95 protein-coding genes, 4 tRNA genes, 2 pseudogenes and 1 riboswitch (1 of these 102 running past the window's edge) are annotated in these 115,343 nt (G+C 42.8%); of the genes and pseudogenes, 39 read left to right on the forward strand and 62 right to left on the reverse strand.

Annotated features, from left to right (window positions below; genetic code table 11):
* The first annotated feature begins 43 nt into the window (after positions 1-43).
* The 11 genes from FN961_RS12420 to gloA all read left to right on the forward strand — a co-directional run bounded on the left by FN961_RS12420 (position 44) and on the right by gloA (position 9,885).
* Positions 44-119, forward strand: a tRNA-Asn gene (locus tag FN961_RS12420).
* 33 nt (positions 120-152) lie between these two features.
* Positions 153-228, forward strand: a tRNA-Asn gene (locus FN961_RS12425).
* 206 nt (positions 229-434) lie between these two features.
* Complete coding sequence (locus tag FN961_RS12430) at positions 435-2,348, forward strand: EAL domain-containing protein (RefSeq protein WP_144040502.1); 1,914 nt, start codon at positions 435-437, stop codon at positions 2,346-2,348.
* A 100-nt stretch (positions 2,349-2,448) separates the two neighbouring features.
* Positions 2,449-3,027: an electron transport complex subunit RsxA gene (gene rsxA, locus FN961_RS12435; protein WP_144040503.1), complete on the forward strand. Its 579-nt coding sequence runs from the start codon at positions 2,449-2,451 to the stop codon at positions 3,025-3,027.
* 2 nt (positions 3,028-3,029) lie between these two features.
* Positions 3,030-3,599, forward strand: coding sequence for an electron transport complex subunit RsxB (gene rsxB / locus FN961_RS12440; RefSeq protein ID WP_144040504.1), 570 nt, complete (start codon positions 3,030-3,032; stop codon positions 3,597-3,599).
* Positions 3,593-6,040, forward strand: a complete 2,448-nt coding sequence (gene rsxC / locus FN961_RS12445) for an electron transport complex subunit RsxC (RefSeq protein ID WP_144040505.1) — start codon at positions 3,593-3,595, stop codon at positions 6,038-6,040. The genes rsxB and rsxC overlap by 7 nt, the downstream gene beginning before the upstream one ends.
* 3 nt (positions 6,041-6,043) lie before the next feature.
* Positions 6,044-7,096 carry an electron transport complex subunit RsxD gene (rsxD, locus tag FN961_RS12450; protein WP_144040506.1) on the forward strand — a complete coding sequence of 351 codons (1,053 nt, stop codon included), beginning with the start codon at positions 6,044-6,046 and terminating at the stop codon, positions 7,094-7,096.
* A gap of 29 nt (positions 7,097-7,125) precedes the next feature.
* Entirely contained in the window at positions 7,126-7,752 is a 627-nt protein-coding gene (rsxG, locus tag FN961_RS12455) for an electron transport complex subunit RsxG (protein ID WP_144040598.1), read from the forward strand.
* Entirely contained in the window at positions 7,749-8,444 is a 696-nt protein-coding gene (locus FN961_RS12460; RefSeq protein WP_144040507.1) for an electron transport complex subunit E, read from the forward strand. The genes rsxG and FN961_RS12460 overlap by 4 nt, the downstream gene beginning before the upstream one ends.
* A 36-nt stretch (positions 8,445-8,480) precedes the next feature.
* Positions 8,481-9,119 (forward strand): endonuclease III, encoded by a 639-nt coding sequence (gene nth / locus FN961_RS12465; RefSeq protein ID WP_144040508.1) that lies wholly within the window; start codon positions 8,481-8,483, stop codon positions 9,117-9,119.
* A 355-nt stretch (positions 9,120-9,474) separates the two neighbouring features.
* Positions 9,475-9,885, forward strand: coding sequence for a lactoylglutathione lyase (gene gloA, locus FN961_RS12470; RefSeq protein ID WP_144040509.1), 411 nt, complete (start codon positions 9,475-9,477; stop codon positions 9,883-9,885).
* Positions 9,886-9,969: 84 nt separating this feature from the next.
* On the opposite strand, the gene FN961_RS12475 is transcribed toward gloA, so the two are convergent.
* The 5 genes from FN961_RS12475 to FN961_RS12495 form a co-directional block, all read right to left on the reverse strand.
* The gene (locus FN961_RS12475; protein ID WP_144040510.1) at positions 9,970-12,537 is read right to left on the reverse strand and encodes a TonB-dependent receptor; all 2,568 of its coding nucleotides are present in this window, start codon (positions 12,535-12,537) and stop codon (positions 9,970-9,972) included.
* Positions 12,538-13,200: 663 nt separating this feature from the next.
* Positions 13,201-13,620 carry a DUF4402 domain-containing protein gene (locus FN961_RS12480; protein WP_185972784.1) on the reverse strand — a complete coding sequence of 140 codons (420 nt, stop codon included), beginning with the start codon at positions 13,618-13,620 and terminating at the stop codon, positions 13,201-13,203.
* 82 nt (positions 13,621-13,702) lie between these two features.
* Entirely contained in the window at positions 13,703-16,687 is a 2,985-nt protein-coding gene (locus FN961_RS12485; RefSeq protein WP_185972785.1) for a carboxypeptidase-like regulatory domain-containing protein, read from the reverse strand.
* 69 nt (positions 16,688-16,756) lie between these two features.
* Entirely contained in the window at positions 16,757-17,545 is a 789-nt protein-coding gene (locus FN961_RS12490; protein WP_144040512.1) for a fimbrial biogenesis chaperone, read from the reverse strand.
* A gap of 134 nt (positions 17,546-17,679) precedes the next feature.
* Positions 17,680-18,150: a DUF4402 domain-containing protein gene (locus FN961_RS12495; RefSeq protein ID WP_144040513.1), complete on the reverse strand. Its 471-nt coding sequence runs from the start codon at positions 18,148-18,150 to the stop codon at positions 17,680-17,682.
* A 407-nt stretch (positions 18,151-18,557) separates the two neighbouring features.
* Between FN961_RS12495 and FN961_RS12500 the strand changes: the two genes are divergently transcribed.
* Entirely contained in the window at positions 18,558-19,124 is a 567-nt protein-coding gene (locus FN961_RS12500; protein ID WP_185972786.1) for a hypothetical protein, read from the forward strand.
* A gap of 28 nt (positions 19,125-19,152) precedes the next feature.
* Here the strand turns inward: FN961_RS12500 and ruvB are convergent, their stop codons facing one another.
* The 6 genes from ruvB to FN961_RS12530 all read right to left on the reverse strand — a co-directional run bounded on the left by ruvB (position 19,153) and on the right by FN961_RS12530 (position 26,896).
* Positions 19,153-20,169, reverse strand: a complete 1,017-nt coding sequence (ruvB, locus tag FN961_RS12505; protein ID WP_144040514.1) for a Holliday junction branch migration DNA helicase RuvB — start codon at positions 20,167-20,169, stop codon at positions 19,153-19,155.
* A gap of 18 nt (positions 20,170-20,187) precedes the next feature.
* On the reverse strand, positions 20,188-20,805 hold the full coding sequence (gene ruvA, locus FN961_RS12510; protein ID WP_144040515.1) for a Holliday junction branch migration protein RuvA: 618 nt from the start codon (positions 20,803-20,805) through the stop codon (positions 20,188-20,190).
* Positions 20,802-21,323, reverse strand: coding sequence for a crossover junction endodeoxyribonuclease RuvC (gene ruvC / locus FN961_RS12515; RefSeq protein WP_144040516.1), 522 nt, complete (start codon positions 21,321-21,323; stop codon positions 20,802-20,804). Before ruvC ends, ruvA begins: the two co-directional genes overlap by 4 nt.
* Before the next feature lie 3 nt (positions 21,324-21,326).
* A complete protein-coding gene (locus FN961_RS12520) occupies positions 21,327-22,073 on the reverse strand; it encodes a YebC/PmpR family DNA-binding transcriptional regulator (protein ID WP_144040517.1) in 747 nt (248 codons plus the stop codon).
* Between the two features lie 71 nt (positions 22,074-22,144).
* On the reverse strand, positions 22,145-23,932 hold the full coding sequence (gene aspS, locus FN961_RS12525) for an aspartate--tRNA ligase (RefSeq protein WP_144040518.1): 1,788 nt from the start codon (positions 23,930-23,932) through the stop codon (positions 22,145-22,147).
* Between the two features lie 171 nt (positions 23,933-24,103).
* Positions 24,104-26,896 carry a transporter substrate-binding domain-containing diguanylate cyclase gene (locus tag FN961_RS12530; RefSeq protein ID WP_144040519.1) on the reverse strand — a complete coding sequence of 931 codons (2,793 nt, stop codon included), beginning with the start codon at positions 26,894-26,896 and terminating at the stop codon, positions 24,104-24,106.
* Between the two features lie 149 nt (positions 26,897-27,045).
* Between FN961_RS12530 and cmoA the strand changes: the two genes are divergently transcribed.
* The 7 genes from cmoA to FN961_RS12565 all read left to right on the forward strand — a co-directional run bounded on the left by cmoA (position 27,046) and on the right by FN961_RS12565 (position 34,961).
* The gene (gene cmoA, locus FN961_RS12535; protein WP_144040520.1) at positions 27,046-27,777 is read left to right on the forward strand and encodes a carboxy-S-adenosyl-L-methionine synthase CmoA; all 732 of its coding nucleotides are present in this window, start codon (positions 27,046-27,048) and stop codon (positions 27,775-27,777) included.
* Positions 27,778-27,868: 91 nt separating this feature from the next.
* Positions 27,869-28,861, forward strand: coding sequence for a tRNA 5-methoxyuridine(34)/uridine 5-oxyacetic acid(34) synthase CmoB (gene cmoB / locus FN961_RS12540; protein WP_144040521.1), 993 nt, complete (start codon positions 27,869-27,871; stop codon positions 28,859-28,861).
* 104 nt (positions 28,862-28,965) lie between these two features.
* Positions 28,966-29,712 carry an ATP-dependent zinc protease family protein gene (locus FN961_RS12545; protein WP_144040522.1) on the forward strand — a complete coding sequence of 249 codons (747 nt, stop codon included), beginning with the start codon at positions 28,966-28,968 and terminating at the stop codon, positions 29,710-29,712.
* Positions 29,713-29,722: 10 nt separating this feature from the next.
* Positions 29,723-31,228, forward strand: coding sequence for an inactive transglutaminase family protein (locus FN961_RS12550; RefSeq protein ID WP_144040523.1), 1,506 nt, complete (start codon positions 29,723-29,725; stop codon positions 31,226-31,228).
* Between the two features lie 5 nt (positions 31,229-31,233).
* Positions 31,234-32,196, forward strand: a complete 963-nt coding sequence (locus FN961_RS12555; protein WP_144040524.1) for an alpha-L-glutamate ligase-like protein — start codon at positions 31,234-31,236, stop codon at positions 32,194-32,196.
* Positions 32,159-33,892 (forward strand): M2 family metallopeptidase, encoded by a 1,734-nt coding sequence (locus FN961_RS12560; RefSeq protein ID WP_229814696.1) that lies wholly within the window; start codon positions 32,159-32,161, stop codon positions 33,890-33,892. Before FN961_RS12555 ends, FN961_RS12560 begins: the two co-directional genes overlap by 38 nt.
* On the forward strand, positions 33,846-34,961 hold the full coding sequence (locus FN961_RS12565; RefSeq protein ID WP_144040525.1) for a DUF3541 domain-containing protein: 1,116 nt from the start codon (positions 33,846-33,848) through the stop codon (positions 34,959-34,961). Before FN961_RS12560 ends, FN961_RS12565 begins: the two co-directional genes overlap by 47 nt.
* Positions 34,962-35,113: 152 nt before the next feature.
* Here the strand turns inward: FN961_RS12565 and FN961_RS12570 are convergent, their stop codons facing one another.
* From FN961_RS12570 to FN961_RS12610, 9 genes are all read right to left on the reverse strand, one after another.
* The gene (locus FN961_RS12570) at positions 35,114-36,370 is read right to left on the reverse strand and encodes a putative metalloprotease CJM1_0395 family protein (RefSeq protein WP_144040526.1); all 1,257 of its coding nucleotides are present in this window, start codon (positions 36,368-36,370) and stop codon (positions 35,114-35,116) included.
* 5 nt (positions 36,371-36,375) lie between these two features.
* Positions 36,376-36,651, reverse strand: a complete 276-nt coding sequence (locus tag FN961_RS12575; protein WP_144040527.1) for a flagellar basal body rod C-terminal domain-containing protein — start codon at positions 36,649-36,651, stop codon at positions 36,376-36,378.
* 229 nt (positions 36,652-36,880) lie between these two features.
* A complete protein-coding gene (gene thiH / locus FN961_RS12580; protein ID WP_144040528.1) occupies positions 36,881-37,990 on the reverse strand; it encodes a 2-iminoacetate synthase ThiH in 1,110 nt (369 codons plus the stop codon).
* 39 nt (positions 37,991-38,029) lie between these two features.
* Positions 38,030-38,794 carry a thiazole synthase gene (locus tag FN961_RS12585; protein ID WP_144040529.1) on the reverse strand — a complete coding sequence of 255 codons (765 nt, stop codon included), beginning with the start codon at positions 38,792-38,794 and terminating at the stop codon, positions 38,030-38,032.
* A gap of 1 nt (position 38,795) precedes the next feature.
* Positions 38,796-39,047 (reverse strand): sulfur carrier protein ThiS, encoded by a 252-nt coding sequence (gene thiS, locus FN961_RS12590; RefSeq protein ID WP_229814697.1) that lies wholly within the window; start codon positions 39,045-39,047, stop codon positions 38,796-38,798.
* A complete protein-coding gene (locus tag FN961_RS12595) occupies positions 39,034-39,837 on the reverse strand; it encodes a HesA/MoeB/ThiF family protein (protein WP_144040530.1) in 804 nt (267 codons plus the stop codon). The genes thiS and FN961_RS12595 overlap by 14 nt, the downstream gene beginning before the upstream one ends.
* Positions 39,824-41,413 (reverse strand): thiamine phosphate synthase, encoded by a 1,590-nt coding sequence (gene thiE / locus FN961_RS12600; RefSeq protein ID WP_144040531.1) that lies wholly within the window; start codon positions 41,411-41,413, stop codon positions 39,824-39,826. Before thiE ends, FN961_RS12595 begins: the two co-directional genes overlap by 14 nt.
* Before the next feature lie 3 nt (positions 41,414-41,416).
* On the reverse strand, positions 41,417-43,375 hold the full coding sequence (gene thiC / locus FN961_RS12605; RefSeq protein ID WP_144040532.1) for a phosphomethylpyrimidine synthase ThiC: 1,959 nt from the start codon (positions 43,373-43,375) through the stop codon (positions 41,417-41,419).
* Positions 43,376-43,528: 153 nt separating this feature from the next.
* Positions 43,529-43,627: riboswitch (TPP riboswitch) on the reverse strand.
* 174 nt (positions 43,628-43,801) lie between these two features.
* Positions 43,802-44,839: a hypothetical protein gene (locus FN961_RS12610; protein ID WP_144040533.1), complete on the reverse strand. Its 1,038-nt coding sequence runs from the start codon at positions 44,837-44,839 to the stop codon at positions 43,802-43,804.
* A gap of 275 nt (positions 44,840-45,114) precedes the next feature.
* On the opposite strand from FN961_RS12610, the gene trhA reads away from it, so the two are divergent.
* The gene (trhA, locus tag FN961_RS12615) at positions 45,115-45,795 is read left to right on the forward strand and encodes a PAQR family membrane homeostasis protein TrhA (protein ID WP_144040534.1); all 681 of its coding nucleotides are present in this window, start codon (positions 45,115-45,117) and stop codon (positions 45,793-45,795) included.
* 98 nt (positions 45,796-45,893) lie between these two features.
* Here the strand turns inward: trhA and FN961_RS12620 are convergent, their stop codons facing one another.
* Positions 45,894-46,406, reverse strand: coding sequence for a tRNA-uridine aminocarboxypropyltransferase (locus FN961_RS12620; RefSeq protein ID WP_144040535.1), 513 nt, complete (start codon positions 46,404-46,406; stop codon positions 45,894-45,896).
* A 149-nt stretch (positions 46,407-46,555) separates the two neighbouring features.
* Between FN961_RS12620 and FN961_RS12625 the strand changes: the two genes are divergently transcribed.
* Positions 46,556-47,941: an ATP-binding protein gene (locus FN961_RS12625; RefSeq protein WP_144040536.1), complete on the forward strand. Its 1,386-nt coding sequence runs from the start codon at positions 46,556-46,558 to the stop codon at positions 47,939-47,941.
* 95 nt (positions 47,942-48,036) lie between these two features.
* Here FN961_RS12625 and def read toward each other — a convergent pair whose 3' ends face one another.
* Positions 48,037-48,528 (reverse strand): peptide deformylase, encoded by a 492-nt coding sequence (gene def / locus FN961_RS12630; protein WP_144040537.1) that lies wholly within the window; start codon positions 48,526-48,528, stop codon positions 48,037-48,039.
* 212 nt (positions 48,529-48,740) lie between these two features.
* On the opposite strand from def, the gene FN961_RS12635 reads away from it, so the two are divergent.
* A complete protein-coding gene (locus tag FN961_RS12635; protein WP_144040538.1) occupies positions 48,741-50,471 on the forward strand; it encodes an MFS transporter in 1,731 nt (576 codons plus the stop codon).
* A 77-nt stretch (positions 50,472-50,548) separates the two neighbouring features.
* Here the strand turns inward: FN961_RS12635 and FN961_RS12640 are convergent, their stop codons facing one another.
* A complete protein-coding gene (locus tag FN961_RS12640) occupies positions 50,549-51,238 on the reverse strand; it encodes a hypothetical protein (protein WP_144040539.1) in 690 nt (229 codons plus the stop codon).
* A 204-nt stretch (positions 51,239-51,442) separates the two neighbouring features.
* On the opposite strand from FN961_RS12640, the gene FN961_RS12645 reads away from it, so the two are divergent.
* Together FN961_RS12645 and FN961_RS12650 are read left to right on the forward strand one after the other, a co-directional pair.
* Positions 51,443-51,796, forward strand: coding sequence for an MGMT family protein (locus FN961_RS12645; protein ID WP_144040540.1), 354 nt, complete (start codon positions 51,443-51,445; stop codon positions 51,794-51,796).
* Between the two features lie 161 nt (positions 51,797-51,957).
* On the forward strand, positions 51,958-52,728 hold the full coding sequence (locus FN961_RS12650) for a DUF3108 domain-containing protein (RefSeq protein ID WP_144040541.1): 771 nt from the start codon (positions 51,958-51,960) through the stop codon (positions 52,726-52,728).
* A gap of 82 nt (positions 52,729-52,810) precedes the next feature.
* Here FN961_RS12650 and FN961_RS12655 read toward each other — a convergent pair whose 3' ends face one another.
* The 3 genes from FN961_RS12655 to FN961_RS12665 form a co-directional block, all read right to left on the reverse strand.
* Positions 52,811-53,128, reverse strand: a complete 318-nt coding sequence (locus FN961_RS12655; RefSeq protein WP_229814698.1) for a putative quinol monooxygenase — start codon at positions 53,126-53,128, stop codon at positions 52,811-52,813.
* Between the two features lie 271 nt (positions 53,129-53,399).
* Positions 53,400-53,663, reverse strand: a complete 264-nt coding sequence (locus FN961_RS12660; protein ID WP_144040542.1) for a glutathione S-transferase N-terminal domain-containing protein — start codon at positions 53,661-53,663, stop codon at positions 53,400-53,402.
* A gap of 103 nt (positions 53,664-53,766) precedes the next feature.
* Positions 53,767-54,546 carry a class II glutamine amidotransferase gene (locus FN961_RS12665; RefSeq protein ID WP_144040543.1) on the reverse strand — a complete coding sequence of 260 codons (780 nt, stop codon included), beginning with the start codon at positions 54,544-54,546 and terminating at the stop codon, positions 53,767-53,769.
* A 241-nt stretch (positions 54,547-54,787) separates the two neighbouring features.
* Between FN961_RS12665 and fadE the strand changes: the two genes are divergently transcribed.
* Positions 54,788-57,235 carry an acyl-CoA dehydrogenase FadE gene (gene fadE / locus FN961_RS12670; RefSeq protein ID WP_144040544.1) on the forward strand — a complete coding sequence of 816 codons (2,448 nt, stop codon included), beginning with the start codon at positions 54,788-54,790 and terminating at the stop codon, positions 57,233-57,235.
* Positions 57,236-57,321: 86 nt separating this feature from the next.
* On the opposite strand, the pseudogene FN961_RS12675 reads toward fadE, so the two are convergent.
* A pseudogene (locus FN961_RS12675) lies at positions 57,322-59,244 on the reverse strand (cation:proton antiporter).
* Positions 59,245-59,382: 138 nt separating this feature from the next.
* Between FN961_RS12675 and FN961_RS12680 the strand changes: the two are divergent.
* Positions 59,383-60,846 (forward strand): annotated as a pseudogene (locus tag FN961_RS12680) (M28 family metallopeptidase); the annotation flags it as partial.
* A 547-nt stretch (positions 60,847-61,393) separates the two neighbouring features.
* Here the strand turns inward: FN961_RS12680 and FN961_RS12685 are convergent.
* From FN961_RS12685 to dnaQ, 4 genes are all read right to left on the reverse strand, one after another.
* Positions 61,394-61,470 (reverse strand) — tRNA-Asp (locus FN961_RS12685).
* A gap of 70 nt (positions 61,471-61,540) precedes the next feature.
* Positions 61,541-61,617: transfer RNA gene (locus FN961_RS12690), tRNA-Asp, on the reverse strand.
* 130 nt (positions 61,618-61,747) lie between these two features.
* The gene (locus FN961_RS12695; protein ID WP_144040546.1) at positions 61,748-63,076 is read right to left on the reverse strand and encodes a TIGR03503 family protein; all 1,329 of its coding nucleotides are present in this window, start codon (positions 63,074-63,076) and stop codon (positions 61,748-61,750) included.
* Positions 63,077-63,086: 10 nt separating this feature from the next.
* Entirely contained in the window at positions 63,087-63,815 is a 729-nt protein-coding gene (dnaQ, locus tag FN961_RS12700) for a DNA polymerase III subunit epsilon (RefSeq protein WP_144040547.1), read from the reverse strand.
* A 67-nt stretch (positions 63,816-63,882) separates the two neighbouring features.
* Here dnaQ and rnhA point away from each other — a divergent pair, with 67 nt between their 5' ends.
* Complete coding sequence (rnhA, locus tag FN961_RS12705) at positions 63,883-64,359, forward strand: ribonuclease HI (protein WP_144040548.1); 477 nt, start codon at positions 63,883-63,885, stop codon at positions 64,357-64,359.
* 35 nt (positions 64,360-64,394) lie between these two features.
* Here the strand turns inward: rnhA and FN961_RS12710 are convergent, their stop codons facing one another.
* Positions 64,395-65,279 (reverse strand): LysR substrate-binding domain-containing protein, encoded by an 885-nt coding sequence (locus FN961_RS12710; RefSeq protein WP_144040549.1) that lies wholly within the window; start codon positions 65,277-65,279, stop codon positions 64,395-64,397.
* Positions 65,279-66,031, reverse strand: a complete 753-nt coding sequence (locus FN961_RS12715; protein ID WP_144040550.1) for a class I SAM-dependent methyltransferase — start codon at positions 66,029-66,031, stop codon at positions 65,279-65,281. The genes FN961_RS12710 and FN961_RS12715 overlap by 1 nt, the downstream gene beginning before the upstream one ends.
* A gap of 260 nt (positions 66,032-66,291) precedes the next feature.
* Between FN961_RS12715 and gloB the strand changes: the two genes are divergently transcribed.
* Together gloB and FN961_RS12725 are read left to right on the forward strand one after the other, a co-directional pair.
* Positions 66,292-67,083: a hydroxyacylglutathione hydrolase gene (gene gloB / locus FN961_RS12720; protein WP_185972787.1), complete on the forward strand. Its 792-nt coding sequence runs from the start codon at positions 66,292-66,294 to the stop codon at positions 67,081-67,083.
* A 92-nt stretch (positions 67,084-67,175) separates the two neighbouring features.
* Positions 67,176-68,729 (forward strand): LysM peptidoglycan-binding domain-containing protein, encoded by a 1,554-nt coding sequence (locus tag FN961_RS12725; RefSeq protein WP_144040552.1) that lies wholly within the window; start codon positions 67,176-67,178, stop codon positions 68,727-68,729.
* A gap of 95 nt (positions 68,730-68,824) precedes the next feature.
* On the opposite strand, the gene FN961_RS12730 is transcribed toward FN961_RS12725, so the two are convergent.
* Genes FN961_RS12730 through FN961_RS12740 form a run of 3 tightly spaced genes read right to left on the reverse strand, consistent with a single transcriptional unit; the run spans position 68,825 to position 71,793 of the window.
* Positions 68,825-69,445 carry a BsuPI-related putative proteinase inhibitor gene (locus FN961_RS12730; protein WP_144040553.1) on the reverse strand — a complete coding sequence of 207 codons (621 nt, stop codon included), beginning with the start codon at positions 69,443-69,445 and terminating at the stop codon, positions 68,825-68,827.
* Positions 69,445-71,268, reverse strand: coding sequence for an AsmA family protein (locus FN961_RS12735; RefSeq protein WP_144040554.1), 1,824 nt, complete (start codon positions 71,266-71,268; stop codon positions 69,445-69,447). Before FN961_RS12735 ends, FN961_RS12730 begins: the two co-directional genes overlap by 1 nt.
* Before the next feature lie 30 nt (positions 71,269-71,298).
* The gene (locus tag FN961_RS12740; RefSeq protein WP_144040555.1) at positions 71,299-71,793 is read right to left on the reverse strand and encodes a putative 4-hydroxy-4-methyl-2-oxoglutarate aldolase; all 495 of its coding nucleotides are present in this window, start codon (positions 71,791-71,793) and stop codon (positions 71,299-71,301) included.
* A 199-nt stretch (positions 71,794-71,992) separates the two neighbouring features.
* Between FN961_RS12740 and FN961_RS12745 the strand changes: the two genes are divergently transcribed.
* On the forward strand, positions 71,993-72,307 hold the full coding sequence (locus FN961_RS12745) for a hypothetical protein (RefSeq protein ID WP_144040556.1): 315 nt from the start codon (positions 71,993-71,995) through the stop codon (positions 72,305-72,307).
* Positions 72,308-72,608: 301 nt separating this feature from the next.
* On the opposite strand, the gene msrQ is transcribed toward FN961_RS12745, so the two are convergent.
* Positions 72,609-73,241: a protein-methionine-sulfoxide reductase heme-binding subunit MsrQ gene (msrQ, locus tag FN961_RS12750; protein WP_144040557.1), complete on the reverse strand. Its 633-nt coding sequence runs from the start codon at positions 73,239-73,241 to the stop codon at positions 72,609-72,611.
* Positions 73,242-73,315: 74 nt separating this feature from the next.
* Complete coding sequence (msrP, locus tag FN961_RS12755; protein WP_144040558.1) at positions 73,316-74,332, reverse strand: protein-methionine-sulfoxide reductase catalytic subunit MsrP; 1,017 nt, start codon at positions 74,330-74,332, stop codon at positions 73,316-73,318.
* Positions 74,333-74,600: 268 nt separating this feature from the next.
* Here msrP and rmuC point away from each other — a divergent pair, with 268 nt between their 5' ends.
* From rmuC to FN961_RS12785, 6 genes are all read left to right on the forward strand, one after another.
* A complete protein-coding gene (gene rmuC / locus FN961_RS12760; RefSeq protein WP_144040559.1) occupies positions 74,601-76,097 on the forward strand; it encodes a DNA recombination protein RmuC in 1,497 nt (498 codons plus the stop codon).
* A 53-nt stretch (positions 76,098-76,150) separates the two neighbouring features.
* Positions 76,151-78,100: a transglycosylase SLT domain-containing protein gene (locus tag FN961_RS12765; RefSeq protein WP_144040560.1), complete on the forward strand. Its 1,950-nt coding sequence runs from the start codon at positions 76,151-76,153 to the stop codon at positions 78,098-78,100.
* A 202-nt stretch (positions 78,101-78,302) separates the two neighbouring features.
* Positions 78,303-78,998, forward strand: coding sequence for an EAL domain-containing protein (locus FN961_RS12770; RefSeq protein WP_144040561.1), 696 nt, complete (start codon positions 78,303-78,305; stop codon positions 78,996-78,998).
* A gap of 121 nt (positions 78,999-79,119) precedes the next feature.
* Complete coding sequence (locus FN961_RS12775; RefSeq protein ID WP_144040562.1) at positions 79,120-80,031, forward strand: AAA family ATPase; 912 nt, start codon at positions 79,120-79,122, stop codon at positions 80,029-80,031.
* Between the two features lie 18 nt (positions 80,032-80,049).
* Positions 80,050-81,039 (forward strand): DUF58 domain-containing protein, encoded by a 990-nt coding sequence (locus FN961_RS12780; RefSeq protein ID WP_144040563.1) that lies wholly within the window; start codon positions 80,050-80,052, stop codon positions 81,037-81,039.
* On the forward strand, positions 81,036-83,039 hold the full coding sequence (locus FN961_RS12785; RefSeq protein WP_144040564.1) for a transglutaminase TgpA family protein: 2,004 nt from the start codon (positions 81,036-81,038) through the stop codon (positions 83,037-83,039). The genes FN961_RS12780 and FN961_RS12785 overlap by 4 nt, the downstream gene beginning before the upstream one ends.
* Before the next feature lie 23 nt (positions 83,040-83,062).
* On the opposite strand, the gene FN961_RS12790 is transcribed toward FN961_RS12785, so the two are convergent.
* The 24 genes from FN961_RS12790 to FN961_RS12905 all read right to left on the reverse strand — a co-directional run bounded on the left by FN961_RS12790 (position 83,063) and on the right by FN961_RS12905 (position 111,656).
* On the reverse strand, positions 83,063-84,451 hold the full coding sequence (locus FN961_RS12790; RefSeq protein WP_144040565.1) for a sigma-54-dependent transcriptional regulator: 1,389 nt from the start codon (positions 84,449-84,451) through the stop codon (positions 83,063-83,065).
* 146 nt (positions 84,452-84,597) lie between these two features.
* Positions 84,598-86,556 (reverse strand): ATP-binding protein, encoded by a 1,959-nt coding sequence (locus FN961_RS12795; protein WP_185972788.1) that lies wholly within the window; start codon positions 86,554-86,556, stop codon positions 84,598-84,600.
* A gap of 124 nt (positions 86,557-86,680) precedes the next feature.
* Positions 86,681-88,714 (reverse strand): TRAP transporter permease, encoded by a 2,034-nt coding sequence (locus FN961_RS12800; RefSeq protein ID WP_144040567.1) that lies wholly within the window; start codon positions 88,712-88,714, stop codon positions 86,681-86,683.
* A 285-nt stretch (positions 88,715-88,999) separates the two neighbouring features.
* A complete protein-coding gene (locus FN961_RS12805; protein WP_144040568.1) occupies positions 89,000-90,013 on the reverse strand; it encodes a TAXI family TRAP transporter solute-binding subunit in 1,014 nt (337 codons plus the stop codon).
* 52 nt (positions 90,014-90,065) lie between these two features.
* The gene (locus tag FN961_RS12810; protein ID WP_144040569.1) at positions 90,066-91,073 is read right to left on the reverse strand and encodes a porin; all 1,008 of its coding nucleotides are present in this window, start codon (positions 91,071-91,073) and stop codon (positions 90,066-90,068) included.
* A 240-nt stretch (positions 91,074-91,313) separates the two neighbouring features.
* Positions 91,314-91,736, reverse strand: a complete 423-nt coding sequence (locus FN961_RS12815) for a DUF3052 family protein (protein WP_144040570.1) — start codon at positions 91,734-91,736, stop codon at positions 91,314-91,316.
* Positions 91,726-91,977, reverse strand: a complete 252-nt coding sequence (locus tag FN961_RS12820) for a hypothetical protein (protein WP_144040571.1) — start codon at positions 91,975-91,977, stop codon at positions 91,726-91,728. The genes FN961_RS12815 and FN961_RS12820 overlap by 11 nt, the downstream gene beginning before the upstream one ends.
* Before the next feature lie 55 nt (positions 91,978-92,032).
* On the reverse strand, positions 92,033-93,226 hold the full coding sequence (locus FN961_RS12825; RefSeq protein WP_221936118.1) for an ABC transporter permease: 1,194 nt from the start codon (positions 93,224-93,226) through the stop codon (positions 92,033-92,035).
* Positions 93,227-93,229: 3 nt separating this feature from the next.
* A complete protein-coding gene (locus tag FN961_RS12830) occupies positions 93,230-94,393 on the reverse strand; it encodes an ABC transporter permease (RefSeq protein WP_144040572.1) in 1,164 nt (387 codons plus the stop codon).
* Positions 94,390-95,181 (reverse strand): ABC transporter ATP-binding protein, encoded by a 792-nt coding sequence (locus FN961_RS12835; protein ID WP_144040573.1) that lies wholly within the window; start codon positions 95,179-95,181, stop codon positions 94,390-94,392. The genes FN961_RS12830 and FN961_RS12835 overlap by 4 nt, the downstream gene beginning before the upstream one ends.
* Positions 95,182-95,345: 164 nt before the next feature.
* Positions 95,346-96,455: an efflux RND transporter periplasmic adaptor subunit gene (locus FN961_RS12840; protein ID WP_185972789.1), complete on the reverse strand. Its 1,110-nt coding sequence runs from the start codon at positions 96,453-96,455 to the stop codon at positions 95,346-95,348.
* A gap of 171 nt (positions 96,456-96,626) precedes the next feature.
* Entirely contained in the window at positions 96,627-97,904 is a 1,278-nt protein-coding gene (locus FN961_RS12845) for a multicopper oxidase family protein (protein ID WP_144040575.1), read from the reverse strand.
* Positions 97,901-99,172 (reverse strand): beta-ketoacyl-[acyl-carrier-protein] synthase family protein, encoded by a 1,272-nt coding sequence (locus FN961_RS12850; protein WP_144040576.1) that lies wholly within the window; start codon positions 99,170-99,172, stop codon positions 97,901-97,903. The genes FN961_RS12845 and FN961_RS12850 overlap by 4 nt, the downstream gene beginning before the upstream one ends.
* Positions 99,173-99,312: 140 nt before the next feature.
* Complete coding sequence (locus FN961_RS12855) at positions 99,313-100,464, reverse strand: c-type cytochrome (protein ID WP_144040577.1); 1,152 nt, start codon at positions 100,462-100,464, stop codon at positions 99,313-99,315.
* Positions 100,461-101,309 (reverse strand): cyclase family protein, encoded by an 849-nt coding sequence (locus tag FN961_RS12860; RefSeq protein WP_144040578.1) that lies wholly within the window; start codon positions 101,307-101,309, stop codon positions 100,461-100,463. The genes FN961_RS12855 and FN961_RS12860 overlap by 4 nt, the downstream gene beginning before the upstream one ends.
* On the reverse strand, positions 101,306-103,174 hold the full coding sequence (locus FN961_RS12865) for a virginiamycin B lyase family protein (protein ID WP_144040579.1): 1,869 nt from the start codon (positions 103,172-103,174) through the stop codon (positions 101,306-101,308). Before FN961_RS12865 ends, FN961_RS12860 begins: the two co-directional genes overlap by 4 nt.
* A gap of 3 nt (positions 103,175-103,177) precedes the next feature.
* Entirely contained in the window at positions 103,178-104,224 is a 1,047-nt protein-coding gene (locus tag FN961_RS12870) for an alpha/beta hydrolase family protein (RefSeq protein ID WP_144040580.1), read from the reverse strand.
* Positions 104,225-104,271: 47 nt separating this feature from the next.
* Positions 104,272-106,392: a Vgb family protein gene (locus FN961_RS12875; RefSeq protein WP_144040581.1), complete on the reverse strand. Its 2,121-nt coding sequence runs from the start codon at positions 106,390-106,392 to the stop codon at positions 104,272-104,274.
* A gap of 39 nt (positions 106,393-106,431) precedes the next feature.
* Positions 106,432-106,917, reverse strand: coding sequence for an SRPBCC family protein (locus tag FN961_RS12880; RefSeq protein WP_144040582.1), 486 nt, complete (start codon positions 106,915-106,917; stop codon positions 106,432-106,434).
* Positions 106,914-107,915, reverse strand: a complete 1,002-nt coding sequence (locus FN961_RS12885; RefSeq protein WP_144040583.1) for a Vgb family protein — start codon at positions 107,913-107,915, stop codon at positions 106,914-106,916. Before FN961_RS12885 ends, FN961_RS12880 begins: the two co-directional genes overlap by 4 nt.
* A gap of 23 nt (positions 107,916-107,938) precedes the next feature.
* On the reverse strand, positions 107,939-109,363 hold the full coding sequence (locus FN961_RS12890; protein ID WP_144040584.1) for a virginiamycin B lyase family protein: 1,425 nt from the start codon (positions 109,361-109,363) through the stop codon (positions 107,939-107,941).
* 50 nt (positions 109,364-109,413) lie between these two features.
* The gene (locus FN961_RS12895) at positions 109,414-109,653 is read right to left on the reverse strand and encodes an acyl carrier protein (RefSeq protein WP_144040585.1); all 240 of its coding nucleotides are present in this window, start codon (positions 109,651-109,653) and stop codon (positions 109,414-109,416) included.
* Positions 109,654-109,715: 62 nt separating this feature from the next.
* Entirely contained in the window at positions 109,716-110,783 is a 1,068-nt protein-coding gene (locus FN961_RS12900; RefSeq protein ID WP_144040586.1) for a beta-ketoacyl synthase N-terminal-like domain-containing protein, read from the reverse strand.
* A gap of 492 nt (positions 110,784-111,275) precedes the next feature.
* Positions 111,276-111,656: a PapB/FocB family fimbrial expression transcriptional regulator gene (locus FN961_RS12905; protein WP_144040587.1), complete on the reverse strand. Its 381-nt coding sequence runs from the start codon at positions 111,654-111,656 to the stop codon at positions 111,276-111,278.
* A 548-nt stretch (positions 111,657-112,204) separates the two neighbouring features.
* Between FN961_RS12905 and FN961_RS12910 the strand changes: the two genes are divergently transcribed.
* The 3 genes from FN961_RS12910 to recC form a co-directional block, all read left to right on the forward strand.
* Positions 112,205-112,708: a hypothetical protein gene (locus FN961_RS12910; protein WP_144040588.1), complete on the forward strand. Its 504-nt coding sequence runs from the start codon at positions 112,205-112,207 to the stop codon at positions 112,706-112,708.
* A 186-nt stretch (positions 112,709-112,894) separates the two neighbouring features.
* On the forward strand, positions 112,895-113,386 hold the full coding sequence (locus FN961_RS12915; RefSeq protein WP_144040589.1) for a helix-turn-helix domain-containing protein: 492 nt from the start codon (positions 112,895-112,897) through the stop codon (positions 113,384-113,386).
* A gap of 298 nt (positions 113,387-113,684) precedes the next feature.
* On the forward strand, positions 113,685-115,343 hold the 5' end (the start) of the coding sequence (recC, locus tag FN961_RS12920) for an exodeoxyribonuclease V subunit gamma (protein WP_144040590.1). 1,971 nt of this gene lie beyond the right edge of the window; only the first 1,659 of its 3,630 coding nucleotides appear in the window; it begins with the start codon at positions 113,685-113,687; the stop codon falls past the right edge of the window.

Genomic DNA, 115,343 nt, shown 5'->3' on the forward strand with positions numbered 1-115,343 from the left:
CGGGGAGCCAATTTAAAGTTGTAAATGTTAAAGATAAATCGATTCCCCTGTAGTTCAGTTGGTAGAACGGCGGACTGTTAATCCGTATGTCACTGGTTCGAGTCCAGTCCGGGGAGCCAATTTAAAGTTGTAAATGTTAAAGATAAATCGATTCCCCTGTAGTTCAGTTGGTAGAACGGCGGACTGTTAATCCGTATGTCACTGGTTCGAGTCCAGTCCGGGGAGCCAATATCATTAAAAGAGTACGAACCCTTTCCTGTCTATACCCTCTCTGTTATTCCCCATAAAATTGAAACCCCATCTTATTCACAAGCTAGAAACAAACTTATTACGTTTAAAATTCCGCTTTCCATATTTTTCCGATAGAATAAGTCGCAGAATTAACTAAAATAAAAGCACTGTTGTCTTCTAATCGTTATTAGATCGGATCCTTTATGAGCGTATCAAAACTTTTCCACACCTTCATGTTGCTACTTTTTGCAGGTCTGACTTTCGTTATTTATTTAGACCAAAATAACCAATTAGCAGTAAAGGGCCAACTCCGTCTATCAAATTACCAGACTTATATGACGGCCAACACTCAATGGCCTAATAACGGCACTGAGCTTTACTCACTGATTCAAAACCATACGAAACTGCAGTTTTTTCAATTTATCCATGCCACTGAAAGCAGCTTAAATTTAACTGAAGGCACGCTCAGCAAGCAGTCCGAAAACCCATTAGATGATCTCTTTACATTGAGCTTACCCGACACGAGGGAGTTGGGCCCCGGTAGACTTCAAGTTAAGCTATACACAACTGATTTAACCCAGAACGCGTTAGATAACTTTAAAATCACCAGCTTACTATTGTGGCTAACTTACATTCTCATCATCATTGTATTTACAAGTTTAATGGGCAAAATAAAGCGAAAAATAACCTATGCAGCTAGCTACATAAATGGATTATCAAACCAGCAGTATCACGCCTTAGAAGGATCGAAACTCAAGGCTGAATTTAAACCGCTAGCTGAAGCATTAGAGTTGTGTCGCAGTGCTCTTAAAAACAAAAATGAAGAACATACACAAGAAAATGAGCGGCTAAATCGTGAAGCCTTTCAGGATCAGGTAACAGGTTTTGCCACGCGTGCTAAGTTCACCCAAAAGTTAGCTTCCTTTTCAAATGCAGGAAAGGAGCAAATTGGGCTAATGGCGTTAATCAAAGCCACTGAATTGGGTGTCATAAATGATACGTTAGGCCGTTCGGCCGGAGATGAGTATCTCGCCAAAATCGCCAGTTGCATGCGCCAAGCACTAACAAGCTTTCCTGATGCCGAATGTTACCGAATATCAACTGCAGATTTCGCGGTCTTTATTCCCGGACTCATTATTAAAGATGGCCTTCCCTTTGTTGAAAGTTTAAAAGCCCAATTCAATGAATATCAGCAAACGATAAACAATGAGTCTGTTGCCCATATCGGCCTTGTTCCCTACGAGCATGATAGCGAACCAACCAGACTATTATCTCAGGGCGATTCAGCGGTAAGCATTGCGCAAACATTAGGGCCAAATTGTTTTTACCTACAAGATAAAACGAACAATGATGAACTCTATGGTGATACTCGCTGGAAAGAAGCAATTGATGATCTCATCCACAGACGTGCAATTAAATTTTACCAACAACCCATCTTACCTTGCCAGAGGGAGATCAGGATCTATAACGAGCTATTTTCACGATTCTATAATACCGAGGGTAAATTTCTCCCCACAGCAACGGTTATCGCAATGGCTGAACGTCATGGAATGGTGGTGGATCTCGACAAACTGGTGATTATCACGACACTGAAAATGCTCATCGAAAATCCGGCACTAACGGGCTCCTATGGCATTAACATAAGTGCCTCTTCAATTATGCAGGAATCATTTATTGCTTGGCTCAAAGATTTACTCATTAAACAAAGACATATTGCTGCCAGATTGGTCTTTGAAGTAAACGAATCAGGCATGCAAACTAACTTAGTGGCTAGCTATAAGTTTGTTCAAACAATCCATAGCGTCGGCGCAAGAGTTTCAGTTGAGCATTTCGGTATGGGGTTCACTTCCTTTAAGTTCTTCAAACAAGTGAGACCTGACTTTATTAAACTCGACGGAAGCTACTCAAACAACATAGATGAAGACACCAATAATCAATTTTTCATCAAAATGATCATTAACATCGCACGTAGGTTGGATATCTATGTGATCTCCACCAGTGTTGAGCGACAAGAAGAGAAATTGGTGCTGGAAAAATTGTTGGTTGATGGACTGCAAGGTTACTATATCGCCGAGCCTCAAGCCCTTCAAAATGCAGCAATACCTCAAAAAAACTAAGAACTTTAACTGTTTCAACAAAACCTTGTATTCTATGTGTTGTTAATACGCCAATAAAAGCCGATAATAATAAGATAATGGTTATAAATAATGAACTGAGATGAGTGAATATCTCCTGCTATTGATAAGCACTGTGCTTGTCAATAATTTTGTATTAGTAAAATTCCTCGGCCTTTGCCCTTTTATGGGGGTTTCCAGCAAACTAGAATCAGCCATTGGAATGTCAATGGCCACGACGTTTGTACTGACTTTGGCCTCTATATTAAGCTACCTGGTTAATCAATATCTGCTTTTGCCATTCGACTTAGGATACCTAAGAACGATGAGCTTCATATTGGTGATTGCTGTGGTGGTTCAATTTACTGAAATGGTTGTTCAGAAAACCAGCTCCACCCTGTATCGCGCTTTAGGCATCTACCTGCCGCTCATCACAACAAACTGTGCTGTGCTCGGCGTTGCACTGCTCAATATCAATGAAAAGCATGGCTTTATTGAATCTGCTATCTATGGTTTCGGAGCTGCTGTCGGTTTCTCTCTTGTGCTAATACTGTTTTCAGCCATGCGTGAAAGACTCGCGGTCGCAGATGTACCTCAGCCGTTTAAGGGCGGAGCCATTGCGATGATTACTGCGGGATTGATGTCACTGGCATTTATGGGTTTTACAGGATTGGTTAATTAACTATGTCAGGTATATTGATTGCGATCGTGTTATTAACGATCTTAGCCCTATTCTTCGGTATTTTACTGGGTTTTGCGGCAGAAAAATTTAAAGTCGAAGGCGACCCTCTCGTCGACCAACTCGAAGCCTTATTGCCTCAAACTCAATGCGGCCAATGTGGTTATCCCGGTTGCAGACCTTACGCTGAAGCCATTGCTGGCGGTGAAAAAGTCAACAGATGTCCCCCTGGCGGCACTGCTACAATGGAAAAGCTTGCTGAGATGGCAGGCGTAGAGCCTGAACCTTTGACCGTAAGCGAAGAGGTGCAAGTTAAAAAAGTGGCCTACATTCGAGAAGATGAATGTATTGGTTGTACTAAGTGTATTCAAGCTTGCCCTGTTGACGCCATTTTAGGCACAGGAAAATTGATGCACACAGTGATCACTGATTACTGTACTGGCTGTGATCTTTGTGTCGCCCCTTGTCCTGTTGATTGTATTGATATGCTCCCCATCACACCGACCGTAAAAAACTGGGACTGGAAATTAAATGCTATTCCAGTTCGCGTGCTCCAAGAGGACTCCAAGTGCTAACTTTATTGGAACAGATTGATAAAGGAACACTGTGGCATGCAACTGGTGGAATACATCCACCAGAATGTAAAGTACAGTCCAACACAACTGATATCTCATCTATGCGGCTGGCCGATGAATACACGCTTCCGTTACCCCAAGTGGGTGACAATGCAGTGCTCACTGTTGCCATTGGTGACTATGTCACAAAAGGTGAAGTGATAACCAGTGGGAGTCACTTTGGTTATTTACCCGTGCATGCTCCCACATCAGGTCATGTTACTCACATAGAGCAACGCCCGAGTAATCATGCATCCGGTTTACCCGTATTAAGCTGTGTTATTCGCCCTGATGGACTAGAAAAATTAAGTGATAAGATCCACTCAAAACTATCTCTCGATGACATCGAGCATGTTTCGAATCAAGAGATTTTAAGTAAAATTCAACAAGCTGGCATCGCTGGTTTAGGCGGCGCAGCCTTTCCTAGCCATATTAAGCTAAACCCAGCCAGTGACATTGAATTACTCATCATTAATGCTATCGAGTGTGAACCCTATATCACCTCAGATGACATGATAATGAGAGAACAAAGTGATGCCATCATGCAGGGCATTGCTATTATTTATCAACTTTTGAAGCCTAAGCGTCTCATCATTGCCATTGAGGACAATAAACCTCAGGCAATAAACCTAATGCAGCAAGCCTTAGGCCGTAGCGTCCTTCCCAAAGAAGGGGTTAGAGTCACCAGTGTTCCAACACTTTATCCTTCTGGCGGTGAAAGGCAGCTAATTCAAATTTTAACCGGTCAAGAGGTACCATCAGGCGCCATTCCAGCTCAATTGGGAATATTAGTCCAAAATGTGGCCACTTGTTATGCCATACAAGATGCAGTATTGAGAAACTACCCGCTCATTGAGCGAGTCGTCACCATAACGGGCAATAACGTTTCTAAACCGGGTAACTATTGGCTACCGATTGGCACACCAATTTCTCACCTATTGTCACAGACAGGTTTTAAAGGGAATGAGTCAGACAAGGTTATCATTGGCGGCCCGATGATGGGTTATGCCCTTTACAATGACAGTGCACCAACCCTTAAAGGTACTAACTGCGTGTTATTGCCTGACATCAACGAAATAGCACCAGAACAGAAAGAACTCCCATGCATACGCTGTGGTGAATGTGCCGTTGTGTGTCCGGCCCAGCTTTTACCTCAACAACTGTTTTGGCATGCAAAAGCCCAAGAATACGATAAGGCGGTTAGTTTTAATCTCAATGACTGCATAGAATGCGGTTGTTGCACCTATGTTTGCCCCAGTAATATTCCGCTTGTTGAGTATTACCGTGTGGCGAAATCTGCGGTTAAGGTCGAAATCGAAGAGAAGAAGCAGGCAGAATTAGCTAAGCAGCGATTTGAACTCAGAACTCAACGCTTAGAAGATGAAAAGCTCGCTCGTGAAACAAAGCAAAAGGAAGCAGCCGAAAGACGAAAGTCCTCCATGACTGGCACAGACAAAGATGCGGTAGCCCTTGCCATGGCAAGAATCAAAGCGAAGAAAGCCGCTGAATCTAATGCCACCGAAGTCAGTCCTGCTGCCTCTGACGATAAACGTGATGCAGTTGCAGCAGCAATCGCACGTGCTAAAGCGAAAAAAGCAGCATCAGCAACAAATGAAGGTTCAACAGACGAACTTCCTGTTGATGACAAACAAGCTAAAGTCGCTGCGGCTATTGCACGCGCCAAAGCGAAGAAAGCAGCCCTTAAAACAGCGGAAGATGAAACTGTAGCGCCAACAAGCAACAGTGACATTCCAGTCGATGACAAGAAAGCCAAAATTGCAGCTGCCGTTGCGCGGGCTAAAGCCAAAAAGGCCGCACTTAACGCTGCTGATGAAGACTCACAAATACCGATAAATGATGTTGTAACTCCTGTGATTGATGCTGAGTCACCAGTCGATGACAAGAAAGCTAAAATTGCTGCTGCCGTTGCGCGTGCTAAAGCCAAAAAAGCCGCACTTAACGCTGCTGATGAAGACTCACAAATACCGATAAATGATATTGTTACTCCTGTGATTGATGCTGAGTCGCCAGTCGATGATAAAAAAGCCAAAATTGCTGCTGCCGTTGCGCGTGCTAAAGCAAAAAAAGCGGCGCTTAAAGCAGCCGAAGACACACCTGAAATACCAGCGACGGGTATAGACGCTCCAGTGACAGACACTGAAGTCCCCGTTGATGACAAAAAGGCTAGAATTGCTGCCACAGTTGCGCTTGCTAAAGCTAAGAAAATCGCGCTTAACGCTGCCGAAAATGTCGTAAAAGAGCCAGCAACGAAGGTAGATGAACCAATCATGAATACAGAAGTGCCAGTCGATGACAAAAAAGCCAAAATTGCCGCAGCAGTTGCAAAAGCGAAAGCTAACAAATTAGCTAAGCAAGCTAAACTTGATAATGAAAAGGATTAACTGATGGCGTTCAAGATTGCCTCTTCGCCCCATTTGAGCCGAAGCCTTCAAACTAGCACGGTCATGCAGCGCGTAGTACTGTGCGCCCTTCCGGGCGTCGCGACTCAGTGTTACTTCTTTGGTTGGGGAGTATTAATACAAGTCATTTTGGCCATCACCGTGGCATTGTTAAGTGAAGCATTGGTACTAAAACTCAGAAAGCGCCCTGTTACTGATACGCTGAAAGATAACAGTGCCCTGCTCACCGCGTTATTGCTTGGTATTGCGATCCCACCACTCGCGCCTTGGTGGTTAATCGTCATTGGTGTTTTATTCTCTATTGTCGTTGTCAAACACCTTTATGGTGGACTGGGGCAAAACATTTTCAACCCTGCAATGGCGGGCTATGTGATGTTGCTGATCTCATTTCCTGTCCAGATGACCAGCTGGGTTGCCCCGATGATGTTAACCAGTCAGCCAGTGGATCTGCTTGGCTCACTGCAATTGATATTTTTGAATACATCACTCAGCGACATTGAAGCCTATAAACTCGGTTTTGATGGGCTCGCCATGGCGACGCCTCTAGATACCATCAAAACTGATCTTTCCATGGGATTGACCAGTATAGAGAGTTTTTCGAGAGCGATCTTTAATGATGGCTTCGGTGTGGGTTGGTTTTGGGTCAACATGGCTTATTTAGCTGGCGGATTGGTGATGTTGAAGCTTAAAGTCATACGCTGGCATATTCCCGTTGGCGTATTAGCCAGTCTCTTTGTTTGTGCAAGTGCCGGATACTTGCTCAATCCAGATACCCATGCAGGTCCTTTATTTCATCTTTTCTCTGGTGCGACCATGTTAGCCGCGTTTTTTATTGCGACAGATCCAGTAACAGCGGCGACAAGTGTCAGAGGTCGTCTCCTGTTTGGCGGTCTTATCGGTTTATTGGTTTATATCATTCGTACCTATGGTGGCTATCCTGATGCTTTTGCATTTGCCATATTATTAGCCAACCTTTGCGCACCGTTTATCGATCATTATATGAAGCCTAGAACCTATGGTCATCGCTCTAGAAACTAAGCAAACCGGAGTATAACGTGAAAAAATCTATGTTAAGAAACGGTTTGTTATTGGCTGTATTTGCCTTTTTCTGTACCGCGCTGGTCGCATTAGTTAATCAGCAAACTTTTGACAAAATCAAAGAACAACAGCAACTCGAATTAAAGCGTGTATTACATCAGATTATTCCTGCAACCATGCACGATAATGAATTGGTACAGCATTGTATTCTTATTCACAATGAAAAGGTGTTAGGTGTCGACACCCCCCTACCCTCATACATTGCCAGCATGAAAGGCATACCTGTGGCCATCGCGATTGAAACCGTTGCGCCTGATGGCTACAGTGGTAACATTAAGCTCATCATCGGAATAAGCGCCGACGGTGAAGTCCTTGGCGTCAGAACACTCTCCCATGCAGAAACACCTGGCTTAGGGGATAAAATTGAGTTGAGAAAATCTGACTGGGTGCTCAGTTTTAATGGCATGAGTCTTCTATCAGAGAGTGATCCTCGCTGGAACGTAAAAAAAGACGGCGGAGAGATAGATCAATTCACTGGTGCAACCATCACGCCTAGAGCTTACATTAAAGCTGTTAAACGTGCACTGGTCTATGTCAATGCGAATAAAGATAAGTTGCTCACAAGGCCTGCTAACTGCGAGGTTAACTATCAATGAATGAATATAAACAGATAGCCCTGCAGGGTCTGTGGAAGAATAATCCAGGCTTGGTACAGTTACTCGGTCTTTGCCCTTTGTTGGCTGTTACCGCAACGCTAACGAACGCTTTGGGTTTAGGTTTAGCCACCATGGCTGTGCTTATAGGATCAAACATCTTAGTCTCATTAGTGAAAACCTTTGTGCCTAAAGAGATCCGTATTCCGATATTTGTCATGATCATTGCGGCCTTAGTCACCTGTGTGCAGTTACTCGTTAACGCATATGCCTATGGTTTATATCAGTCTTTAGGTATTTTCCTCCCATTAATCGTGACAAACTGTGTGATCATAGGCAGAGCTGAAGCATTTGCATCTCGCAACTCTGTCCTAAAATCTGCATTTGACGGCTTTATGATGGGTCTGGGCTTCCTACTGGTATTGGCAGTATTAGGAGCCAGCCGTGAAATTTTGAGTCAAGGTACCCTTTTTGAAGGCGCAGATCTGCTGCTTGGCGATTGGGCTTCAGTACTCACGATTCACTTGTGGCATCTGGACACCAGTTTTCTGCTTGCTATGTTACCACCAGGCGCGTTTATCGGAATGGGCTTCTTAATTGCTTTTAAAAATGTTATCGATAAGAAGCTTGCTGAACGCACTCCAGAACCTGATGTTCCCGAGGTCACCCGCGCCAGGATCACTAAGGTAAGTTAATCAATTTAATATAATAAAAATAGAGCTATTAAAAAGATGAATACAGCCAAACGACTCGCTATTTTAGAGATATTGAGAGACAACAATCCTCACCCGGAAACTGAACTTAATTTTTCAAGTCCTTTTGAACTGCTTGTCGCTGTCACATTGTCAGCCCAAGCAACGGACGTTAGCGTGAATAAGGCAACGGATAAACTTTTTCCGGTGGCAAACACTGCACAATCTATTTATGACTTAGGGGTTGATGGACTCAAAACCTACATAAAAACCATTGGTTTGTATAATAATAAAGCCATCAATGTCATCAAGGCATGTCAGATATTAGTGGAAAAGTATAACGGTGTGGTTCCAGAAGATCGCGAAGCATTAGAGTCGTTGCCTGGTGTTGGCCGAAAAACTGCAAACGTAGTGTTAAACACGGCATTTGGCTGGCCAACAATCGCCATCGACACCCATATTTTTAGGGTTGCTAATCGAACAAAATTTGCCATGGGCAAGAATGTCGACCAAGTAGAAGAGAAGATGCTAAAAGTAGTGCCTGCAGAGTTCAAAGTCGATGTTCACCATTGGTTCATTCTTCATGGCCGTTATACCTGCATTGCGCGTAAGCCCCGCTGCGGCAGCTGTTTAATTGAAGAGCTATGTGAGTTTAAAGACAAAATCTACCCTGAATAAGCATCCCGACTTTTATCAATGGGAAGAATAAAATTCTTCACTGCCCTCATTAAATACAAAAAGCCGCAATGCGGCTTTTTTTTCTGTATCTTTTGATACTTACAGTTTCGTTAATACAAACTGATAAAGAAGATAGAGAGGAACAGGCCTATGACAACCGTTGTAGCAAGTGCCATTTTTAATTCTATGTTCATTGAAAAACTCCAAAAATTTCGTCTATGTCATTATCGGAACTTATGAAGCAGCTTCAAACTCTTGTCGATAAGAAGTGTGAAGTCACGCAAAGATTGTTTTTTTCATGCTATATTTCTGCCAACAAAACCCCAATTACCCCACCATAGAGAAAGAGGTAACTATGTCACAACTGCTCCACACCATGCTCCGCGTTACTAACTTAGATGCCAGTATCACCTTTTATACCCAAGTCTTAGGCATGAAACTGCTGCGTAAGTCTGAAAATAGTGAATACAGATATACCTTGGCATTTGTCGGGTTCGATGATGAATCGACAGGAAGTGCTGTCATTGAGCTCACTTATAACTGGGACACTGACAGTTATGACCATGGCACGGCTTTTGGTCATATCGCGATAGGAGAGGAAGATATTTATGCCCGTTGTAAGGCCATTGAAGCAGCCGGAGGCAAGATAGTACGAGCGCCTGGCCCCGTAGCCGGTGGCAGCACCGAAATCGCTTTTGTTGAGGACCCTGATGGTTATAAGATTGAATTCATACAGATGAGCTCTGCTCAACATGGTTTAGGTTGATATCTAATACCAAGTTAAATTAAATTATAAACATAAAAAAGCGCCTTTCGGCGCTTTTTCTTTAAGTAAAATAGCGAATGCTATTTAGAACTTCATGCTTACGCCCGCGAAGTATGTACGACCGATAACATCATAAACTTCAGGTATCGTTCCACCGTCACTACCATTAGAGACCGTGGTAGGCTCTTCATCAGTAAAGTTCTTAACACCAGCACTGAACGTGATTTCATCGTTTAGGTGATAAGTACCAGAGATGTTGTGATAAAGAACAGACTCAGCCTTCGATAATGCTGCAAATGGGTCATCATTTTCATCGTAATCGGTATAATGGTCATCCATTTCACCGATGTAGCGATTAAAGTACATGACGCTCCAGTCACCTTGAGCAGCTTTAATGCTAAAGTTGTTACGCACTTGCGCATAAGCACCAAAGTTTCCATCAATTGTGCCAGTATAATCTTCATTATCTTGTTCGAAGTTCAACAAGTAAGTTGTATCGTTACTAATTGTCCAATCAAGACTTAAGGCTTCAAAGCTATACGCTAAGTTAAAATCTATACCGCTAGTATCTTGGAAACCTACGTTAGTTAGCGAGTTAGTTAAGTTATCTAAATCACCGTTTGGTCCAATGTTAAAAGTTTCACATGATGATGAGCTTGGGTCTGCATAACATGCATTAAGGCCTGCTTGTGTGTCCAAACGCGCAATCGCGTTTGTCACCTTAAAGCGCCAGTAATCCACTGTTAATGACATTCCGTCTACGTAGCTCGGTGAATACACAAGACCTGCTGTGTATGACTCAGACTCTTCAGGCTTAAGATTTTCATCAGAGGTACGATTGACTAAAATCTGTGGATCTTGTGAATTACCCCATGGATCAACTAAGTAATCAAATGAACCTGAGTTTCCACCATATAGCTCGCTAACACTTGGAGCACGGAAGCCTGTCGCTGCTACGGTACGAAGCATTAAGTCATCCGTTGCTTCATAAGTTAAACCAATCTTCCAAGTTGATGCATTACCAAACGTAGAGTAATCATCGAAACGTAGGGCAAATTCACCCGTTAGTTTTTCAGTAAATGGAACACTCACTTCTTGGAATACAGAGATAACACTGTAGCTACCATCAGTAGGATCTTGCTGTGCTGCAGTACTTTCACCAGCAACAACAATTGGGTCCGGATTAAAATACCCACTCTCGTAACGATATTCTGCACCAATAGCGAATGCCACTGCACCAGCATCTAATTCAAATAGCTCACCATTTAGCCCTGCTGACAATGCATGTTGCTCGTTGCCACCATCTGCTTGTTCGTTGTAACTAACAGCATTTAATAAATCTTGGTCTGTTATTGGATCACCGCTAAACCATAAATCTGGATTCGCATAGATAGCATCAGTCATCAAGTTAGCATTAATTGAATTATCAACTGATGTGTCAGCTTTGTTGTTACCGTAGGTGTAAGAGACATCCCAGTTCATACCAGTATTAATGTCTAAAGAACCTTCTAAACCAGCAGAAATTCTCCAGGTATCAGTATCTTGACTGTAGATACGAGGACCCACATCATTCATACGTCTTCTGTAGTTTAACTCGCCTTTATCATCAGGTTTGATACCTGCATCAACCATTGATTGATCAAGCGTAATACACTTAAGCGGGTCAACACCATCTTCACCACATACATCAAGTTGCAAGTTTGCTGGTTGCGGCGCTAACTGCTGATTTGACTTACGTTTGGTGTAAAGAAAGTCACCCGTTAGGACAACATCATCACCTAACTCTTGAGTCATATTAGCGAATAAACTGTAACGCTTACTTGGTGTTTGATAGAAACTATCTTGGGTATAGTCATATCCAGTATCACGCGCTACCCAGTTTCCATTCTCATCTTTAACTTGGCCATTTAATGAGCCAGTTGGAATGAATGAACTATTACCTGGAGTAGTCCAATCACGATCAGACTGTACTACGCCACGGCGGTCAGAATAAGCTGCGCCGAATGTGTAGTTGCCGGTGTCGGTATTAAAACCGTAAAGAGCGCTGACTTCTCCATTTTCACCATCGCCTTTATCGGACATGCCACCTAAAACATCTAACTGGAAACCGTCAAAATCTTTCTTGGTAATAATGTTAACCACACCAGCTATGGCGTCAGAGCCATAAACAGCTGATGCACCATCTTTTAAGATTTCAACTCTAGCAATCATGGCGACAGGAATCGAGTTCAAATCAACTGAACTGTTAGCCCCAGAACCAGAGTTAACCATACGACGGCCATTTAGAAGTACTAAAGTACGCTGAGAACCCATGCCACGTAGATCGACTTGTGCAACACCGTCTGCACCATTGTTAGTGCTAGAACCTACAGCTGCACCAGCCATAGAAGTTTGTGCTTGTAGAAGCTCATCAACAGAGGTGAAGCCTTCAGAACGAATAGAAGCGGCGTCAATAACTGTTACAGGTGACGCAGTCTCCATATCAGATCTTTGTATACGGGAGCCTGTTACTGCAATACGTTCTACTTTAGCTTCTTCTTGTGCCACCGCACTAGTTGAGACAGTGAATGCTGTGGTTGACACTGATGCAATTAAACCTAGCTTAATCGCTGATGCTAATTTACTACGAGAATGTTGCGATGTTCTTATCATTAAGATTACTCCCTCACTTGTTTATTATTATTACGCCTTTATATGTTTCAAAACGAATTGTGTGGCGTTGCATTCGATACTGAAGTTTCACCTTAATACAGTCAATCAGCCATTTTATTAACTATTGCTACAAAAAGGTTAATAAAAACAAGTAATCACGTAAACAGGGAGAAGACGCAATAAAGACAAAACTGGCAAATACACTACAAGAAAGAGTAAACAACTTAAAAGAGAGCGAAAAACAGAAGATAAAACCTCGGCACGGTTAACAACTTCGCAACGCGCGCATTATTCAATAATGTGACACTCGTCACACTGTTGAATAAATTGATATTTATTACCCTCTCTATTACAAGGTTGATTTCCAATTATTCAACAGAATATTCGTATTTAATTGCAGCTATACAGCAAGTATTCAGCTGTGAAATTGGTTTTGATATATATATTAAAATATATTTAACATGAAATGGCGTTACATATTGATGCAAGGTTGCACCGTAGGTAACCGAAAGAGATGAATGTAACAAATGAGCAAACTATAACAGGGTGATATTATCATTGAGATGATTGAACTTGGTTGATTATCCAGCATAGGTGAATCCTCTTTTACTCACCCTCGTATTTATTATTCTTATGCAGCTTGATACTGTGCCTTTAAACGGCTCATAAATAGTTTACTTCGACCGTATAAGTGATGTTATGTCCCCCTTCTGTTAACGCCCGTTTGATATTCAAATCGCCCCCAACAGAGAATGCTAAGCCGCTACTCGTTAACTGATAGTTCTGTTGGTTACTTTGGTTTACAAGCAGTGGATAAAAATCGACATCAGCAGAAATACTTGAGTAAACTCTGATTTGTACATTCGCATCCCCAGAACTCACAACATGAAATTCTCCAACCGCTGATGGTGAGCTAATACAACCCGTACCCTCTCGAGATAGGGAGGTAAGACGGCAAGACACATTCGCCTGATTTAAAATATCGCCAAACTGGATCCCTCTTATTTGAGTCACCTGCATTGGATTTACAAGGTTAAACCCGACTTGACCAACTACACTGACAAATATGAAAACATTTACCATAAGAACACCGCATCGTATTGAACTACACATTAATTATAGCGTGAAAACACAATTATTCTGATGGGCTAGTCGCAGGTTTGGCCTAATTTAGCGTTATCTCACCTAAATCCAAGTAAGCACCAGGTTTAAGCTGCATATCGTAGCTAAGCCTATCGCCAATAGTTAACTGGTAATCTCCAGGTACGATACGATCGAAAATAAATACCCCATCAAACTCAACTCTGACTGCATACTCTCTATCCGATGAACTACTTTTCAACACGATGGATAGTCCCTTTGCCGGACTGCCAGACGTGTTCAACACCTTCCCTTCCATTTCAGCGGTATATAAAATGGGAAATAAGATCTGCTCTATGTGCCCTGGGTGAGGTTCTACGCTGATCACATTTGCTAATGGAACCAAAAATGGATCTGTTAAACTATTTTCATTTAATCTCAAACGTTGAGCTTGTGTGGTTTGAAGGTGTGTAATCAACAACTCCCCCTTATGATCTGTTTTTAAACTCGGCTTACTATGACCTGAAAATGATAAACCTTTAACAGGGGCTTCTCCTTCATCTTGCTCGCCATTAGCATTATCATCCTGAAACGCTTTTATGGTGATAGCCCCTGTATTGATATAACTGGCACGATCTACCATGAACTTTCCAGCTGTTGGTTGCCATAGAAATGAACTGTTCCATTTTAATTGGGCAAACCAATCTCCGTCTGAATAGTTTTCAACCACTAAACGTACCGCACTTTGATCAAATAAGTATGAAATTGAGTTCCTTATACTGTGGGCCGTTTCCGCTTTTGCTTGATAGCTCATCTCTACCTGATAGTTAAAATCATCACTAAGCGATGTATTTGCATTTATCACCCATTGATTCAGCTCAATATCAGGTAAAATGTCGATATCAAGGTAACTTCTTAAATACCAGTCAGACAATTTACCTGATACTGCAATACGGTTATTGACCGTATCTTGTGAGCGATTAGATTGCCAACGAATATCGTTACTGTAAGACAATCGTTTAAACTGACCCGCTAAACGTCCATTAAGCTGAAAGTATTCACCCACATGGGCATATTCCTTCCAGTTTCCTGACAGAGAAACACTCAAAGACGAAATATCAAGATTGGCATTAAGATTTACGTTCACCTCCTGAGTCAACTGACTTTGTGAATTTTCCCAAGAGTTAAAATCATCAAATAATTGCCAGTCAGCACTCCAATCAAACCGCTCGCTACTGCCTTGTAACACTGTCCCCAAGGCATAACCTTCACCATTATGAGCAAAATTGAGTTGCAATAGGTTCTGACCACCTAAAAGGTTCATGTTAATTTTGGGCGTAAATTGCCAATCGCCCTTAGCATTCTCCTGATTAACCAGTGATATACCAGCTGTTATATTCTCCGTTAATGCCCAATTACTGTGGAGATAATACTGTGCTAACTCATCATCCTCACGGACCATTGCGCCAAAATTAACACCTACACTTCCTTTTTCAAGTACTGAATTATCGAGTACTTTACTGAATGATTCATTGCGACTTTCTCCATTAGGACCAAAGAATCTTAATTGATACTGGTTAGTACCTATATAGAAAGGCACATCAGTAAAACGATACCTAGCATCTGCACCCACCTGTTGAATTGATACTAAACTGTTATTTCTGTACAGCTCCACATCCCAATCAGGTTCAATCTCACCTTCAATGACAATGCTTCTAAAATCGTCTGTAAAACCGTCGCCAGCAGAGATTTTAATCCCAAGCCCAGCCATTGATTCAGACACGAGTGGCAAGGAGTGCGAGTCAACGCTACCAACCCGGTAATGCTTAATCCAACTGTCTTTTTGATATTTTTCCACATACCCATTAAGGTATTGACCCGAATCAGACCAAGAATATCCGACATAGGCATTATGTCCGCCCAGATCACTACGAAGTTGAACAAAGCCTTCATCACTGATTTTTTGTGTTTCTAATACTTTTTGGGATACGAGACCAAGATCAACGTGGCCGGCGAGATCGCCTACCAATGCATTCTGACTGTCTACAACCAATATGTGTTGTAACTCACGTCTCTTTTTCTCAGCTTCAAATGCTTTAAACCTTTCTTGCCTAGCAAGTAATAAAGAGAGTGGTATATCGTCAGATACTTGAATGGTGAACCTTTGCCTTAGTCCATCAAATGAGATGGTCAGCCCGAACATGCTTTCAACAAGTCGCACGTCTAAATACAGATCCCAATCATCATAAAAAACCTGACCATTTGGGATATCGCACACACCATTATTAGCCCAGTAACTTAACAGACCATTACTTAATTCAATTTCTCTTTCTGGATCGAGATACCAACCATTCAGAGATGAAGTCGCTTCGTCAACTTGAACGGGTAAAAGTAATAGTTCTGCAAATAATTGTATTGGAAGGTATTGAACTGCGCCTTCTTGATAGGCAAATAACTCATCACTGAGTACCTCCTGACCGTATTTTAATTGACTAATAATGAAATATTCATCGGACGTGGGTTGGCGTTGATAAGAATATGAGCTCACTCGATTACATATCGAATATTGATGTGCCGAAACATCAGTGTTTTCTTGAGCAAACCCCGTAGATAACGCCACTAACTCTTGCTGCTGGCTTATATTCTGTCTTGGAGACCCTAGTATTTTCCCTTGGATCTTCCCCTTAGTAACCAAAGATGTATTGATAGACTCAGTATCATAAGAGTTGGGCGCTTTCTCTTTAAGGACCTTTTTATGGCTAGCACTTACTTGAGTTAATTCAGAAACAAATGCCTTGATACTAGCTTGATTAGCGTCAGATTTTTTATCACCATTCGTATTTGTTGATTCTTTTATTTTCCCATGTAAGTCATGGATTTTTTGTGGCCTAATATCATTGTCATCATTTTGAGACGTTACATTTTCATGGGGATCATTGATGACTTCATCGACGCTAAAATCTGCACCAATTAAGGCCGATTTATCCTTGGTGTTTAAGTCGAAAAGATTTTCCCAATACAAAGATATAATTAAAACAAAGACACAAACGATAAAAATCGCAATAAGCACAAATCTGAATGATCTATGCCATAAAGCGATCTGAGAAGAAATATTGAAGAGCACGTTTAAGAACTATCGTTACATGACTAGCCTATTTTCAACGGTTTTGGCCTCGGATAGGCTTTCACTTTCGCGGTATCGCACCAGTAATTCAGTGCCTGACGTCATCGGTTTTGTTAAATCGATAGAGAAGGTTCGCTTTGCAAGCTCAGTATAAATGACAGCGTTTTTATAATTGCCAACACTCGCCACTTCTTTGCCACCTGACATCTCTATTATTTCAATATCACCATAGCTGCTCCTCTCCCCTTCACGGGTTAAGGTTACTTCAACACTGGCTTTGGTGGCTTCATTCATCACAGTTTCAATTTGAACTTCAGAAGCGAGCTCGCCTACCCTCAAAATAACAGGGATAGATATTCGCATATAGGCCTGTACTGATAAGCTTAAGGTCATGCTCTGCTTAGCAGCGTCATTGTCAGCCACTTCTGGTGCTAAAGGGATCTGATGAAATACGATGTAACTTCTGTACTCGCCTTTAACTGTCGCTTTAGGTAAACGTACAGCCATTCTAACCCGAGTGCCCTGCTCAGGTTCTAAACTCACACGCCTTGGAGAGTAGCGAACAAACTTAGCTAAAGAAGTCGGAGAAGTATCAAGCGTGACATAATCCCCTGTTGGGAGCAGTGCTTTATTTTCAAAATAAATATTATAGCGAGAAACACTCTTGCCTTTATTCACTAGAGAAAAAACAGCACTGAGTTGCTCCTTATCGTCTAACTCAACTCTAGTAGGGGTCACTAGCAAGTTAGCTTGAACATTAAAACTAAAAACGAAGGCTAAAAAGCCCCAAAAAGTATATTTCATTATTATCGCCCAGCTAATTTATATGAGATTTAGTCTCAATTTTTTATTATTGGTTAGCTTGTACTACGAGCGTGTTTATTATTTAACCGCCACATTATTAATTAAATAACTATAGCGGTTAAAACAACACTTAATTAATAGGTAACATCAACAGTATATGTAAGGTTTTTAGCGCCGGCGACTGCACTCGCAGCTACTATGTCTAATGAAGCACCAACTTTTATTACAGCACTGTTTCCTGTCACTGTAAGAGAAGTATTCGCTACCGATGGTGTAAAAGTCACACCAGGAACAGAAGATGAGTCAGCAGCAGAAAGTGCGATATTCACATTTGTATTATCGGCAGTGATAGTGAACTCACCAGATAATGCAGCACTTCCTCCAGCGACACATGCTGTACCTGATACATCATCAGCATAACCTAACGTACAGTTACCATCAGCTATAATACTAACATCACCAAATTCCATAATAGCAGTTTCAGTAATGGCAATAGGATAAACAAGTTTAAAATTCGCAGTACCCGTAGCTTGGGCAGCATCAGCTTGAGATGCAATTAAAAAAGTAGACGCAACCAGTGTAGAAAGCAGAATGTTATTCTTCATTATTAATGAATCCTAAAATATTTTTATATTATTATTGTGGTTATGCTAAAACGATCACTGATTAAAAGTCATCAGCTCAAAAATAAAGCACAAATCAATGTTAAAGCAGTACTTTAGCGACTGCACATCACTAAGATATCAAAAGACAAACATTTTGCAACAATTTGCTTACATTTTACTTTAATTAACATTACTATTATTGAAACACCCCCAAACCTTATTCCATGTAACACAGATTTGAGTGTGATAAATTAAAATAATATTCTTCTGATACATTGATATACAAATAAACCTTATTTTTATTATGGGATTTATTATTCTAGTTATAAATTAACCCTGTATTTAATGCGAGTATTGTTGACGTATGACAATTGAACTAATTAAAGTGATAACGACAATAGGTTAATATGTACCACAATTATAAATATACTGAAAAAAATTTAAATTTAGCATTTCCGATATTTAAGGAATATTTGCGTCCCCTAATACAATCTGCTCATTTTTACATCAGCACCATTATTCTACCAATTGCTTTTGTTAATATTTTCATGCTACCAAATGCCCTTGCTGCAATATCAATCACTGAGATACAACCTCTTAAGTACCCGAGTGTATTAAAAAATAACAATAAAAGTACTGTGGTTTTAGTTAACTGGAAAGGAGCGCTTGGCAATGCAACCAATGCGGCACTATTAGATAATGACTATCAACAAGGTCGATACCTCATCACGTCGGATACAAGTGCACTTATCTCGATTGACTTTGTGCAGCTCGCAAATGAAAAAAAAATTAATTTAAAAAACCTACGCGTAAGATATAAAAATAAGACCCTTAAGAATTTTCCATCTAGTGGCTTAGCGAATCCAGGCGTTAATGGGGAATATATAGAAATAGGCGCTAAGGTCGTAGCAGGTAAAAATGCAACTACGGGACTGAAATCACCGCAGTACAGCTTAATCATCGAAGAGCAATGATGCATTACTCTTCGCAGTTAGTTACCCATTATTTTTCTGGTTGGATAATATCAAAATGCTTATACGCACGATCGGTGGCAATTCGACCTCTAGGTGTGCGTTGGATAAAACCTTGTTGGATCAAGAAAGGCTCGAGCACATCTTCAATCGTTTCACGTTCTTCACCAATGGCTGCAGCCAAATTATCTAGGCCCACTGGCCCACCCATAAACTTATCAATGATGGCTAAGAGTAACTTTCTGTCCATGTAATCAAAGCCTTCTGCGTCGATATCAAGCATGTCTAACGCGAGATCGGCAACTTTCTTGTTGATCTCACCATCATACTTAACCTCTGCATAATCACGCACTCGCCGTAGCAAACGATTGGCGATTCTCGGCGTACCGCGAGAACGTTTTGCCAGCTCAATAGCGCCCTCTTCATCTATAGGCAGTTCAAGCACTTTAGCTGAGCGGGTCACAATGGTGCTCAAATCTTTAACATTATAGAACTCTAGCCTAAGTGGAATGCCAAACCGGGCTCGCAATGGAGAGGTTAACGCACCAGCACGAGTTGTGGCTCCAATAAGCGTAAACGGAGGTAAATCTAACTTTATTGAACGCGCTGCAGGACCTTCACCAATCATAATATCTAGCTGATAATCTTCCATCGCTGGGTACAATATCTCTTCAACCACCGAACTTAAACGGTGGATTTCATCGATAAATAACACATCCCCCTCTTCAAGGTTTGTCAGCAGTGCAGCAAGATCGCCGGCTTTTTCCAACACAGGCCCTGAAGTGGATTTTATGTTCACTCCCATCTCATTAGCGACAATCATGGCTAACGTGGTTTTACCTAAACCTGGCGGGCCGTAGATCAACATGTGATCCAGTGCTTCGCCACGCTTTTGAGCCGCTTGAATAAATATTTTTAACTGAGCACGGCTGTCATCTTGACCTGTGTACTCATCGAGCATTTTGGGGCGCATAGCCCTATCAATTTGCTCATCACGCTCTTCGAAACCTTGGGGTTCAGCATGAATTAAACGATCCGCTTCTATCATCTCTTTCTCAATTTATAATTATAACATCGACTTAAGTGACGACTTGATCAATGCTTCAGTGCTCATGCCTTCTTCAAAGACCGCAGATACCGCTTTGCTAGCTTGAGCAGGTTTGTAGCCTAATGATAGTAACGCAGCAATCGCATCTTCTTCGGCCGTATTGATAACAGCTTTAGGTGCATAGTTAGACTTAAGCATAAATTCACGCTCAGAGCCGGCAGAGGCTTCCATTAAACTCTTAAGTTTGTCTCTCATCTCCACCAGTAGTCTTTCAGCGGTTTTCTTACCAACACCGGGTAACTTCACCAAGGTCGCGATATCATCTCGCTCAACACAGGCAACAAACTCACTCGCTGTCATACCTGATAATATGGTTAATCCAAGTTTCGGCCCAACTCCATTCGTCTTGACTAATAAACGAAACAGCGCTCTCTCCTGCTTGGTAATAAAACCATAAAGTAATTGTGCATCTTCACGCACCACAAAGTGGGTATACACTATCGCTTCTTGATGTAGGTCTGGAAGCTCATAAAAGCTGGTCAAAGGCATATGAACTTCATACCCTAAACCTGCCACGTCGATTAAAATTTCTGGAGCCTGCTTTTCAATCAGGATCCCGCGTAAACGACCAATCATTTGTAACGTCCGTATGTCTGTGCGTTGGCTCTTCCACCCAGTGCGATTAAGCTCTGACTTGTATGAAAATGGCAGATGGCGACGCCGAGTGCATCGGCAGCATCAGCCTGGGGAGCCGCTGGGAGTTTTAAGATCTGTTGAACCATATGTTGAACTTGCGACTTTTCTGCTCGACCAGTGCCTACAACCGAACTTTTTATCTGGGTTGCAGAGTATTCGGCAACAGGTAAATTGGCATTCGTTGCAGCGACAATAGCTGCGCCACGTGCTTGGCCTAATTTAAGTGCTGAATCAGGATTTTTAGCCATAAAAACACGTTCGATTGCGAAAAGATCGGGCTGATATTGACGGATAATTTCTGAAACGCCATCAAATATCTGTTTAAGTCGATAAGGGAAATCTTCCGAAGCAGTACGGATACATCCACTGCCTAAATAGATTTGGCTTCGACCATTACACTGGATCACACCATATCCGGTGATCCTTGAACCGGGATCGATTCCAAGAATTATTGCCATACTTTACTCTAACGACTCCATAATTTCGTCTGATATTGCCGCATTGTGGTAGACCTCTTGAACATCATCGTGCTCTTCAAGATTATCGATTAATCGCATAAACTTCGGCGCTGTGCTGGCATCAAGATCGGCTTTTAATGATGGGATCATAGTGACCTCAGCATTAACAGATTCAAAACCTGCAGCGTCAAGTGCATCTTTAACAACACCAAAATCCTCTGGTGCACTAAATACATCGATAGAGCCATCTTCATGTGTGATCACATCATCGGCGCCAGCTTCTAGTGCTGCATCCATAATTTGATCTTCGTCGACACCGTCTTCATAGGAGATAACTCCACGCTTATCAAAAAGATAAGACACAGAGCCGTCGGTACCGAGATTTCCACCTGACTTGCTAAACGCGTTACGGACACCAGACACGGTACGGTTTTTATTATCCGTCATGGTTTCAACGAGAACCGCAGTTCCACCAGGGCCATAGCCTTCATACATGATCGTTTCAAGTATTTGCCCATCGAGTTCGCCTGCGCCTCGTTTTATGGCACGTTCAACCGTATCGCGAGTCATATTATTCGATAGTGCTTTATCAATTGCGGCGCGAAGTCGAGGGTTAGCATCGACATCTGAACCACCTTCTCGGGCTGCAACAGTCAGCTCGCGGATAAACTTGGTAAACAGCTTACCGCGTTTCGCATCTTGAGCCGCTTTACGGTGTTTGATATTGTCCCATTTACTATGACCTGCCATATATCATTCTCCTTATGTCGAGACAGAAAAAACGCTTAAAAAAGCCGAGATAAACTCGGCTATTTTAACGATTAAGCTTGCTCTTCTTGGTTATCTTGGGTTTCGGTAACCTCGATACCTAGCTCAACTAACTGAGCAGGGTTGGCATAACCTGGTGCATTCGTTAAAGGACAAGCTGCCGTTGTGGTTTTTGGGAAAGCCATCACATCACGAATAGAACTTGCACCAGTCATTAGCATGACAATGCGATCTAAACCAAATGCTAAACCAGCATGAGGCGGCGTACCATAGCGTAATGCTTCAAGTAAGAAACCAAACTTCTCATTGGCCTCTTCCTCTTCGATACCTAAGATACGGAAAACGGCTGATTGCATTTCACTGTTGTGAATACGTACAGAACCGCCACCTAACTCACAACCGTTCAATACCATGTCATAGGCATCTGAAATAGCAGCAGTAGGATTCGCCTCTAGTTGCTCAGGTGTAATGCCCATTGGCGCGGTGAACGGGTGATGCATTGCATGTAACCCACCGTCAGATGTTGGTTCAAACATTGGGAAATCAACAACCCATAATGGCTTCCACTCACCTTGAAGCAAGTCGAAATCTTCACCTGCTTTAAGACGCAATGCCCCCATCGCTTCGGAAACGATATTAGCTTTATCTGCACCAAACAAGATCAGATCGCCTGTCTTAGCATTAGTACGATCAAGTAAACCGTTAACGACATCTTCGCTAAGGAACTTAAGTACTGGCGATTGAATGCCTTCAAGACCTTTTTCAAGATCGTTAACCTTCATCCAAGCTAACCCTTTAGCGCCATAGATGGTGGCATATTTAGCATATTCATCCAGTTGCTTACGAGACAGCTTAGCACCGCCAGGGATACAAAGAACGGCAACCCGTCCTTCTGGATCGTTTGCAGGGCCATTGAATACAGCAAACTCAACCTCTTTAACGAGATCGGCAACATCAATCAATTCAAGCGGGTTACGTAGATCTGGCTTATCAGAGCCGAAACGACGCATTGCTTCAGCAAATGTCATCTTAGGGAATTCACCTAAATCAACATTTAACAGGTCATTAAATAGACCGCGTACCATCTCTTCTGTTTTTTCCATCACTTGTGCTGACGTCATAAACGAAGTTTCAATATCTATCTGAGTAAATTCAGGCTGACGATCGGCTCGCAGATCTTCATCACGGAAACACTTAACGATTTGATAATAACGGTCGAAACCAGACATCATTAACAACTGTTTAAAAAGCTGTGGTGATTGAGGTAATGCAAAAAACTGACCTTTATAGGTACGGCTTGGCACTAAGTAATCACGTGCACCTTCTGGTGTCGCTTTGGTTAGTATCGGCGTTTCAATGTCTAAGAAACCGCTGTCATCAAGGAAACGACGCACGGCACTGGTCACTTTTGAACGGAAAACAATACGATCAGCCATCTCTGGACGGCGAAGATCTAAATAACGGTATTTTAATCTTTGCTCTTCAGTGTTGTGCTGATTTTTGTCCATGTTAATCGGCAACGGCGCTGAGCTGTTTAAGATTGTTAGGCCCTTGCCTAAAATCTCAATCTCACCAGTGCGCATATCTTGATTAATTTGGCTATCTGGACGAGCACGAACAACGCCGGTTACCTGAACACAAAATTCACTGCGCAGTGTACTCGCAACATCGAACACCTCAGGTAAATCAGGATCATAAACAACCTGAACTATGCCTTCTCTATCACGTAGATCAAGAAAAACAACACCGCCTAAGTCACGACTACGGTTTACCCAACCTACTAAGGTTACTTCTTGTCCAACGTGAGACTTATTAACGTCTCCACAATATTGACTGCGCATCTAACTCTTTCCTTTATCCGCAAACCTATGGCTGAAGAATATTCTAAACAACACAAAAGCGGCATTATAGTTAAATATTGCCGATTAAAAAACAACTTCACCGTTAGTCGATGAAGTATCACTCAATTAGTGAACTAAATACACACGAAATGAGTTTACATTGCTATATTATCATGATGATTTATAACAATTTCCACCACTTTCTTTCGCCTTAAACATTAATTTCTCAGCCGCGTTAAGTAATTCGGCTGCACCGTCCCCATCTGAAGGGTATCTAGCAACACCAATACTGGTGTGAATATTGACCTGCAACTGCTCAACATCAAAGTCATCAGATAGGTGATTAATAATATTTTCAGCCACCTGACACACGATATCCAAGGATTTGGTGCGGTTCAAGATAACCACAAACTCTTCACTGCCAAACCGTGCGACAGTATCCGAACGCCTTACCGACTTTGTGATTAGCTCGGCTAACGTCTTAGTCAATTGCTCGCCAGCATGATGGCCACATTGAGCGTTAATTGACTTTATTCCATCAAAGCCGACAAATAAGATAGCAAAAGTCGATAATTCTCGAGCATGCAGTAATATAGTTTGCTCTAGTCTATCATTCAGCAAAGTTCGATTTGGCAATGCCGTTAACGTATCATAGTGAGTCAAATCTAACAGTTGACGTTCTAAGCGCTTCCTTTTATCAACCTCTCTACCCAGCATGATCTTGAGTGATATTAATAACACAACAAACATGAAAAGTATCAAACCGAACACTAGGTTCCATTGAGATTTAGCGCTAGACAACTCCCCTGCAGTAGGAATAACCCAACGCTGATATATCTTTTGACGGCTTGATTGTTCAACACTCTCTAGTACCTTGTTAATTAGCGGCACTAACTCGGCTTTACTCGGATGAACACCAAAGTGACTTTGCTGCTCAGAGAAATCCGCGAGTACTGACATCTTCAACTGACTCATCTCACTTTGCTTTAATTGAGCTGCCATGTTGATGACTTTCTCAATAAAGGCATCAGCTAAACCATCAGTGACCGCTTTTAGCCCTGCTTCAGTATCAGCAACCAGCACTAACTCAACCCCGAACTCAGGCCCAATTAATTCATTAATCAATTGGTAACCTTCAACAACGGCGACTCTTTGTCCTTTGAGTTGTTGAATATTAAAAACTGATTCTTTATCCATAGGCGTAGCGAGTGCCCAAGGGGAAGGCCAATATGGCTCACTAAACATCAAGGCTTTTAAACGCTCTTGAGTGGACGCCACGCTGCCGGCAATATCAACTTCTCCACTAATAAGAGCAGATATCAGCCCTTGCCACTCTTGATACTCAACCGCCTCTACTTTAATACCGAGTCTATCCTGTAAAAGCTGTATAAGCTCACCGTTTACACCAGCAAAATCACCTTGACTGTCAGTAAACTCCATCGGCTTCCAGTTTTTTTGATAACCCACTTTTAGTGTCGGTAAACGCTTAAGATACTCACTCTCCTGCGTCGATAGCTGTATTGACGCTAGCTCATCAACAAAAATTCGATTGTTATTGTCGAGCATCCATTTTTGTTCTATCTCAGCCAACTCCACACGACTGATGAGTGCAAAACCTTGTTTGATGCTCTCTGAGAGTTCGGAATTCCCCCCTGCGGATAATACATAGATATCAGTGCTGTATTCCAATCCCATAAATTGATAAAAATCAGGTGCTACGCCCTTTTGCACCAAATAGTGCTGTGTCCATGCAGAGGAAGCAACGAAACTTGAGATCTCGTCACTGATAACGGCCTCAATCATGGCATCCACCGAGCCATAAAGTCTTATATCAGCATCTGGTAATTCTAGTGAGAGCTTATCCAGATAAGGGGCAGTAGGCACAGCGCCTATTCGAGAATGAGTCAATTCGTCGAGCGAGCCAATGGGTTTATTTAAACTAAATAGACGGCTTTTTACACGGTAAAGCAGCTCTTCTCTTTGTAAACCCGTTTTAAGGCTCTCACTTTCTGGGTAACCTATGTGCACATCCGCTTTTCCTTCACGTACAAGCGCAATCGTGCTCTTCATCGTACCTTGTGTGAATGTTATCGGAACACCTGTTTTCTCTGACCACAAATCCCACATATCGACATATAAGCCATGGAGGTTTCCATCTCCTCCGATGTTGACATAAGGTTCAATGTTCACCGTCGACGCTATCCGTATTCCTCCTTTTTGTTGGCCTGCGCCCAGCCAATACACCTCAATCTCACTCATCCGCTCATCTGGGATCTGGCTAAAACCAATGTCTATCTGCTGAATAAGGGAAGCTTGCCCATTGATGATCACAGGTCTGATTTCGTTCTGTTTTATGAGCAACCGATTCGAAGTGGGAAATAACGCGGTAACTTGGTTGTGAGCGCTATTATTTGCATTTACTTCACTATCTGCAAATGCAAATACCTCTCCAGCCAATGCTCCCTGTAACAAGTCTTGACGATTGTTGTAGCGTTTAAACACCAACCCAGGCTCAACAGCTAATAATTCATCTTCGCAAGAGGAATCAGAAACGATGCCGATTTTATAGGGTTGAAGCTCAGAAATATTGCGTTTGTTTATCATAGAGGCACTTAAATAAAGATAGCTGTTAGCCGACCAAATTGGCTTAGCAACATCAAATTGCTCTTTGCTCTCAAGTCTTCCAGTCGTGCCAATATGGACAATAGTCTGATCAATATCGTCCCTAACGAGAACATCTTCCCAATCACGGACAACAAACTCCACGTCAATGGCTGTTAGTAAAGACCAATCCTTCCACAGGTCCACAAGTATTCCTTGTGGTGCGCCTTTATCGTCAATGAATTGGTACGGGTAGCTATCAGCATTCATTACGACAATAAGAGGCTGTTCTTCAACAGCAAATAGCGAAGATGAGAAGAATACAAGGTAAAGAATGCATAACAATTGGTTAAATAACTTCAAATCCACTTCCCGAAAAGTCACTAAAATGTATATATAATGTTGCTTTTACGCTATTAGACAAAATTTTATCATAAATATCCAGTCCTAGACTTGCTGCAAACAGTGATGATTCGTTAGAATGACACGTTGAATTTACACATTAAAAATGAATGAACACTTCTCAAGATACTATCTACGCACAAGCATGTGAAAACATTAGCGACTTTCAATTTGATGAAAAGGTAGCTGGCGTTTTTAATGACATGATCCGACGCTCTGTTCCAGGTTATGGTCAGATCATAAAAACTCTTGGCGATCTTGCCGATAAATACGTCACTCCGGATAGCCGTGTTTACGATCTCGGTTGCTCCCTTGGGGCCGCGACATTAAGTATTCGCCGCAACATCGGCTCAAGAAATTGCACCATTGTGGCAGTCGACAATAGTGAGTCCATGATTGGACGTTGCCAAGAAAACTTAGGCGCCTATGTCAGCGACACACCTGTTGATCTTATTTGTGGTGACATTCGGGACATTAATATTGAAAATGCTTCCATGGTTGTACTTAATTTTACCATGCAGTTTTTGGCACCAAAAGACAGAGAGTCTCTGCTAAACAATATTTACCAAGGACTCAAGCCTGGCGGCATTTTAGTGCTCTCTGAAAAGTTAAACTTTGAAGATGATTCAGTGCAAAGTTTACTTGATGATCTTCACCTCGACTTTAAAAGGTCTAATGGTTACAGTGAATTAGAGATAAGTCAGAAACGAAGCTCATTAGAGCATGTCATGAAACCTGATACATTGCATCAGCATGAAGTCAGATTAAAAGAGCAAGGCTTTAAACATTTTAACGTGTGGTTTCAATGTTTCAACTTTGCTTCTATGGTTGCGATTAAATGATGTTTTTTACGCCATTACATCTATGGAACAAATTAACCCGTTCTTTTCCATTATATGGTTCAATTTCTCACTCCTCTAAGGTGGCTTTCCAGTGATCAGTTTTAGTTCATTTTACAAAAAAATTGCAGACTCAAGCCTTCAGCATTGGCTGGAAACATTGCCAGCTATTTTAGGTCAGTGGCAACGTGAGCATAAACACGGCACCTTACCTAAATGGGAGAAAGTGCTTAATAAGCTGAACTATCCAGCACCTGACACATTAGATCTTAAGCACTCCGTTACCATCGGCAGTGGCGATCAGTTGTCGCCTGGTGAACAGGAAAAGCTAGAAAACTTACTCCGGATCTTTACCCCTTGGCGCAAAGGCCCTTTTTCTGTCCATGGCATAAATATCGATACAGAGTGGCGTTCAGACTGGAAATGGGATCGTGTTCTTCCTCATCTTTCACCACTGAATAATCGCACCGTCTTAGATGTTGGCTGTGGTAGCGGATATCATATGTGGCGTATGTTAGGTGAAGGCGCTAATCACGTTGTGGGTATTGACCCTTCCACGCTGTTTCTTTGTCAATTTGAGGCAATTAAACGCTTAGCAGGTGAAGACCAGCCCGTACACCTATTACCCTTGGGCATTGAAGACCTGCCACCTTTAGATGCATTTGATACTGTTTTCTCCATGGGAGTGCTATATCACAGGCGCTCACCTATTGATCACTTGTTACAACTTAGGGATCAATTGAGAACAGGTGGTGAACTAGTTTTAGAAACTTTGGTTGTTGACGGTGATGAAAATACCGTTCTGGTGCCCGGTGATAGATATGGCAAGATGAATAATGTATGGTTTCTTCCGTCGGCTGCCGCATTAGCAGCTTGGTTGAAGAAAGCTGATTTTATTGATATTAAATGCGTTGATATCGATGTTACATCCCTTGCAGAACAAAGAAGAACTGATTGGATGCCGAATGAGTCACTGGTTGATTATCTCGATCCAACCAATATAGATTTAACCGTCGAGGGTTATCCTGCGCCTAAACGAGCTACGTTTATCGCAACGAAAAACCAACCAAATAAAGATCTCATGTGATGATTAACTTGTGCTGACAATCTCCACAACACAGAAGATAGTTAGCCTTGGTAGAGATAACCTCAAACTTTGAAGAACAAATACATTAGTAAATGGGAAGCACTATGTTTAAACAGATAATCTGTATTGCGGTAGCGGCTGGCTTAGCTGGCTGTGCAATGACGTCTCAAGAAAACGCAAACTTACCGAAAGCGGTCGATGTTTCGGTTCTAGACTCAAGTTTAGCGCGACAACAAGCAGATTTGATTCAAATCATGGACGAGAACAAAAAGACTCAATCTCTTGCGATAACGGAACTATCGTCACACATAGACACCTTAACGCAAAAGATTTCAACATTAGAACATGCGCCGAAAGAGAAAATCATTTCGATTGCTGAAGATTGCCCTCCATCACCTCTCGCAGGCAAGTTCATCCTAGGTGCTATTGAAAATGTCTATATCGAAGAGCTCAATGCCAGTTTCAATACTCGTATTGACACTGGTGCAGAATCATCGTCCTTAGACTCCCACAACATCATTTTGTTTGAACGTGATGGAAAGCAGTGGGTCAGATTCGATGTATTCACGTTAGGTAAAGAGGCTCCTGCGCAAACTTTCGAATCTAAAGTCGAGCGTTTCGTGCGAATTAAACAAGATTTAGATGAAAAAACTGACCGCCGTCCCGTTATCCATGCGCACCTAAAAATTGGTCAGTATTCCGCAGAAACTGATTTGAACTTGGTTGACCGCAGTCACCTAGACTTCCCTCTTTTACTGGGTCGTAAGTTTATGCAAGATATTGCCGTGGTAGATGTGGGTCAAAGTTATGTCCATGGAAAAAACAAGCCTGTGCTTGTTTCTGAAGAATAGGAATTGTTAAATGCATTCTAAAAAACCTTTTTACATTCTGGTCGCCCTGCTATTTATATCGGGAATTGCTGCCAGTGTGTATCGCGGCATCGAACACAATGTGCCTTTTTTACCAGGCAAACAGATTCAAAGTTGGGCTGTGGACGCGAAAGTCAGTTTCCAAGGAACTGGGGAGCCTGCCGAGGTTTCTTTTTCTCTTCCGAATGACCCCGCTTTCGAAGTCTTAGTCGAAAATGCCTCATCACCTGGTTACGGCTTAACAATCAGCCAAGATAAGCAAGATCGTCGCGCCTTATGGTCAGTGCGTTCAGCAACTGGGCTTCAAAATCTTTATTATAAGGTGACATTAATTCCGACAGGAACCACAACAGTCGTTGCATCTGTCGAGCCATCAACCCCACAGCTCTACATTTGGCCAGCAACTGAAAAAGAAGCTGCCGAACAAGTGATAGAAAAAGTGTGGTCTAAGAGCGCCACCAACATCACTTTTGCACAGCAACTCAATAAAGCATTAAACGCGACTGATAGAACGCAAAACGTTGAGCTGCTTCTGAGCAACAACACTCCAACTAAACTTTTCTTGCACATGCTGCACAGCAAAGGGGTTCCAGCAAAAGAGGTCAGTGGTTTATTTCTTGAAGATCAGCGTCGTAGACAACAGCTAACCAGCTTTGTTGAAGTGTATAACGACGGTGACTGGGTACTTTTCAATCCCGCTGATGGCACACAAGGTCGCGGTGAAAACTTACTCCTTTGGGATCGTTCAGGTCAGTCTACTTTAGATGTTACCGGCGGCGTAAACTCTCAAGTCAACTTCTCAATGCTAAAGGACACACGCTCTGCTTTAGCCACATCTTTGGATGTAATGAACAATAAGGGCACCTTTGATTTTTCTTTATATCAACTGCCTCTGGAAGAACAAAGTCTATTTAAAGGCATCTTACTCATTCCTATTGGCGTGCTAATGGTGGTTTTCCTTCGCGTCATCGTCGGACTTAAAACCTCAGGTACTTTTATGCCAGTTCTCATCGCGCTGGCCTTTATTCAAACAACATTGCTAACCGGATTAGTTGGGTTCATTCTCATCGTCGCGTGTGGCTTAATGATCCGCTCATACCTGTCACAACTGAACCTGCTCTTGATCTCGCGAATATCGGCGGTGATCATCGTCGTGATTGGGATCATAGGGATATTTACCCTTATCTCTTACAAATTTGGGTTAAGTGAAGGCTTAACGATCACTTTCTTCCCGATGATAATCTTAGCTTGGACAATTGAAAGAATGTCTATTCTTTGGGAAGAGGAAGGCCCTAAAGAAGTGGTACTTCAAGGTGGTGGTAGCTTATTTGTCGCCACACTTGCATACCTTGCAATGAGCGCAACTTGGGTTCAGCATTGGGTCTTTAATTTCCTAGGTATTCACCTTGTGATACTGGCTATGGTCTTATTGATGGGTCAATACACAGGTTACCGCTTGCTTGAACTTAGACGCTTCAAGCCATTGGCCGGAGAATAATAGTCATGAGACTTAAATTCGCTTGGCCATCATCGTTGCATAACAACGGTGTATTGGGCATGAACAAACGTAATATTGACTATATTGGTCGTTATAATCCCCGTAAATTTTATAAGCGTGTGGATGATAAATTAACGACTAAGCAACTTGCTATTGCCAACAATATCGCGGTACCTGCACTCATTGGTGTTGTTCGTGAGCAGCATGAGATTGAATCTATCCCTGCGATGGTCAATAACGAAATTGGCTTCGTCATCAAACCTTCAAAGGGCTCTGGCGGTAAAGGCATTTTGGTGATAACCAAGGTTGAAGCTGGACGTTACTTCAAACCCAATGGGCAAGAGGTTAGCCACAGTGAGATCTATCGTCATGTTTCGAACGTCTTAAGTGGTCTCTTCTCATTAGGTGGCTCACCAGATGTCGCCATCGTAGAGGGGCTAATTCAGTTTGATCCTGTATTCGATGGTTACTCCTACGAAGGCGTTCCTGATATTCGCTTAATTGTCTACAAAGGCTTCCCTGTCATGGGAATGCTACGACTATCAACGGCAGCTTCTGATGGCAAAGCTAACTTGCACCAAGGTGCTGTCGGGGTTGGCGTAGACATTGGTACCGGAAAAGGCTTACACGCGGTTCAATTTGATACGCCAGTTGATCTTCACCCTGATACCAATAAAAAACTGATTGATATTCAGGTACCTCAATGGGATTTTCTGTTAAATACAGCGTCAAAAGCCTATGAGATGTCTGAGATGGGTTACCTAGGTACTGATATGGTACTGGATAAAGTTAAGGGACCGCTTCTGCTTGAACTTAATGCAAGACCAGGTTTAGCCATTCAGATCGCCAATGGACGTGGTATTTTACCCTATTTAAATCATGTTGATTCATTAGGCAACCACAATATGACAGTCAATGAAAGAGTAGAATATGCTAAAAAGCATTTTAGCCATAACGCTAAGCTCTAGTCTTTTTATCTGCATCAGTACGGCAGCTTATGCTGCCGTTTCTCCTATCCCTATACTCATTAATCAATGTTTGCAATTGACCCCCCCCCTTGCCCAAAGGGATTTTCATCAACATGACACCAATGATGACGCTGACGCATTACTCCAAAGTTATACATTAGAAAAAGCCCTATTAGGCCTCTTTAATATTAAGGATCGTCTTCAATACTATCGAAGTTTCAATGTGTCCCCGTCACATCGGGAAAACCTGCTGCAATGCCAGCTGCGCCTCTCAGATATGATGAGTGAAACGCTAAATTCGGTGATAGTTCAGAAACTGGCTTTCTCACTAAAAGAGAGCAAAGAGGCTGAGTTACAGCAGTTAAGTATTAGGATAAACACATTAATAAAAGATAGAACCAGCCAAAAAGTAAAATCACAGCTCTATACGGCTCAAGCAAACGTCAAACAGGGATTAAGAAGTCAAAATTTAACCCTAAATTTCGATAGTGCAGATTGCGTTTTACCCAACAACAAAAATCAAGAAAACGGTAAAGATGCCAACTTTCACTTATCTATCGCATCTTATTTGATACGGCAAAATGACGTTCATTGCCAACAACTTGTTTGGCAAGCCTATCAGGGACGCGCAAAAGATAAAAATAGCCAAGCCCTCATGAGAATCGCCAATATTAAGCAGGAGATTGCAGCTCAAGCAGGCTTTGCTGATCACAGTGATTTTGCATTATCGAATCAGTTTCTTTCTTCGGCGCAATTAGTCGCATTATTTCTCAATGCAGAAACAAAAGCGATAAACACATCACCATGGGAGATTGGAAGAGAACTGGCAGCAGCCGTTAAAAGTCCAGTGAAACAAACTACCTCCAGTGCCTTTATCCAGCTTCTCTACAGCAGAGCTAATGAGCTTGGTTTTACATTTGAAATTGTCACCGAGCATATTCACAGAGTCTGGCACAATGGTAGACTTTTAGGTGACATGTATTTCAATGTCGGTGAACGCACACGAGCCCAAAGGTTAAGAGTCCCCGTGCAAGGATTTCAGTTTGGACAAGTTCAGCTCAACACTAAGCCCCTGCTGACGACCTACTGGGACAAACACGACTTAGTATCAGCCATGGCTAACGCTTTATCACAATTATCAGGCACCAGTCATTACTATCTCGTCAATACCTTAGGTGAAACCAATGACACTGCACAACTGGGCAGTCATTGGCTGGAATATTTTCTGTCTGAAGGTGTATTAGAGCCTAAACAGCCTGAAAGTAGGGAAGATAAGATTGTGAAATACTCAACTCAACTGAAAGTATTTCGCGCCAAAGTCGCATTGGACTTCTATCGTAATCGCGAGTCTAAACTGTACAAAAACCTCACTGTAGAGTTCACTAAGTCATTCGGCCAACCGTGGGATGAACCAGAGAATCACCCTTATAGTTTTCTGGCCATCACAGACCTAGGGCCACTTTATTACCAAGATATTTGGCAAGAAGAACTCGCCCTCTTAATTTATCAATCTACTCGTGGTTGTCCAGATCAGCAGAGTGTATTCGAGCTTTTATTAATCAATGAAGATTCACTTAGTCTTGAACAGAGATTAACCACCTTATTAAATCAATCCATCGACCCCATTTCACTCATTAAAAGGATACAAGATGCATCCAATGTTGAAGACAAGTTTAGTCTCTCTTGCACTCTTTAGTTTCACCACACATGCAGCCACAATATCAGTAAATAACAATGTAAACGTTGCTCCGCTGACACATCAGCAAGTCTATGATGGGATAAAAAGTAATTTAGAAGATCACCTATTTGAGCTACCTCCTAGAGTTCAAGGGCATTACGGTATTAGACAATATCGTATGACAGGCGACGATAAATACGCAAATGCCGCACTAGTCGATCTCTATGCCGTGACGGATTCTCAGGCCTTTTATGCATGTCAGCTCGATATACCCGGCTTTATCGATTCAGAAGCCAAAAAAGCGATTTCAATCTTGGGTAAAGGCCCAAGAGCAAAGGCACGTAAGAAAGCCCTTAAACCGTTTCCTGAGTTTCTGTTTTACACAGACGTTTTACTTCGCTTCTCAAGTCGCATTAATGAATTTGGATTAACAGGCCCTTGTAATGATAAGCTTATCAAAACGTTAAAACAGGCCAATTTAGAGGCCGGGTTAACAGATAAGGCAATGATTAAATCTTGGGCTGCTCAACTCATTAACTATGTATACTGGGCCAAGCAGCTAGGCGTTGGTGATTATTTAGCATCGTACAAGCAAGCTTTTATCGACGTATACCCAAATGAAAAAGACAATAAACTCACCAAAAAACAGTTTAGAAATAAGCTCTACGGCATGACACACTTTATCTTTGCCGCCAGCGAATATTATCAACATGAAGTGGATGCGAAAGAGTTTGCTTGGATATTAACCTATTTCGAAAATAACATTGACCGCATACTGAAAGATGCCACCGATGATATTATTGCAGAGGTAGGAATAAGCTTCCATTTGGCCGGTAAGTCAGACAATGAAGTGGTATCACTTACGCAAGCCCATATTGTGAAAGCCTTCGATCCCCAAGAGCAGTTTATCCTCTCGCCAATGGGCAATCCTGACATGGTGATGGGAGAGCATAGAAATGTACTGGCTATGATGCTACTAGACTGGCCAAAGCAGTTACACCAAGGCCCGTATTTCCATAAGATTGACGCCACTAAGAAGTACTTACCTAAGCTGGTTGATATTAAGGACCTAGATGTAAAAGACTAACCCTTCGCTGAGCGCGAAAATCTTTATACTAATGAATGTGAATCTGGTTAGCCTATCAATTAATGGCTAACCAGATACTGTTAACCTGTTTGGGAACATTTTGCCAACGGGTGATCTAGGTAAGGTTAGTAAGGTAAGAAATGGCTTGGAGTTTACACTGAAAAACTAAACGAGCTTGTCGTTTTTGACCCCGGGAGGTATCGTTCTGATACCGTGTCACTTGAATAACCTGTCGAGGCCGATTCCAAAGTGCGAGCCTGTGATGCCAACTGACTATTAATTCTCTCAATCGTGTCAGCGACAGGGTTTTCCTCTTCTGTTTGCGATACAGTGATATCGCCATCTTCGCTCACTTCTCCGGCTATATTCGCATTAATAGGTTCAAAAGCCGGAATACCTTCAATGGCCGATTCTGCACCAAGTAAAGGCGCCATCTCCTCTATTGATGGAGCATTTTGTAATCTTTCATCTGCCAAGTCAGCCTTAGCCATATTGAGTATTCGCATCGCCTCTGCTGCCACCCGGATATCCGCCATTGATGGATCCGATGGCGCCATTGCAGCCGCGTAAACTTGCCTCATTTTATTGACTGTCGCTAATGGATTGCCCGGTACTGCTGAGATATCAATTGATACTTCACCATCAACAGCATATCGACGCCCGTCACTTCCCTGCTCATAACTCAATTGAGGACTCTGAGCAAAGCTTCCTCCAACACTCGCATGGGCCTGTTCATGAGATCGCACTTCAGCATCTCTTTTTGCAAGCTGTGCAAGCACCTGCTGTTCAACGGCAATAGCTTTGGCTTTATCTGCTTCTACGCTATCAGCTCTATCACTTGTTGAGGCGCTGTTATCGGGTTTGCCCGCAACGGGAGCAAAAATAGGCTTAGTGTCGCCATCTACCTTGTCACCCTCACCTGAAAAGGGGTTCTGCTCATCTATTGCAGATGAATTTTCAACAGGTGAAAAGTTTGGCCGAACATCATTGGCAACAACACTGCTATTGTCAAAGGGATTGGTATTAGCTTGATTCAATGAACCCACTAACGCTTCATTTGCAGCAACGGTTGTTTCAGTATCAGGTTGCGTCACCGCAGTCTTTGAATTCACTAAGCCCGTTATTGAAAGCGCACCTTGAGTTAAACTAAAGTTTACATTAGAAGTAGACGGTGTCACTGCTGTAAATTCCGCCCCAACATCAGATGTTAAGAGAGTTGGAACACTCGGTATATTGACGGCATCAACATGAAGAGAAGCGGATTTGGCTTGCACCAGTGCGGAAGTCGATGGTGGTGGCACTGAAACGGCTGGTGAAGATGAGGTAGATAAAATTGAAGACGTTCGATTTGTGGGTGAAAGGCGATCCCTCCCCCCCGCTAGACCTGACGACAAATTAACGTCTAACATTGAGATTAGACCTCAATGTTGATAATAGTACCTACAGTCTCAGATGAGGTTTCTAACACTTCAGCAGAAGCTTCACCTTGATTTTGCGCTTCAACTGCTGATACCAAGGCTTCGGTTTTATCAACATTCTCAACGGGTCTTGCTTCACTAGACTCAGCACTTGGATTTGGCCGACTCGGTGCTGCAGTTGGTGCGGCTACGTCGACAGTGGCTTGTGTTAAGCCTGACTGAGCACTCTGCAAACCGGCTTGACCGGATGAATAACTGGGTGGTATTTGCATAACATTGACTCCAAAAAAGCTTCAAATAAAAACTAAATATTAGCTCTAACAGTAAGCTCGGAAACACTTTAGGTTTCAAGCTTAATTATTGACCACATCTATTCAGAAGTACAGTTATATACCAAGCCAATTGGAAATCCCTGATTCGGTGGAATTTAATATGCCTTAAGGTTAATGCACAACCTCCTTAGCATTGTGCACCACTAGCATTCACTCAAGATTAGCAAGTTCAAACCCAAGCTGATTCCCAATCTTTCCAAACAGGATTAAACCCTCTCGCTTTCATCGCAGCGCATACCTCATTAGGTGTCCGCTCATCACTAATCTCAAACTGATCTAATTGAGTATCGGGTGCTAAGTAACCACCTGGTTGTGTCGAACTTCCCGCGCTCAATTGCGTCACTCCAAGTCCAAGTAGGTTATCTCGTAATTCAGCGGACTCTCGGGTTGAAAGGCTGATCTCAAGTTGATGATTAAACAGTCTGAACGCACAGATGAGTTGCACCAAGCCTTTATCTGTTAGTTCAACCTTTGGCGCTATTCCTCCAGTACATGGTCGCAGTCTAGGCAAGGACACGCTGTAACGTGTTCGCCAGAAGTGTGATTCTAGATACTCAAGGTGGTGTCCCAATAACAGCGCATCTAAACGCCAATCATCTAAACCAAGCAGCACTCCCAAACCGATTTTATCCACCCCAGCCCTTGCGACTCGCTCCGGTGTTTCGAGTCTATATGCAAAGTCTTTTTTATTGCCCCGAGTGTGATGCTTTGCATAAGTCTGCGGATTGTACGTTTCTTGATAGATCATCACCGCATCAAGCCCAAGCCCGACGAGTTGTGAATACTCAGTCTCTTTGAGCGGCTGAACCTCTATAGCCACATAACTAAAGCTCGCTTTAACACTGGGTAAGACCGAGCTGAAATAATCGATGCCCACTTTGGTTTCATGTTCACCAGACACCAGTAAAATGGAGTCATAGCTCATCGACTTAATGACCGACATCTCAGCGTTTAACTCATCCAAGTTTAAGGTCTTGCGCTTGATACGGTTACTCATGCTAAACCCGCAGTAATCACATTCATTGGCACACAAATTAGACAGGTACAGTGGCAGATACATGCCAATATTGGCGCCGAATCGCTGCCGCGTGAGTAAAGTCGAAGCTTGAGCCATCTGTTCAAGGTAAGGTTCGGCCGCCGGAGACAAGAGAGCCAATAAACTCTCTAGAGAACCTTGTGGGCTCTGTAACGCCTTTTCTACCTCTTTACTTGTGCATGAATACAGCCTTAAGCTCAATTTCTCCCGAGAGAGTCCTTGTAGATAGGAGAGGAAACTCATTTCTCCCCCTCCATTTCATACAAATAATACCGACTTAGGTTAATCATTTAAAAACCCCGTCAATGGGCTGGTATTACTTGCTTGCAGGCTAATTTGGCCTAACCCCGCAAGATAAGCATCCCTCCCCGTTTGCACTGCTTGAGCAAAACAGCGTCCCATGGCGATAGGATTTAAGCTACTTGCGATCGCCGTATTAACTAATACAGCATCAGCGCCAAGCTCCATGGCCCTTAACGCTTGGGAAGGGGCTCCAATGCCTGCATCCACAATCACAGGAATGTTAGCCTGTTCGATAATGATCTTTAAAAATGGCTCGGTGATCAGTCCCTGATTAGAGCCAATAGGACTGCCTAAAGGCATCACGGCCGCACAACCCACCTCTTCTAATCGACGGCAAAACACAGGATCGGCATGCACATAGGGCAATACGATGTAGCCTTTTTCACAAAGGATTCTAGCCGCTTCTAACGTCTCTATCGGATCGGGCATCAGGTATTTTGGATCCGGGTGTATCTCCAGTTTTATCCAAGAGGTGTTTAACACTTCTCGGGCAAGTTCAGCCACAAAGATGGCCTCTTTTGCATTTCTCGCCCCCGCAGTGTTCGGTAGCAGCTTGATCCCACTTTGTAACAGAGGAGATAAAATATCATCGAGACCCGTTTTAAAGTCTAGACGTTTCATCGCCATGGTCACTAATTCTGACTCCGTCGCTCGAATCGCCGCGAGCATAGAGGCAGAAGATGAGAATTTACCTGTGCCAGTAAATAATCTTGATTGGAACTCGTGATCCGCAATTTTTAGCATACTAGCCTCCTGCTACCACTGAAAAAATCTCAATTTCATCCGCATCTTCACACACCCTTTCTTGCCAATGAGCTCTAGGGACTATTTCACCATTACACACCAAGGCCACTGATTTAGGCTCTATCTGCTGTTTGGTAACTAATCCCGCTAAACTCATCCCCTTCGGGATAACGAGTGCCTTATCATTCATCAGCAGTTCTATCATCAGATCGTCATTTTCCATCACCTCATCTCCCCTGTTAATACTCTGCATGACACACCTCTTTTTGAGCATCTAAAAGTAAAGGGTTAATAACACCTGCACACACTGGACACTTAGGATTTCTGCTCAGACTTGCTTCGCGCCACTTGAATTCTAATCCATTGAACCTAAGTAACTTGCCACACACCTTCCCGACACCAAGTAAAAGGTTGATTACCATTAAGGTTTGTATTGATGCCAGAGTCCCTACCATTGGCCCCAACACACCGGCTGTGCTGCAGCTTTTCGTCACGATAGAATCTTGCGGAAATAAACAGGCATAACAACCTGCATCGGGGGCTTGTTTCAGATCCACTGCAAACAAAAATCCTGAAAAGTGCGCCACTGATGCGGTCACTAACGGGGTAGGAAAACTGACACATGTTTGGTTAACATGATGGCGAGTCACTAAGTTATCACTGCAATCTAGCACGATGTCAGCCCACTCGATGATGCCACTGGCATTGTCGAGTGATAGCCGCTTTATGATCCCATTGATCTCACTATTCGGGTAACGCTGCATTAACTTGTCACGGGCACGCGACGATTTATACTCACCAATATCCTTATCATCAAATAACAGTTGTCTAGGTAAGTTAGATCTTTCAACGCGATCATCATCAACTAAGGTTAATTGCCCCACCCCAGCAGCTGCCAGATATTGCGCTGCCAGCTGCCCTAATCCGCCAACACCAACAATCAGCACCTTTGCTTTCTTCAGTGCTGATTGACCTAGTTCACCAACCTCAGGCAATAAAATTTGCCTTGAATAGCGCATAAACTCATCATCACTGAGCGGCATCACATGCCTCCCATAACTCGCTAAGCCTTTTATAGGCCTTGGCTGGATTTTCAGCTTGAGTCACCGCTCTCACCACTGCAACATCATGGACTTGAGTTTGCTTCACCGCTTCAAGATTAGAAGCCTCGATTCCACCGATGGCCACTAAAGGATAATGTTCACCCAATAACGCGACATAATGCGTCAACTTATCTAAACCTTGGGGGGCTGATGGCATCTCCTTCGTCGTGGTGGGAAAGATATGTCCCAAAGCAATATAGGAAGGAGTCATTTGATGAGCCAGCAGTAACTCGAAATAGCTGTGACTCGACACGCCCAAAGCCGTGCCGCTCTCGGCTATCTTGACAAGATCAGCCCTGTTGAGATCTTCTTGTCCAAGGTGTATGCCATATGCGCCGTGTTTAAGTGCAAACTCCCAATGATCGTTGATAAACAACTTGGCTTTATAATCACGACCTAGCTGAACCGCAGCATCTATCTGTTGCTCTATATATTGTGTTGTTCCTTCTTTGATCCGCAATTGGATCGTCTTCGCCCCAGCTTCGAGTAAACTCTGCAGTAAAGCGACAGTGTCCACCACGGGATATAGACCCAAAGACTCATCAATTGAGTGAAACTCGATACCTTCAGGTAATGAGGGGCCTGAATCTAACGTGGTGATCTTAGGATAAAGCCTCAGATCTGACGGCCAGCCCGTGCGTGCTAGCGGACCTGCACCGCAGCCAACCTGATAGCTAGCAGCAATTCCGGCTGTAACATAAGCTTTAGCCACAACAATGGCATCGTGCAGCACGTAACCTTGAGCCATCACGCTCGCGATTGCTGAGCTTAGCGTGCAGCCACTGCCATGGGTGTTTTTGCTCGCAACACGCGAACCCGATAGCAGGAAGCTTCGTCCTTGATGCAATGGTGAACTCCCTTGTGCATCACGACAGACAAAAATATCTTGTGAACATTCAGCAAGCCAAGTTGGACCGAGATCCCCTCCTTTGGCTAACACGTTGCAGTTCAGCTGCTTGGATAAGCTTTGGGCTGCTTGTAAACACGCGGCTTGATCGACCAATCTCGCTGCTGAATTAACATCATTCTTGTCCACCAGCGCCGCTAGCTCTGCAATATTGGGCGTAATTAAGGTTAACAAACCATCAAAGGGTGAAAAATCTAATCTAGGATTTAGCGCATCGCCACAAGTGGCAAACATCACGGGATCCAAGATGATGCTCACCTGCACGTCACAACCCTTCTGATAGCTGCAAAGCTCATTCTTAAGCCAGTTAGCAAGGAGAAGGATCTGACTTTGGTTGGCTAAAAGACCAATTTTGATCGCCGCCGGCGGCAAATCTTGCAATAGCGTATTCAGCTGTGCGCTAAACATCTCTACAGAGACTGCTTCAACCAAACTGACCGTCACCGAAGATTGCGCCGTTAAACACGTCAGCACACAGCAGGGATGACAGTCCAAATCTTGTATGGTTAACAAGTCAGCCTGAACGCCCGCTCCACCACCACTATCAGAACCTGCAATGGTCCACACCACTGGTTTGGTTGCTAAGGGCTTTAGCATTGAAACCGTCATGGCTTAAACCTCAGCGTCGGCTAAATCGGCATTGGCAGGGCTTGCTTCATGGTAAAGCTCAGCCCCTTTCGCTTTAAATTCTGCCGACATCTGATCCATTCCCGCCTGAATATCCGTGGCATTCTTCGCTTTATAACTGGCATTTGATTGCAGCTTAATCTCTTGCGCTGCCGCGTATTCACGCACCTCTTGGCTTATCTTCATCGAGCAAAACTTAGGACCACACATGGAGCAGAAATGCGCAACTTTGGCCGATTCTTGTGGTAAAGACTCGTCGTGATAAGCACGAGCCGTTTCAGGGTCGAGTCCTAAGTTATATTGATCTTCCCAACGAAACTCAAATCTCGACTTAGACAGCGCATTATCGCGGATCTGCGCCGTTGGATGTCCTTTAGCCACATCACCAGCATGTGCGGCTATTTTGTAGGTGATTAATCCCTGTTTAACATCTTCTTTATTCGGTAAACCAAGATGCTCTTTTGGGGTCACGTAACAGAGCATGGCGCAACCATACCAAGCGATCATTGCAGCACCGATCCCCGATGTAAAATGATCATAACCCGGTGCTATATCCGTGGTTTGTGGACCTAGAGTATAAAATGGTGCCTCATCACAAATCTCAAGCTGCTTATCCATATTCTCCTTGATAAGGTTCATAGGGATGTGACCAGGTCCTTCAATAATGGTTTGAACATCATACTCCCAAGCGATTTTCACCAACTCGCCTAAGGTTTCTAACTCACTAAATTGCGCTTCATCATTAGCATCTGCGATCGAGCCAGGGCGCATTCCATCCCCCAGTGAAAGCGAAACATCATAGGCAGCACACAGTTCGCAGATCTCTTTAAAATGTTCATAGAGGAAGTTTTCAGTGTGGTGAGACAAGCACCACTTGGCCATAATAGAACCACCACGAGACACAATGCCCGTCACTCGCTTGGCCGTCATTGGCACATACCGAAGCAGCACTCCAGCATGTATGGTGAAATAATCTACACCTTGCTCAGCTTGTTCTACTAAGGTGTCTCTAAATACCTCCCATGTTAGATCTTCTGCCACACCATTAACCTTCTCCAAAGCCTGATAGATAGGCACGGTTCCAATAGGCACTGGTGAGTTACGAATGATCCATTCTCGAGTTTCGTGAATATAACGTCCGGTAGAGAGATCCATCACGGTATCTGCTCCCCAACGCGTTGACCAAACAAGCTTTTCAACCTCCTCCTCAATCGAAGAGGTCACGGCGGAATTACCAATATTGGCATTTACCTTCACCAAAAAATTACGCCCTATAATCATAGGCTCAGCTTCTGGATGATTAATGTTCAATGGGATAATGGCACGACCACGGGCAATCTCTTGGCGTACAAACTCAGGAGTGATCACTTGGTCTATGGACGCGCCGAAACTCTCCCCTTTGGCTTTTTGCCTCAGGACAGCATCAGTGATGCCACTTTGCTCCATATTCTCGCGGATGGCGATGTATTCCATCTCAGGTGTAATGATCCCCTGCCTTGCGTAGTGAAGTTGAGTCACACACTTGCCAGCTTGGGCTTTCCTTGGAGGAAGTAGGGAGTCGAACCTAAGATGATCCAGCCCATCATCGGCTAGACGTTGTTGTGTAAAACCGGAGCTCACACCCTTGAGTTGTACGGTATCTCCTCGCTCCTCAATCCAGCTCTCTCTGAATTTAACCAAGCCTTTACGCACATTAATTTCAGCGTCAGGGTCTGAGTAAGCGCCAGCACAGTCATACACTTTTAACGGGGCATTAGGTTCTAAAATTGGATCAGATTCAGTGCCGCCAACCATAGTATCGGACTGTAAGATTTGACGCATGCCAACACGCAAGTCTTCACGACTACCGATCAGGTATATTTTTTCTGAATTAGGATGTTGAAGAGGTTTCAACGTATCAATAAACTGTTGAGCTTGAGCTCGGGTTTCACGACGATTTGACATAAGCAATCTCACTTTAAAAAGAAATGAAGTTGCTTGCCAGGAGATGTTGAACAGCAGGTACATCAACAAAATGTGATGCATCAAATAAAAACAATTAACTCAGTAGCGAAAATGAAAACGTAAAATCACTAACACAAAACGCACGAATTTATTGTAATTATCATGCTTGTTTCCTTCGCTGGTATTAACCAGATCAGGTTCAACGGATCCCGAATAAACGGTCTCAGCCCTTAGGCACTCCGACAAGATGGAAACGAGTATAAACGTAAAACAACAAATTAAACAAGCGATTCCATAGCAAATAGACACTCATTAGCATGAAAGTTTTAAGTACCAATAAATATATGATTATTAATAAGTAAAACGAATAATGTGACATTGAATACCAATATATTAGGTGTCGAATGAAAATTTATCACTTTAACCTTAACGTTTTATGCCCATTTTTTCAGCTCTTGCCGCGATGGCTTTCTGCAGATCAGATACCAATGACTTGCCATCACAACGAAATGGGTAGCCTAAATTTTCAGCATGAAGGTTAATTGGGTTTGGCGTCTTGACGACCCGATAGCAGGTCGAACCTTGTTTAACAATACGATTTGGATCTAACTCACTGTCAAATGTCCTAGTCGCAGCCCAACTATCATATTCAGGAAGATTTAGAATAATCATCTCGCCATCCATCTCACTCAACGAACGCTTTCGGGTATATCGCGTCGATTCCTCAATCACCAGTTCGTCAAGAGCTTGGGCCCGTTGCCTTTGAAAATACCCTTGAGTAGATTGACTTAAATTGAGGCTCGGTTTGCCTATCTGATCTGAAGTCCCTTTATCAAGTGTTTTAACCACGGCAGGATTGAGGTCTTGATCTACGACGTCTTCGAGCAGTGCTTTGTCTTCAGCCAATAAGACTTCAACAGCCGTCACCTCTGCTTCTTTTACAGTATCAATATTTAACGGCTCGTCGGCAGGTATTTTATCTAATGGGGTTTGTGCTTGTTCAACATCTGGTATTTGCTCAACAGCAACGTTATCTGCTATCACCTCAATCTTGGGTTCGTAATAGATATAAGCCTTCAATTTGGGTAATTGCTGTTTTGGGAAGTATAAAACTTGTGGTTGCCATGCTTGCTGAAGGAGCAGAATTAACAACAGGTGGCCAATGGTAACCATAAACACAAAGATCAAATTTGTCCGATAACGCCTAAATCCATTGCATTCATTCGAATTAACCCCGTCTTTTAGGCCAGCTCCAAAGCCATCGACACTATTTGATCCCTGAGTTGAGTTTGCGTCGACTAAATTGACATCAATAACATTGAGTTCAGATTGCTCTACTAATGAACCACGCTCAGCAGACAAACTTGCTAAAACGGGCACACACTGATTAAACCTGAAAGCTTCATCGGGCAGCTCATCGAACTTGATGGTAAATTCTTTCGCTTTATCACTTTTGAACGTCACTTTATATCAATTCCATTTAAACCGCCTCATGAATCCCCATGGCGATATGACAAACAGAGAAGGCTAATATTAAGATGTTGGAGCTGATATAAAGTTCATTTTAAACATGATATTGCATAAACTGACTAGAATTGTTCATTCCAGTGCAGATTACTGCTAAATTCTCTAAGTAAAAACGATTACATTTGGCGTACACGTGTACGCTCAGTGGTAGTTTAATAAACTTAATGCTGTTAGACTCACCAAAACGGCCTAACCAAAAGTTAATTTATCCTATGTCATCTCAGGAAACGTGTCATCAAACGACACCTAAGCCAACACTCAACTCGAGTGGTTATACCCAAATTGAAGAGGCCGCAAATAGTATCAGTCACGCATTGGGGATTATTGCTGGGGTTGTGGCCCTGATTTTCTCAATCATCAAGGGTCAAGACACACTGACAAGTATTGAAATGGCTGGGGTGGTTGTTTATTGTGCCAGCATTGTTTTGCTCTTCTCTTGCTCCACGGCCTATCACAGCGTCTCAAACCCTAAGTGGAAACATAAGCTAAAGATTGCCGATCACTGCGCCATCTATTTTCTGATAGCGGGTACCTATACTCCATTAATGTTATTAGCGCTTAAAGGGGAACAGGCAAATATCATCTTGATAGGCATATGGTCATTGGCGCTGGGTGGCGTGTTGTTTGAAACCTTGTTTATTAATCGATTCAAAAAATTAAGCGTCATTCTGTATCTTGCTATGGGATGGCTGTGTGTCACCGTCATGGGCGACATGATCGTCAACATGACCCCCTTAGGTTTCCAACTCCTGGTCGCTGGAGGATTATTTTATAGCTTTGGTGTGATTTTCTACGTGGGCAAACGTATCCCCTACAACCATGCGATTTGGCATCTGTTTGTCTTGGCTGGCGCTGTAAGCCATTTCCTTTGTGTTTATCTAACCTTATTGTGATCTACACCACATAACGCTAAGCGTGTGCGTCATATCGTCACAGTATGACGTACCGAAAGAGCTGCTTAACTTGACAAAGCACACCTTTAAAAGAGGGCTTACTGTTGCTGATTAAACTCGCTAAACACTTGCTCTAGTTCAACAATCTCTTTATTCATACTGGTTAAACGACACATCTCTATAATGCACTCTACCGTGCATAAGCCTCCTTGGATCTGATTGCGTCTTAGACTGAACTGAGATGATGTTTTCTGCGAAAGCGCAAATTTCTTTGCGGCTTTTAAGTAAGGGCTCTGCCTTAACATCTTCCTTGCCTCTTGCCAGGTTGCATCTAATATAATGATGGTTTGCGGTGGGCAGTCCAGATATTGAGCTTCATTATCAAGTTCAACGTTCTGATTTAACACCTTATCACCCACCAATACCGCTTCTGCTTTAGGAAAAAGAACCGCCGCTTTACCGCTGTCCAGCAATGCCATCAGTTCCTCATTTGAATCAACCCTTGACCAAAGCACACGGGAACACCATTGGGGGAACAAATTGAGCGCTAAGATACCTGTATTTGTCGGACGCAAAACCTCACGCTCATGGGTTAATAATATTACCTTCATCACTCTCTCTGCATTCATCATTTAATGTTTAAATAGGTGAAAAACCATTAACGACCAAAGCGACAAAGACTTTGCTGGTAGACATCATGCTTCCCAGTTATAATTGCGAACAATTATCATTACTAAAAACCATCAGTAAGTCTCATCTTATGCTTTTACCTATATCAGGTCTTTTTTCTCATCTGCAATTTAAATTGTTCAACTATTTTGCCATCTCACTGTTAGCTATTTTACTGATAGCAACAGCCATTGAAAGCTTAGTATTGAATAAGTTACTTACTTTACCGCAATCTACTCAACAGCAACTCACTACTCTTGCAGAACAAGCCAGTCAATTGGTAACAGAGGGAGATATTGAAGCACTTGCCGAATGGGAGAAACGACAAGACTTTACTCTGTATATTCTCGACAATGACTTTCAGGTTATTAGCCAGCGAGAGATGCATCCCCATTTCATCTTTAAGCTAAAGTACTTAAAACAATTAAAACAGCCTCTGGGCGATCGCGTTCAAAAACCATTAATTGGTGTGCCGCTCTCCCCTCATCTGTATGACAAACTTGGCCAGCAACAGCCACAAGATTTAACCTTAGTCGTGCAGCTAAACGCCAACCTACACCCCGCCCAGCAACTCAGCACCAGTTTATGGATAATACGTACCTTAGTGGGGTTAGCCGTTTTGTTGATGTTTACCTCCATTCTCAGCAAGTACTTAATCACACCGCTAAAGCATTTACAGTCGGGTACCCAAGCACTGGCAAGTGGCAAGCTCGACACCCGTATTGCGCAAAACTTTTCAGCTAAAGAACATGAGTTTTACCGATTAGCGACTGAATTTGACCATATGGCTGAACAAGTGCAGCAGTCTATGCTCAATCAACAACGATTAGTAAGAGATGTCTCACATGAATTGCGCACGCCACTGGCTAGGCAAGAGATCGCTTTGCACTTGCTTGAAAAACAACTTGCAGGATCTCACTCAACGCTTATCTCCAGATTGGCTCACGAAAATGCCGAGATGTCGTCATTAATTAATACAATGCTTAACTTTAGTCGGCTTAACAATGCCTATATAGAACTCAATATCAAAGCATTTCCGATTAATGAAATACAAACCCGGATCCTTAATGACATTGAATTTGAAGCTAAAGAACATCAAAGCATCATCTGGGATCCGATGTTGAACACGCTTATCGTTAATGCTGATCAAAGCCTGCTATTGCGCGCCATGGACAATGTACTTAGAAACGCCCTTAAATACGCAGGTGAGCACTGCACTATCCTCGTCAGTTACACCCAAAATGCTGCAGGAGTAACTTTAGTGATCGCCGATGATGGACCCGGAATCGATAAACTTGAGCTAGAAACCGTGTTTAATCCATTTACACGTATGGATGATGCCAGACATTCAAGCCAAGGAGGTTATGGCTTAGGGTTAGCGATAGTAAAACAGAGCATGAAACTACTTGGTGGTGAAGTGACAGCCGAGAACCAAGAGACAGGTGGTTTAAAAATTAATCTATTCATCCCGAATTAAGCACTCCAACCTATAAGTTTTTAAGCAGAAAAAAGCTCATTATCAATACATCGATAATGAGCTTAAATTCACTCGCAATATCACCCGCGAGCTAATCAACCGTATTTGATCACTTTACGTAGTGCGATCTGCTGTTTTAATTTTGAAAGATGATCGGTGAACACCACACCATTAAGGTGGTCCATTTCATGCTGGATAACTATGGCTAAAAAGGTATCCGTTTCAATTTCGAAAGGATGACCATCTCTATCAAGAGCCGTGACTTTGACTTTTTCATTTCGAGCCACTTTAGCGCGGTAACCAGGGATGGATAAACAGCCCTCTTCACCCACAAACTCACCTTCTGCGGAAACAATTTCAGGATTAATCAGGACTTGAGGTTCATCTCTTTCAGGCGAAAGATCGATAACCAATATCGCATGCTCACTACCAACTTGAGTCGCTGCGAGTCCAATGCCGTCTTCTGTGTCGTACATGGTTTCTAACAGATCATCAATAAAGCCCTGCACCGCACTGATATCAGTAACCGGCTTAGCTTTTCTTTTTAATCGTTCATCGGGTATGGTGAGAATATCCAGTACGGCCATTAAAATCACATTCAAACAAAAAAATTTGGCGTTATTATGACTTAATTTTCTCTAAAGGCAACTTTAACAATAGATTATGATCATCGATATTATCGATAACCCTCACTTCCCTCTCTCTTTATTATCACTAAATTAACATTTTTATTACCTTGTATTCTTTTTTTGTAATCGTTAGCATTAACTTATTGTATAAAATATACGGAAGAATAGTGATGAGTAAAACGGTACGTACTCCGCTGCCAAAGACGTTTTTTGTCGCCAACACAATGGAAATATTTGAACGACTCGCTTGGTATGGATTTTTCACGCTTTCATCACTCTATATGACCTCGCCAACACTGCAAGGTGGTTTGGGCTTTACCGATCAAGAGCGCGGCTTATTACAGGGAATGATCCCATTCTTTCTCTATCTCTTTCCGGTGCTAACCGGTGCACTCGCCGATCGATATGGTTACCGTAAGATGTTTCTACTGGCTTATGCCATCATGAGTCCGAGTTATTTTATCTTAGGTCAGGTAGACACCTTTGCAGGCTTCTTTATTGCTTTTATGGGGGTGGCGTTAGGAGCTGCTTGCTTTAAACCTGTCGTAACAGGAACGGTGGCAAGAACGACAGATGCTACCAATCGCGGCCTAGGCTTCGGTATTTTCTACATGATGGTCAATATTGGCGGATTTTTAGGGCCTTTCATTGCAGGATATGTTCGTGCAATTAGCTGGGATTGGGTGTTTATTATGTCCTCGTTCTGGATCGCAGTAAACTTGATCCCCGCGCTACTTTTTTACAAAGAACCCACAGATCAAGCCAAGCAAAAAGGAAAGCCATTAAAAGCCGTTCTGGCCGATATTCAGGAAGTATTGGGCAACCTTCGCTTTGCCATTCTATTCTTTGGCACCTTAGTGATTTTAATGTCCTACGGGGCAAAATGGTTAACAGGATCTGAGACTCTATTCCTCTATCTTGGTTGGTTTACCGGACACTACCTTTGGAACCTGAGCGCGAGCAAACAAACAGGCGCCCCATGGTACAGACAGAAGATAACCGTCGGTAATAAACCCTTTGTCACTTATCTATTAATTCTGTCTGGTTTCTGGATGGTCTATCAGCAGATATTCATCACCTTACCTATCTATATTCGTGACTTTGTCGACACCTCAGATCTCGTGGCAATGTTGGCTCACTACCCTAGCTTGTTAGCCTTCTTTGCACATGTCGAGCTCAGTGCCCTTCAAGCAGAGCTGCTCAGGCTAGCTCAGGCAGTGTCTGGACAAGAGATTAATGTCCAACATGCATATTTCGAATTAGTACATTTAAAAGTGATGGTTCCAGTCAATGAGCTTAGCCAAGGATTGGCCGCTATCGCATCGGAGCCGGCAACGGCGAGTAATTATGCTCAAACATGGGCGGAGCAACACCGACAGATTAATCCAGAGTACTTAATTGGTCTCAACTTCCTCTCTATCGTGCTGCTTCAGATCATTGTCAGTCGCTTTATTGAGCGTTTTCAGGCTTTACCTGTGCTAGTGGGCGGTACCATTATACTTGCTTTAGGGACGGCATTAGGTGGAATAGCCCACGGAATGATAATGGGAGGAGCCATGGTGCTGACCTCGATATTGGTCTTCTCTATCGGTGAGATGGTCGCCTCTCCTAAGAGTCAGGAGTACGTCGCCAGCTTTGCTCCACACGATAAGAAAGCCATGTTTATGGGCTATTACTTTGTGTCATCAGCAATCGGGTTTTTGCTTGCTGGACCACTGTCAGGTTATCTCTACTCAGAGGTCGCCAAGAAAGCGGAGCGTCCGGATCTCATGTGGTTTATCATCGGTGGGTTTGGCTTGCTAACCGCAATAGGACTTATCTTGTTCAATAAGTTTAGTGCTAACAAGCTCGTATCGGATGCAGACTCCCAAGTCATCGGCGCCAGTGTTGAAAGTACGTAGATAACGACAGTATTAACAATCAGAGCACTCAAAGTACACGCCGAACAACTCGGCGTGTGCCAATCTCTAACTATAGATTAAAACTGAGACTGAACGGCAAATACCCATTTCGTTTCCTCAAGCTCAACATCATCGATACGGTTTGCTTCATAGCGATACCTAATTTCCCACGACCACTGCTCTGTGAGGCGATAACCCAGTGATACCCACGCAGTCCCTTCAAATCTTTCGCGACCATCGATAGCTGCACTCACTTCAGTTGACACTTGGTTGTACCACCTATCAGTCCAAGGTTTCAACATGGACACACTGGCATTAGCAGCGAAACTGTTACTGCTAGAATGATCATCAATACTCAGGTAATTTGCAGCGACTTCGGTAAACACTAAAGTCTCATACCAACCAATATATTCGCTGATCACACCCACTTGATACTGGTAGTGACTAAGACGACCGATCTCAGTCTCGGTTTTACCATGATTAATTTTGGCGCTAATATTGAGGTTGTTACCTTGACCCACTGGCGCATAGAGGTAAGACAAGGTCCATTTATCTCCGCCTAGATTCGTGTTTAACTCAACTTTTTGTGTCTCCCCTCCTAATCGCCCACCGACTTTAAGTACGTCAGCATCAAATCCTATCCCCACAGAAGTGGCTAAATTAAGTGGATCGCCAATATGACGATTGAGCTGTGCCTGGGCTGAAGTAGAGACACCAGAGAGGAGAATCAGTGCTAGCGGGAGAGTGATTTGAGTTGAATATGACATTGGTAACACCGCGAAAAATTATATTATCACTTTTAAAAAAACAGCCATCAAGAGCTTTTACTTTATATTACAGCAAGATAACCAGTTACAAACAGGCACTCACAAGTGACAGCAAATGTATCCATCATAAGAACATGCATACCTCTAGTCACCATCGGCATATCTCGCTATGATAAATTTCTCTAACGATTTGATGAGAATGGCATGTCAGAGCAAAGGGCTGTTAGCCCAATAGAAAAGATTTGGTTTATTGTTAACCTCATCCCTAAAGGTAATGTGAGTTCATATGGAAAAATTGCTGATTTAGCAGGGCTTCCAGGTAGAGCAAGATACGTTTCAACCGCGCTGAAACGAGCCCCTAAAGAGATGCTATTACCTTGGCATAGAGTCATCAATAGCCAAGGAAAAATTTCGTTTGAAAGTAAGAGTCAACTCTATCAAACTCAAATGGAGCTTTTAAGACTCGATGGAATTGAAGTGAACCGAGGAAAAGTTTCATTGTCTGAGTACGAATGGAAACCAGATCTTGCCACTCTCATGTTTGAGATCCCTTTTTAACTCGACTTGCTACTTGCTATCAAATAACGAGTGAAGCAAGATAAAGTATGTTTCGAGTTATCTTTAACACACTGAATCAATTAAATAGAAAAAGTATTCATCGTTAGCGTGACCAAATTAAAAGCTCAAAAATTTAGACGACTGTACTTGAGGAGACCTCTTTGTCAAAAGGTAAAAATCTGTTAATCGCAATACACCTTTTAAGTGCTAGCTTTGCTATTTCGGCTGCGCCTAGCCCGCTTACTCCCCAAACAGCTGAGTATCAAGTCTATTACGGCAGTATTGAACTTGGTAAAGCTAGATACCAACTCCCAGCTCCCGAAGGTAATGTTTATCAATACCGTTTTGATAGCGACGTGAGCCTTTTAGTGCTATCTGATAGAAGAAATGTCCGCAGTGACTTTATCTCTGACGGCGACCAGCTAACACCAATGCGTTATACCCATAACCGTAAAGGCACCGGACCGAGCTTTCAGGAACAAGCGGCCTTTGCGAAGGAGCAATCTGTTGTTCATAGCCGTTATAAAGATGAACGCGCTAAGTTACCCTATACCGACATTTTATATGATCCCCTGATGGTGCAACTTCAGTTCCGTCTCGATTTGGCCAAAGGTAAGAAAGACCTGCACTATTCCATGGTCAAAGAAGGTGAGATAGATGAGTATGACTTTCGCATCATAGGAAAAGAGCGAATGAACATAGACAGCGGCAGTTATGAAACCGTTAAAATTGAAGTGGTGAGAGACAGTAAGAAGCGTCAAACCTTTTTCTGGATGGCACCGGATCTTGGCTATCTGCCAGTTCGTCTGACTCACTTTGAAAAAGGCAGTAAGCAGCTTGATATCAAATTACTGAACTACCAGTTTTCAGAACCAGCGCGGCCAGTTAAACCTTTACCAACAGAGGCTGAAGCGACAACGCAGACACCTTAATACATCCATAGTCTAAATATCAAGATGCCCAAATGATAACGATCATTTGGGCATCTTTGATTGCAATCAGTATAAAGATTTTTTAAAGCGATATTTCGGGCTGCTCACTCACTTGATAATGCCGTTCAACATCTTTGGTGATTGTTCCCCACACAGAGTGTCGCACGCGAGCTTGATGAAATTCAAAAGCAGTTTGATTTGAAAACACTTCATAGACATTAAAACGATTTTTATCGCCACAATCCTGAGTCACTTCAAATAGCACACAGCCTTGCTCTTGTCTTGTTAGCTTAATATGACCAGCAAGTGCAGCGATTACCGCGTTAAGGTCATCATTTTCTACAAGTCGATACCCAAACTGCCTGGAGATGCTCGTTTCAGAGGCCTTGCGCGAGTTCAATTCTAGGCGTATTAGTATTAGAATGGTTACTCCCTTTTAAGCTAGTACAACAACGAAGTGGGCTTGCGCAAATCCTTCTCTGATGGGTTTTAATGTGCTTTATTCTGCGTTATTGATTTTGCCAAGGGAACAACCATTACCTACAATCAACATCTTGCCTAAAGCACATTAAATTCCCACTGAATCCTGCATTTCCAAGTAGCTTGGGTATTTATCCCTCTAAAATCACTTTTCTCAAGATCAACACCTCAAAAATATAAACTCAAGGAGGCTAGCCTTTACGTTGCTGCAAATAATCGATAATGTCACTCGACTCATATAACCAACGTACACTGTCATTTTCTTCAATACGAAGACAGGGAACTTGTTTCTTACCGCCGCCCTCTATCAACTCGTCTTTATAAATCTCGCTAGAGTGTATGTTTTTGTGCTCGAACTCTAGCCCCATCATTTTTATGGATAGTAGTACCTTGATACAGTACGGACAGGTATTGAAATAATAAAGCTGTACATCATTCAGATTTTTAGCTGACATTTGATTTCCTTAAAACATAATGAATACGAATTTAGTTGTGGTTAAGCATCAATCAGGTAATACGGCGACGATTTCAACTTCAAGATACCTGAAATACCATGGTTTATTGAGGAGGTATTCTCACCCCTTTACGAAACAGTTCCCAATCGCCTGCCGCTAATATATGCCACTCTTCATTATTGGTTAATGGGCGAGTAGCAATCACGGTCACGATATCATTGGGTGTTGTCTCCTTATCGAAATCAATCACCACATCGGTGTCGATAAGTGTTGCTTGACCAAATGGTGCTTTACGCGTGATGTAACAGAGATTGTTACTGCAATAACTCATCAAGTGCTCACCATCACTTAAGATCATGTTGAACACGCCTAATCCGCGGATCTCATCAGCTAAGCTTGCTATGTATTGAAACACAGGCCTTGCATCTTCAGGCTCTTGCTCACCAAACTTCTGTACCACTTTCTCTAATATCCAACAAAAAGCTAACTCGCTGTCAGTAACACCTACTGGTTGAAAGCGAGAAACCACAAATTTCTCTTCATAGTCTGACAGCTGACCATTATGAGCATAGGTCCAGTAACGTCCCCACAGTTCTCGCGTAAATGGGTGTGTATTTTCAAGTGATACACAACCGCGGTTTGCTTGCCTTATATGACTCACCACGACTTCACTCTTAATCGGGTAGGATTGGATCATCTTCGCGATATGAGATTCACTGCTTGGACAGGCATCTTTAAACGTACGACTTCCCTTACCTTCGTAAAAAGTAATGCCCCATCCGTCTACATGCGGCCCAGTAACACCACCTCTTTGAGCTAAACCAGTAAAACTAAATACTATATCTGTCGGCACATTCGCGCTCATCGCCAGTAGTTCACACATCAAGTTTGCCTTTTTATTTTTACTTCTTATTTTCTATTCTAACTAGTTGAAGGTAAAAGTGGAATCACACACAAAAACTAAATATTTAAACGTTTGTTTTAAATAATGCTTGTATTAAATAACACTTAGGTTTAAATTTTATGCGACACAGGTCAGACCACAACCTATAATTGTGATATTGATCTATGTAAATAATTGGCGATAAGTAATCAAATAGATCGCCCTATTAAGGAGAATAACAGTGACTACCCTACTTTGGACTCTTGCGATGCTTTTTGTGTTAGGTGCATTAACCTACCTCAGAGTATCTCTACTTACATCTAGTTTCATCGCCGCAATCGTCCTTACGATCGGCACAGCGACTGAAGCTGTTAGTCCCTTAACTTGGATTATCTTTTTAGTTATCGCATTACCATTGAACATCAACTCGTTTCGTAAAACTTACCTAACGAAGCCAATGCTTAAGATGTATCGCGGCATCATGCCTGAGATGTCTTCTACTGAGAAAGAAGCCATTGAAGCAGGTACAACTTGGTGGGATGCTGATCTTTTCGCAGGTAAGCCTGACTGGAAGAAATTGCACAACTATCCAACAGCACGTTTGACCGCTGATGAGCAAGCATTTATCGATGGTCCCGTTGAAGAAGTGTGTAAAATGCTCAATCAGCATCAAGTCTCTCATCAACTTGGCGATCTGCCTCAAGAGATCTGGCAGTACCTGAAAGATCACGGCTTCTTTGCCATGATCATTAAGAAAAAATATGGCGGTCTTGAATATTCAGCTTATGCACAATCGCGTGTATTACAAAAACTAGCTGGATTAAGCAGTGAGCTGGCTTCGACTGTTGGTGTACCTAACTCTTTAGGCCCCGGCGAGCTACTGCAACATTATGGTACTCCCGCTCAGCAAAACCATTACCTACCAAGATTAGCGAAAGGTTTAGAGGTCCCTTGTTTTGCACTCACCAGCCCTGAAGCTGGTAGTGACGCAGGCGCTATCCCTGATTTTGGTATTGTTTGTAAAGGTCAGTGGGAAGGTGAAGAAGTTCTGGGCATGAAACTAACCTGGAACAAACGCTATATTACCCTTGCACCAGTAGCGACCGTATTGGGTCTTGCATTTAAACTAAGAGATCCTGACAGCTTATTAGGTGATAAAGAGGAACTCGGTATCACCTGTGCACTTATTCCAACCGATATCGAAGGCGTTGAAACAGGACGTAGACACTTCCCGCTTAACTGTATGTTCCAAAATGGTCCTACTCGTGGCGATGAAGTATTCGTACCATTAAGCTTTATCATTGGTGGACCAGAGATGGCTGGCCAAGGCTGGCGTATGCTGGTTGAATGTCTGTCTGTAGGTCGTGGTATCACGTTACCGTCAAACTCAGCAGGGGGCGTTAAAACAGCCGCGATTGCAACTGGGGCATATGCGCGTATTCGTCGCCAGTTTAAATTACCTATTGGTAAGCTTGAAGGTATTGAAGAGCCAATGGCACGTATCGGCGGAAACGCTTATTTAATGGAAGCGGTAACTAGCCTAACAACCACGGGTATTGATTTAGGTGAGAAGCCATCGGTTATCTCAGCCATCGTTAAGTTCCATCTCACCGATAGAATGCAGAAATGTGTTATCGATGCCATGGATATCCACGGTGGTAAAGGCGTATGCCTTGGACCAAACAACTATTTAGGTAGGGGTTATCAAGCAGCACCTATTGCAATCACGGTTGAAGGTGCAAATATTCTGACCCGTTCTATGATCATTTATGGTCAAGGTGCAATTCGTTGTCACCCCTATGTACTCACAGAGATGGAATCAGCATTTGATCCCGATGCAGAGAAAGGATTAAGTGACTTTGATGCTGCCATATTCGGTCACATTGGATTTACTGCCAGTAACCTTGTACGCAGCTTCTGGTTAGGTTTAACCTCAAGCCGTTTCTCTAACGCGCCTTATTCAGATAAAACAAAACGATATTATCAGCACATGAACCGCTTCAGTGCTAACTTAGCGCTATTGTCTGACTTAGCGATGGCGAGCCTAGGTGGCGAGTTAAAACGTAAAGAGCGTATATCTGCTCGTTTAGGTGATCTGTTAAGCCAACTTTATCTGGCCTCTGCTACCTTGAAGCGCTATGAAGATGAAGGTCGTCAGACAGAAGATCTTGCCTTAGTACAATGGGCTGTTGAAGACTCACTTTATAAACTACAAGATTCACTCGATGATTTGCTAGATAACTTTCCTATGGGACTTGGCCGTGTACTTCGCGTTATCTTGTTCCCGTTCGGTCGTCCACTTAAACGCCCAAGCGATATACTGGACCATAAAGTGGCTAAGATCATGCAGACTCCCTGTGCAAGTCGAGAGCGTCTAGGCAAAGGTCAGTTCTTCACGCCATGTGAAAACAATCCTGTCGGTATTCAAGAGCAAACGTTTATAAACATCATTGCTTGTGAGCCACTGCACGATAAAGTGTGTAAAGCTGCCGGTAAACGTCTGCCATTTATGTGGCTTGATAAAGTCGCCGCTGAAGGTAAAGCACTTGGGATCTTAAGCGAAGATGAGATAGCGCTACTTGAACGTGCTGAAATTGGACGAATGAAGTCAATCAACGTTGACGATTTTGATCCCGATGAGCTCAAAGCCATGACGGTTGTGAAAGCTAAGCATGAACAAGCGGCATAATCGTTAATGAGTTAATCAATAATGACTATCTGTTAGGGATTAATAAAAAGGAGGCATTAGCCTCCTTTTTTATGTCCGAATAATAATTACCCTTCCTGCTTATCTAAATCGGCTACGTCACCAGTAGTATTCTCAGCAGAATCCACTTCACTTTTAACCTGTTTTTCTAACGCTAACTTCTCAGCTTCTGCCACACGCTCATTTTCGGCTTGTGTTTTAGCCCAATTCTGCGCTTCCATTGGCAGTAGGCTAATTAACTCAATGCCATTTTTAAGTTCAGTATCAGAAGCGGTAAAGATGTTAACTTTGCCCTCCTCCACATAAATAAGTGGCATGGCAGTTTCACCGTATCTGTCTTTAAAATTCTTAAAGGTGAAATTTTCAGTGATATTAGTGCTCTTTATCTGCGCGCCCTTCGCCATTAAACTGGCCAATTTTGCGTAAGTCACAGATTCACCGAACAAACACAGGCTTTTTTGATAAGACTCTGAAAGCTGATGTCTGGCACTGGCTTCTTCGTTATGCATCAAACCAAAGACTTTATTGCTGCCAAAGAGATCCTGAAAATGAAAACTCACTAATGGATTAAGCTGCCGGTAGGGTGAGATCACTAACAAACGCCCTATTCCTTTCATGTCCATAAAGTTACCCGCATGCTCCGACGCCGGATTGCCGAAATACACAGGGATGTTATCCATTCTAGCCAACCTGATATTATCCCAGTTATTATCGGCCAAAGTAACGGTGATGTTTTTGGATTTAAGCACTTTTGCCAACTCTCGGGAGAAACTCGCCGCGCCGAAAATCAACAACCCTTGTGATTTACCGGCATTAACCCCTAAAAATCGTGCCCATGGTCCTGCTGTTAAACTCTGGATAACAACCGTTCCAATGATAATGAGAAACACCAAAGGAACAATTAATCCAGCCCCTTCAACGCCTAAATTTTCAAGTTTAATGGCAAACAGTGAAGAAACCGCTGCAGCAACAATACCTCGTGGTGCCATCCAACTTAAAAACCATTTATCAGGTCGGCTTAGAGAAGTTCCGATGCCACAACACCATACGCTTAAAGGTCTGGCGACAAACATCACCACAGCTAATACAGCCAACCCTTCCCAACCTAAACTGAGTAAAGCATCAGAGTCGAGCCTTGCTGCGAGTAAGATGAACAAGGCCTAAATTAACAGTACAGTGAGGGTTTCTTTAAATTCGATAATATCTGAGATGTCCACGTCACGCATATTAGCTAAAAATATGCCCATCACAGTAACCGTCAATAAGCCTGACTCCTCCTGCACCAAATTTGATGCAACAAAGATCCCCAACATAATCGTCAATACGGCTGTATTTTTTAGGTAATGCGGCAGTAAATTGTGCCTTAATATGTACCCTACAAAAAAACCAGTAACAGCGCCAAAACCCAGCCCAACACCTAACATATAACCCAAAGCATGCAGCATGTGTGTCGTTGGATCTGCCGCAACTGCGATATATTCAAATACAAGCACAGCAAGCAGTGCACCGATAGGGTCGATAACGATGCCTTCCCAACGCAAGATACTAGCCAGTTCAGATTTAGGTCTTATGCTGCGTAACATAGGTACAATAACCGTTGGGCCAGTCACAACCACTAAAGCACCAAAAAGCATCGCCATTTCCCAGCTAAAACCAAGTAAAAGGTGAGTCGCGACACCGATACAAGCCCAGGTGATTAAGGTTCCTATAGAGACTAGGTTTGTGACCATACGGCCATGATCTTTTATCTCTTTAAAATTAAGCGTTAATGCGCCTTCAAACAGGATAACTGCCACACCTAAAGAGATAATAGGAAAAAGAAGATCACCAAAGATTTCATCAGGCTTAAGAAAGCCTAAACCAGGGCCGATGATCAAACCACAAAGCAGAAGTGGCAAGATAGCGGGAAGTCGCATTTTCCAGCCAATCCATTGACAAAACAAAGACAAGATCCCCAACAAACCCAGCATGGCAGTGATCTGCTCAACCATATAACTTTCCTTAAATAGTGTTTCAGTTAATAACTGCAGTATTGAGTATATGTCAGCTGCAAATATTACGTAGCTAACAAGCTAACACACCTTTATGTTTCTGCTAATAAAGAGTGCTATTCAGAATATAATTCTAAGTTTGCTGGACGCGGGCCTCTCACTAAGGGAGAAAAACTCACCATCGACTATTTGGCTCAGCAATATAGCTCAATGGGCTTAACAGGTGGCAACAACGGAGATTACTTTCAAGCAGTGCCTATGGCTAAGTTGACCTCAAAGCAAAATATGCTGTTATCAATTGATGACCTTAGTTTTAAAGCTGGCAGTGAATTTACCGCCAGAACTCAACAGATGGAAACGGACATACAACTAGATAAATCTGAACTCATCTTTGTTGGTTACGGTATAAATGCACCTGAGTACCAGTGGAATGATTATCAAGATATCGATGTGAAAGGGAAAACCGTCATCATGTTGGTGAATGACCCAGGTTTTGCCACTCAAGATCCTCAGCTATTTACTGGGAATGCCATGACCTACTATGGCCGCTGGACGTATAAGTATGAAGAAGCCGCAAAGCAAGGTGCAAAAGCTGTGTTTATCATCCATGAAACCGATGCTGCCGGCTATCCCTGGAGTGTGGTAGAAAGCTCTAATACTGGCAGTAAATACACCTTGGTCGATGATGAAAATAACACCAGCAAGTTGCCAATAATGGGCTGGATACACCATGATGCCAGTGAACAACTATTAGAAAAAGCAGGACTCACACTGCCATCGGTCAAACAGCTTGCGCTGCAGTCTGACTTCAAAGCCATACCATTAAATCTAACAGCTGACTTACTGCTGAAAACAGAGATTGAACACGCTCAATCAAATAATGTCATCGCCTTAATTAAAGGCACTGAAAAACCAGATGAAACCATTGTCATAAGTGCCCATTGGGATCACTTTGGCACTAAACACACTCCCCAAGGCCCCGAAATTTACAATGGTGCCATCGACAATGCTACCGGCGTTGCTGCAACATTAGAGATTGCCCGGATACTAATGGAGCAACATAAATCCACCCCATTTAAACGCTCCATCCTCTTTGTCAATTTTACCGCAGAAGAGACTGGGATGATCGGATCAGAACTTTTTGCTCAAGGTGAGATATTACCTACTAAGAATATGGTTGGCTTGTTGAACATCGATGGCATGAATGCACTTGATGGCGTCGACTATATTTTGCAGTACGGCAATAATATGTCTGAATTGGAAGAATATCTTGAACAAGCGGCAGCTAAACAGCTACGTAAGGTTAAGTTAGATCCTCGACCGCAAAATGGCCTCTTTTTTCGTTCTGATCACTTCTCTATGGCAAAACAAGGCGTTCCAGGATTGCTATTTATGAGTCTAGGAGACACTGATCCTGATTACATCACTCATAAATATCATAAAGAAGCTGACGACTACTCTCCTCTATGGTCATTAGGTGGAATGGGTCAAGACATCGCATTAATCGCTGATATTGCCAGCACACTTGCAAACAATGATGATTGGCCTAAATGGAAAACTGATTCAGACTTTAAGAAGCGAAGAGCAGAGGATGGCAAATAGCTTCATATCCCCATCAGATTTAGTTTAAAAAGTCTCAGCAGAAATGCTGAGGCTTTATATTTGGCGGAGCGGAGCGGACGGGACTCGAATGTGCCTTCGGCACGTGAGACAGGCCGCTTTCTATTCAAAAGAAGCTAACCAACTGAACTACCGCTTTTATACCAATCAGTATAAGAAGTTGATCTACTCAGAGTGTTTTTTGGCAAACTAATTCAAGGCGAATGGATGACATAATGGTTGTTCCCTTATGAGTTCATTCAGCGCAGAAGTAGGCAGCCAAAAACACTCCTTACAGGCGAGTTTTAGCGGTTCTGATGCTGTGTTAACGAGCTTAACCGTAGAATAACTATGCTCTTCACTCGCTGCAAGCCACATGGATGTGGTGAATGTCATTAATGCAGGAGCAATTAATGACCTTGCCTCAGGACCGCTAAACTCTCGCTGAGCGATCAAATCTTTATACTGATTGGTATTATCACTGAATGAGAATATTCTACAATTTTCATATACAAAAAAGCCCTCGTCTTTCGACAAGGGCTTCGTTGTTTGGCGGAGCGGACGGGACTCGAACCCGCGACCCCCGGCGTGACAGGCCGGTATTCTAACCAACTGAACTACCGCTCCTAAACTTAGTGGTTTATAAGCTGTTTAACTGTTATGTCACTAACAATGAAACTAAATTTAGACACTTGATTGGCGGAGCGGACGGGACTCGAACCCGCGACCCCCGGCGTGACAGGCCGGTATTCTAACCAACTGAACTACCGCTCCACATCAAGTTGCGGTGAATAATACGGATGACAGCAGCTCTCGTCAATAAAAACTTTTCCACTTATTACTGTTCAGTCAAAAAAGCAGCAAATCGAATGAAATAACTGCTTTTACTCACTAAAAACAACGTCTATGGCTTAGGTGGATCTTCCGGCATCGTCAGATCTATCTCATCTAATGCCACACCCGCCTCCTGTTGTTGCGCTTTTTCTTGATCTAAACGCACTTGAGCAGCTGCGAGTGCTTCTTTTAAAATTCGACGTTTGCGCCAAATTAACAGCCCCAGAGTACCAAAGAGCAACAAACACACGTTCACAGTGACTATCCAGAAAATAGCCTGATCCTTTGCTTCTTCCTCTTCAATAGCCGCTTTCTTTGCCGCCACTTCTGCTAGCTCTTCAGCGGTAGGAGGCGGTGGCGGTGGTTTGGGGGGCTCAATGAGATTAAAAAATCGCTCAGGCAGAGTCAGTACAATCTCTCGACCCGACACTAAGGTCGTCATCACCATGCCTTTTATACGATAACTGCCGTAATCAGAGACTTCAGGTAAAACCAACTCAGTTTCCGTCTCAGATAAACCATGAATAATTAACGGTAACTGGAAACCTGCAGGGCCAACAAACTCAAGATCTAAATGGGTTTCCTTTAATAGAATGTGACCAGGTTGAGCTTCGATCAATAATTTCCAACGTTCATTGATAGGATCTGCAGGTTCAATAACAGCTATATCGATGGGAGATGGAGACAATACAAACGGATAGTTAACCTCACGGTTAAAGACATTGTTTTGCGCTTTTACCGCTAAGCTATATCTTCCCCAAGGCTGATTTAGACTTATATCTGCCGTGAATACCCCATCATCAGGACGCTCATCTAACCCCTCGCCATTATCCTTGTAAGAGCCAACAATTCGAGTCCCCGCAGCGAAGTTTTCGTCTCCAGCCTCATGTCCACTGATAAATTTTGCGGTCCAGTCAACCAGATAATCCAATCCTGGCATTCTCAACCTCTGTTTATCCGCTAATAACTGAGACGTTATTTTTAAACGCTCTCCCTGATAAAGAGGTTGAGGAACTTCTTCTACCCATATTCCTAGCTCGGAGACTTTCTTTAAGACTGAACCTTCGGCCACGCGACCAATCAATTGCCAAGGTCCCGGTAAAGGTTTTTCAATGGTAATGATGTCACCGCTTAATCCATCGACCCATTGCACACTTTCAGGGTGACGTTCTGCGTACCATTTACTGCCATCAGGCAACACAATAACAACAGGTCCACTGCCAAATTGACGTTGTATGATTAACGTCATACTGTCGACCATGTGATCGATTCGAAAACGGTTTTTTAATTCGCTAGCTTGTTCTAAAGGCACGATATTAGCCAGAACCTGCCCACTATACGCGATGGCACTCAAAGCGATGAAGCCGTAAATAAAATCTCTAATCTTAAAAAGTGTCATAAAGTGACATCTATCCTCGCCAAATACATTGCCCTGATTTTGCAACTAAATCTAATCGTTCTTCATGCATAGTAAGTTCATCGGCCGTTGCACTGATCACTTTAAGTTTACTGCGATTTATACTTAAACGATTGATCCCCCCCCCTTCCTGACCCTCTTTTTCAGAAGAGAGGTTAAACTTGGTTTGACCACCCGTCATCATCAGGTAAACGTCGGCTAATATCTCGGCATCGAGTAAAGCACCGTGAAGATCACGACGAGAGTTATCGATGCCATAACGCTTACATAACGCATCCAGGTTGTTTTTCTGACCAGGGTGAAGAAATTTAGCAATCGCCAATGTATCTAAGATTGGACAGATATCGGCAGTCTTTGGGCCACGGGGTTGCAGCAATGAAAACTCATGATCCATAAAGCTAACGTCGAAGTTCGCGTTATGAGCCACAACTTCAGCCCCGTCAATAAACTCGATAAAACTTTTGGATATTTCAGCAAATTTAGGTTTATGCGCAACAAATTCGTTTGTGATACCGTGGACTGCTATCGCTTCTTCATCAATCAGTTGTTGAGGATTGATATATTCATGGTAATGACGTCCAGTTAACCGACGGTTAATGACCTCTACACAACCAATTTCGATAATACGGTGACCCAAATAAATCGCACCGACACCTTGGTTCATACCTGTGGTTTCGGTATCGAGAATGATCTGACGCTTTGCACTTGATACAATATTCATAAGATTAATAGCACTTAATAAGTTTTTGGGTATACTCTCCCAATGATTCGACTATGGTAACAACTTGATGACGGTACTGAAACAGCTCTCAATATTTACTGATGGCTCTTGCTTAGGTAATCCAGGTCCAGGCGGCTACGGTGTGGTAATGAAATACAAAGCACACACTAAGGAGTTTGCCGATGGTTTTCTGTTAACCACAAACAATCGCATGGAGTTGCTTGCACCTATTATCGCACTAGAAGCATTAAAAGTACCCTGTAAAATCGTACTAACAAGCGATAGTCAGTACATGAGACAAGGGATCACTCAGTGGATCCATGGCTGGAAAAAGAAAAACTGGATGACCTCAACAAAGCAACCGGTTAAAAATGTCGACTTGTGGAAACGCCTAGATAAAGCCGCGGCTGCTCATGAGATCGATTGGCGTTGGGTAAAAGGACACACTGGCCATACTGAAAATGAGCGCTGCGACACCTTAGCCAGAGTCGCTGCAGAAGCTAAACCGACTCAAGAGGATCTCGGTTATCAACCAAATGCTTAGGCTCTAATAGGAAACTAATGTTTCTATTAGCACTACTATAGCGTGTTGCTGCAAAAGCCGACAAACTTGTCACAAAGTGGCGTTGATTTACGGCTTTTATGGTGAATGCGATAAAATTGCCTTTCAAGCAGTAAACCGTCGACCTCGATGATACCCAGCTCTTTACGGTTTATCTCTTTCTCTAACGTCAGTTCAGATAACACCGCTAAGCCAGCTCCTTGTTTAACCGCTTGTTTTATGGCATCTGGGGTTCTAAAAATAAATCTTTCAACGGGCTGCATATCCAATGCGTTCGCGGCATTGATAAAGTAATCGCGCGTACCTGAGCCCTCCTCTCGCATCACCCAAGACTGGCCTTGTAATGATTTAGGCGACACATGTTTGCCTGCCAGAGGATGAGCAGGATGACAAAAAATAAGTAATCTATCTTTATGCCAAGCTTCAACTTTAATCCTGCTATCTAGGCATTGCCCCTCAATAAAGCCAATCTCACTTCTAAACTCTAAGATGGACTTAATCACCCCTTGGGTATTATCGATGTCCAGATCAACCTGAGCGCGGGTATATTGCTGACAAAAGGCGACGGCACTTTTGGCTAACATGAAGTTACCTATCGTCGAGCTAGCACTGACATTTAACGTGCCACTAAACTCAGCCTCTGGAGATGAAAAGAGATGTTCTATCTGATCAAATTTCTGTAATGCCTCTGTAGCCAGAGGCAAAAGTAAACTGCCTTGTGAGTTTAATCTAAGGCGATTACCCACTCGTTCAAACAAGCGTGCATCCAGTTGCTTCTCAAGTTCAGATAGAGCCATTGACGTTGCAGGTGCAGATAAGTTGACCATTTCAGCCGCTCTGGCGACTTGACCACTTCGAGCCACAGCCTCAAAAATAGTCAGTTGTTTCAGTGTAATTCTCATCAGTTTCTAATCTTATCGGTTTTCTGATCGGTTTTATAATGTTCACTTCTGCCAGCACTCGGTGCGGTTGCCCATTGAGTGGACCTTACTTTTCGTTTTTCTTGAATGGGCGTCAATGGTGACTCTAATTTTCTAGCCACAATCAGATACATGCTACCGCTACTGGGCAACCATGCCTGTAGCGCATCTTGCCAGATGCTCTCCTCTCTTATGTCACTGAGTAGATGATGATAGAGAAAACGCTCATCAGAAATCACTTGATAACCTAATAACCCTAACCAATCCTTCACTCTTGATGGCATAAAAAAGCGCCCACTCCAAGGAAGCTGCTGTTGATATTTAGGCAGCAATTTACCCATAAACGCTGGGCTTAAAGGATTAAAACCTATGATAAACAGGTAACCTCCCGAAATTAATACTCTATCGGTTTCACGAAGCATCTTGTAAGGGTCAGTCTCAAACTCTAACAACATGTTCATCACCACAGCATCAATGACGCCATTTTGGATAGGTAACGCGGTAAAGTCGGCTCTAACGGCAGCGCCATCGCCATCAAAAAGTGAAAAACGACGGCCTATTGGCAGTTCAGGCATGTTGAGCTCGGCACTTAACGCACCTAAGCTCAGCATGTGATAACCAAACACTTTTGGCCACCAAGGTGTCAAAGTGTGTTCTATTAAGCCCTTAATCTGTTCACCATGAGGAAGTTGAGACCAACTTTGTGGCGATAAGGGGGGAGTATTTTCCGACACAGCGCAATCCCTAAACAAATAAATATAATTCAAATAAAACGGGCATAACCTGTAATCTAAACACTGCTTTACTGGGAGCTAATCGTTCACTTACATCGATTAAATCCCATAAAGCGCTATACAAGTAATAGCGTTGAAAAGTAAAATGATAGTGTATACCCAAACGTCTTGAAAATGTAGGATCCTGCATCTTGAAGTGGTTTGGGTATACGTTATCACAACCTTCATTCTTCGAATGGGATTTTAAAAAGGAAATGACTATGTCTACCGCCTCTACGTTTACCGTCACCCCCATCTCGGCATTTGATGATAACTATATCTGGGTTATATCCACGCCACATTCATCATTAGTTTATGTGGTCGATCCCGGTGATGCTAATGTGGTCATTGAATATCTGCAGGCAAATAAGCTCACACTGGCAGGTATCTTGATCACCCATCATCACCATGACCATACCGGTGGTGTCAGTGCGCTGATTGATCACAGCCCGACTCAGATTGAAGTGTTTGGGCCGTCGAATGAAAACATTGCCAATATAAGCCACCCGATCACAGAACAAACCCATGTTGAATTGCAAGCATTGGGATTAACCGCGGCGATTTTCTACTTACCTGGACACACGTTAGGACACATTGCCTATCATATTCAAGATGCATTATTCTGTGGAGACACACTCTTTAGTGGTGGCTGTGGACGACTATTTGAAGGCAACCCGAGTCAGCTATATCATTCACTGCAGTCTTTGGCCAACTTACCTAGCAATACTCGTGTGTATTGTGCCCATGAATACACGCTAGCGAATCTCAAATTTGCAATGAAGGTAGAACCTGACAATGCGGCACTCATCAATTACTACAAACATTGCCAAACTTTACGCGCAAACAGTCAAGCAACATTACCTTCAAATATTAAGACAGAGCTAGAAATAAACCCTTTTCTGCGTTGTCACACACCAGATGTGATTAACGCAATAAATCTACATTTTACTCAAGAAACCAAGGATGTTGTGACCACTCTAGGGCTTCTCAGGCAATGGAAAGACAAGGCTTAATAAATCATTTACAATAGATCCGCTATTTAAGTCTCTATATTATCTACACACCTAAAAATATAGTGGGACTACATTGAGGAATTAATTGTTAGATGCGCATACAAGTATTTGTAATAGTAGGGAGCATAGCCCTACTCTCCGGTTGTCAGTCTTTAAACCAAACAACAGACACCCCTGAACAGACCCAGAACTCAGTTCAAACAGCAACCTTATCTATCCCAAAAGTCGAATCAACCCCGACTCCAGAGATCGTTGAAGTCACAGATGTCTGGCAAAGAATTCGTCTTGGATTAGACTTCCCAATTCCAGACCAAAAGCTAGTTAATCAATATCGTGACTGGTATATCAAACACCCACAGCACCTTGAACGAGTATCCGAAAGAGCTGAACCCTTTCTTTATCTGATAGTAGAAGAGATTGAAAAGCGAGGACTGCCAATAGAGCTCGCTCTACTTCCCATTGTTGAAAGTGCTTTCGATCCATTTGCATATTCACACGGCGCCGCTTCTGGTCTGTGGCAATTTACTGCCCCCATGGCAAAACATTTTGGTCTCAAAATGAACTGGTGGTATGACGGTCGTCGAGATGTCCCTGCAGCAACCATTGCCGCACTGGATATGCTTGAGTATCTCTATAAAAAAACAAACGGTAACTGGCTCTACGCCATGGCTGCCTATAACACAGGTGAAGGCCGTGTCCTTAATGCGGTGAAACGCAATAAAAGACAAGGTAAGGCAACGGATTTCTGGGCATTAGATCTTCCAACTGAAACTGAGCGTTACGTACCTCAGATGCTGGCCTTGGCTGAAGTCATCAAAAATGCTGATAAATATGGCATCAAGTTGATGCCTATCAAGAACCAACCACAAATTCAAGTCATCGATATTGGCAATCAAATAGACTTAGCCCTTGCCGCTGAGCTGGCGAACATGACCACTTCTGAGTTACACAAACTCAATCCTGGCTATAACCGTTGGGCTACAGCGCCTGATGGCCCGCACAAATTGGTGCTTCCGGTGGATAAAGCATCCGCTTTTACCCTTGCTCTTGCCGACACTAGCGCCGATGATCGACTTAACTGGGAAAGATATAAGGTAAAGTCCGGTGACAGTTTAGGCCTTATTGCACAGCGTTATCACACAACGGTGTCCGCTCTGCGTGCAGTCAATGATATAAAGGGTAATACCATCGTCATCGGGAAGCACCTTTTGATCCCTGTTGCGGCGAAGAATCCTGAGCAATACGCTTATTCAGCCAACCAGAGATTGCTTTCGAAGCACAAAGGAAAGCAAGGAACTAAGGTGAGCTACAAAGTACAGTCAGGTGACTCATTTTGGAAAATAGCTAAAGCTCATAAGGTGTCTATTTCACAACTTGCGAGTTGGAATAACATGGCACCAAGAGACAGCCTGAGGGTAGGTAAAAGCCTGACAATATGGACGGGTGGTAAACAGAAAAAATCATCCTCGGTGACTCGCACGGTCAACTATACTGTGAGATCCGGTGATTCTCTTGCTCGTATTGCGACAAAGTTCAAAGTTAGCGTTGTCGATTTAGTCCGTTGGAATGAGCTTGAGAAAAGTAAGTATATCCAACCAGGTCAAAAGCTGAAGTTATTTGTTGATATGAGTAACGTTCGAGCTTAACTCCATACTCAGAACAAAACAGACAATAAAAAGCCAGTGAATGTCGACGACAAACACTGGCTTTTTTATACTTTGATTTTCACAACACTAACAAGTTACTTCATGACCGCATTAAGGGAGAGAGTGACATCGCCCATGGCAACACTCTTAGACTCTGTCGCATGTCCTGCATAAATAGCTTTAAGCGTATAACCCGCGCCTTTAATTTGCTTCATCGTCGCTTCAGGGATCTTAAACTTAACCGTAATGGGTTTACCAACTGGTATCACCGTGTCTCTGATAGCCTGAGTAAACATCATCTCATTTGACCATGCCCAGATTTTGTTCCCCATTGGGTCAAGGAGTTGCAAATCTGCAGTCATACCTGAACGATACTGCACTGGCACACCATAAGATTGATTATTCGTTATCGTAAGAGACACGAACAGTCCCTTGTCGACAGAAGCCTCAAGTTCACCCGTTAAGAGTCCTTTCGTCATTTTGTCCTCCGAGATGCTTTTTTTAAGCATAGAATGATCGATACCATCCTTTGCTACCACAACGGCTTTGACCCTAGTCTCTTTAACAACGGTATCTTTAACTACAGGCTCTTTGACTTCACTGACGCCATTATCACTATTTTGTGGAGTCAGATCCGCGTTGATTTCAGGTCCATTCCCTTGAGAACACGCCATTAGCGTAACGGCACTCAACGTCATTAATAGATTCGATTTCATTAAAAGCCACCCAGTTTTTTGAAAATACTGTCTTTCACTTTATCTTTTACCTTATCAGCTTCTTGTTGCAGTTTCGCATCAAATAAAGCAGCAGTATCTAACGCAAATTTTGGCTCAGCAAAAGTGCCTGTAATAGCAAAAGGTATTTCGATACCATGAAGTGCATCACGCTCACCGCCGCCTTGACCTTCAAGTGAACCAACAACCGACGTCGTCAATGAATAATCTAACGCCTCAGTGATGATATTGGCTGTCCCTGCACCCGCAAGTCGGATTAAAGGTGAAGCCATTAGAAGGTCAGGATTAGAAACAACCCCATTAACCACAGAGAATGATCCTGTTAAGCTCGTAAAATCGGTTTTCTGTTCAGTCTTTTCCGTTGCAGACAGGTCCCCACCGAGTTTCGCCTTTGCATCACGGATCATCTGCGGAATGTTCACACCATAAAGCGCGCCATCAGCGATTTCAAATTGACCTTTAGCCGCAAGATTCTTCTTGAGGTTCTCAGTGACTAAACTGCGTCCTTTACCCTTCACGCTAAAATTAGCCGTTCCAGCCAAAAGATCAATATCTGCAGCATCCTTCATTAATTCATGTATTTGAACACCTTTAACAGATTCATCAAATGAATAACTCGCCACTTTTTGACGTCCATCAAGTTGGGCACTCGCTGACAACTTACCTTGGTAAAGATCGGCATTCAGTTCTGTCATCGATAAAACACCAGACTTTAACTTCGTTTTCATCAACCAATTACTCGTGTGCATGTTTGCCACTTTTATCGATTTAACGGTTAATTCAAGATTAAAGTTAACTGATTTCAGCGCTGATAAATCAGGCTCTTTATTCGAACTGGCGTTAACTGGTGCCGCTTCTTTTTCTGTCTTGGCGTCTGTTGCAGGCATAAAGGCGTCAACATCAATATCACCTAGGTTGAGCTTGCCATCAATACTTGGAACCTTAGTACCATAAGCAACCTTGACTTCACCAGACCCTTTAATGTCTGCTACAACAAGCTCATTTAATGTGACTTCAAGTATCTTCTTATCCAGCAACACCTGAATTTGTGTCTGTAGTTGACTATCAAGTTTCTTATTCGGGATCCCTTCACCCATTACAGAATTTTCAATATTCAGATCTTTAAGCTCAATCGATTGCATGTCTTGTGCAATCTTGAACATGCCCTCACCTTGACTGGTCATTGTCATATCAGGAAGCTCAGCTTTAAACTGATAAGCCAGTGAAGCAAACTTGCCTAAGCTAAGTTGACCTAGAGTTAGCTTCTCTAACTCGAATATTTGTTCTGTGCCTGCGATGTCATCAGTCATGCGAATCGTGGTGTTAGTGATTGCGATACCACCAATATCCAGAGCTGATAATTTCACATCCTCTCCGCCAGCTGAACTTTCAGTTGGCTTAGGTTTGCTTGCACCACCATCTAGACCATCAAAACTTGTTTGACCATCTTTGCGAGTTTCCAGATTAAGCGTCAATCCATCCAGATTCAGTTGTGCTATTTCAACTTCTTTACTAAACAAAGGCATTAACGCGACTTCGGCAACCACCTTATTCACTTTAAGCATGGAAGCCTCATCAAACCCCTTGGGATTCGAGAGAGAGATCTTAGATAACTCAATACCTATTGTCGGGAAAAAGGTCCAAGCAAGATCGTTTTCTATAACAAGGTCACGCCCGGTTTTTTCTTTTACAACCTCAACCAATTCAGGCTTAAAATCATTTGGGTCAAAGATAAGCGTAAGATAAGCTACCAGTGAGCCGAACATAAGCAGCAGCACAATAAAAAACCATTTCAAAATTTTCATAACAGGTTCCGTCTGAATCGAGTGAATAAGTTAAAGTATGATCGATAAATCGAGTTTATCACTCGACACTGCCACACCATTCTCATCTGAATATAACATCATACCCGGTACAATTATATTGTTAGCGATATCAAGCTTAAGGTTTACTTCACCTACGTTTAATTTAACCGTCTTAATTGGGTTAGCACCTAGCGCCTTGATACCAATATCTAACTGACTAAGAACACCCACATCCCTGACACAACCATTAATGATGATCCCCTCCCAGCCATTCTTAACGGCATCCATGGCGATCATATCTCCAAGAAGTGCTCTATTTAATGAACCGCTGCCATCCACAACAAGCACTTTACCTTTACCCTCTGTAGCCAATAACTTTTTAACCATAGAGTTGTCTTCAAAGCACTTGATTGTGACGACTTCACCCCAGAATATCTTTTTCTGACCATATTGGTTAAGAGCAATAGGTAATAATGAAAGTTGCTCAGCATAATGATCATAAAGGTCAGGTAAAAGGTCCAGCATATTAATCTCCTAAGTCAATTTTTAACAGATTAACCTCTTATCCATTTTTCAACAAGGTCATAACAAAATAGTGAGATTACTTAATAAATATTTATTTACGAATATATATATGAATATCTTTAACAAGCCAACTTAAAAGTCTATAATGAAAAATAGTCAATTCTGACTCTTAATAATCTCATTTTAAAAGTGAACAACAATGAACAATAACCTTGATTTACAAAGTGCATTAGCTGCATTGGATGAGTATGGATATGATAAAAAACAATCCAGTGATCTAACTCAGGCTCGTAACAAACAACAGATGGGTAAGTACATTGAATCTTTAGATTATAATCTTCGTCGCTTATTGATATTACAAGAGACAGTTAATGAACTTGTTGCTAACAAGAAACGCTTGATAGTTCAACAGGAAAATATTCAAACCTACAAGACCAAAGTGATTAATTTGTCTCGACAATTCAACATTTCTTATGATGATGTTTTACAGATAATGAAAGATCAGGTTAACTAAATCGTTTGGTTTATTAACATATCAACATTATATAACCATTGAATATTACCCCTAATTAATTTAAATGACTCAGTTATGCAACTCTTTGTGTTAGCTGAGGTTTTTACATTAAGCCTGCAAGAATTCTCTTTGTCATCAAACAGCAACGAACACTTGCGATACTGCCAACCATGTAAGTATTTTCACGATTTTGTGTGATTGACAATCATCAGATATCAGTAGCAGTTATCGCATAGTTTTTGTTTCTCTGCATCTTATTTTAACCTTTCCAACTAAGGTTAAATATAGTTAATACTTTCTATTAGCTAGTCGATTTCGATTTGAATTTATTAGCTAAAATGGTTTGGTAAAACTTATATAAGGGTAACCTAATCAAAAGTAATGAGCTTGTAACTAAAATATATATACTTGGTTCAATAACTTCTGATTTAACCGACCAATAGAAATGTATGGGGACTAAAATAGCGACAAGATATACAAGATTGTGTAACTGCTGCCAACGTTTCCCCATCTTACGTCTAATCACTTTAAACGAAGTAATCGACAATGCAAAAAGTATAATGTAAGCCAAAGCACCCACTAGTATATATGGCCGTTTTAATACTTCTTCAATAAGAAGTGACCATTCAAATAAGAGATCTAAACTGATAAAAGCAAAAATATGTAAGCTTGCATAAGCAAACACATATAGTCCTACAACGCGCCGAGTCTGGATCAAAACACCTTGTTTAAATTTACGTGCTATAGGAGAAATCGCTAATAATACGATTAAGGTATTAAGTGCACCGATACCCGTATAATGAATAATGAACTGCACAGGATCGCCACCAGCTTGATCCGACAATATTAACAAGATTAAGTAAGCGACAGGCAAAATAGCAATGCTGTGAATGGCGACTTTCAACCAAAAGAGATGTTTCATTGTTAAACGCATTGTTAACTCCAAGCCTGTATCCACATAGTTCAAAATAAGGTTACTCACACATAGATGAGCAACCTCAACATCAATTAGAAGTTTTTTGTTAAATTCAAGCCTTGGTACAAACCAGACACCTGTTCTTCGTAACCATTAAAGGGCAGTGTTTTTATTCGCTTAGCAGAAAATAATCCGCCTTCACCAATCCGTCTCTCACTCGCCTGAGACCAACGTGGATGATCGACATCAGGATTGACATTGGCATAGAAACCATACTCTTGTGGAGCAAGTTGATTCCAACTTGTTGGCGGCCTCTTATCCATCACTCGGATCCGAACTAACGACTTAATACTCTTGAAACCATATTTCCAAGGAACCACTAAACGTATCGGTGCTCCATTTTGTGGCGGTAAACTTTTACCATAAAGACCAACGGCTAAAAATGACAGATCATTCATCGCTTCAGCGATGGTCAACCCTTCTACATATGGATAGTGGATCCCTCCACCCATTAAACGGCTCTTTTGTCCCGGCATCTGCTCAGGATCAAACAATGTCTCAAATGCCACATATTTAGCCTTACTGGTCAATCCTGCTTTTTTCAGTAAAGAAGCTAAAGGAAAGCCAACCCAAGGGATAACCATAGACCACGCCTCAACACAACGTAAACGGTAAGTACGCTCTTCCAGCGCCATCATCTTGGTTAAATCATCTAGCCCTAGCGTAATGGGGTGGTCAACCTCACCATCGATAACCAGTGTCCACGGATCGACCTTAAAGTCTTGCGCGTTTTCTGCCGGATCTGATTTATCTGTCCCAAATTCATAGAAATTATTATGGCGGATCACCTTCTCGAAAGGTGTCTTTGCTTCGTTGACTTCAAAGCCTGTATTTACCGTGAATGCCAACGGAGAGGTGATAAAAGGCACACTAGGCTTATTTTCGCCAAACAGGTCGAAAATACCCGCTTGTACTTGACCAGGAATACTCGCACCTACAGCGCCCAAACCTAAGGCTTTAATGATGTTACGACGGTCATTAAACACTGATTCAGGCGTGATGTCTGAACTCTTTAATGTGTCCCAAGAAGGTCTTTTTTTAAAATGCATCGAATAGTCCTTTTATTATTTCTTCATAGATAAGACCGCAATATCCCCAATTCAATTTCATATAAATTGAGTTCAATGACGACACTCGAAAAAATTGCCATATTCTGATTATAGTTACAGCTGAGCAGAGTAAATCTAGTATTAATAGCCATCTTTGATAACAGAGACTCAACAAGTGATTAATAGTTATTCATTTACACCTATGTGACTTGAACTAGCTGAGCCGAAATGCGAATCTTAGGGCTCTCTTTGACCAAGGCCAGCTTTCATGCCCATCGATATCACTCTATCCGTCCCTGAAATCATTGCACTTATCGCGATCTCTTTTCTTTCAATACTCATTGGTGCACTGCTCAATCAAAAGCTCACCAGACGTCGCTGGGAACTGTCTAAAGAACACATTGAGAATAGTCATCAACAAGAGATAGAACAATATACGCAAGAACTACAACATAAAGAATCTGTTTTATGTGAGAAAGATCAGCAACTGGAGCAAGTACAATTCAAACTTGAACAACAACTATCAGCATTCGGAAAGGCTCAAGCTGATGCACAGCGATGCACGGGTCTTGAACTCCAACTCAAAGAGCTACAGCGTAAGTTAATGGAATCTCAGCTCGCGTTATCTAAATCAAACGCCATGCAGCAAACCCTAACGGTTAAATTCACTGCTGAACAACAAGCCCTTGAAGATAAACTTCAACTACTTGAAACGGCTGAAGCAAGATTAAATACCCAATTTGAAAATCTCGCCAATAAAATATTTGAAGAACGTTCTGAAAAATTCCAACACCAAAATACTAGCCAACTAGACTCCGTACTTGCGCCTTTCAAACAACAGCTTGAAGGCTTTAGAAAACAAGTGAGTGAATCTTACACTCATGAGCAATCCCAACGCAGCGCATTTAATCATCAACTTGAATCCCTCAAGGCGTTGAATATGCAAATGAGTCAAGATGCCGTCAACCTCACCAATGCGTTAAAAGGCGACAATAAACAGCAAGGTAACTGGGGAGAAGTCATTTTAGAGCGGGTTTTGCAGGAGAGTGGTTTACGTGAAGGTCATGAATACGAGACTCAAACTGAACTGAAGAATGATGAGGGCAAACGCTTTAAACCCGATGTTATTGTCCACCTTCCAGAAAACAAAGATGTCGTTATTGATGCAAAAATGTCTCTCGTGGCTTACGAGCGCTACTTTAACAGTGATGATAACGCTATACGTATTCAAGCACTCAAAGAACATGTGATCTCAATACGCAGTCATATTAAAGGACTTAGCAATAAGGATTATCAAAAACTTCACGGGCTAACAAGCTTGGATTATGTGTTAATGTTTATTCCATTAGAGCCTGCATTTCTTCTCGCTCTTGAGCATGATCCTAGTTTGGTTAACTATGCACTAGAACACAACATCATGATCGTCAGCCCGACAAACCTACTTGTCGCTCTAAGAACCATCAACAATATTTGGCGTTACGAGTACCAAAATCAAAATGCACAACATATCGCCAAGCAAGCAGGGAAAATATACGATAAACTTTGTGGCTACATAGAAGACATGGAAAAGTTGGGTCGCGCCATCGAGGGGGCTGAAAAAAGCTACGCTAGTGCCATGAACAAACTCTCAAGTGGAAAAGGTAACTTAGTTAAGCAAGCGCATCAGATGCAGCAACTCGGTGTAGACACCAGTAAAAAACTAGATCAACGCATGCTAGATCAAGCCCTATCTGACTATCAATTTGATGATAAGCAGCTTAACTGATCCACGCCTAAGTTAGGGCACCAGATAATATGGATATTAAAGGAAAAGTAGTAATGCGCATTCAGGTCGTTGGCATTCTCAAACACGTTTTATCTAAAGTTGGTCCTTTGCTTGTTGTTCTATCAAGTGTCGCTATCGCGAACATGACGCATGCAAGCTCATTAACGCAAGAACAACAAACATACTTAGATGCACGAGACGCCTTAGATAAAAAGCAGACAAAAGAGTATGCCCGCTTAAGGTCTTTGCTCGCTGATTATCCGTTAACCGTTTATCTGGATTATCATGCCAACATCAATACCATATTGGCCTACAAGGGAGCCAAAGCAGATAAGGCGCTTGAACAATTTAAAGACACTCCCCTTTTTAATTCCGCTAGATATCGTTATCTCCAACATGTTGGGGCTCAAAAACGTTGGGCAGACTTTTTAGCCATCAGCCCGACTTCTCCGAATAATATCACGTTGCAGTGTTACTACTATCGAGCAGAGCTATCCCAAGGCGATAAAGAACAGGCTTATAAAGGAGCGAAATCACTTTGGTTATACGGAAAGTCTCGTCCTAAAGAGTGCGATCCTCTCTTTTCTGCATGGCGAAAGAATGGCGGTATGACCCAAGAGTTAATTTGGTCTCGTATGTTGCTCAGTTTTAATGCTAACCAATACGGGCTATTAACCTACCTATCCCGTAAAGTCACCAGCCAACAGAAAGCGGCAAAAACGTTAATGGCCGTTTACAAAGATCCTAGAAGCTTACGCCATGCCCAAAAATTTTCAGCTCCAGCAAAGATCTATGCAGACATTGTCGATGCCGGCTTACGAAAATTAGCGCGAAAAGATCTTAAACAAGCCGTAAAGCTCTTTGCTAGCTATCAAAAAACTGGCCGATTTAGCGATTATCAAGGCCGTAAGCTAGGACGTTATTTAGTTAAACGGGCTGTAATACGACAAGAGGAACAACTAAAAGGGTTTGTCGATACCATGTTACCTCTGCTAGACAGTGATGATCTTGTGGAGTTAAGACTCAGGTGGGCAATACGTGAAAATGACAATCAATCCATCACAACGACCCTTCCACTGCTTAGTGAGCAGAAAAAGGCAAAATCAAGATGGCAGTATTGGCTTTCTAGAGAGGCGGGCAACACGGAATCTGCTCACAGCAAAATCCTTAATGACCTAAGCCAGCAACGCAATTTCTATGGTTTTTCCGCCGCGAATGAGCTCAATGCTGACTATCAACTCCAAGATAAGCTCTCAAAAAGCGACCCGGTCAATCATAAAAAACTGTACGATGATTCAGGTCTGTCTCGGGTTATCGAACTGCTGGCGTTAGATAAAAACATTGATGCTAGAGCTGAATGGGTACTCATGCTCGGACGACACAATAAAATGATGCAAAAAGAGTACGCCGTTTTAGCCTTAGAGAACCAATGGCACTCCCTAGGTGTTCAAGCAAGTATTCAAGGTAAGTTATGGAACGACATGACCATTCGTTTTCCCTATGCAGCAAACGATGAATTTACCAAGGCCAGCAAGCAATACAAAGTCAATGTTGACGAAATACGGGCTATCGCTCGACGAGAAAGTGCATTTTATTCATATGCCACCTCAGGTGCTGGAGCAAGAGGTTTGATGCAACTTATGCCCGCTACGGCAAAAGAGACCGCAAGAAAACACAAGCTAGCATACAAGAACAAACGCAGTTTATATCACGCTAATATCAATGTTCCTCTTGGCAGTGCTTACTACGCCTCCTTACTTAAGCAGTTCAACAATAACCGTGTGCTGGCAACAGCAGCTTATAACGCGGGTCCGCATAGGGTAAAGAGCTGGCTAAAAGTATCGAATGGACAATTGGATGTCATTGAGTTTATTGAATCCCTCCCCTTTACTGAAACACGAGAATATGTCCAAGCCGTGTTTAGTTATCGGGTGATTTATCAGATAAAACAGGGCAAGAAACCTGAATTATTCTCCGCTGCTGAGCTAAACTTCAAATACTAATGCCTCCAAGCTCCCCTCTTTAACCTGAAATGTTACAACAACAGGGTTTAAAGGGGGGATGAAATATAGCGGCTCCCCCTGATAACTCATTTGTCCTAAGTGTATAAAAATCTATCAAACAGACCTCGTTAACGTGAAAGTTTTAGACACGCATACTAGAATGTGAATAATAATGATTTAGATTAAGGATAAACTCATAAAGATGATCACACTCGACACACTTTTATTAAGTGCTGAATATCAGCCCCTTGTTGATGCCAAGAGTTTACATGTCTGCGGTTATGAGGCGTTATCACGTTTTAAAGATAAACAAGGAAAGGCTACACCGCCTAATATCATCTTCGAGCAACTCCACGAACAAAGCCATCTACTGTCATTGATTGAACACAAAGCAAAAGCGTTTCAAATTGAACATTCAGATTTAACACTCCCCCTATTTATCAATTTAGATCCCCATGCCGCTGAGCATAACTTTGACGAGATGCTCGTGCTTTTGTCTTCTCGGGCAGATATCACTGTGGAACTTATCGAAAATACCTGTATAAATGATGCCAGACTCTCAAGCAAGCTCCTTTCTCAGCTAAAAGCCAAACAGATAAGCGTAGCACTGGATGATATTGGCGCGCCCCACTCTATGCTCTCGCTAGATCTCCTCAGCCAAGTCAACACGCTCAAATTCGATATCGATTGGTTCAATAAAACCTCACCCAGTGATCTTAATTTGATAAAAGCATTAATTCAGTTTGCCAAATCCAGTGATAAACTTTGCGTACTGGAAGGGATTGAGACACTCGCACAACTTGAATTGGCCCGTGGACTCGAGATTGATCTAGTACAAGGCTTTTTATTCAAAGAACAGTTTGTCACAGCCCCCACTTCCATCGCCTTAATCCCATAATATTCGAGAGGATTGAATAAAAATATTCAACACAGCTATAAACTTAACTGGATCCTAACAGTGGTTTGCCCCATAGTTTGTTATCAAGCAGTTAATCAATTGCAAAGTGGTAAGGAGTCCGATGGCACAGCAAAGCATTTCTCAGATAATCGCCCAACTTGAAAAGGTGCTTTTAGGAAAACCTGCACAAATTAAACTGGCACTGACCTGCATTCTTGCTAGAGGTCACCTACTTATCGAAGATCTACCCGGCATGGGTAAAACGAGCCTATCCCACGGTATCGCCCAAACGTTAGGGTTAAGCTATCAAAGGGTACAATTTACCAGTGATATGTTACCGGCAGACATCTTAGGCGTCTCAATTTTTGACAGTGAACAATCACAATTTGTTTTTCATCCTGGGCCTATTTTTAAACAGATGATCTTAGCCGATGAAATAAATCGAGCCAGCCCGAAAACCCAAAGTGCGCTACTCGAAGCCATGGCTGAAAATCAGATCACCGTTGATGGTATTACACACCCATTGCCCAACCCTTTTTTTGTGATCGCGACGCAAAACCCCAGTGAACAATCTGGTACCTTTCCTTTACCAGAGTCTCAATTAGATCGATTCATGATGCGTCTCTCTATCGGCTATCCCAATGCAGACGCTGAACTTGAGATGCTCAAAAACCATGTACAACCCACTCAGATAACCACGCTTCCTCAATGTATCGCTCAGCTTGAACTCATTGAGCTGCAAAAAATGGTAGACAAGGTAAGTGCATCCGATGCGCTCTTAGGGTATATCCTTGCGCTAATCGAAGCATCCCGCGTTCAGAAAGAGGGATATGGCCTTTCTCCTAGAGCAACTAAAGCCTTGCTTCAATCGGCAAAAGCCTGGGCCTTCATTCAAGGACGAAGTTACTTAGTCCCTGAAGATGTTCAAGCCGTATTTTCATCGGTCGCTGAACACAGGATCCGCAGCAGTAGCCAACAACAGGGTGAAGCGATTTCACAAAGAATACTCAGTAATACCAACCCGATATTATAGATGCGCTCAATGAACTTCATGGGTAAAAGCAACACACAACAGGGGCGAATAAGGCAATGGTTCAGTCGTTGGCTAGCGAGTCGACTGCCGCCCGCCTCTAAGGTCACATTAGCTCATAAGAGTGTATTCATTTTACCCACGAGTTTTGGCATGCTGTGGCTATTTTTAGTCTTGATCCTGTTTCTTTTTGGTACGAATTATCAGAATAATTTGGTCATCGCATTAAGCTTGCTGCTACTCAGCGTCTTTAATACCTGCATTATTTACAGCTACCGAAATTTGGCCGGCTTAACCATCTCCTCAAAGTCTTGCCCCCAAGCCTATGCGGGCGATACCTTGGTTTTCCCCATTCATCTGTCCGCCAAACAAACGCAATTCTCAGTGTTAATTAATTACCCTCAAAACCAAATTAAGCGTTTAGACAGAGTCACAACACAGCCAACAAACACCTTAATCTCTTTTGATAATTCATACCGAGGAATCGTCTCTCCCGGCCGACTAAAAATCGAATCACGCTACCCGTTAGGCTTATGCAGAGCTTGGTCTCATGTGGATCTTGATAATCAGCACATTGTTTTTGCTTCCCCATTGGATGCAAAAGAGCAATTGACGCATTTTGATAATAGCCATGAATATATTGCGAATGACCAAGGCGGTCATATTCCTGGCGTCGATGAATTTAAAGGCTTAAGACAGCATATTCCAGGGGAATCCCTGAAGCAGGTGGCATGGAAACAACTCGCGCAAGGCCGAGGTATGCTAACAAAAGAGTTCCAACAGCCTCAAGGGCAACCCCAATGGCTGACACTCGCCGATCTCACCATCAACGAGCTGGAGACCAGACTTAGCCAACTGACCCATTCGGTGGATACATTAAGTGAAAAAGGACAGGTTTTTGGCCTTGTGTTAGGGGACAATATTATTCCTCCCTCTGAAGGTGAGAGTCACCGAATTCGATGTTTACAAGCCATCGCACTCGTCCCTGCTAAGTCAGAGACTCAACAATGAGTAAGGTGCAGCAAGAGATCATCTCCCGTCACAGCTTGTTATGGCTGCTGATAGCCAATATTGCCATATTGACACCTTTATATGAAAAATTGACCCCATGGAGTTTAGCCATTTGCGGCATCTGCTTATTATGGCGCCTCGGCATTTTTATCGGTAAAGTCTCCAAGCCACCGCGATTTTTGGTGAACTCACTCGCCATCGCCTCAGCCATCACACTGGCGTTAATCACCAACCAAATTGGCCTGCTTAACGGACTCATCAACCTGCTTGTATTGGGGTATGCGCTTAAGTACATCGAGATGAGAGAGAAACGAGACGTTCGAATTGTGGTACTGGTTGGCTACTTTCTTATCGCGCTGACGTTCATCAATCACCAATCCATCTTATTTACTGCCCTTCTCAGCCTCATTACAGTAATCAATACCTGCGTGCTCGTTAGCCTTTACCATGAAGGGGATAAACTGAAAGAAACGGCCAAGATGGGGACTAAGCTAATCGTTCAAAGCCTGCCGCTAGCAGCTCTGCTTTTTATCATACTGCCAAAGCTGCCACCACTGTGGCTCGTTCCTCAAGACAGTTCAGCGACCACAGGTTTGTCGGACCAAGTGAGCTTTGGCGACATACAAAAACTCACTCGCTCAGCGGCGCTGGCATTTCGAGCTGACTTTGGCCAGCAACCTCCCGCTAATCACCTCCTCTATTGGCGCGCATTAGTCATGGAAGATTATGATGGTAAAACGTGGACTCAACACGCGAGTATTAGGCAAATAGAAGATGATGTTCCATTTACTATCCCAGCAAGAAAACGACCGCTAGGCAGTCCACTAAACTACAGTATCATCGCCGAACCCAGCTACCAAAACTGGTTATTTGGACTCGATGTTGCCTTTAGTGATAATAGTGACATCACCAATTTGCCCGATCATCGACTCTACGCTAAAAGAAGCATTGATCAGCAGTTCCAATACCGAGTTAACTCTTACCTTGCTTCCCCCATGGACATCACACTCCATAACACTGTGAAGCAGATAAATTTACGCTTACCTGAACAGAGCAATGTTAAAGCCCGTGCTTTTGCCGCTGAACTCATGCGCAAATATCCCAACCCAGAACAGCGATTAAATGTCTTAATGAGTTACTTCAATCAAGAGGCTTACTTTTACACCTTAACCCCTCCACCAGTGGGTCCACAGCAGATTGATGACTTTTTATTTGAGAACAAAGCAGGATTTTGTGTGCATTACGCCAGTGCCTTCACCTTTATTGCTAGGGCATCAGGTATTCCGGCCAGGCTAGTGACAGGTTATCAAGGTGGAGAATGGAATGAACAAGCGGGCTACCTTAGCGTGTATCAATATATGGCACACGCTTGGACGGAAGTCTGGCTTGAAGACAAAGGATGGATCAGATTCGATCCGACCGCAATGATTGCACCAGAGCGTGTTTTAGAAGGGTTTGATGCCTTCTTTCAGCCTGAATCCAGTTACTTACTCGACAGCCCTTTTAGCCCATTAAGACTGAGGGATTTTCCACTACTCGATGAGTTAAGACTTTCGTTAGCCAGTTTGGACTATTACTGGAGTGTATGGGTACTCGGTTTTGACTCAAGTAAGCAAGAGCAGGTGCTTCAAAAGTTATTGGGTGAAGTCACGCCGGAAAAATTATCCTTACTGATGCTATTAGCCATACCAGCCATCAGTCTCACTATCGCCTTCAGCGCCGGCCTTTTTTACTTCAACAGAAGCAAAGATCCACTCACATCAAAGTACCTGCAGGTGTGTAGCTTGTTAGCTCACAACGGCGTAACCCGACGCAAAGATGAAGGGCCAATGGATTACAACAAGCGAGTTGAACTGGCGATCCCCTCCATTGCGTCTGAGTTTGCACTATGCACCCAATATTATGTCGCCTTAAAATATCAACCACTGAGTAAAAACGATAAAAATAAACTCGCTAAACAGTTTTATCTACTCTGTAAAAAGATCAGAATCAAACTCTAAGAAACCATTGAAGCTGAAATACATCACTGTTCACCATCATCTTTGTAGAGACGACTGTCTATATTGTATTTGTTCAGTTTTAGATTAAAAGTACGTCTTTCCATATCAAGCTCATTAAGTACCGCTTGCACACTGCCTTTATGACGCTGTAACGAGTTGATTAGAATGCTCGCTTCAAAATCATTAACTAAATCCTTTAAAGAACAATGCTCTGCTTTGTTTTTACTCTCTTGTTCCTGTGGATTTAATAACTCATCAAGATCATGACAATCTTTAATGACACAGCGAATAGCCACATTAATAAGCTCGCGAACATTGCCAGGCCAATGATACTCAAGTAATTGCCGTTGTAATTGAGGTCCAGCACCCGCCCATTGCATGTTATTTTTGGTCATGAAGTGGCTAGCAAAATGTTCAAACAATAATAAGATATCTTCTTTTCGGTCACGTAATGGTGGAATATATAACTCAGCAACCTGCATACGAAAATACAGATCTTGTCTAAAATCAGGGTTATCTTTCAGCTCTTCTTTAGTCGCGGAGATAATCCGGATATCGATCTCTTTCGCCGTATTCGAACCGAGCGCCTCAATCGTATTTTCAGACAATGATCGTAATATTTTAACTTGAGCACCTAACGGGATAGATTCTACTTCATCAAAAAACACCGTTCCTTTATTAGCAAATTCAAATTTACCCATACGCGTGGTCTCGGCACCACTAAAGGCGCCTTTTACGTGACCAAAAAGTTCAGATTCGAATAGTTCACTTGGGATCGCAGCGCAATTTAACGGCACAAACTGGGCTTTATTCCGATGACTAAAATCGTGTAAACAATGTGCAACCACCTCTTTCCCAGCACCAGTTTCGCCATGAATAAGCACCGGCACATCAAGATTAGCGAATGACAGAACTTCACGGCGTAACTTGGCCATCTTTGGAGAAACCCCCATTAACCGTGTTTCAATTGCATCCTTATTTTGGAGGGCACTGCGAAGTAACGCATGGTTATAGGTTAAAACTCGTTTTTCAATGGCTCTATTAATGCCTTCTAGCAATCGCTCAGGCTCAAAAGGTTTTTCGATAAAGTCATAACAGCCCTCTTGCACAGCCTTTACCGCTTGGGAGATATCACCGTGAGCTGTCATTAAAATAACCGGAATATTGCTATCACAACGGCGCACTTGGTTAAGCAGCTCCACACCAGTGATATCAGGCATTTTGATGTCACTGACAACGATGCCAGGAAAACCCTGATAAATAAATTGAATGGCTTTTGCAGGTTCACTAAAAGCATGTACTTTTTTAAAATGAAGTGATAAATAATCAGACACATTAGTCAGCAAATCTTGGTTGTCATCAACAATGACTATTTCGCAATCGTCTGCCTTTAAGTCTTCAATATTATTCATGTTTCCCTTCTGTACTGGTTTGTAAAATAACTATTTTGTGTGTTGTAATTTTTTAGATTTATAGAGAAAATCACGCATATTATTGAGTCCGACCGCTAACTGACAATTCAAGCCACAACATATAGTGAATGGATAAACCATGATGTTTAAGATGCTGTTTCACTCGATGACAATGGCAAAGAAATAGTAAATCGTGTTGAATCATTTAAGCACTCAACCACAATATCACCATCGTATTCTTTGATAATATTATGGGTAATCGCTAATCCTAATCCAAGCCCTTTACCGATGGATTTTGTCGTGAAAAAGGGCTCAAAAATATGTTCAGCAACACTTTCATCTAAGCTGCCACCATTATCTTCCACCACCACTGTGACATATTCGCCAATCACCTTAGTTGATATAACCACTTGCGGGTTGTCAGACTTTTCTACAGCATCTAGCGCATTTCTGACTAAGTTACCGACAGCGATTTCAAGTTTAGTTGGATTAGCATTAACAAGTGGATTGTGTTCATCTAAAGTCACGTTGATATTGCTGTTGGCACCATCAAAGTAAGCAGCAAGAAATTTAGTAATGAGACGGTTAATGGCAATACTTTGTGGGGCCTTATTTCCGTTACCTTGGTAGGCAAACGATTTCAATTGAACCAGAATGTCCTGCATATTGTGACAAAGTGGCAATAAGTTATTGATTGAAACGTTAACACCTTGCCAGTCACTTCTCTCTTGCTTAATCGCAATACTGGCTAGGGCACTTTTAAACGCGACTAAAGGCTGGCTCAACTCGTGTACGATTGCCGCTGCCATCCTGCCTAATACAACCATTTTTTCCTGGCGAATGAGCTCTTTTTGGGCAAAATCTAAAGCCAAGGTTCTTTCTTCAACAAGCTTTTCAAGACAAGCGTTAGCAAAACTGAGCTCCTCTTCCACTTTCTTCCGTTTACTGATATTCACAATTGTCATCAAATATACACTGTCATTTATATTGATGGGACTAATAATGTACATGATGGGCAATGAATGAGGACGGTCACTTTCTTTTAACGTGCTTTCAGTAAATGTTTCGGTAACGGTTATACCTTCTTCAAAGTTCTCAGGCAGAGTAGAAAATTCATTAATATTTCGGCCACTAATTACAGCGTTTTCCCCATGGTCACACATACCTTGAAAAGCGGCATTATGGCTAAGAATATTGCCACTCTTATCAAGCGTTAAAATGCCCACTTTAGTTTGATCTATGATCAACTGCATTTCAGTACGATGCTTTTGATCAATTTGTGTTTTCATATTACGGGTGTATTCAATATATTGGCGATAATGTATAAACACATATAACCCGTATAATAAAAGCGCAATGATAAAACTACTGTAAATGGTTTTGTTAACGATGATGCTAAAAGGAAGCGCGTGGTAGAGCTGCCATTCTTTTAATAACACATTCTCTTTATTATGCAGCTGAGTCGACTCCACTAAAAAATGGTGGCCATCGATATCCCAAAGGGAGATATCAGCCCAGTTAAGCGTAAACGTGTCCCGAACAATTAATTTAGGCACTTGACCTGCAAACTGTTGATGTTTAGTAATTTCTTGTAATTGTTCAGGAGTAAGGGCAACAAGACTATTGTATTTCCATGCTTTTTTCGCTGACATGATCACAACTTCATTATGATCAGCCACCAAGATATCACCTGAGAATTGTTGCCAATCTCGTTCGATATGATTAGGTTCAACCTTGGCAACAATAACCCCGAACTCTGAATTAAACCCTTCAACACGAGAGGATATGAAGTAGCCTGGGATCTTAGTTGTGATACCTACCCCATAATATAACCCACTGCCTTCACGCATACTTTGTTCAAAGTAAGGCCTAAACTCATATTGATTATTCATGAAACTACTTTTTAGATCATAGTTACTCGTAGCAATAACAATGCCTTGGCTATTCATCAAATAAATAGCGTCAACACCCGCCGCTGTTTGCATGATTTTCAGTAATTCATTAATTTCTTCACCATAATCATTATCTTCAACCGCCATTTTCAAACGAGGGTCGTGAGATAATAACTCTGGCAAATATTGATACTTTTGAAAGGTTGTTTTCAACGTGTTCTCAATTAATGACAAGCGCAATAAAGAAGAACGTTGAACATCTTTTATCCAAATTAAATGCACCACAATCACGAGAACAACAAAGGTAAGTATAAAAAATAACCGCAGACGTTTTTGTTTAAACAAGTTCATTACTCACAGGTTCATGCCTAAATTTAAATATTGATACACTCAAATATATTGTGAACAGTAGTGCTAATACGACTTTTATTTCTAGGCTATCTAATGGCCATAATAAAACGATACCCATGATCCCCAACATGAGTCTATGAGTACGATTCACCACTTTCATAACCACCCCTTCCCATGCCGCGATAATGCAAAAAAGCCCTATAACAGAAAAAATAAATGCGAATATTCGAGCTTCAGTATCCCCCATCACCAACCCTGTGTATGCCATTAATAATGGCACGATATACAATCCTTTAGCCAGTTTCCAAGCACAAAAAGCTGTTTTTGTGTGATTGCCTTTAGCAATACCCGCTGCGGTATATGCAACCAAACAAACTGGCGGTGTTACATTGCTATCTTGTGATAGCCAGAAAATAACTAAATGCGCAGATAATAATGAACTGGCGATTATCTCTGGTGATAAAACCATATCATAGAGCATGGTACGAACCTCACTCGAGGAAGCCAATATCGACTCTGAAAGTGATAGGGTTCCATCGGTGAATGCAGGTAGCAACATATCAATAAAATCTTTAGAGGCTGCTATAGAACCGCTATTGATGATTTCAGTGGTTATCTGTAATGAAATCAGATCACTGAGTACAGGCGCCAGCAGGGTTGCTACGATGATGTAGGATGCGGTAACAGGTAATCCGGCCCCCAATATGAGTGAAGCAACGGCAATGAGTAATATGAGTATCAGTAAACTTCCACCCGCCCACTTTATTGCCATTAACGAAAAAGTGCTCCCTAAACCTGTCGTGGTAATTGCGTTCACCATTAATCCAATAGTGATTAATAATATTGCCGTCACCACCATCCCCTTTGAACCTTCAGATAGGGCATCATTTATCTCTTTGAGTTTCATTGGCCGTTCTGATATCCAAGACAACAGGATAATTGACACAATTGCCATACCAACAGCATATAAAGGGGTAAAACCCACGATTAACAAGGTCACTAAGATGCCAATCGACACCAGGTGACGCCAGCCATTTTTAACTTTATCCTTTTCCTTTGGTAATTCTGTACCCGATTTATTAGGAAGATCAATATTACGTCTAATGGCATAGGCACGTACAAAGAAGCCAACGGTTAGATAATAAAGCAGAGCTGGCAGTAGCGCAGCGGTGACAATCGTTAAATAAGGTAACTGAGTATATGAAGCCATAATAAAAGCACCCGCCCCCATTACTGGCGGCATAAGTTGACCTCCAGTTGATGCAGCCGCTTCAACGCCACCAGCAAACTCTGGCGAGTAGCCTACTTTTTTCATTGATGGAATGGTAATAACGCCTGTCGCTGCGGTGTTAGCAATCGCAGAGCCAGATACTGATCCCATTAACCCTGAAGCTAATACCGAGACTAAACCTGATCCCCCTCTAAAACGTGAAGCCAATTTAGACGCCACTTTCAATAAGTAATCACCTGCACCGGATACTTGAAGAAAAGCCCCGAACAAAACAAACATAAACACAAAAGTCCAAGAAAGCTGTGCAATCGTGCCGAACATTCCTTCTGTGCCAAAGTAGCTCCGAAAGAGCATGGTTTCCCAAGAGAGTCCAGGAAAGTGAAACACGCCTGGCACATATTGCCCCCAGACCGTTATATACGTGAGAAAAAACATAATTAACGTCGGAATAAACCAACCTATGGCTTTAAACATTAATGTCAGTGCCAATACAATGGCTAACGTACTGAAAAAGAAATCTGTGTATAGAAAAGATTGCCCCCTTTCATAGAGTGCATCTTCGGCAAAAACCAAATAAATGGCACTAGCAATAATGCCTAATGAGACAATGAATTGTACCCATGGCTTTTTAAAGAATAACAGTGCACCAATACTGCCAAAAAGTGCAAAATGTGTCGCAGCAGCCCAATTCTCAGGGATAATAGCAAAATAATTCAAGACTATATGGACAAGACTAGCAAACACAGCCAACCAATATACGACGGGATCTTTGATGTTTTTATTATTCATGATTTATCCAACAATTATTTGACCAAGCGAAGTTAGCTTACAAATACAGCTTTGCTAAAATCTGAAATTAATCTCAATTCGCATTGATGTATTTTCATATTCGCACTCGAAACGCACTTGAACTGCGAGCTTTCACGTTATCGCCTTAACTCATCTTGTGACTTAATTTTAAAGGGCGACTTTCTTGGTCTTTTTTATTTTTTCCAATGATGTTGAGCTTATACCTATTCTAAAACGCGCCTATTTTCATCGGCAGAATAGGTATATACGACTGTGCGGTTTATTTTATTGACTGACTAAGTGCGCCGGAATAGTGACCCCCACTTCACGGTAATAACGTGCTGCACCAGGGTGAAGAGGGACTGTTAAACCACTAATTGCATTTTCAATGTTCATGACTTTTGTTGCAGAATGAATACTCTGTAGGAAAGGCAAGTTTTCATAAATCGCTTTGGTCACCAAGTAAACATCATGCTCAGGTAAATCCGCTTTTACCGCTAAAAAGTTAGGCTGAGCAATGGTATTGATCGGATCTTTTTGATTCGGGTACGTATTGGCAGGAATGACTTGTCGAACCCATAAAGGAAAATCTTGGTTGATTTTGTCCAATGATTCATCAGACACATTCAATACTTTTAAGTTATCTCCATCGCTAGACAAGGCGCGTGTAATGGCACTGACCGGAACACCACCAGGGGTATTCATACCGACAATACGGCCATCTTGCATGGCACCAGCACTTGCACCGTAACCCATGTGAACATTATTAAACTTACTCGTATTAAGCCCTAACGAGCCCAAGATATACTTTCCTGATCCCTCAGTGCCTGAGTTTTTCTTACCTATAGAAAATGTTTTACCGTAAAGTGCATCCATATCTTTAAGATTGTCACTTTCAACCAAAGATTTTTTCACGGTAAAATGTTCAACATTTTTCCATAACATGGTGACGGAACGAAAATCTTTATTGGCTCCTTGCTTTTTAAATGGCCCCGTTCCATTCCAAGCCCACGCGCCATATAACCCTTGTAAAATGCCAAATTGTGCTTCGTTTTTTCGCATTAAATTCAGATTGTCACCAGAGCCTGCTGAAGTGATAGCCGATAATGACAATTTTTGTTTAGGCTCTAGTTTCACCTTGGTTAATGTTGCAACCGCAACACCGACGGGATAATAAGTGCCCCCCGTTGAAGCTGTAGACAAAATGTACGATCTCGCTTCTGTTACTTCAGCAGCGTGACCCAATAACGGCAACATCATGAGTGATGTACAAAGGATCGCAAGTTTAAATTTATTCATAATAATCTCCAAAACATTAGTATTTATGCGGTTTTATTCATTCACTCGTCGCTTAAAAAGAGACTTTTACACCCACAGTGACATCGTCATCGCGCTTTTTAAGTATCGCGGCGTCATCGTCATAATTTGTGTAGTCAATAAACACTTCACCATACTTATTGAATTTTTTTGTGAGACCAATTGCTATTTGATTACCGTTAATCACACCATTGTCGAGATTATAAATTCTAAATTGCGGTGTAATTCCAGATTCAAATGTGTATGAGTAGTAGGCGCCAATTGTTTTAAATTCAGTATTATCAGACACATCTTCGAATTGATAACGTAATACCGCTTTGTGGCCATTGGATTTATATTGAATTGCTGTGGCAATTGTATCGGCATCAGGTTTAACGGCATCGTTAATACGGAAGTCATCACCGCGTTCTATGTAAGAAAGGCCGACTTGCCATGAACCAATGTTATATTTTGCTGCAATATTATAACTATCAATGCCAGAACTCTGGGGATCGCCGCCATCAATCTCGACCAGCGCACCAAAACTTAAGCCGTTATATGATGGTGAGAAATAAGCCACTGAGTTGGCTTCGCGAATTGATGAGTTTTCGCTGGCATTCCAACGAACGTTATAATGACGTGGATTATGGAAAGTGATATCAATGGGCAGTATCGTCCATAAATAATGGGGGGAATACTGTTTACCTATTCTAACTTCTCCTACCGCCTTATTCTTTAATCCAACATAGGTAATACGTTTATGAAAATCGCTAGTGTCACTATTAATCACACCATCGTCGAGTAAAATTCTTGCCTCAAGTCGGTAAGTCGCTTTCCAAGCTTCCGACAGATTGACATGGCCCTTAATCCCTATTCTGGATACGCCATCAGCAACATCAGTTTCTCTGCCACTTTCTTTCGTGACCAATGCTCTTAGGCTGCCGTAAAACTGCGCTTTACCCCATTCCCCTTCTGCTGCAATTTCTGCAAACGCAGGTGCGGTGCTCACAACGGCGGTAATAATAATAGATATGGTACAGATGCGCTTTATTGTTGTTTTCATCTTTTTCCCTATTTTATATACAATTCAATGAAGTGATTAGCGTTAAAAGCGTTAACTGACTCACTCTCGCTTTTTATTAACTTCTCACTTACATCTTTTGCACAATCCACGCCAAACATAAGCCATTGTTTTTTAAGGGTGGTGATTTATCAATAGGTAAAAAAATTCTTATTACAGATATAGGTTGGAATATTTTTGCTCATTTTGTTTGAGAATTAAACGCTAAGGGGAATGCTCAGACTATTTACGGTTCTCTAAGCGGATAACTAACTTAATTGCAGTCCAAACATCATCTATCGCGCAAATTTTATTGTCCACCAGCCCCATGGGCAAGGCGATACTTCGCACCACATGGTCATTCACTTCAGACGGGATCCGAGCACTTTTCTTCGGCCATGAAACCCAGATAGTGCCATCTTGCTTCATCAGCGCGAGGTGCAGAGTTAACTGTTCAGCCAACTCTGCTGCAGACGTGGTAAAAATATGCACCAAATCTTCGCCCCAGCAAGCTTCAGGTAGAAACATCACTCCTGGGGGCAATATCCCCAATAGTTGCTGATAATGCGCTGGGGCATTATGCAAGCAAACACTGTAACCCTCTTTTATGCCCAGTTTTGCATACAAGGGTTTCCCTGTTGGTGCTAACATCATACTAGATTTCATCACGTCCCCGCCATTCAGGCATTGTTGCCATATAATTTTTGGTTTTTTGAGCTATCTGTTCATGGCTGAGTGTGGGCTCTACCCGAGCCAGCCAGCGCTCCATCTTAGCAAAGACTTCCTCATAAGGCCTCAGCTGGCCATTCTCATCGACACAGTACTGGCAATATTCCCCTTGCTCGTTAGTTACCATACCGCAACTCTCACAATGCATCTCTATCGTTGTTTCTTGTTTAGCTGTCATCTCGTTCTCCTTGGTTCACTTATCTAAAATTAAGTAATAACATTAAAGATTCAAATTAAAGGTTTAAATTAAAGGCTTTCGTTATTGGTAATCGCGCCGCCCGTAATGCAGGTAATAGACCACCGAGCACGCCTATCGCAATCGCCAGTCCTACACCATTTAATATCACTGTGGGAGACAGCGTGAAATCAAACACGATTTGGGTGAAATTACGTCCTCCCAATGTCGACGCGACAATGCCATCCACCATATAGTAAGCGATGACAATGCCAGCTAAGCCGCCAACAATGGCGTATAACACGGACTCAAGCATGGTCGCCCCAAATATGGCCCAGCCATTAAATCCTATCGCCCTCAGTGTTGCGATATCACCAGCCCGCTGTGAAACAGCCGAATACATCGCATTTAAGCTACCAGCTAACGTCCCCAAAGCCATGATAATGGCCAGTGGCCAGCCCAAATAAAACAAAAAGTCTGCGGTTCCTGATGCTTGTTGCTTAAAATATTCAGCTTCAGTAAACACCTCGGCATTCAGTCGGTCATCTTCAGCAATAAACGTTTGGATACTGCTTATAGCACCGGGATTCTCCAGCCTTACTCGCAATAACTGCACACTACCAGCTCGATTAAACTGACTTTGCACCGTTTTTGCATCGGCCCAAAGCTCACTATCAAACACAGAGCCTTTGCCACCGAAAATCCCCACGACTTTCCACAAATTGCGGCCTAATTTAATCTCACTATTAAGATCCAAGCCGCTGAACTGTTTCACTGCGGCTTGCCCTACTACAATTTCATTTTTGCCAGGGGTGAACATCCTCCCCTCAAGCAAAGCCAAATTATCTCTTAATGCGACCCCTTCAAGATCGATTCCCCGCAAGGGTAAATTAACCTTATCGCCACCCGCTCTTTTAGTGCCGTTAACGATGACGTACAGTTCTGCTGATATTTCGGGTAAACCTTCCATGCGAGCGATGCCTGGCGCATTTCTAAGAATATTGACAACCTCAGGCGTGAAAGAGCTATTGAGTTCGGATTGAGATCCATTACGCAAAATAATGGCTAAATCTTCCGAACCAGAGCTTTCTACCGTGGCAGAAAACCCGCTGTTCATCGCGAGAAAAACCTGCAGTACAGCGATCACAACCGCAATCGAGATAAGGATGACAAGTGTTTCCCAAAAGCGACTGGGAATGGTTTTTAAATTCATCAGCGTGATAGCGCCGATCTGTCGAATAAACATAGACATGGCTTAGCTCCTTCGCAGTGCGTCAACGGTATTTAACGACATCGCTCGGTAGGCGGGTAACGCCCCCGTGATGCCCCCCAGCAGCAACATATACACGACAGCTTGCAGTACCGTTGAAGGTGTCAACAGCAATGCAGGCACTATCGATTGGATCTGTGGAATTTTGCCCATTGCATCCAGCGCAAAATAAGACAAGGCTAGGCCAATGGTGCCACTGCTTAAGGTTAAAAACATAGCCTCACTTAACACCAACTTGAATATCTGCGGACGAGAAAAGCCCAGTGCTTTTAGCACCCCAATCTCACGAGTTCGCTCTCTCACCGTCATCGAAATGGAATTCCCTACAACCAGTAAAATAGCAAAGAAGACTGCAGACAATACCGCGGTGATAATCAAACCAATGCTGCCAAGTTGCTCCACAAAAGCCTTATTGAATTGACGTTCCGTCGTTGTACGGGTTTCAGCAGCAGAGTTTTCAAATCGATCATCGATGGCCACCATTATTGCGTCATTATCCTTGGCATTTTCCGTGTTAAGCACCATCCAGCCGATGGTGTTGCCCCCAGAGGTTCGAGTTTGAGCGAAGTAATCATAATGAAGGAACAGTTGATCGGTATCGGTTTGAGCATCTTTGCCGTCATAGATACCGGATATCAAGACCTCCCAATCCTGGCCTCCTGACTTATGGGAAAACAAGTTGGAAGAAACAGCCACCTTATCCCCTATTAGCCAGCCATATCGTTCAGCCATCGCCCTGCCTACCAGCATTCCCACAGGCGTTTGCTGCCAATTTGTAAGCAATTCATCATCCAACACGTAATTGTCATACACAGACAGATAAGTATCAGCGTCCACCGCATAACCAATAAGCGGATCGGTTGGATCAAGATAATAGGCGCCAAACCAGCTGGCGTGAGTGAGTTGCTTCACGCCATCCATAGTGTCGACTTTATTGATATAGGAATAAGGCAGAGGTTGCGTGAAGTTAATTTTGTTCATCACAATCAATCTGTCATTAGCCGCCAGCTCAGAACCTGATTCGAAGGCACTGTAAAAAGAGCCCAAAAACCCGAAGAGAAAAAAGGCAACAATCAAGGCAAAACTGTTGAGAAACCAACGTACTTTGTTTCTGGCAATATTATGAAGAAGTAGAAAAAAGCTGTTCATGTCACCACTCCTTTTTCTGCCACCAGCTCACCAGACATCCCAGCTGTGTCTTCCTTGATGGCGGTGGCTTCCTGAGTCACCACCGCATCTTTGGCAACGACAACTTCCTTGTTAACGATCATCCCTTTATCCAATTCCACACGATGTTTGGCGTACTGTGCAGCCAACGGATCATGGGTCACCATAATGATGGTTTTCTTAAACTCTTGATTCAGTAAACGCAGAATATCCAGTACTTGAGTCGCCGTTTCCCGATCAAGGTTTCCTGTTGGTTCATCACACAGTAAAATATCTGGATCGCCGACTATCGCTCGCGCCACAGCAACACGCTGATTTTGCCCGCCAGACATTTCATTAGGTTTGTGACCTTTTCTATCAACAAGCCCAACCAATTCAAGGGCTGCCATCACCTTTTCTCGCCGCTGGCTTCGGGTTAATTGACGTAATAATAGCGGTAACTCGACATTGCCTGCGGCGCTTAACATCGGCATCAAGTTAAACGATTGAAATACAAATCCGACATGCTGCGCCCGCCAAGCCGATAACTCAGCTTCTGTTGTGTCATGATATTGTCGGCCTCGATAAAGCACGGTTCCCTGTGTGGGTTTATCAATCCCGCCGATTAAATTAAGTAAGGTTGTTTTACCTGAGCCAGATGGCCCCATAATCGCCAGAAAATCCCCTTGGTTAATATCCATATTCAAATTTGAAAAAATTGATACTTCAGTTTTACCTTTAATAAAACTTTTTGATAAAGACTTTATTTCAAATAATTTATCTACACCCATAATTAAACCCTAATGTTTTAGCATTCCAATTATATTTAAAAAACATTGCCAACTCAGAGAAGTCACATCATTGTCTGATACGATTAGCAATTCCATTTACTCGTTTTAATTTAACGTTAGAACGTGACAACAAGTGACTAAATAAATGACAATCACTCACTGAATTAATTTAAAAAAGAAACCGTTACCCCCATACCTGGCAATATTGTTTCATTAAGCTCCGTTATCTTTATTCGAACTCGAAAAACACCTTTAGCTCTATCTGCTGCCGGAATTATCGCCTCAACATAAGACGGTATATTCTCGCCTTTATAGGCATCTAGAATGGCGTTGACCTTTTGCCCGCTAAATACTTTCTGGATATACGCTTCATTGACTTCAACCTCAATCTCAAGTGAGGCCATGTCGACTAAGGTGCAAATGCCCGTTCGGGTGAATCCTCCACCGGCAGAATCCGGTGACACTATCTCCCCCATTTGGGCATTTTTCTCAATCACAACACCATCAAAAGGTGCCCGCACTGAGTGTTTGTCATACTTCAACTGCTTAAGCTGTATTTCCGCCTTCATCCGCTCTACCTCAGCGTTGGCGACCAACAAAGCATTTTCATGTTTCAGTAAGCGGGTTTGCGCCTGAGTGAACAACTCTTCGCTGACAAACTGTGACTTTCTCAATGCTTTTAATCGTGCCGCTTCTCGCTGAGATTCATGAATATCGGCTTTAAGAGCTGGAATCGCAACTCGCTTTACCTGCATGTTGCTATTGACTAAATCAAGATCTGCTGCGGCCAGTGCTCTATCCAAAACAGCGAGTACTTGCCCTTTGCTAACCCTGTCGCCCTCTTCAACTAATACCTGACGTAGCAAGCCACTGAGTTCAGCAGATACCGTTGCTGCGCGGCGCGCGACCACATAACCAGAAGCATTCAGCACCACAACTTCGTCATCCCCAGATGCTGAAATCAATGGATGGCTCTCAGAGCCAAGTTCACTCTTTGACGCATGGTCGCCAGTGCTCGAATTATTCGATATCTTACTCGATATAGTGACCTCATCGATTTGAGGATGCTTTTCACTAACTACATCAGAACGATTACCCTCAAAACTATTCCCATCAAAAACAATGTCACCGTTGTTTATATAAAATAAGCAAAAGTAAATAAGCCAAAAGAATATAATCAACGAAATAAATATAATCACCTTTGATCTTATTCCGCTTTCATTTACTGAAGTGTCATTCTTTAACTTTTCCAATAAATGCTTTTTATCAGACACAAAACCTCCACCAAGCTGTTTCATATAACAGCGTAAAAATTGGTTTTATAAAAACGATGATATAAAAAGAACAACATGGTTCGTCTATAAATACGACCACAACACTCTCAATCTTATGGCAATTGAAATACTCATTAACTTTGCATATTCTAGGATTAATTACGTCCGCCATTAGTACATAAACATCTTTGCCCCTGAGCCCCATTCTTGCCTGATTGCTTCTAAACCGGGCCCAATGGGACCATCTCCCGTTTGAGGGTATTTCTCCGGCCCCACGGTTAAATGCATCATCATGCCGCCGGGATATTCGCCATCATTGGTAATGTGAGGTGCGCTATGGCAATGCATAGGCCAATCGCCTGGGTTATTGGTTCTCAAAATGAAATCTTTACGTTCAGCTGGACCAATAGGCATGGTATCCATCTCAATGGGGCTTTCCATCGGTGCACCATCTTTATGGGTGACCAAAAATGTATGCCCATGCAGATGTATATAGTGCTCCTGAGTACCTGCATTAATAAATCGCAGCCGGATGGTATCGCCCACCTCAGTATGTATTCCCTGAGTATCGGGAAACGACCTGCCGTTAATGGTAAAAAAGTTAGCCCCTAAAATCTCCCTCGGATGCCCCGGCTTTCCCTGTTGCGCATAACTGCTATCCCACTCTTGCAACACGTACACCAAATCTTGATCGACCTCAGGATCAGGCTCTTTGGGCAGGACAATAAATGCCCCACTAAGTCCCCTCGCCATATGCTCATTGGTTTTTACATGGCAATGATAAAAATGGGTGCCTGCAGGTCTTGCAATAAACTCATAGGTAAACACCTCACCCGGTTCAACTGGCCTAGGCGCATTCGAATTGTGCTCGGCATGTTCTCCCCCCATGTCTGGGTGAGGTGCGCCATCCATGCGCTGTGGACTGTATAAGCCATGGGAATGGATAGTGTGCGGCACTGTTGTTTCATTGATTAAAGTGATGCGGATCCAATCCCCCTCCCGAGCAACTAAAGTTGGGCCAGGAATTTTGCCACCAAAGGCCCATACCTTATAGTCAGTTCCGTCCGCCAACGTCAATTGGCTATCCGTAACGACCATCTGGTATTCCCATACGGTTTTATCTCCCTCGGTAAAGGGACCTTTGCTGACAAAGAGTCGTTCGGCATCGTCATCTACCGGCGGCTTAGCCCCATTCCAGTCGGTACTGTAGTTCGCGATCAGTTTTTCAAACTCCCCTAAAGCCGGAGTCTTCTGGCCATCTTGTTGATCAACAAGCGGACTACCATGTTCGTGATGTGACGTCGAAACTGCTGCCATATCTTGATGGATATCGACTGGCAATACCTCTATTGGCACTGCATTGTCGGCCATAACGTTCAATGGCAGCAATGCCGCCATCATGATCAACGAAATGGCAAAAGAGCCCGATAGCACCGATAAGCTCTTCATTGGTATCGGCTCATCGTTAGCGCAGAGTGGATACCTGAAAATCCGCTGGAAAGCTTCAATATATGGTCCATCGGCTGGTAACGCCCCACATTAGCGACATAGTCTAAGTCGCAACCATGATCCGGTCGCTGTAGATTAATCGTGGGGAACACAAATTGATATTTTAGCGACAAGGCACACGCCGCGATCTCAATGGCGTTTGATGCCCCGAGCGCATGGCCGACCATCGCCTTAAGTGAATTCACTGAGATGTCATGGGCGTGTTCACCAAGTACTGCTTTAATGGCGTTGGTTTCACAGATATCATTTTGAGGCGTTGAACTCCCGTGGGCATTAACATGATCAATCTGTTGCGGGCTCAACTCACCCCGCTCTAAACAGATCTCCATACAATCGGCCAAAGCGGTGCCCTTTTCTGGCAAATCCGTCATGTGAAAACAGTTGTTCAACGAGTGATAACCCCCAATCTCTCCGTAAATATGAGCCCCTCGCGCCAATGCAAACTCTAACTCCTCTAACACCAGAATTGCCGCTCCCTCACCCAGTACAAATCCGTCACGGCCATAAGAAAAGGGTCGTGATGCACTGGCAGGATCATCAGCGCGCTTGCTTAACGCCCCCAATGCATCAAACGCGGCGTACACCACTGGAGTGATTGGCGCCTCAACACCACCACAAATGCAGATATCGCTTTCCCCTGATTGAATATATTCAGCGGCGGTACCGATGGCATCTAAACCCGAAGTACAACCAGTGGAAATGGTTAACACCTGTCGATTACACCCAAATAGATTAGCCATAAGGTGGCTCATGCCATGAAAACACATCTCATCAATCAAGGTGTCCGGCGTTCTACTTTGGTCAAGCTTGCCATCCACATCCATGGATAAAAAGCTGTGTTCCATCGCGGTGGTTTCACCTACTGCAGTGCCTAACACAACCGATTTTCGCGCTTGGCTGTGATCAAAACCGCCAGAGTTCAATCCAGCATCTTCTATTGCCAGCGTATAACCAGTCAGCGCCATGTCCATCAACCTGTTTTTTACGCCGCCAGTATTGGCAAATGCACCTGCAGGCACTGCGGCAACAATTGGCGATCTTAAATGGTCAAATAAGGGAAAGTCGTTAATTTTATCAAGCGATGTAACGCCATTACGGCCAGTTTTCAGTCCCTGCCAAAAATCTCGATTTCCCACGCCTATTGGTGTTACTGGGCCTAGGCCGGTTATCACGACACGTTTTCTCTGTTTATTATTCTGGTTCATCATTCATTTGCGAGACAGCCCTCATCCATCAGGGCGGGATAGCATCCGTCAGTAGACGGCCATGTGCTCGACTCTCCATTTATGCAGCTATCAATTCATCGTGGTTAATCCAACGGGGACAACTTATCCATCAAACACTCTGTTCAGCGTCTTCCCTTGGGGTTTTCTGTTTGACTCAATTGACGCAGATAGGCCACTAGCGCTTCAATATCTTTGTCTTTAATCAAGGCGCCCCAGGCTGGCATCAGAGTTGATTTATCCACCGATACTCCACCAAACTTAATCACTTTAAACAGGTGCTCATTAGAGAGTTTTTTCATCTCCTTGGCTGAGGTGTGATTTCTCGGTTCCTGAGCCAAGAAACTCGAATTGAGCCCCAATCCATCACCACTGATCCCATGGCATTGAGAACACGCAATCTGATAGATTTTCTCTGCTCGCCCTTCGATACTCGACACATCCTGTGGCGGTTTATCACGGTAGAGCTTCTCTCGCATGCTGACCTGTGCAGCTGATTCTTCCCCGAACAATGCGCTGTCTCTGTCTAGCATTAGGTAGTCCGTCATCGCCACCAATTGGTCACTGCGAACGCGGAGTTTTGGCATCGGCACCGTGTCCCAGTAATAGGGATCTTGCATGTAAGAGGTCAGCCACTGAGCTTGATATCGACTACTGGCGGAGTCAAACCCAGGTCCTGTCACGCCGCCCTTATCACCGACTCGATGGCAACTGCCACAACCCAGAATTTTATTAAAATGTATCGCACCTTTAATCACTGGCGTTCCGTTAAATGCCGGATAGGGATTCAATGGCAGTTGTTGTTGCGCCAAAAAGTCAGTCAGCAGCCTGGCTTTACTCTCATCAACAGCTAGGTGCTTATCTTTGAAAGCCGTACTGATTTTATCCCCGTCATCGCCAACCAAGGTTCGACGATATGCTAAATAACCAGCTGGCCTAATGGCGACCGGCTCTTGCAACCAGTCCTGTAGCCACTCATCACGATACTTGCTTCCAGCCGATACGAGCGATGGCCCTTTTCTATCCCAAAGCGTGAGTAAATCACGATTCGAGTCATATTCAAGAGAGTGACAAGAGGCGCATGCTTGCTTAAACATTGCCTCACCACTTCTCCCTTCTTCTGCGGGCTTAAGCTCTGGTGCTGCTTGCACCAAAGGCTCCTCTTGAACATTCTCATGAGCCTCTGCAGGCTCTCCAAAAAGTGCAGTAAACATCGCGACTAGCGCAGCCAGATAGCACTTTACACTTGGTGTGAGTGGATCATTGATGACACTCATTCGAGACCTCCTTGTGGTAAATAGGCCACAGCCCTCACCCAACCCGCGCTGCCATTTTTCACCTTAATCGGGAAGCAAGTGAGCCAAAAGCCGTGAGCTGGCAGCCATGAAAGGTGAGTTAGCTTCTCCATGGCGCAAAACTCATGATCCCGACCCACATAGTGAGCCCCCCAGACCGTGTCTTTCCCTAGGTTTAACATGTTGCGGTTCATCACATGGAATGGCGGGTCGATACTCCACGCATCGGTGCCAAACAGCCTTACTCCTCTGTCTTTGACTAAATAACGCACCAACTCGGGTGATAATCCTCGGCCATGCTCGTTATAGTCAGACACGCCATAAAAGGCCTCGGCGCCAGTGTGAAACAACACGATATCGCCAGCTTGAATGCGGTAGCCTTTCTCAAGTTCAAACTGCATCACCTCCTCAATACGGATCAGTTCGTCAGTATCTTGCTGCACTGAAATGCACACCCCGCGGCCACAAAACCAATCCAGTGGCATCTCATCAATAGTGCGACTGGGTTGACCAGCGCACTTAGGAGCATAATGAAACGGCGAATCAATATGAGTACTTGAATGGGTAATCGCTGATACCCGTTCACTGGCCCAGCCCAACTCTCCTTGTAACTCAGACCTTTGAGTTCCGACTAGCTCTGCAAGGTGATCTCCTCCACAGCAATGGTTCATCGGCTCTAGTTCGACAGGCACTGCCTCGGAAATGTGCGGCCCAAGCGCCACACTCAAATCAAGCAGAGTCACATTTAATGACGTCCCAAACAGCTCGCTAGGCAACGTAGTTGTAGCCAAATCTGTCTGTTGGTTGTTTACGGCGACGATACTCATAACACCACCCGTATTTTACCTTTGACGCCGGGGGTCTTTTTGTCCTCAAACTCAAACACACCGACTTGATTAAATACTTGGGAGAAGCTCTCTCCAGCGCGCAAGATGGGTGACTGCGTCCCCAATGGAATAATGGCTATTTGATGTAACAGATGGGAAATTTCATGGCCACTGGTTTTACCGTCATACATCCACGTCACAGTGCCACCTTTTTTAATGGTGATATCTGTTTTAGAAAACAGGGCTTTAGTGTCGCTGATGATCACCTGCTGCTTTTGCTGATTATTGGCTTTGAACCAAACAATCGCAGCCTTAAGTGCTTTGGTTTCACTACCAAATGAGGCTTGGTTTTGAGACAAGGTATATTCTAAATCTTTGAGCCAGTTTTTATTGCGACTGGATTTAGCCAACATCTCAAGTTGATCTTTACCCGCCTGATTGACTCCTTTATCCAGCTCAATCGCCTCTACCATGGCAACAATCGCTAATTTGCCTGGTTGATAATCAAAACGCCTTACAAGACGACTTTTGGCGCCGCTGCCGTCGGTAACTTCCACCGTAAGATGATGCTTACCAGGCAAGGTATTGAGCAAGCTCAAACGCCCCTGATTAAGACTGACTTTCTTACCATCAAGGGTCAGTGTCATCTCGCTTATTCCGGCAACTCTATCCAACGCTTGTATGGTGACCAATGGATCTGGCATGGTGACTTTGCGACCAGGTGAGAACAGTTTTAGTTCAGGCGCTGACATATCAAGCACCCCTAATTGCCCAGTAAACTGTTGAGAAAACCAGAAGTTACCTCTACTGTCCAACGCCAAACCGAAGGGGCGAGATGTTTTTGCCAACGGCGGTTTGCCAGGGAAAGTATCTGCACTGCCCACCGGTATTGGGTAAACAGTGAAATGCTTGTCTGCAGCTTGATAACGCAAGATCTGATTTCCATCGAGCGCCATGGTCCATATATCACCATTTTCGCCCGCTATAATCCCAGCAGGACGGGCTGCACCAGCAGGTACATCAACCAAATCAATCACGCTTGATCCCGGCGCAATATGACCTAACTTACCTTCCAGTTTGGCAAACCAAACGCCACCATCAGGGGCAATGGTTAACCCTGCAGGGCCATTAATCATGCCAGAACTCTGGGTACCCATTTTGAACTCTTGCACTTCGCCAGTGTTAGGGTCTAAGCGGCCAATACCATCGGCGTAAGCCTGAGTAAACCACACGGCACCGTTACTTTGGTCTATCGCCATGCCAGCGGGGCCAGAATGCTTAGTGGGCAATTCAAAATTCTTCACTTTGCCACTACTAGGATCCAATCGTCCTATTTTTCCACCCGCACGTTGGGTAAACCAAACCTGCTTTTTCGGGCCAATGGCGATATTAAATGGCCAGCTATTTTCGCCGGGGATCTCATACTCTCGAATTTGAGTCGTCGCGGTATTAAAGCGAATAATCTTATTGTCGTAGCTGGCCGCTATCCAGATCTCACCGGGATAACCATTTTCGATGCTACCTGCAATCAGACCCACTGGGCGTTTATCTTTACCTATGTTGTAAAGTGTCACCTCGCCATTGGCCATTTTGGCAAGTTGGCCTGAACGGGCCAGTGCGACCCAAACATTGTCACTGCTATCTATGGCTACAATGGCAGGCCCACTTCTGGGGCTAGCCAACGCAAACTCTTTTATATAACCCGTTTCAACTTTATGAGTTGCTTTGATTATATTGATTTTTTCTTTTCCCTCAGCCAAATTCGTACTGGCAGAGATGCCGACAAACAGCAATAGAATCATTATGGGGATGTAGAGTTCCAAAATAAATCTAGTGGTTAATATTCCATCATTATGTTTAGTCATTATCTACCTCGACAATTCGTTTTTCATCCAATCACACACCTGGGGCAACCAATTTTTGATAATTGATGTGCCAACATGCTCGGCGGCATACCATTGTGTTTCAACCCGATCACCGCCCCAATTAATGTAGGCATCGATATGGGAACGATTAAATAAGGTGTCTTCCGTCATTCCAATAATTTTCAGCTTGCCGCTCATTACCGGTAATTTATGTATATCCAGAGGTTCAACAAATCGATCGATGTCTTTCTCCTCTGGGATATTAAATGTCCACATAAACATTCGCCGTATGCGCTCTTGGGAAAGTTCTTTATGGGTTATCCAGGCTGGCGGAGAAACCGCAACACCTGCTTGAAATGCTGGACTTGCAGACAGCAATTGGGCGACCAGCAAGCCCCCAAAGCTGACACCAAAGACACCAAGTTTGACGTCATGTCCAACCAAGTCATTGATAATCCACTCAGCGATATCAACGGCATAGGCCTGCACATCAATGTGTGGTTTACGTGGTGAGGTCGCATTGGCTGCTGGAATATCCAAGCTCAGCACTGCGATGCCCCGTTCTAAAAATTTTGCGCCAAAGGCATGCATTTCAACTTCACAAATTGAATCCAAGCCATTGACCAATACCACCACTGATTTATATTCCTCGTCAGGGATACGGAAATATCCATCTATGGTGCGGCCTCTTACTTGCAAGGTTACACTGGTTATTTTCTCATCGAAGCGAATATAATTTTGATACGCTACTGTCGCTAGTTTTCTCAGTTTCTCAATCTTTCTTAAGGATTGAGTGGTGGTGTTTAAATGAATATCAAACGATGCGATATGGTAAGCACAACTTACCCATTTCCACATATATCCATATCTTTCTTGTTGTAGTTCATCCTCTTCAATTGAATTAGCCATTGCCTTTAGTTGACTGGCTGTTTGTAAAAAGACTTCAGACCATGGGACGTCATTGCGAATTTTATTATCAGCGATACGGATCTCCTCCAAAGGCAGATCTGTAAAGCCGACTCTCGTCATTAAAAAATCATGCATATCCATATTAAAATTCCTACAATCAGCCAGTATTATTGAACCTATCTTCGGATTCAGTTGTTAACTAAAGACACGCCCTCAATGCAAAGACGATCGACCTTGTTACCGAACTGCTCGGTGATCCAAAAACACTTGTCTTTGTCCCAATCCAATCCACCGACCCAGACATTTTTGTCGGGCACAGGATAGTTACGGATAACTTGTTTCTTAGTCAGGTCGAAACGCATCACTGAATTACCAAAGACGGTGGAAACCCAAAGTGCATCGTTAGGTTGGTCAAACACCAATTTGAAAGGTGCTGTATTACTTGGAAGCTTGTATTCGCTGATCTCTTTGGTTTTAGTGTCGATATAACCGAGACGGTCAGCACGCATTTGAGCGAACCAAAGGTTACCTTTGTCGTCTTCCTCTAACGACAGTGGCCATGCACCTTTTGTTGGGATCTCCCAGCGATGAGCTTGCCATTTCTTCTGATCAACCCAACCAATGTGGTTACCCAGTTTTTCGGCAAACCAAAGTTCATTATTTTTAGTCACCAATACGGTACGCGGCGCTTCATCTCCCTCAGGCAGTGCCAAGGTCTTCCACTTCCCTTCAGGTGTCATTCGCGCCAGTAAACCCGCATCGCTCAATGCAACCCAAACGTTATGGTTGTAGTCAACGGTGATCCCAACCGGCAAGCTGTCTTCGACTGGAATATCGTATTCAGTGATCTTGAAATCACGAATTCGGGCTATCTTATTGGCAGCTCTCAAGGTGACCCACACATCATTGTTTTTAGGGTCAAAACCCATCGACGTAGGACCACTTTCAGGGGTCGGTGTTGGTAACTCACCAATTTTTCCATCTTTCACATAACCAATGGCACTGCCTGGTGGTCCTGGTGGAAATCCTGGGCCAACAAATCCGCCGCCCATCTCTGTAAACCAAACGGTATTCTGTTTATCAACACCGATGATGCCAGGAGTGGATTGTTCAGTGGGTACCTCAAATGACTTATAGCTGAACTTGTCATTGTGCTTATCGACATCAGTGCCGCCCGAGGCGAGATCTCCTCCACCGATATAGGCAAGATCAGTACGAATAATTACGCTGACTTTGTTCGTGGACTGCTCGGTAAACCACACATTGCCTTTTGAGTCGAGCATGACTGCTGCAGGATGTGAGTTTTCACTTGGGATAGGATAATGATCAAAGGTTCCGGTGCTAGGCTCAAAGCGTCCAATGCGGTTAGCAAATAACTGAGTAAACCAAATATCACCTCGGTCATCTGCTGCCATAATAAAAGGCCCAGCGTGTCTGTCTTCGAGGGTGTATTCCTGAATTGCACCATTAGGTAAAATTTTACCTATTTTGCCGCCATTTCGTTCAGAGAACCAAACAACACCATCTTTATCGACCACGACATTACAAGGTCTCGCATCAGGAGTTGGCAACACAAATTGATCGAACTTTTCAGTGCTAGGATTAAACTTACCAATGATATTCACGTCACGCTCTGCAACCCACACGTTATCATCGTGGTCTACCGCGATCCCTGTTGACATCGTTTTGGTTGCTGGCAGTGGAAACTCAGCCATTTTGCCGCTATCGGCATAGATCACACCGATTTTGTCACCCTTAGTTTCGGTGAACCAGATGTTATCTTTCGAATCAATCGCGATTCCCGTTGGCCAAGCATTGGGAGTCGGAATGTTGTAACTAACCACCTCACCATTACGTCCCATCTTGGTGATTCGGTTTGCCAAACGTTCGGTGATCCACAAATCCCCTTTGGAATCGAATACGATGCCCATTGGGCTGGTTTCTTTACCCTCTAGTTTCCATTCTGAAATACGTCCATTTCCATCCAGTCGCCCCACTTTACTGATTGCTGGAACATCAATGAAGTTCTTCGCAAATCGACCACCACTTTCACTGAACCAGATATAATCGTCTTTATCGATGGCCAGAATATGTGGCACAGCATTTTTAGTCGGCACATCATATTGCGCCACAGTAAAATCGACTCCCTTAGTGGTTTTCATTTGATGCATCATCACGCTGGATTGAGTGACGCTAGTCGGCTCTTTAAATTCAGCGGCATTTAAATAGCAGGCATTCACGCCCAACATTAATATAAACCCGGCTTTAATTACATCAGCATGCCATTTCCACTTTTCATTTATTTCCATTAGATAAAACCTCCATCAATTTTTGGAAAGTATCATTAATTACACAGGTAAGTTGTATTCCAGTAAATCTTTAAGGGCCAACATTGTTTGTCTGCTATTCGCACATAAAAGCCGAGCAATATGACCATTCACATCTTCCACTTTTTCAATTCCCTCCATTTCTTTAATAACTGCAATTGCTTTATCTTCGATTGATTCAAAATAATGTCGACTTTCAACTACTGTCCCTCCATCTGAATCATTTTTAAACTTCCAATAGCCAAAATGAATTTTTAAAAATGGTGGTGGATTAGATTGAAAATAATAAATAACATCTTCCATTTTTGAACGTACTGATTTAAATGTTGCGAGATTACCTTTTGTCATTACGTGCATGATTAAATGTTGAACATCGAACTCTTCATAAATAACATCGACTTTCTCTACATGCTTGGCTACCTCAGGCCAATTCTCTAACCGCCAATATGCATTAAACACGACTTCTTTATTTACCAAATAATGAACTTGGGTTTCTACTGTATTCATATACCCTCTATATCTATTTGTGAAATACGATTTGCCCCCTGTTGGGTAAACCAAATATTGCCATCTTGAGCAAAAGTAATTCCCATCGGCTTGGCTCCCCTCACTGGCATCTCTACAACATCAAATTGCTCAGTATTTTGATCGAATACCGCCACCTGATTACCGCCAACATCGCCCATACCACCACCATCGGAAACCCAAATACGCTCTTGGTTATCCAGCGCCAATTTAACCGGCTGGCTTTTATCTCCCGGCAGTTTGAACTCTTTCCATTGACCTGAGTCCGGCGTAAATTTAGCAATAGAACCTGCGCCTCCTTGCGCCACCCAAACATTGCCCTTATGCAGCATTAAGCCAATGGGTTGAGCCGTTGGTGTCGGCGTGAGGAACACGTCATAAGCCATCGTGCCTAGGTCCAATTTGGCGAGATAACTACGCTCATCATTCGCGCAACTGATCCACAGAGCATCCCTTTGAGCGTCATATATCGCTTGCATCGGATTACTATCCTGCCTGGGGAGTGGATAGCCTTTAAAGCTAGCCGTCTCAGGATTAAATAGGCTAATTTGATTGGCACCCAACTGGGTCATCCATAATCTATTTTTACCATCCAATACCAAACTGCTTGGTAACGCTGACTCCTCTGCCAATGGATATTCAATCACCTCTCCGGAATCTGGATTTATTTTAGCCAGACTATTTCCCCGAAACAGTGCAGCCCAAAGAGTGCCGTCTTCCTCCACCGCTAAGCCAACAGGCATACTTGACGGTGTGGATAATTCATATTCACGGAACTCTTTATTGTGAATATTGACAGCCCCTATTTTATTACCCAACATTTCCGTGAACCAAAGCCAACCCGCCTTATCCTCCAAAAGGTTATTTCCTGGCCAAGAGCCAGGTGTCGGCACTTTATAATCACTTACATTAAATTCAATCTTATTAATATCAGAGCTATTAACATCTAAATTATTAACGTCAGAGTTATTTACACCCAATTTGTTAATATCACTTTTATAAACTATTTTTTTTTAGTATCTCCATTTAAATTTTTAGTTAACAAAGTTGAGTTATCATTATTTGATAATTTACTGAGTGCTTCTTTAGCAATTAATTCATCTGCTAACTTTGGATCGAAACGGCCAATTTTATTCCCCATTTGTTCGGTGAACCAAACAATGCCATTTCTATCGACCGTTATACCGCCTGGTCGTGAATCAACTGTGGGTATTTTATATTCAGTGATCTTGCCGGTTTTGGTTTCCATTTTGCCAATTGAATTACCATATACTTGCGTAAACCAAAGGTTATCATCAGCGTCAGGATATACTTTAAACGGTGCAGTGAATGGTGTAGGAATACTATATTCAACAATTTTATCACCCACGACTTTGGCAACTTTATTACCGACCATCTCTACAAAATAAACGGTACCATCTGAGGTTTCAGCAATACCTGCAGGACGTGCAAGCTTAGTTGGAATATGTAAACGGACAAACTCTTCAGTTTTAGTATCGTAATAGCCAATTTCATTGGCTACACGAGCTGTGTACCAAATGCGCTGCTGGGAGTCGACAAAAATGGTTCTAGGTTCAGAATCTTCATCAGGCAGTTCAATCTCCTTAATCTTCCCCTCTTTATCGATGTAGCCGATTTTGTTTCCGTAACGCTCTGCAAACCAGATATTGCCTTTCTTATCAATATCGACACCAAGAGCATACCCACCTTTTGTGGGGATCTGATGTTCCACCATATTGCCTTGCGGATCTAACACACCAATACGATTGGTAAATCGTTCTGTGAAATAGATATTGCCATCATCATCCATCACCAACGAATCCACGCCAATTTTTTCATCCCCATCTTTCGATGTTGGCGTCGCATACTCAACAAACTGACCATCAGGGCTCAATCGACCCAGTTTGTTCTGTGACGGAATATCTTCAAATCCATAGAAGTCACCTCCGCCTTCAGTGAACCAGATGTTGTCATCCACTTTACTGGCAATGATCATTCTGGGGACGCTGTTCATCGTCGGCACCACATATTCTGTAAATGCAGGCTGATAAGCGTAATCCGGCTCACTCGCTACACCGCCGTCTTCATTCCGTACGGTGATTTTTCCCCGCATAAAGAAATGACGGTGACAGATGTAGTCGTAAACTCCGGCTTTGGTGAATTCATAACTCCATTCATTACCGACGTTTACATCTTCAGAAAACAGCGTGATCTCTCGATCCATGACAATGTGGTACATATCTGGGCCTGCATTTCGCCAAGTAACCGTATCTCCGATCTTTATATCTAAACTTGTATTGTCAAAATAGGGCGGCGCGTCTGTCATATTGATCACATGGGTTTTCGCCGCATAAACATTGAGTGCAAGCATGCTGCACGTTAATACCAGACTTGCGCTGAGTAGGCGCTTTTTAATCGATAAATTCACTTTGATTATCCTTTCGTTAATGAAGTACACGCACTCCCTGCAAGCTTTCGCTAATTAGCAGAAAATACAGCTCTTACTCTCCCTACAACGTCGGCAACAGTTTCAGCCCCCGCCAAAAACAACCTTCGCTGATCGATCTTTAATTCGTTTCTAATCCCGGCTTCCAGTTCAACAACCTCCGTAGAATCCATGTCAAAGTCATAGGTCAGATGTTGATTCATATGAACCTCCTCTTCCAAACACAATACTTTTTGAATTGTTTTCTTTACGGTTATCTCCACAATATCCATATTGGTTTCCTTCACTGTTATTCACACCTAATTTATAAATACTCTTTCAATGACAATACTGGTTATTCAAGTAATACCTCTGGATGACTTAACGTAATAGCGCTCACACATTGATGACCAACTGAAATAGCTAACACCCTTGAGTGCTTCTTACTTTTAATAAACTCAGCGGCGGCAATAACAGCAGCAGCACTATTTACAGCCAAAGCATCACCAAGAATATTTTCTAGATCGATAATATTTAGCACTCTTGAATTAATGGTTTGCTGAATAAGCTGAGTCACATCTTTTTTTGTTGAAACATCATCGTTCATACTCAATATAACGAGACTTATATTTTCTTTATCCTGAGCTGTTAATATGGTCTTTAGCATCTCACCCAGTTCATCTTTACAACAATGACTCGCTAGCAAAGGCCTAGATACTTCGTTACATAGCACTGGCCTATTCTCATCTATCGCTGATTGTAGCGATGCCTTTTCAAGTACGAGCATTGCAGCACCCTCACATAAATGGTCACTATTGGAATAAGCCTTACGATAAGCAGCCTCAACAAAAGGGGTCACTGGCGCTTCCACTGCACCACATAGCACCAATTGGTAGTTAGCTCGCACTCTGTCTAATCCCATACCAATGGCTTGAGCACCGCCACATCGATCGGTTGTCACCGTTTTAGCCAGACCCGCTACTTTTAAATGAATAGAAACCTGTCCTTGGGGCGCTGCAGGAAACCATGCTGAGGCGAGATAAGGGCTGATTTCAAGCAGTCCTTCACTGTGTAATTTACGCAGCTGAGGTTCGGTATATGTCCAGCCTCCCGTCATGTTTCCAAGAAATATCTCACACCCATAAATCTCCTTTTCAGTGAGTTTTCCATCTTCAAAACAGGACTGAGCAGCTGCAATCGCCAATAATGAGAAACGATCCATCTTCTTCCCATCCCGACGAGTTAACGCCAGATTTTCAGATATCACCGAGTCAGATACCTGCTTACATTCTGATTGAAAAGCATGTCCCGCTATTAGATACTCAACCAGTTTGTTATTTTTTTGAACTACACCGAAAAATATACTGGTTGCTCTTACCGTTATCACTTCAGCCAAAATAAAACCTCTCAGTTTATAATTCATCTAATGCCTTATGAACTCAATCCCTATAAGTTCACTGTAAACCCAACTAAACTAATTTATTATTTCGTAACATTCATTAACGACAAAACTAAAACGACGACTACATGTTTTCAACACATTTATAATTTATAAGGTTATTTATAACGGTTAACAGTTAACTGCCTTAATGTTGACATCAGTTAACCGTTAATTAAGTTTTTTATTTATACTTAACACCATCCTTTTTTATTATAAAATAAATAACAACTGATAAAAAAATTACAGATAGGGCTTACTAACATTGAGGTATAAAAATCATAAATAAAATATGTGAACTGACAGAAAGGATACGTACAATGAAAGGGAAACTAATGAAATGAACTCAAGCTACACCAGTAAATATCTTCACAAAGGTGATTAAGGACCTAAGCTTCTTCCATAAAATCAAGTTTACCCTTAACTTAATGAACCTAGTGACTAACCGGAAACAACCACTTCAGTAAATTATCTTTATCAATCTTGATACATACAGGTCTGTATATGGAACTTAGCAAGAGATGAAACAATAAAATTAATATCACTAATATCTCGAACCTTACGAGATATTGCACTGGGTTTAACTTGAAACTTTTTCGCGACTTCCGATTGCTCTATCCCCTCGACTAGATGTGCAAAAACAGCCGTTTTAACAGGTAAAGAACTGGACTTCGTCAAACTGAAAAGTAATTCCAAGTATCCTTTTGGTACCTTTCCCGCGATTAGACGTCGCATCTTTTGGTCTACTTTATAATTGTAAGACTCATCATCTATAACTTCAGAGAAATATTCATCCACCACACATTCAACAGCTTTCGCTATATCCTTAACAAAACTATCCCTTCTTAATTCACTCATATAAATATCCTTATTAACTTACATATACTAATTTCAGAACAACAGCATGTGTGTTAATTTTTTACCACTACAGTCAATCCTGCCTGGAGTAACGAGAAATGCCTTAACTATCACAATCTCGCACTACTTATGAATCTAAACATACAAAATACGGTGTAATACAAGATAAAACTTGGACAAGCTCAATTAGCCTTAAATACCTAGCACTTAGGTAGACATACCAAGATAAATTCTGAACATAACCTATTGAATAATCATTCAGGAATTGCAATATATTTTATATCCATTAAGTCTAACTAAATATAATGGTCTCTCTATCCGTCCAGTTTTGATAAGTAAAAACATAATAATAACGAGCATTGCTAATATATTTTAGAATAGGTAACTTTAGGAACTAAACATATTTCGAGCAAAGAGCACTGTCGGTTTGCAGTTTGTCTTTTTTGAGAGAATATTAAGACAGACTAGCAAATCAATAATTATTAGCCTTTTTCATTGAATAATTAAGATTTCTGACTCATCAACTAAAATATATATCAGAGGTGAACATGCACAATCGAACGTTATTACTCATCCATCTCATTATCCTCAATGTGCTGCTAACCGCTTGCTCTACAACAACTCCACCTACTAATCCTACACCCACGGAGATTGTTTTTGTCTGCGAGCATGGCAATGTCAAAAGCCTGATGGCAGCGACATATTTCAATGATCTTGCCCAAGCCCGCAACCTATCCTATCGCGCAATCTCCCGTGGCATAGCGCCAGATTCTGATTCTGTCCCCACACCCATCATTGCCAAATTAAACACTGATGGTTTTGATGTTTCCAGCTACAGTCCGAAGAAAGTGGCCCTCACAGATTTGAGCTCTGCTGCTCATATCATCCTTATTGGAACAGTATTTCCAACAACCACTTCAGAAACACATACTAAGTCTGAAACATGGACAGATGTTCCACCCGCCTCGGTTGACTATTCAGCCGCTCGAGATTCCATAAAAGCTCACATAGAATCATTAATAGATAAACTTGAAGCTGACAAATTACACTGATGAGTGCTCAATCCTTTTTTAACAAGCTGGAGGTCTTCTCCATGCTCCGAAATTACCTGACTGGCGTACTAATGTCATAGAACTGGCAGAGTATTGTCAGGCTCGAGTCCTATGTTTGTCAGAACGAATTTAGGTAATTGTGTTTAAGATGACTTTACTTTTTTAACACCAAAGTAAGGTAAAATAATGAGTAAATACGTGGATCTAAATAGCAAAAAAATTCAGCAACTAAGAACTCAAAAATGTTGGAGTCAGGATGAACTGGCAGCGGCAACAAATTTAAGCATAAGAACAATTCAACGAGTTGAAAAGGCAGGTAATGCATCCCTAGAAACGGTAAAAGCACTTGCCTCTGTTTTCGAAGTTGACCCCGCTTATTTGCAAAGTACCAAAGATATACAGCATGTTACTTTTAACTTTATATGTAAGTATGCTTGGTTAGTTGCATTTGCAATATCGAGCGTGTTTTTTGGTCTTTGGATCGTGGACATTCTTATCCCCACCCTCAAAGGGGCTGACTTCAATCAGCAATATGAACTTCATGGTAACTTTCGATATCTTGATTTTGGTGGCATAAGCTTTATTGTTGGTTTTTTATGTTTGGGTTCAAATATTTTAATTGAATTTTTGAATCGAAAAAAACGTTCACAAAGTCATCCGAACGCGAATCAGCCTTAATCCTCTTTATTAACTGATATAACCAGAGAGCGCATATTGAAAACCAAGATCCGAATATCGCTCACTCTGGCTGTTTTTCTATTCAGTTTGCTCACGTCACATCAGTATTACAACGAAGATAAATCAGCTCTTCAATTACGCCTCTGTAAAGGGGGGAATCTCAGCTCAAAACAATTCAGCGCCCCTTAACACTAAATACTGACGGTTTAGATAGACTTACTAAGCTAAACACCTAGAATGGTTGACTTAGGTGAGCCTCTCTCACCGGAATATTAATGCTCTTTTTCTAGGAATATTCATGCTCTATCTTGTTCAGTCTAATCGAATGGAAGCCCTTTCTGCACAGCTCGCAGAGGAGCTGAAAACACCCATCCCCGGCATGCCACTGCTAATGCCGGAGCAGATATTGGTCCAAAGTCCAGGCATGTCCACTTGGTTAAGACTTGAGATAGCCAGTAAAAACAAGATTGCCGCAGCATTAGAGTTTCCACTGCCGTCGAGCTTCATTTGGCAACTTTGCCACATACTCTTGCCTGATGTGCCTAAAGAGAACGCCTTCACCAAACCGTCAATGACGTGGAAATTGATGGAGTTACTGCCAGAGCTGCTCAATATTGATGAGTTTGCTCCATTAAATAACTACCTCCACTCAGGTCACAATGCTGATGAGATAAAAGAAGATCCGTTAAAGCTGTTTCAGCTTTGCGGCCAAATTGCGGATATCTTCGATCAATACCTGGTTTATCGCCCCGATTGGATAGCGGCTTGGGAAGCCAACGAACCGACCTTGCCTCCCAAAGGGGATAAACTCGACCCTTCACAAACTTGGCAACCTATCTTGTGGCGCGCGCTCATCGAATTTAATAACCTGCGCCTTAACAAGAGCCGTTATCACCGGGCAAACCTGCATCAATCCCTGTTTGATGCACTTGATGATCCCAATACCAATCTCGATGGCCTACCGAGGCGTTTATTCGTATTTGGTATCTCATCCATGGCACCACAAACCTTAGATGTGCTTTATCATCTGGCCAAGCGCATAGATGTGATCATGTTGAATTTAAGTCCCTGCCAGCACTATTGGGGGGATATTGTCGATCCTCGTCTGCGAGCACGTATGGCACTTGAATACGCCAACAAACACAAGCTAGAAACCCTATGGGAAGATAAACTTGAAGTGGGAAATCCCCTGCTAGCCAATAATGGCAAAATGGGACGTGAACTACTGGATCTTATTTTGGAGCTTCCAGAAGAGCATACCAACTTTAACTTCGAGTGTTACCAAGACCCAGGCGTCGATAGCCTACTGCAAGGGGTACAGCATGATATTCTCGAACTCGAAACCCGCAATAGAAGCTTAGGGCCTGATGCCTCGCTCTATCTGACACTCGATGATCGCCGCACGCTAGCAAGCGATGATGACTCATTAACTTTAAGAAGTTGTCACAGCCCACTGCGTGAGATTGAAACCCTGCACGATCACCTGCTGGAAATGCTCTCCGGCGAGCCTGAAAACCCTAATGACCCATTGCTGGCCAAAGACATCGTTATTATGCTCCCCGATGTGGCCGCATACGCGCCCTATATCGACGCCGTCTTTTCAGCAAAACAGGGCGCTCACTATATTCCCTACGCCATTGCCGACAGAGGCGCGGCGCAAGAGTCACCGCTGATCAACAGCTTTTTGCACATTCTGTCTATCAACCAGAGTCGTTTTGGATTAACGGATATTTTAGGCATTTTAGAAGTGCCTGCAGTATTGAGACGCTTTGAGCTCGATGATGAAGCCTTAATGATGATCCGTCACTGGCTCGAACAAGCTGGCGTACGTTGGGGCCGGGATGAAAGCAGCCGCACGGCGCAGTCATTGCCCGCATTCGATAAAAACTCTTGGGCCTTTGGCATTAAACGCCTTATCTTAGGCTACGCATTTAGCGATGGCGCCGCCCTGTACCAA

The sequence above is a fragment of the Shewanella hanedai genome, assembly GCF_007197645.1.
GTDB lineage: Bacteria > Pseudomonadota > Gammaproteobacteria > Enterobacterales > Shewanellaceae > Shewanella > Shewanella hanedai.

Bases quoted from the DNA above. Each gene is read 5' to 3' on its own strand.
- FN961_RS12430 (WP_144040502.1), top strand. From the start codon at position 435: ATGAGCGTATCAAAACTTTTCCACACCTTCATGTTGCTACTTTTTGCA.
- rsxA (WP_144040503.1), top strand. From the start codon at position 2,449: ATGAGTGAATATCTCCTGCTATTGATAAGCACTGTGCTTGTCAATAAT.
- rsxB (WP_144040504.1), top strand. From the start codon at position 3,030: ATGTCAGGTATATTGATTGCGATCGTGTTATTAACGATCTTAGCCCTA.
- rsxD (WP_144040506.1), top strand. From the start codon at position 6,044: ATGGCGTTCAAGATTGCCTCTTCGCCCCATTTGAGCCGAAGCCTTCAA.
- rsxG (WP_144040598.1), top strand. From the start codon at position 7,126: ATGTTAAGAAACGGTTTGTTATTGGCTGTATTTGCCTTTTTCTGTACC.
- FN961_RS12460 (WP_144040507.1), top strand. From the start codon at position 7,749: ATGAATGAATATAAACAGATAGCCCTGCAGGGTCTGTGGAAGAATAAT.
- nth (WP_144040508.1), top strand. From the start codon at position 8,481: ATGAATACAGCCAAACGACTCGCTATTTTAGAGATATTGAGAGACAAC.
- gloA (WP_144040509.1), top strand. From the start codon at position 9,475: ATGTCACAACTGCTCCACACCATGCTCCGCGTTACTAACTTAGATGCC.
- FN961_RS12475 (WP_144040510.1), bottom strand. From the start codon at position 12,537: ATGATAAGAACATCGCAACATTCTCGTAGTAAATTAGCATCAGCGATT.
- FN961_RS12480 (WP_185972784.1), bottom strand. From the start codon at position 13,620: ATGGTAAATGTTTTCATATTTGTCAGTGTAGTTGGTCAAGTCGGGTTT.
- FN961_RS12490 (WP_144040512.1), bottom strand. From the start codon at position 17,545: ATGAAATATACTTTTTGGGGCTTTTTAGCCTTCGTTTTTAGTTTTAAT.
- FN961_RS12495 (WP_144040513.1), bottom strand. From the start codon at position 18,150: ATGAAGAATAACATTCTGCTTTCTACACTGGTTGCGTCTACTTTTTTA.
- FN961_RS12500 (WP_185972786.1), top strand. From the start codon at position 18,558: ATGTACCACAATTATAAATATACTGAAAAAAATTTAAATTTAGCATTT.
- ruvB (WP_144040514.1), bottom strand. From the start codon at position 20,169: ATGATAGAAGCGGATCGTTTAATTCATGCTGAACCCCAAGGTTTCGAA.
- ruvA (WP_144040515.1), bottom strand. From the start codon at position 20,805: ATGATTGGTCGTTTACGCGGGATCCTGATTGAAAAGCAGGCTCCAGAA.
- ruvC (WP_144040516.1), bottom strand. From the start codon at position 21,323: ATGGCAATAATTCTTGGAATCGATCCCGGTTCAAGGATCACCGGATAT.
- FN961_RS12520 (WP_144040517.1), bottom strand. From the start codon at position 22,073: ATGGCAGGTCATAGTAAATGGGACAATATCAAACACCGTAAAGCGGCT.
- aspS (WP_144040518.1), bottom strand. From the start codon at position 23,932: ATGCGCAGTCAATATTGTGGAGACGTTAATAAGTCTCACGTTGGACAA.
- cmoA (WP_144040520.1), top strand. From the start codon at position 27,046: ATGAACACTTCTCAAGATACTATCTACGCACAAGCATGTGAAAACATT.
- FN961_RS12545 (WP_144040522.1), top strand. From the start codon at position 28,966: ATGTTTAAACAGATAATCTGTATTGCGGTAGCGGCTGGCTTAGCTGGC.
- FN961_RS12550 (WP_144040523.1), top strand. From the start codon at position 29,723: ATGCATTCTAAAAAACCTTTTTACATTCTGGTCGCCCTGCTATTTATA.
- FN961_RS12555 (WP_144040524.1), top strand. From the start codon at position 31,234: ATGAGACTTAAATTCGCTTGGCCATCATCGTTGCATAACAACGGTGTA.
- FN961_RS12560 (WP_229814696.1), top strand. From the start codon at position 32,159: ATGCTAAAAAGCATTTTAGCCATAACGCTAAGCTCTAGTCTTTTTATC.
- FN961_RS12565 (WP_144040525.1), top strand. From the start codon at position 33,846: ATGCATCCAATGTTGAAGACAAGTTTAGTCTCTCTTGCACTCTTTAGT.
- FN961_RS12570 (WP_144040526.1), bottom strand. From the start codon at position 36,370: ATGTTAGACGTTAATTTGTCGTCAGGTCTAGCGGGGGGGAGGGATCGC.
- FN961_RS12575 (WP_144040527.1), bottom strand. From the start codon at position 36,651: ATGCAAATACCACCCAGTTATTCATCCGGTCAAGCCGGTTTGCAGAGT.
- thiH (WP_144040528.1), bottom strand. From the start codon at position 37,990: ATGAGTTTCCTCTCCTATCTACAAGGACTCTCTCGGGAGAAATTGAGC.
- FN961_RS12585 (WP_144040529.1), bottom strand. From the start codon at position 38,794: ATGCTAAAAATTGCGGATCACGAGTTCCAATCAAGATTATTTACTGGC.
- thiS (WP_229814697.1), bottom strand. From the start codon at position 39,047: ATGCAGAGTATTAACAGGGGAGATGAGGTGATGGAAAATGACGATCTG.
- FN961_RS12595 (WP_144040530.1), bottom strand. From the start codon at position 39,837: ATGCCGCTCAGTGATGATGAGTTTATGCGCTATTCAAGGCAAATTTTA.
- thiE (WP_144040531.1), bottom strand. From the start codon at position 41,413: ATGACGGTTTCAATGCTAAAGCCCTTAGCAACCAAACCAGTGGTGTGG.
- thiC (WP_144040532.1), bottom strand. From the start codon at position 43,375: ATGTCAAATCGTCGTGAAACCCGAGCTCAAGCTCAACAGTTTATTGAT.
- trhA (WP_144040534.1), top strand. From the start codon at position 45,115: ATGTCATCTCAGGAAACGTGTCATCAAACGACACCTAAGCCAACACTC.
- FN961_RS12620 (WP_144040535.1), bottom strand. From the start codon at position 46,406: ATGAAGGTAATATTATTAACCCATGAGCGTGAGGTTTTGCGTCCGACA.
- FN961_RS12625 (WP_144040536.1), top strand. From the start codon at position 46,556: ATGCTTTTACCTATATCAGGTCTTTTTTCTCATCTGCAATTTAAATTG.
- def (WP_144040537.1), bottom strand. From the start codon at position 48,528: ATGGCCGTACTGGATATTCTCACCATACCCGATGAACGATTAAAAAGA.
- FN961_RS12635 (WP_144040538.1), top strand. From the start codon at position 48,741: ATGAGTAAAACGGTACGTACTCCGCTGCCAAAGACGTTTTTTGTCGCC.
- FN961_RS12640 (WP_144040539.1), bottom strand. From the start codon at position 51,238: ATGTCATATTCAACTCAAATCACTCTCCCGCTAGCACTGATTCTCCTC.
- FN961_RS12645 (WP_144040540.1), top strand. From the start codon at position 51,443: ATGTCAGAGCAAAGGGCTGTTAGCCCAATAGAAAAGATTTGGTTTATT.
- FN961_RS12660 (WP_144040542.1), bottom strand. From the start codon at position 53,663: ATGTCAGCTAAAAATCTGAATGATGTACAGCTTTATTATTTCAATACC.
- FN961_RS12665 (WP_144040543.1), bottom strand. From the start codon at position 54,546: ATGTGTGAACTACTGGCGATGAGCGCGAATGTGCCGACAGATATAGTA.
- FN961_RS12695 (WP_144040546.1), bottom strand. From the start codon at position 63,076: ATGACACTTTTTAAGATTAGAGATTTTATTTACGGCTTCATCGCTTTG.
- dnaQ (WP_144040547.1), bottom strand. From the start codon at position 63,815: ATGAATATTGTATCAAGTGCAAAGCGTCAGATCATTCTCGATACCGAA.
- rnhA (WP_144040548.1), top strand. From the start codon at position 63,883: ATGACGGTACTGAAACAGCTCTCAATATTTACTGATGGCTCTTGCTTA.
- FN961_RS12710 (WP_144040549.1), bottom strand. From the start codon at position 65,279: ATGAGAATTACACTGAAACAACTGACTATTTTTGAGGCTGTGGCTCGA.
- gloB (WP_185972787.1), top strand. From the start codon at position 66,292: ATGTCTACCGCCTCTACGTTTACCGTCACCCCCATCTCGGCATTTGAT.
- FN961_RS12725 (WP_144040552.1), top strand. From the start codon at position 67,176: ATGCGCATACAAGTATTTGTAATAGTAGGGAGCATAGCCCTACTCTCC.
- FN961_RS12730 (WP_144040553.1), bottom strand. From the start codon at position 69,445: ATGAAATCGAATCTATTAATGACGTTGAGTGCCGTTACGCTAATGGCG.
- FN961_RS12735 (WP_144040554.1), bottom strand. From the start codon at position 71,268: ATGAAAATTTTGAAATGGTTTTTTATTGTGCTGCTGCTTATGTTCGGC.
- FN961_RS12740 (WP_144040555.1), bottom strand. From the start codon at position 71,793: ATGCTGGACCTTTTACCTGACCTTTATGATCATTATGCTGAGCAACTT.
- FN961_RS12745 (WP_144040556.1), top strand. From the start codon at position 71,993: ATGAACAATAACCTTGATTTACAAAGTGCATTAGCTGCATTGGATGAG.
- msrQ (WP_144040557.1), bottom strand. From the start codon at position 73,241: ATGCGTTTAACAATGAAACATCTCTTTTGGTTGAAAGTCGCCATTCAC.
- msrP (WP_144040558.1), bottom strand. From the start codon at position 74,332: ATGCATTTTAAAAAAAGACCTTCTTGGGACACATTAAAGAGTTCAGAC.
- rmuC (WP_144040559.1), top strand. From the start codon at position 74,601: ATGCCCATCGATATCACTCTATCCGTCCCTGAAATCATTGCACTTATC.
- FN961_RS12765 (WP_144040560.1), top strand. From the start codon at position 76,151: ATGCGCATTCAGGTCGTTGGCATTCTCAAACACGTTTTATCTAAAGTT.
- FN961_RS12770 (WP_144040561.1), top strand. From the start codon at position 78,303: ATGATCACACTCGACACACTTTTATTAAGTGCTGAATATCAGCCCCTT.
- FN961_RS12775 (WP_144040562.1), top strand. From the start codon at position 79,120: ATGGCACAGCAAAGCATTTCTCAGATAATCGCCCAACTTGAAAAGGTG.
- FN961_RS12780 (WP_144040563.1), top strand. From the start codon at position 80,050: ATGGGTAAAAGCAACACACAACAGGGGCGAATAAGGCAATGGTTCAGT.
- FN961_RS12785 (WP_144040564.1), top strand. From the start codon at position 81,036: ATGAGTAAGGTGCAGCAAGAGATCATCTCCCGTCACAGCTTGTTATGG.
- FN961_RS12790 (WP_144040565.1), bottom strand. From the start codon at position 84,451: ATGAATAATATTGAAGACTTAAAGGCAGACGATTGCGAAATAGTCATT.
- FN961_RS12800 (WP_144040567.1), bottom strand. From the start codon at position 88,714: ATGAATAATAAAAACATCAAAGATCCCGTCGTATATTGGTTGGCTGTG.
- FN961_RS12805 (WP_144040568.1), bottom strand. From the start codon at position 90,013: ATGAATAAATTTAAACTTGCGATCCTTTGTACATCACTCATGATGTTG.
- FN961_RS12810 (WP_144040569.1), bottom strand. From the start codon at position 91,073: ATGAAAACAACAATAAAGCGCATCTGTACCATATCTATTATTATTACC.
- FN961_RS12815 (WP_144040570.1), bottom strand. From the start codon at position 91,736: ATGAAATCTAGTATGATGTTAGCACCAACAGGGAAACCCTTGTATGCA.
- FN961_RS12820 (WP_144040571.1), bottom strand. From the start codon at position 91,977: ATGACAGCTAAACAAGAAACAACGATAGAGATGCATTGTGAGAGTTGC.
- FN961_RS12825 (WP_221936118.1), bottom strand. From the start codon at position 93,226: ATGTCTATGTTTATTCGACAGATCGGCGCTATCACGCTGATGAATTTA.
- FN961_RS12830 (WP_144040572.1), bottom strand. From the start codon at position 94,393: ATGAACAGCTTTTTTCTACTTCTTCATAATATTGCCAGAAACAAAGTA.
- FN961_RS12835 (WP_144040573.1), bottom strand. From the start codon at position 95,181: ATGGGTGTAGATAAATTATTTGAAATAAAGTCTTTATCAAAAAGTTTT.
- FN961_RS12845 (WP_144040575.1), bottom strand. From the start codon at position 97,904: ATGAAGAGCTTATCGGTGCTATCGGGCTCTTTTGCCATTTCGTTGATC.
- FN961_RS12850 (WP_144040576.1), bottom strand. From the start codon at position 99,172: ATGATGAACCAGAATAATAAACAGAGAAAACGTGTCGTGATAACCGGC.
- FN961_RS12855 (WP_144040577.1), bottom strand. From the start codon at position 100,464: ATGAGTGTCATCAATGATCCACTCACACCAAGTGTAAAGTGCTATCTG.
- FN961_RS12860 (WP_144040578.1), bottom strand. From the start codon at position 101,309: ATGAGTATCGTCGCCGTAAACAACCAACAGACAGATTTGGCTACAACT.
- FN961_RS12865 (WP_144040579.1), bottom strand. From the start codon at position 103,174: ATGACTAAACATAATGATGGAATATTAACCACTAGATTTATTTTGGAA.
- FN961_RS12870 (WP_144040580.1), bottom strand. From the start codon at position 104,224: ATGGATATGCATGATTTTTTAATGACGAGAGTCGGCTTTACAGATCTG.
- FN961_RS12875 (WP_144040581.1), bottom strand. From the start codon at position 106,392: ATGGAAATAAATGAAAAGTGGAAATGGCATGCTGATGTAATTAAAGCC.
- FN961_RS12880 (WP_144040582.1), bottom strand. From the start codon at position 106,917: ATGAATACAGTAGAAACCCAAGTTCATTATTTGGTAAATAAAGAAGTC.
- FN961_RS12895 (WP_144040585.1), bottom strand. From the start codon at position 109,653: ATGGATATTGTGGAGATAACCGTAAAGAAAACAATTCAAAAAGTATTG.
- FN961_RS12900 (WP_144040586.1), bottom strand. From the start codon at position 110,783: ATGAATTATAAACTGAGAGGTTTTATTTTGGCTGAAGTGATAACGGTA.
- FN961_RS12905 (WP_144040587.1), bottom strand. From the start codon at position 111,656: ATGAGTGAATTAAGAAGGGATAGTTTTGTTAAGGATATAGCGAAAGCT.
- FN961_RS12910 (WP_144040588.1), top strand. From the start codon at position 112,205: ATGCACAATCGAACGTTATTACTCATCCATCTCATTATCCTCAATGTG.
- FN961_RS12915 (WP_144040589.1), top strand. From the start codon at position 112,895: ATGAGTAAATACGTGGATCTAAATAGCAAAAAAATTCAGCAACTAAGA.